Genomic DNA, 110,111 nt, shown 5'->3' with positions numbered 1-110,111 from the left:
GCCGAGGTCGAAGCTCGCGGCGTATGCGCCGCCCGTCCACTCCTCTGCAGCCCAGTCGCTCTCGTAGTACACGACCGGTTCGAGGGCCTGCGGTCCGTAGTACGCCGCGAGCGACTCGAGGATGCGACGCTTGCGCTCCTCCGCCGGCAGCGCGAGCATCGCGTCCGCCTTGAGGTCGGAGACGAAGCCGACCAGCGTTCCGCGCTCGTCGTCGAGGTTGGTGTTGTCGTACGCCTCGTGCACGGGCTGGTAGGGGCTGAAGGCGGTGCCGGAGAGGCCGGCCTCGCGCCAGAACGGGGTCTCGTACACGGCGTGCACCTTGATGACGAGCCCGAGCGAGACGTGCTGGTGCATCTGCTGCTGGCGGAACGGGAGCGGCGGCTCGAACGAGATGCGTCCGTAGAGGTTCGGCGGCACCGCGACGACCGCGCGGCGGGCCGTCACCGTGAGCCCATCGGCGTGGGCGGTCACGCCGTCCTCACTCCATTCCAGACGGCGGACCGGCGCGCCGAGGTGCACGGCGTCGCCGAGCTTCTCGGCGAGGGTGATCGGAACGAGCTGCAGCCCGCCTGCCACGCGCTTGTCGAGGATGTAGTCCGCGTCGACGAGGTGGGAGAAGCTCCCGGCGGAGGCCGCCATGAGGATCGCCTGCAGGGCCGAGAACGCGTGCGAGGGCTTCGTGAGCATGGCCTCGGCGATGAAGAGGGCGATGTTGTCCCGCGCCTCCACATCATCGGTCTGCTTCTCGAGCCATTCGCCCCACGAGACGGCGTCGAGCTCCGCGGCCTTGGGGTGCGCCCAGGGCTCCGTCGGGCCGATCTCCGCCGTGAGCTCGTCGAGCATCGCGATGAGGCGCTCCATCTCCTTCTGCGTGTCGGCGGCCACCGGGAAGAGCTCGCCCGTGAAGCGCGTGAGCTCGCCGGCAGCGTTCACGTACACGCTGTCGCCCTCGCGGTAGCGCGAGTAGGTCTCGAGCCCGAGCTCCTCGACCGTCTCGATGAGGGCCGTCTGGTCGGGCGAGACCCACTGCCCGCCGAGCTCGAGGAGCGCACCCTCGATGGTCTCGGTCCGGAGGCGCCCGCCGACGCGATCTCGCGCCTCGAGCACGGCGACCGAGTGGCCCGCGGCGCGGAGTCGCGTGGCGGCCGTGAGGCCGGACGCACCGGCTCCGATGATGACGACGTCCACGTCGATCGGGTTCTGGCTGTCCACGATGGTGGCTCCTCTGCTTCGTGTTCTTCGAGTCTGAACTCCCCTGAGGTGTCGCGATCTGTTGTCATCCCGGTGAGGGAGACAACGGATTGCGACACCTCACGAGAGGTGGGGTGTGGGTCAGGAGACGGGGGTCAGGGTGTACTTCGTCGAGAGGTACTCGTGGATGCCCTCGAGCCCGCCCTCGCGACCGATGCCCGACTGCTTCACGCCGCCGAACGGGGCCGCGGCGTTGGAGATCACGCCGACGTTGAGTCCCATCATGCCCGTCTCGAGGCGGTCGATCATGCGGTGACCGAGCGCGAGGTTCTCGGTGAAGACGTAGCTCACGAGACCGTACTCGGTGTCGTTCGCGAGGCGTACGGCCTCGTCCTCGTCCTCGAATGTCGCGATCGCGAGCACGGGGCCGAAGATCTCCTCGCGGAGGATCTCCGCGTCACGCGTCACGCCGGTCACGACGGTGGGCTCGAAGAACGTGCCCTCGCGGTCGATCGGGTTGCCGCCGGTCGTGACCGTCGCGCCCTTCGAGACGGCGTCGTTCACGAGTTCCTCCGCCTTGGCGACGGCCTTCTCGTCGATCAGCGGGCCGATCGTCACGCCGTCCTCGGTGCCGCGGCCGATGCCGAAGCCCTGGACTCGCTCGGTCACCCGACGCGCGAACTCCTCGGCGATAGAGGACTGCACGATGAATCGATTGGCCGCCGTGCAGGCCTGGCCGATGTTGCGGAACTTCGCGGCGATCGCGCCGTCCACCGCCTTGTCGAGGTCGGCGTCGCCGAAGACGACGAACGGCGCGTTGCCGCCGAGTTCCATCGACGTGCGCAGAACACCCTCGGCCGACTGCGCGATGAGCTTCTTGCCCACGGGGGTCGAGCCGGTGAAGCTGAGCTTGCGGAGGCGCGGGTCCGCGATGATCGGCTCGGACACTTCACCCGAGCTCGTCGTCTGCACGACGTTGACGACCCCTGCCGGGAGGCCGGCGTCCTCGAGGATCTTCACGAAGGCCATCGTCGTGAGAGGGGTCAGGGCCGCGGGCTTCACGACGACCGTGCATCCGGCGGCGAGCGCCGGCGCGATCTTCCGGGTCGCCATCGCGAGCGGGAAGTTCCACGGGGTGATGAAGTAGCACGGCCCGACGGGGAGCTGGCTCACGATCATGTGACCGGTGCCCTCGGGATTGAGCCCGTAGCGCCCTGTGATGCGCACGGCCTCCTCGCTGAACCAGCGGAGGAACTCGCCTCCGTAGGCCACCTCACCGCGGGATTCGGCGAGCGGCTTGCCCATCTCGAGCGTCATGAGGAGCGCGATGTCCTCTTTCCGATCCTGCAGCAGGTCGAACGCCTTCCGGAGGATGTTCGAGCGCGTGCGAGGCGGGGTCGCCGCCCACTCGGCCTGCGCGGCGACGGCGGCGTCGAGCGCCGCGATCCCGTCGGCCGCGCTCGCATCGGCGATCGTCGCGATCGTCTTCCCGGTGGACGGGTCGGTCACGTCGAATGTCCTGCCACCCTCGGCGTCGCGCCACTCGCCGCCGATGTACAGACCGGTGGGCACGCTCTCGAGGAGTTCCTGCTCTGTCGTCATGGTGTTCCTTCCGAAGTTCACTGTCCGTGAGGTGTCGCAAACTGTTGCTCTGCGGACTGGTTCGGCAACAGATTGCGACACCTCACGAGAGGTGGAGGGGGTGTGTCAGGAGGCCGCGAGTGCCTGGAGGACGACGTCGAGGCCTTCGTCGAGGAGCGCGGCGGGGATCGTGAGGGGCGGGAGGAACCGGATGACGTTCCCGTAGGTACCGCACGTGAGCACCACGACGCCCTGGGCGTGAGCGGCCTTCGCGACACGGCCCGTGAGGGCGGCATCCGGTTCGCCCGTCTCGGGATCGACGAACTCGATCGCGATCATGGCGCCGCGCCCGCGGACGTCACCGATGCGGGCATCGGAGGCGGCCGCGTCGCGGAACCGAGCGATGATCGTCTCGCCGATGGACCGGGCCCGCTCGACGAGGCCGTCCTCCTCGTACGTCTCGATCGCGGCGAGGGCCGCCGCGCACGCGAGCGGGTTCCCGCCGTACGTGCCGCCGAGCCCACCGGCGTGGGGCGCATCCATGATCTCGGCGCGGCCCGTGACCGCGGAGAGGGGGAGGCCCCCCGCGATGCCCTTCGCCGTGACGACGAGGTCGGGGACGATGCCCTCGTGCTCCGAGGCGAACATGTGCCCGGTGCGGGCGAAGCCCGTCTGGACCTCGTCGGCGATGAAGACGACGCCGTTCGCTCGCGCCCACTCGACGAGAGCCGGGAGGAAGCCCTCGGCGGGAACGACGAACCCGCCCTCGCCCTGGATGGGTTCGATGATGACGGCGGCCAGGTTGTCGGCGCCGATCTGCTTCTCGATGAGCGAGATCGCGCGCTTCGCGGCCTCCGGTCCCGAGAGGCCGTCGCGGAACGGGTAGGACATCGGCGCGCGGTAGATCTCCGATGCGAACGGCCCGAAGCCGCTCTTGTACGGCATCGACTTCGCCGTGAGCGCCATCGTGAGGTTCGTGCGGCCGTGGTACGCGTGGTCGAACGCCACGACGGCCTGCCGCTTCGTGTACGAGCGGGCGATCTTCACGGCGTTCTCCACGGCCTCGGCCCCGGAGTTGAAGAGAGCGCTGCGCTTGTCGTGATCGCCGGGCGTCAGGCGGTTGAGCGCCTCCGCGACACCGACGTAGGAGTCGTACGGCGTGATCATGAAGCACGTGTGGGTGAAGTCGGCGACCTGCTGCTGCACGGCCGCGACAACGCGCGGGGCGCTGTTGCCCACCCCCGTCACGGCGATGCCGGACCCGAGGTCGATGAGGGAGTTGCCGTCGACGTCGACGATCACGCCGCCGCCGGCGCGCGCCGCGAAGACGGGCATCGTCGTGCCGACAGCCGAGGAGACCGCCGCGAGCTTGCGCTCCATGAGCGCGCGAGACCGCGGGCCGGGGAGATCGGTGACGATGCGGCGCTCCTGGACGAGTTCGTCCCGCTCGAGCGCGGATCCGATGGTGCCGGTCGTGGCGGTGTCGATGGCCATGGTCGCTGTCTCCCGAGGTGTCGATGGGTCCGTCGCGGACAGGGCCGTGCGCCGATGCCGCTCCCGCCATCGTAGAAGCGCGACGCCAGCGCGTCGATGTCCAGTCTGTCTATTGACAGAGAGTGGGTTCGACACTCTGGTGGCCTACGGGCGCTCGAGCGACTCCTGTTCGAGCACCCGGATCGCGAGCTGCACCCGGTTGGTGACGTGGAGCTTCGCGAAGAGACTCGAGAGATGCGTCTTGACCGTCGTCGGGCTCACGAAGAGTGCTTCCGCGATCTCGCCGTTCGTGAGCCCGCGCGCGACGAGGCGGCCGACCTCCCATTCCCGGGGGGTCACGATCTCGGGGAGGGCGGGAGCGGACGGAGCATCCCGAGGGGCCTTCCGATCCCCGACGGGCCCGTCCTCCCGCGTTGCGAGTGAGACGAGTCGGGCCAGGGCCGTCGGGGAGAAGGACGACCGCCCGGCGGCCGCATCGTGAACGGCCGCGACCACCGCCTCGGGAGCCGCGTCCTTGACGAGGAACGACACGGCCCCAGCCAGGAGCGCATCGCGCACGAGCGCATCGGTGTCGAAGGCCGTGAGGATCACGACACGAGCCCGGGAGCCGGCACGGCGGAGGGCGGCCGTCGCCGCGATCCCGTCGACGACCGGCATCCGGATGTCCATGAGCACGACGTCCGGGTCGAGCCGCTCGACGGCGTCGGCGACCCCGCTCCCGTCGGCGACCTCCCCCACGACGACGATCTCGTCCGTCCCGTCGATCATGAGGCGGAGTCCCGCCCGCATGAGGGCCTCGTCATCCACGAGGAGCACGTGGACGGCCGAACGCGCGGCGGGCGCGCTCACGGGAGCCGCACCTCGACGTCGAACGTGTTCCCGGGTGTGAGGCCGAAGCGCGCGTTCCCCCCGAGGATGACCGCTCGTTCGGCCACCCCGACGAGACCGAGCCCCGTCCCGGTGGCCGTCTCGGGCACCGGTCCGGCGAGCGGATTGCTCGAGCGGAGGACGAGGCCGTCGCCGTCGCGCCCGATCCCCAGGGAATGCGCGGCGCCCGGCGCGTACTTCCGAGCGTTCACGAGGAGCTCCTCGACGATGCGCGCGACCGTCGGTGCGCGCCCCGGCATCTCATCGAGCTCCGCCGGGGAGATGCCCGTCCACCGGAGCTCGACGTCGTGACCCGCGTCGCGCGCGGCCTCGACGAGCTGATCGATCGACACGGAATCCCGCAGTGGGACGCGGGTCTCCGTCCCATCGGACGTACGGAGAGCGACGAGCGCGTCGCGCAGCATGACGCTCCCCTCCGCCGCCGCATCCCGCACCGTCTGCGCGGCATCGCGTTGCTGCTCCGGCGCGAGGTCCGTGCGGTAGGCCAGTGCGCCGGCGTGCATCGCGACGATCGCGAGCTGGTGGGAGATCCCGTCGTGCATGTCGCGGGCGATGGCGCTCCGCTCCTCAGCGCGAGCCCGGGCGACCACGGCCTCCCGCGTCCGCTCGGACGCCCGGTGCGCCTCTTCGGCCGACGCCGCCTGCTCGCGGAGCGCATCCACGAGCGCCGCCCGCGTCCCGCGCGCCCGTCCCCACAGCAGCAGGATGAGAGCCCCGGCCGCGCCGATCGCGGTGATCAGGACGAGGTCCTCCGACGGCCGCCCGATCGCCAGGTCGTGGACCACGGTGGCCCCGAGCCCACCGAGAGCGACGAGGGAGACGATCACGATGTCGAGGGCGAGCGATCGACGCGCTCCGAGTCGCACGACACTCACGACGAACGCCGGCAGCGCCCACGTGCTCGCGATCGACGCGACGACGATGAGCAGGTTCCCCACGCGGGATCGGCGTATCGGACCCACTGCGACGGCCGCGACGACCCCGATCGCCGCATCCGCGAGGACGAGGAGTACGAACGCCGCCGAGGACGTGTCGCCGGGAATCCCGAGTTCGAGCCCCAGGAGGAGCAGGAACACACCGAAGCCGAGGATCAGACAGACCGTGGAGGTCAGCAGCGCGCGGAAGCGGGATCGGCGCATGCCCCGGTCCCCTGACGCGCTCATCGCAGGCGGACGAGGTCCGGCTGCACTCGAGGGGGTCATGTGGCCATCCTATGAACGCGACCGCTGCCCGGGATCGTCCGAAGGGAGGAGGGCGGTCCCGTGCATCACGGCCGAACGGACGATCCGCCGGCCGCCGCCGATCGGGAGGCTGGGGACATGAACACCGACGCACCCGCTCTCGCGGCACCGATCCCGAGCCCGAGCCCGACCCCGGGGAACACGCCATATCACCGGCTCGCCCTCGAACGGCCGGGCACCGCGAGATGGTGGCGCCCCCTCGCCACCCTCGGAGTGACCACCGGCCTCGCCCTCGGGGGCTTCGGGATCGCGATCGTCGTCTTCGCCGTCGCGACGATCATCCTGTCGTGGGAGCCCACGGAGGGACTCGCCGACCCGCGGAACCCCGGGGACGTCCTCCTGCTGCTCGGCTTCATCGCGATCGGTGTGCCGGCCGTCGTGCTCGGCTCCCGCTGGGGAGGAGGCATGCGCGGAGCGATCCACTCCGTCGCGCGCCGCGTCCGCTGGGGACTCCTCCTCCGCGCCGCGAGCGTGGTCCTCCCCCTCTACGCGGTCGTCCTCGTGGGCTCCTTCGTGCTCGCTCCGCCCACGGACCTCTCGTGGCCCCCTGCTGACGGCCGTCTCCTCGCCGTGCTCGCCGTCGTGCTCCTGCTCACCCCGCTGCAGTGCGCCGCCGAGGAGTACGCCTTCCGCGCCCTCCCTCAGCAGGTGCTCGGGATCTGGCTCCGCTCGCCGCTCTGGGGCATCCTCCTGCCCGTGCCGCTCTTCATGATCGGACACGGCTACGACTGGGTGGGCCAGATCGATCTCGCGGTCTTCGCCGTCTGCATGGGGTTCCTCGTCTGGAAGAGCGGCGGTGTGGAGCTCGCGATCGTCGTCCATACGGCCAACAACCTGGTGCTGTTCCTCCTCGCGCCCTTCAGCCCGTCGTCCCTCGAGCAGGGCGCGGTCCCCCCGGAGGCACTCCTGCTGAGCCTGCCGCTGACCCTGGGCGTCACGGCCGGACTGGCGCTCTGGGTGTCGCGGAGGCACGGCCTGCGCTTCTTCGAACCCGTGACGTCCGCGGGGCCACGGCCCACCGCAGACCTCACGGGGCCGACCGCGGTCGCCGAGGCCCGCGTCTAGACTTCCGAGCATGCACCCCACGGTCCGCGCCCTCATCGCGGAGCCGTCGCTGCGACTCACGCTCCTCGAGCCGGGGGCGGACGGTGCGCTCGAGGAAGCCGTGTCGTGGGCGCACGGCTCCGATCTCCCCGACCCCACGCCGTTCCTCGACCCGGGACAGATCCTCCTCACCACGGGCACGCAGTTCCTCACGGGCGAGATCGACGCCGCCGTGTACGTGAACCGGCTCACGGAGGCGGGGATCGCCGCCCTCGGGTTCGGCACGGAGGTGGCGACCACCGGGACGCCGGCCCCGCTCGTCGCCGCGTGTGCAGCCACCGGCCTCCCCCTCTTCGAGGTGCCGTACGAGGTGCCCTTCATCGCCGTCGCGCGAGCGATCGCCGATCGGGTCGCCGCCGCCGAGCACGCACGCGACACCTGGGCCCTCGGCGCGATGCGCGCGATCGCGTTCTCCGCGCTCCGAGCGGACGGCGTCGCCGCGACGCTCGACGAACTCGCGCGACAGCTCGACCGGGCCGTCGTCCTCGTCGATGCGAGCGCGACGGTGGCGCACGGCGCGCTCGGCGATGGTCCTCTCGGTACCGCCGTCCTCGACGAGGCGCAGCGCCTCCTCGCGCGCGGGCAGCGGTCGAGTTCCTCCTTGCACGATCGAGGCGAGAGCGCCGTGCTCCAGACGATCGGACGCCGATCCGAACTCCGCGGCGTCCTGGCCGTCATCGGCGGCCGTGAGCTCGACGCCTCGGACCAGACCGTCGTCACGAGCGTCGTCGCCCTCGTCGGACTCGCGCTCGAACAGGGTCGCGGGGTCTCCCGCGCACAGGAGGGGGTCCGCACGGCGGCGGTCCGACTCCTCCTCGAGGGACGGGCCGATCTCGCGGGGTCCGTGCTCGGCGGGCTCGCGGAGGACCTCCCGGCTGGCGACCTGGCCATCGCCCGCTTGTCGGTCGCCCCGGCCACCGGGAACGGCGCCCTGTCCCCTGACGAGGGGTTCCCCACCCACGACGATCTCCCACGTGGAGTCCTCGCGGCCGGGCTCGACGGCACCGTCGTCGTGATCGCCGCCCCTCCCCTCCTCGACGACGCCGTCGAATCCATCCGATCGCGGGTCGCCGACCGTGGCACCGTTCGGGCCGGTGTCTCCGCTCCGTCTGCGCGGACGGATCTCGCCCGAGCGGACGACGAGGCGCGAGCGGCCCTCGCCGTGAGCTCCACGGAGACACCGGTCGTGCGCGCCGCGGACCTCGCAACGCGGGGTGTCGACTGGCTCCTCGATCGACCGGAGTCCCGCACGATCGCCTCGGCCGTGTTGCGGCCTATCGCCCACGACCCGGCCCTGCTCGAGAGCCTCGAGGCGTGGCTCGCGGCCAACGGGCAGACCGATCCGGCCGCCCGGCGACTCCGCGTGCACCGCCACACCCTCCGATCGCGCGTCACGACGATCGAGCGGCTCATCGAGCGCGACCTCTCGACCGTCACCGCTCGCACCGAGGCGTGGATCGCGCTGCGCGCGCTCCGGTCGCTGCCGAGGGAGTGATCCCCACCGGCGAAGTGATCCCCACCGGCGAAGTGATCCCCACCGAGGACGTGAGGCGGGCTGCGCGACTCCGCCTCACGTCGCCCGTCTCAGGGGGGAGGCGGAGGCTGTCCGATCTGCCTAACGTGGAGCCATGACCGCATTCGAAGGCACCCCCGCTCCCGGTTATCCCGCACCCGCTCCCTCGGCTCCGGCATCGACGCCGGAGCCCTCAGGCCGCACCGCGTTCACCTACGACCACGCCCTCCGCGTGGCGCCCGCCTGGTGGCGTGGTGTCGTCGCGATCGTGCTGCTCGTCGTCGGATTCCTCATCCTCTCGGTCGTGCTCGGCGGTCTCGGCGTCGTCGTCGACCTCGCGACCGGCACGTACACGCTGGAGGATCTCGCGGCGGGTTCGATCGTCCTCACTCCCTGGACGATGCTCGCCAACAACCTCTCGCTCGCCGCGCTCTGGCCGCTCGCGATGCTCCTGCAGTGGTGGCTCTTCGGCGTGCGCCCCGGGTGGATGTCATCCGTCGAGGGCCGCTTCCGCTGGCGCTGGGTGGGGCGACTCGCTCTCGTGATCGTGCCGGTATGGGCGGTCTACGTCGGCGTCTCGTACCTGTTCTCCCCCACCGATGCGATCGTCATCGACGGAACCGTGATCGCCATGGTCCTCGTCGTCATCCTCACGACACCGCTCCAGTCCGCGGGAGAGGAGTACGGTGCGCGTGGCCTCATCCAGCGCTCGGTGGGTTCGTGGTTCGCCCGCCCCATGGTCGCCTTCGTCGCCGGTGTGATCATCTCGGGAGCGATCTTCGCCTCCGCCCACCTCGCGGGCGACCCGTGGCTCATCGCGTACTACTTCGTCTTCGGCGCGTCGCTGTCCGTCGCGGCTCGCGGCACGGGCGGCCTCGAGGCCCCCGTGCTGATCCACGTGACGAACAACGTCCTCCTCCTCGTTCCCACGGCGCTCATGTCGCAGACCGACATGGTCTTCCAGCGCGAGGCGGGCACGGCCGGACCGTTCATGCTCATCCCGATGACGCTGTGCGTGGCCGCCGCTCTCTTCAGCACGTGGTGGGCGAAGCGGAACGGCGTCACGACGACGGCACCGCTGCCCCCCGCCCGCGGGGCCCGCCAGCCGACGCCCGCGACGGTCGCTCCCCCTGCGGCCTGACGACGGACCCTCGGGACGCGACGCCTCCTGAAACCACGAAACGACCGCGACGGGTATTCCCCGCGGTCGTTTCGTGCGTCGCAACGCGACGGTGCTAAGAGGTCTTCCGCCCCATGCGGTCGAGCAGGATCGCGGCGATGAAGATCGCCCCGTACTGGATGGAGCTGGTGACCGTGCCGAGGAGCGCCGAGTTGATGAAGCTACCGAGGAAGTTCATGCTGAAGGCGGAGAAGACGAGCGAGATGAGGAACAGGCCGACCGCTCCCGCGCCGATGGCGACGAGGGCTGCACGCAGGAACGCCGGCCGCGTCGTCGCGGGTTCGATGGGGACGATGAAGGCGGACGCCACGAAGGCCAGCCCCGCGAAGACGATCGGTACGAGGGCGTACCCGAACGAGGAACCGATGATCCCGAGGCCGTAGGTGAGGTTGCCGAGCAGATTGAGGATCGCGAACAAGATCGCCACGGCGGCCACGGCGATCGCACCGACGAGAGGCTCGCGCAGGGACCGCTTCGGCTTCGGGGCCCCGTACTGTCCGGCGGCTCCGTACTGCGGAGCGTTGGGGTTCTGACCGTACGGCGGCTGCTGATTCGGCTGCTGACCGTACGGCTGCTGCGGAGCCGGCGGCTGCGACGGATACGGGGACCCGCCGGTCGGCTGCTGCCCGTTCGGCACCTGTCCCGGCTGACCGGAGGGCCCGCCCTGCCCGGGGTGCGGCTGGCCGTACGGCTGCTGCTGTGGCGCCGGCGGGTTCTGGGGCTGGCCGTACGGCTGCTGCGGCTGACCCGGCCACGGGTTCTGGTTGGCGTTTCCCTCGTTCGTCATGCGGTCAGCCTATCGACGCGACGGCCCGAATCGCGGCTATACCGGGGTGGAGAAGTCCCCTAGGCGTCGACCGTCGGGGCGTCGACCACGGGGTCGGCGCCGCCGAGCGAGACCTCGACCATCTCCTCGCGGGGGACGACCTTCACGCGCTCGCGGCCGCGCTCCGTCCCGAGGGACAGCTCGTGTTCGTCGAGCCGGTGCCAGCCGTCGAGCGTCGTGAACCGCACACCGCGTTCGGTCAGGAGCGCCTCGACGCTCTCCTCGTCCGGGTGGGAGGGGCTCCACCAGTTGCTCTGGTCCGAGACGAGGTGGGAGATCGTCTCCATCGCGTCGGACTTCGTGTGGCCGATGAGGCCGACCGGCCCACGCTTGATCCACCCCGTGGCGTAGACGCCGGGCACGATCTCGTTGCTCTCTGAATGCAGAACCTGACCCTCGTGGTTCGGGATCACGCCGTGCTCCTCGTCGAACGGGACGCCGTCGAGCGGCGAGCCGAAGTAGCCGACGGCGCGGTAGAAGGCCTGGATCGGGATCTCGCGGATCTCACCGGTCCCCTCGACACCGCCTTCGCCGTCCGGTCGGGTGCGCTCGTACCGGAAGGCCGAGACCTTCCCCGTGCCGTCGTCGACGAGTCCGAGGGGCTTCGCGTAGAAGTGGAGGTGCAGTCGGCGGCTCGCCGACCCTGTCTCCCGCTTCCTCCAGGCCTGCAGCACGCGGTCGATCACCATGACCTGCTTGTTCGAGGCGACGGCGGCCTTCGAGGCGTCGTCGTAGTCGAAGTCCTCGTCGTGGAGGATCATGTCGACGTCGCGCAGCTCGCCGAGTTCGCGCAGCTCGAGGGGGGTGAACTTCACCTGCGCCGGTCCGCGACGACCGAAGACGTGGACGTCGGTCACCGGGGACGCGGCGAGACCGTCGTAGACGTTGTCGGGGATCTCGGTGGGAAGCAGGTCCTCGGGGTGCTTCACGAGCATGCGGGCCACGTCGAGCGCGACGTTGCCGTTGCCGAGAACGGCGATCTCGCGCGCCTCGAGCGGCCACGTGCGCGGCACGTCCGGGTGCCCGTCGAACCAGTTGACGAAGTCGGCCGCTCCGTACGAGCCGTCGAGGTCGACCCCCTCGATGCCGAGGGGGGCGTCGCGCACGGCTCCGGTCGAGAAGATGACGGCGTGGTAGTGCTGCTTGAGGTCGTCGAGCGTCACGTCGGTGCCGAAGTTCACGTTGCCGAAGATGCGGATGTCGCCGCGGTCGAGCACGTCGCGCAGGGCGTTGATGATGCCCTTGATGCGCGGGTGGTCGGGGGCGACGCCGTAGCGGACGAGCCCGTAGGGAGCGGGGAGCCGCTCGAAGAGGTCGATCGACACGTCGAATGCGCGCTCCTGTTTGAGCAGGATGTCCGCGGCGTAGATCCCTGCCGGGCCGGCACCGACGATGGCGAGTCTCAACTTCACGTGTGCGTTCTCCTTCTGTCGGGCAAGGCCGGCGGCCTCCGCTCGATGTGATGCGCCGAGTGGGCGCCTGTCAGCTGCTGCGTTCGACGATCGAGTCGGCGAAACGCGTGAGCGCGGTCTTGATGGGCCCCTTGGGCAGCGGGGCGAGGGCCTCGACGGCCTCGCGCGCCCAGCGGTGGGCTTCCGCGAGGGTGTCGGCGGTGGCGGGGTGGGCGCGCAGCTCGGCGATGGCCGCGTCGAAGTCGGCCGAGTCGGCGTCCTCCGACGCGTTCGCACCGCGGTCGATGCGCTCGAGGAGCGCGGCCGAGGTCGGGTCGGTCGCCGCTCGCTCGCGCAGGGAGATGAGCGGGAGCGTCACGACACCCGCCTTGATGTCGGTGCCGGGGACCTTCCCGGTCTTCTCCGGCTGGGTCGACAGGTCGAGGACGTCGTCCACGAGCTGGAACGCCACGCCGATCTTCTCGCCGTAGTCCACCACGGGCTGCTCGAACTCGGTGGGCGCGTGGGAGAAGATGACGCCCGCGCGGGCGGCGGCGGCGATGAGCGATCCCGTCTTGTCGGCGAGGACCTGAAGGTAGTGCGCTCGCGCGTCCTCGCCGTCCTTCGGGCCGACGGTCTCATGGAGCTGGCCGAGGACCAGGCGTTCGAAGGTCTCGGCCTGCAAGCGGATGGCACCCTCGCCGAGGCTCGCCATGAGGTTCGATGCACGCGCGAAGAGGAGGTCGCCCGTGAGGATGGCGATGGAGTTGCCCCAGACGGTGTGCGCGCTCGGCACGCCGCGGCGGCGGTCGGCGTGGTCCATGACGTCGTCGTGGTAGAGCGAGGCGAGGTGGGTGATCTCGATGCCCCGCGCCGCGGTGATCACGTCGTCGACGGCCCCGTCGCCCAGCTGGGAGGTCAGGAGCAGGAGCATGGGACGCACACGCTTGCCGCCTGCGTCGAGCAGGTACCGGCTGGTGGCGTCGGCGAGGTCGTCGGTGAAGCTCAGTTCGGCGGCGAGACTCGCTTCGACGGCGTCGAGCCCCTCCTCGATAGCGGAAAGCAGACGCTTCGTCTCGGGGGTCGCGAACATCCGTTCGGCGAGCCCCAACTGCTTGGACAGGCTCGACCCTCGCGTGGGGGCGCTTGGATTCACTCTCACAGCCTATCCGAGCCATCATGCTCCGCCGACGGGGTAGCGGCAGACTGGCAGCAACTCCCGTGAGGTGTCACAATCTGTTGCTTCGCGTGCCTGTGGGGCAACAGCTCGCGACACTTCACGGAAGGTGGCGGGGGCGAGCTACGTGAGGCCGCCGTCGATCGAGCGGCCGTAGGACTCCGGCTCTTCGGGCACGAGGACCTCGGTGTCGCGGTTGAGCGATTCGCCCCGGAAGAAGGGCTTCGACTCGGCGAAGAGCGCCCACACCACCATGAAGACGACGCCGAGGAGAAGCGATCCGATCCCGACGACGAACGTGCCGCCCACTCCGAGGAGGACCGTGTAGCCATACTCCGGATCGAGCATGTCGATCGCGGACTGGATGAACGCGTAGGCGAGCATGAGCGCTCCGAGCAGCGGGAGCAGTCCCTTGAAGAAGAAGTCGCGCACGGAACTGAAGAGGTCGCGGCGGAAGAACCAGACGCAGGCGAATCCGGTGAGGCCGTAGTAGAACGCGATCGCGAGTCCGAGCGAGAGGATCGAGTCCTGCAGGATGTTGTCGCTGATGAGCGTCATCACCACGTAGTAGACGATCGCGACGACGCCCATGACGAACGTCGAGAACGACGGTGTGAGGAATCGCGGGTGCACCGAGCCGAAGCGGTTCGGCAGCGCCTTGTACGCGGCCATCGCGAGCGTGCCGCGTGCGGTCGGCAGGATCGTGGTCTGCGTGGACGACACCGCCGACACGAGCACCGAGATCACGAGGACGAACGACAGCGGACCGAGCACCGGGTCCTTGAGAGCGAGGAAGACGTCGGACGCGTTCGCCTCGTTCGCGAGCCCGATTCCCGTCTCACCGAGCCCCGCGAACGACATCGCCGCGACCGTCACCGCCACATAGGTGACGAGGAGGATCCCTGTCGAGAGCACCGCTGCCCGGCCCGGGATCTTCTCCGGGTCCTTCGTCTCCTCGTTGAGCGCGAGGCACGTGTCCCAGCCCCAGTAGATGAAGAGCGCCAGCAGGACGGCCTCGATGAAGCCGGAGTAGTCGGTGAACGCGAGCGGGTTGAACCAGTCGAGTGAGATCGGCGTCGCGTTGGGCGCGTCGCCCGTCGCGATCTTCACGAAGGCCACCACGACGAAGAGGACGAGCGCGATGTACTGGATCGCGAGGAGGATGTTCTGGATCCGCTCGCCGATCTCGACGCCCCGGTAGCTGATCCAGGCCATCGCGGCGATGAACACGACGCCCGTCCCCGTGACGAGCGGGACGTTCGACGCGAGGGACCCGTCGCCGACGAGGAGCCACAGATACTGACCGGCCACCTGGGCGAGGTTCGCGAGCACGACGATGCCCGCGATCGCGACACCCCAGCCGCCGAGCCAGCCGACCCACGGCCCGAAGGCCTTGGTCGCCCACGTGAACGTCGTGCCGCAGTCCGGCACCGCGCGGTTGAGCTCCCGGTAGGCGAACGCGGTGAAGAGCATCGGGATGAAGGCGACGATGAACGCGATGGGCGCCTGCGCGCCCACGGCCATGACGACGAAGCCCAGGGTGGCGACGAGGGAGTAGACGGGTGCCGTGGAGGCGAGGCCGATGACGACGGAGCCCCAGAGACCGAGGGTCCCGAGGGAGAGTCCCTTCGATCCGGTGGGCGGGTTCGGGTCGGTTCCGGGGTTCTTCGCTCCGGCCGCCACAGTGCGTCCAGAGCCGTCGGGTGCGCTCATGCACGAAACCTATTCCCGGCTCCCCCGGGTGTCAACGTGAGCGCGGCTCGGATGGCCCGGCCGTGTGGTCCTCTCCGCTGTACTCGGCGACGATCTCGGCGAGGCGCTCCGGGCCGAACACCTCGCCGTGGCCCGGATACACCTTCCGCACGTCGAGCGACAGCAGCCTCTCGAGGGAGCGGCGGTAGACGACCGGATCAGCTCCGTCCATGTCGTCGTAGAGCTCGTCGTCGTAGACGACGTCCCCCGAGAACAGGAGGCCGTCGTGCTCGTCGACCAGCACGATCGATCCGAGGGAATGCCCGGGCAGGTGGAGCACGGTGAGGCGCCGGTCGCCGAGATCGAGCACATCACCGTCCCCGATCGCCACAGTCTCCGCCGGCGGGAGGACCTCGTAGGCAGCGAGGTCGAAACCCGCGTGCGGGACGGCGGAGATCAGCCACTCCCCCACCTCGGCGCGGGTGGCAGGGTCGTGGAGGCCGAGGAGGTCGAGCTCCGAGGGTCCGTGCAGGCTCGCGGCCCTCGGGTGGACGAGGTCCTCGGCCGGGTGCGCATGGACCCGCGCGAACGCCGACGCGCCCCCGGCGTGGTCGAGATGCGCGTGGGTGACGACGACGAGGGGATCGCGCCCGGACAGTCCCGGGACGGCCTCGTCGATCGATACGATTCCGAGTCCCGTGTCGACGACGAGTTCGCGTTCCCGCCCCCGGACGATCCAGACGTTGGCCGCGACGAGCGGGTCGACGTGCGGCTCATCGACCCGCAGGATGCGTCCGTCGGCACTCGGCACGACGCGGAACCACGGGTCTACGACGGGGAGGAGCGGAGCGTTGCTGTTCCTCCCACCGGACCCGACAGGGCGCGTCATGCTGCGTCGAGCGGCTTCCGTCCGCGGTGCAGCGCGACGATGCCCCCGGTGAGGTTCCGCCAGGCCACGTCCTGCCAGCCGGCCTCGCGCAGCCAGCGCGCGAGCTTCGGCTGTGCGGGCCAGTCCTTGATGGACTCGTCGAGGTAGTCGTAGGCGACCGAGTTGGAGCTCACGACCTTCACGACCGTGGGCATGACGTGGTCGAGGTAGAAGTCGTACAGCCCGCGGAACGCGCGGTTCGGCGGAGTCGAGAACTCGCAGATCACGATGCGGCCGCCCGGCTTCGTCACACGCAGCATCTCGGCGATCGCCTTCTGCGGTCCCTCCACGTTGCGGAGGCCGAACGAGATGGTCACGGCGTCGAACTCCGCGTCGGCGAAGGGCAGGGCCGTCGCGTCCGCCTCGACGAACTCGATGTTGCCGAGGTGACCGAACTGGCGGCGGCCCACGTCGAGCATGCCGGGCGAGAAGTCGGCGGCGACGATGCTCGCACCCGAGGCGGCGAAGGCCGCGCTCGACGTTCCCGTTCCCGCGGCGAGGTCGAGGATGCGCTCGCCCTTCTGCGGGGCCACGGCGCGCGTGGTCGCGACCCGCCACAAGCGGTCGTTCCCGACGGAGAGGACGGTGTTCGTGCGGTCGTAGTGGGTCGACACCTCGTCGAACATCGCCGAGACCTGACCGGGCTGCTTGGAGAGATCCGCTTTGTTGTTCACCCGGTCATTCTAGGCGCGCCGACCGGGCGCGACCTGGGGGTCGCACGGTGGCACGAGCCCCGTTCCGACGTCCATTCGTGACCGTCCGCGCATGGACACCGCGGAGGCCGCGGCGGAGACTGGGATGGAGGGTCGGAGGCCGCGTGAGAATCGGATCAGGGATGCGATCGTCGCTCGCCGCGGGCGCGATCATGACGCTCGCCCTCGTCGGATGCGCCGCCGACGCCCCGGGCGCCCCCGACCTCGGCTCGGTGACGCCGGTCCCGACGGAGGCCGCTCCCCCGGCCGCCGGTGGCGCCACGCTCGACATCCTCGACGACGGCGAGTACCGCGCGGCCGTGTACGACCCGTCCGCGGCCACGATCGCGGGAGACCCGGACGCCGCCGACCTCGAGGCGGGAACGCTCGTCGACCTCGGGGGCGGTTGCCTCGGGCTCGAGGACGACACCGGTGAGCGCAGCATCGTCGCCTTCCCCGTCGGGACGGACCTCGCGGACGGCCGGATCTCGGCCGTCGGAATGGACGACTTCGAGCTCGGGCAACCCCTGCGGTACATGGGTGCGAACGGGTGGACGACCTCGCCGGCGGCACGACTGACCGTCCCCGACGAGTGCCCGGCCGACGTCACCGCCGTCTGGTACTTCATCGTGCCGTCGAGCATCGGGATCGATTCCCCCCGGTGACGACTGACGGCGCCGGGACGGGCCGCGGTTCCCGGGCCTAGGCTGGAATTCGTGAGTCCCCTCGACACGCCCCCACCCTCCCTGATCGCGACGACGACGCGCGCCGACGGGATCGGCCCCCTCCTCGCCTACGCGGACGGCGAGCGCCCGCTCGCGTGGCTGCACCGCGGCGACGGCATGGTGGGCATCGGCGAGGTACTGCGTCTGGAGTTCACCGGCCCCGACCGCATGCGCGAGGCCGCCGCGTTCTGGCGGCGGATCGCCGAAGCGGCGACCGTCTCCGACGCCGTGGGGGTGCCCGGCTCGGGACTCGTGGCCTTCGGCACCTTCGCCTTCTCGGGGGTCTCCGGGATGCCGAGCACGCTCATCGTGCCGCGCACCATCGTCGGACGGCGCGGGAGCCACACCTTCGTCACGCGCATCCGTCGCGCCGACGAGCCGGACGACGCCGCACGGCTCGTCCCGTCGCGCCGCTTCGGTGACGAGTTCCGCATCTCGCTCGGCGCGGGAGCGGAGACGGCCGATGGCTTCGTGCACCACGTGGAGCAGGCGGTGGAGCGCATCGCGCACGGCGACCTCTCGAAGGTCGTCCTCGCACGCGAGCTCACGGGCCGCATCCCGCAGGGCGCCGACCTCCGCCGGGTCCTCACCGATCTCGCCCTCGGCTATCCCGACTGCTGGACGTTCTCCGTCGACGGCCTCGTCGGCTCGAGCCCGGAGACGCTCGTCCGCGTGGAGGACCGGACGGTCGGCGCGCGTGTGCTCGCAGGCACCGCCTCGCGCGGCACCAACGCGGACACGGACCAGAAGGCGGCGCTCGCCCTCGTCACCTCGAGCAAGGACCAGGACGAGCACCAGTTCGCCGTCCGCAGCGCCGTCGAGACGCTGACACCGTTCACGCGCCACCTCTCCACGAGCGAGGTCCCCTTCGCCCTCAAGCTCCCGAACCTGTGGCACCTCGCCACCGACCTCGAAGGGGGTCTCGCGGGCGACGCCTCGTCGATCGACCTCATCGACGCGATGCATCCCACCGCCGCCGTGGCCGGCGCGCCCCGAGCCGAGGCCGTCGAGCTCATCGCCGAGCTCGAGCCCTTCGACCGCGGCCGCTACGCCGGACCGGTCGGCTGGGTGGACGCCGCCGGTGACGGCGAGTGGGCGATCGCGCTCCGCTGCGCCCAGGTCGCACCCTCCGGCACCGTCACGGCCTACGCCGGGTGCGGCATCGTCCTCGACTCCGACCCGGCGGCCGAGCTCGCCGAGACCCGCATGAAGTTCCGCCCCATCGTCGAGGCCTTCGGCTGACGGAACTCTCCTCCGCTACCCGCCTTTCTTTCCTTCCGGCCCCCCTCCCCTCGGTCATTTGCGTACGCAACTACCTGCTGCGGGTGAAATTTCACCCGCGGCGGGTAGTTGCGTACGCAAAACCAGAGGAATGCATTCAGAGGCGGACGCCGCTCAGCTGGCGGCGAGGCGGGCCTTCTCCTTCTCCACGTCGAAGTCTGCGGCCGGCCACTGCGGATCGATCGCCTCGAGCGCCTCGATGAGGAGCTGCTGCACCGCGAGGCGCGCGAACCACTTCGAGTTCGCCGGGACGACATGCCAGGGAGCCTGCTCCGTCGACGTGCGCTCGATCGCCACCTGGTAGGCGTCCTGGTACGCGTCCCACAGGAGCCGCTCGTCGACGTCGCCCGGGTTGTACTTCCAGTGCTTGTCCGGGCGGTCGAGGCGTTCCGCGAGTCGTTCCTTCTGCTCGTCCGGCCCGATGTGCAGCATCACCTTCACCACGCGTGTGCCCCGCTCGACGAGACCCCGCTCGAAGTCGACGATGGCGCCGTACCGCCGCTCGATCTCCTCCGGCGCGGCGAGCGAGCGAACGCGGCCGATGAGCACGTCCTCGTAGTGCGAGCGGTCGAAGACCCCGATGGTGCCGGGCCCGGGGACTCGTCGCTCGACGCGCCACAGGAAGTCGTGCGCGAGCTCCTCCTCCGTGGGCTTCTTGAACGCCGTGATGAGAACGCCCTGCGGGTCGACGGAGCCGACGACGTGCCGCAGGATGCCGCCCTTGCCCGCGGTGTCCATCGCCTGCACGATGAGCAATACGCTGTCGGTCGCACCCGCCGTGCTGGAGGCGAAGAGCCGCTCCTGGAGATCCGAGAGGTACGAGACGCGATCGTCCAACTCGGCGCGACCGCGCTTCTTCGGGCTCCGGTCGTCGCCGCTCGGGTCCTCCTCGGGGAAGCCGGGCCGCGAGGAGGGGTCGACGTCGGCGAGGCGGAAGCCCGGGCCGACGCGGAGAATCGAGGTGTCCATCGACCCATCCTCGCGACTTCCCGCTCCGCGCGACACCCCTCCCACGTGTGATCAGCGCTCGAGCGGGACCTCGATGAGGGTCGGCTCCGTGGTCTGCGCGGTGAGCGCCTGGTCGAGCTCCGCGCGCGTCGTCGCCCGGACGTGCTGCCAGCCGAATCCGCGGGCGAGAGCGGCCATGTCGACCGTTCGCGGCGTGTAGAGCACGCGTTCGATGTCGTCCTCACGCGCGGTCGACGCCACCTCGAGACCGTCGAAGATCGTTCCGCCGCCGTCGTCACCCACCACGAGCTGCAGCCGCGGCACCTGTTCACCGGCGGCGAGGAGCATGCCCCCGATGTCGTGGAGCGCCGTGAGGTCGCCGACGAGCACCCGAGTCACACCGGGAGTGCCGGTGCGCTGGCTCGCGGTCGCGATGCCGAGTCCCGTGGAGATGGTGCCGTCGATGCCCGCGAGGCCCCGATTCGCATGCACGCGGATCTTCTTGCCTCCGACCGAGGCGTCGGCCTCGCGGATCAGCCGGGAGGCACCGAGGACGAGCCGGTCGTGGGGCCAGGTCGCCCGCCACACCGCCTCGACGAGCAGTCGACGGTCGACCGGCTGGCGCACCGCGGAGAACTCGGCCTTCACATAGGCGAGCCGCTCCGCGCGGTCGTGTGACTTCGCGGCCTCGAGATCCGGGGCGGCGTCACGCGACTCGGCCTCGGTGATCGCTCGGGATGCGGTGACCCAGGCTCCCAACCACGCCCGGTCGATGGGCCCCTCCACGACCGCGACGGACGAGACGACGCGCACGGCCCGGCGGCCCGGGTTGTAGACCTCGCCGCCGGTCGGCGCCACGACGGTCACGTCGACGCCCTCGCGCGACAGCAGGGCGGGGATCTCGCGGCTCAGGGTCGGATGCCCGAACACCACGGCGCGCTCGATGCGCCCACCGAGCTCGGCCTCGGCGAGGAGTCGGCGGTACGGGACGACGAGGTTCCGTCCGTACCGGGCGTCGCTCGACACCTCGGCGACGAGCGGCCACCCGCCCGCGTGCGCGAGCGCCTCCGCGGCGGGGCCGGCGGCGTGACCGGCGATCACGACGGTGCGCTTGTCGCGGTCGAGGAGGATCGACGGCCGGTACACCGCTGTGGCGGACGCCGACGGCGGGGTCACGAGACCGTCGTCGTCCGTCAGCGCGTCGACGAGCTGGTGCGAGACGTGCACGAAGGGGGAGGACAACGGCTCGCGGAACGCGAGGTTGAGGTGGACAGGGCCCGCGCCGGCCTCACCGCGGCCGGCCGCGAAGGAGACCGCGTTGTCCGCGAGCTCCGCGGCGGCGCGCGCCTCGCTCCGTAGCCCCGTCGGCGCGGCCACGTCCACGGCGAAGCGGGTGGAACCCCCGAAGATGCCGGGCTGCACGGTGGTCTGGTTCGAGCGTATGCCGCGCAGTTCCTCGGGTCGATCGGCGGTGAGCAAGATGAGCGGCACGAGCGAGTGGTGCGCCTCGAGCACGGCGGGGTGCAGGTTCGCGACGGCCGTTCCGGAGGTGACCACGAGGGCGACGGGACGTCGGGTCTCGACGGCGAGGCCGAGCGCGAAGAAGCCGGCGGCCCGTTCATCGATCCGCACGTGGAGGGCGATCGCTCCCGCCCGTTCGAATGCGGCGGCAGCGAGGGCGAGGGCCTGCGAACGGGATCCCGGGCAGACGACGATGTCGCGCACCCCGCGGCGCACGAGGCCGTCGAGCAGCGCTGCGGAGAACGCGGTGGACGGTGCCGGAGTCTCGTCCTCCGGTGATCTCGGCTGATCGGGGGAAGTCGTGCGGCCGTCGGTCATGCGGCGACTCTACCGGTCGCGCGGATCGCCGTCCTGGTGGTCGGCTTCGCGGTCGGCGGGGTCGTCGGGGAGGGTGTCGGAGATCGTGTCGGGGTGACCGGCGACGGGTCCGTTCGACGATGTCGACTCGGAATCGAGGGAGGCGAGCTCTTCCTCGAGCTTGCGGATGCGCTCGTCCTGCTCGGCGTCACGGCCGAGGCTGACGAGGAAGTCGGGGTCGTCGTCCGGCGCCCGCGGCCCTGATGCCACGACCGGGTTCTTCCGGCCACGGCCGATGAGGAACCAGAGCACGAGTCCGATGACCGGCAGGAGGATGATGATCGCGATCCACGCGACCTTCGGCAGGCCGCGGACGCGAGACGCCGACATCATCGCGCAATCGACCACGGCGTAGATGGTGACCATCACGACGACGATGGCGAGTCCGAGGAGCAGGCGGGGCATGATCTCATGGTAACCGCCGAAACTGGACGTCGTCCGTCCACCTGTCCACGGTTGACACGTGGGCCGGAGTCGGTTCCCGACATCGCGATGCGAGATCGGGATCCGGCACGGAGCCGGGCTCACAGGCGACCGGACGTAGACTGGCCCGCGTGAATCGCGTGCCCCCCGTCCTCGTCTACACGGTCCTCCGGCTGATCGCGTTCTTCGTCCCGCTCGGCATCCTGCTCGCCCTCGGAATCGAGCCGTGGATAGCCGCCGTGCTCTCCGCGCTCATCGGCATGGCGCTGTCCTTCATCGTGCTGCGCTCGTCTCGCGAGAAGGTCGCCGCGGGGATCTACTCACGCCGCCACGGCGACCGCCCGGCCGAGACGCCCGACGAGGACGCCGAGGACGCGGTCTCCTGACCGCGCCCCGCTCAGCCGATCAGAACGCGAGCGCCCAGAACCAGGCGAGGCCGTAGAGCAACTGGGTGATACCGACGAGCCGCAGCGCGATGATGAGCTCGCGCGGCTGACTGGCCGTTGCCACGATGACGCACGCCGGCAGCGCGGCGAGGAGAGCGAACAGCGAGAACCACAGCTCGGGGTACAGGAACGCGACCCATGAGGCCAGCAGGAACGGTACGAGCAGCAGCACGATGAAGAGCACGCGTGACGGCGTCGATCCGATGAGCACGCTGAGGGTGCGCTTGCCCACGAGCCGGTCCTGGTCGCGATCGCGGAGGTTGTTCACGAGGATGGCCGCGCACGCGATGAGCCCGGCTCCTGCCGCGCCGAACCACGCCTCCTGGCTGAGCGTTCCGACCTGCACGAACATCGTGCCGAGCGTGGCGACCAGACCGAAGAAGAGGAAGACGAAGACCTCGCCGAGCGCGTAGTACCCGTACGGGCGCTTGCCTCCCGTGTAGAACCAGGCGGCGGCGATGCACGCGGCTCCGACGAGGAGCAACCACCAGTACTGCGTGAGCACCGTGAGCACGATGCCGGCGACCGCGGCGATGCCGAAGAAGACGAAGGCCACGGTGAGGACGGCGCGAGCGCTCGCTCGACCGGAGCCGACGAGGCGCGACGGACCGACGCGCACGGCGTCCGTTCCGCGTACACCGTCCGAGTAGTCGTTCGCGTAGTTCACGGCGATCTGCAGCGACATCGCTGTGAGGAGGCACAGGAGCGCGCGCACCCAGTGGTACTCGCCGGGACCCGCGGCGAAGATCGCGGCGCCGGTGCCGATGAGGACGGGGGCAGCGGCCATGGGCAGCGTGCGCACGCGCGCCCCGCCCACCCAGTCGCCGAACGTCGCCGGACGGATCTCCTGGAGCCGGCGCGCGGCGGGATTGCCGCTCTTGCCCTTGGGGGTGCGCGATCCCGCAGCGGTGCTCGCCTCGGCGATCCGGCGAGCGGCGCCCGACTTCGACTCGAGGGAGCGCTGCTTCGCAGCGCGCTCCTGTTGGGTCCGGCTCGGCGTCGCCGCGCCCTTCTTCGTACCCGAGCCCTGCGCCTTCTTCGGCGAGGCCCCGGAGTCGGAGGTGCCCTTCGCCGTCGACGATGCGCCGCCCCCGAGCGATCCCGCCGGGTCGAGTCTCTGTTGTTTCGCAGCCACGTGCCGACCTTTCGTGTCGCATCAGATTCTAGGGCGTACGGCGGGGAAGCCCCCTCACCCGTCCGCGGGACGCCGTTCGGCGCCCGTTCGCGACGTCGCGAAGTCGGCGATCGCGCGGCGGTCCGGTTTGCCGGTCGCGAGGAGCGGGAGGGCGTCGAGGACGACGAGTCGGGCCGGTCGCGCGGCGACCCCGAGCTGCTCGGCCACGGCGGCGCGGAGGGCGTCGAACGCCGTGGTCGCGGTCGTGCGTGCGTCGTCCCCGCGGTCGGAGGTCCCCCCGACGACCACGACCGGTACGGCACCCCACCGATCGTCGGGCACACCGACGACCACCGCCTCCCCGAAGCCGGCGCGGTCACGCACGACCGATTCGACGCGGTCGAGGGAGACGTTGACGCCGCCGGACACGACGACGTTGTCGAGCCGGCCGAGCACCTCGAGCACCCCGTCGCGCATCGTCCCGGCGTCTCCGGTGCGGAACCACCGACGTCCGTCCACCTCGTGGAAGGCCGTGGCGGTGCGCTCGGCGTCGTCGAGGTACCCGGCCGCGAGCGTCGCGCCGCCGATCTCGATCTGTCCGCCCACGATGCGCACGTCGACGCCGTCGAGGGAACGCCCGTCGTAGACGCACCCGCCGGCCGTCTCACTCGAGCCGTAGGTGCGGATGAGACGCACACCGGCCTCGGCGGCACGTTCCCGCAGCGACATGGGCACGGCCTGGCCCCCCACGATCACAGCGTCGATCGAGGCCATCGCGGACCTTCCTGCCGAATGCTCGAGGAGCCGAGACACCTGCGCGGGCACGAGCGCCGAATACGAGCGGATGCCGCCGTCACGCGCGGTGCGGGCCGCGTCGACGAAGGCGTCAGCGGAGAACCGCCCGCCGGACAGGGGAACCGGATCGGTGCCCGCGACGATCGAACGCACGAGCACCTGCACACCCGCCACGTAGTGGGCGGGCATCGCGAGCACCCAGCGGCCCGGACCGCCGAGCGCCGCCTCCGTCGCGCCCGCGCTCGCGAGCAGTGCCGAGGACGAGAGCGCGACACGCTTCGGGTAGCCGCTCGATCCCGATGTCGCGAGCACGACGGCGACGTCGTCCGGCACCTCCTCGATGCCGGCCTCTCCCAGTGGGGAGAGGGAGGAGACGGACAACGGAGCCGCACCCTCGTCGACCGGCTGGACCGCCGGTCCGGTACCGTCGAGCGCACTCGCGAGGGCGTCGCGGAGCCGGAGGGGATCGGCGGAATCGACACGGACGAGGGGTCGCATCAGCGTCCGACCGTGGGCCCGACCTGTGACCGGAGCGCCGTCAGTACTGCCATGGGTAGGGGGCCCAGTCCGGTTCGCGCTTCTCGAGGAATGCGTCGCGCCCCTCGACGGCCTCGTCCGTTCCGTAGGCGAGCCGGGTGGCCTCTCCCGCGAACACCTGCTGGCCCACGAGTCCGTCGTCGACGGCGTTGAACGCGAACTTGAGCATGCGGATGGCCGTCGGGGACTTCCCGAGGATCGTGCGGGCCCAGGACAGCGCCGTCGACTCGAGCTCCGCGTGCGGCACCGCCGCGTTGATCGCGCCCGTGGCGAGGGCCCGTTCCGCCGAATACTCCTCGGCGAGGAAGAAGACCTCGCGAGCGAACTTCTGGCCCACCTGGCGCGCGAAGTAGGCGCTGCCGTACCCGGCGTCGAAGGAACCGACGTCGGCGTCGGTCTGCTTGAACTTCCCGTGCTCGATGCTCGCGATCGTGAGGTCGCAGACCACATGGAGCGAGTGTCCGCCCCCGGCAGCCCACCCGGGGACCACCGCGATGACGACCTTCGGCATGAAGCGGATGAGGCGCTGGACCTCGAGGATGTGGAGCCGGCCCGATCGCGCGGGTTCCACCGTCTCGGCGGTGTCGCCGTCGGCGTAGCGGTAGCCGTCGCGTCCGCGGATGCGCTGATCGCCGCCCGAGCAGAAGGCCCACCCACCGTCCTTCGGGCTCGGCCCGTTGCCTGTGAGCAGGACGACACCGATCCGAGGATTCTGGCGCGCGTCGTCGAGCACACGAGCGAGCTCGTCGACCGTGCGCGGGCGGAAGGCGTTGCGGACCTCCGGCCGGTCGAATGCGACGCGGGCGACGCGGCCGTCGTTCGTGTGGTGGTAAGTGATGTCCTCGAGCTCGGAGAAGCCGGGGGCCTCGATCCACTCGGACTCGTCGAACAACTCGGAGACGCTCATGCCCCCATCGTATTCGGCGCCTCGGCTCCCGTTTCCACGGAGCGTTACATCGATTCCAGGGAGGTCTGGAGGACGAGGAGCGGCACGGGCGAGAGGAGGAGCGTGATCCAGATGGCCCGCCCGGGACGCCATCCCGTCTTCGGGATCCTCCGAACCCGCCAGAGGATGACGAGCACGATGGCCCAGACCAGCACGATCACTTGCGCGATCGCGGTGAAGAGGATGCCGATCGCGAACCCGGCGGTCTCCGACGGACCGGCGTCGAAGTCGGCTCCCAGCACGAGGAAGGCCATGAGGACACCGAGCACGATCGCGATGCCGATGACGATCCCGGACTGGCGTCGAGTGGACGCCTCGCGCTGCGGGCTCACCACGTCCGACGCGGTGGCGCGCAGCTGCGCGAGGGGTTCCTCGACGGCACGGCGAACCGGTGCGCTCCGATCGTCGATCGCGCCGGTGACGGCCGATCTGATGACCCCGGCGTCGTATGGTCGCACGGCCGGACCGGACGCGGGCCATGCCGCGATGTTCGTCGAGCCCGCGATGTTCGTCGAGCCCGCGATGCTCGTCGGGGCCGCCGCGACGCCGGACGGAACGGCTCCCGGGCGGATCGCCTGTCGAGCGGACGGCACGCTCGCGCCCGCCGACTGCGACACCTGCGACACCTGCGACACCTGCGACACCTGCGACACCTGCGACAGCGCATCACGCATTCGCCGTCGCTCCGCGGCGACGAGCGCCTCGGTCCGCTCGCGGTCGCCGTCGGCGACGGCCTCGCGGACGGACGCCAGGGTCGCGGGATCGACGGCCACGGCGGACCGCGCGCCCCGGGTCGTCTCATCCGTCATGGCCCGTGCCGACGCGGCTGCCTCGGCGGCAGACGCTGCAACGGCCGACGTCGCCGAGGCCGGTCTCGTTGAGGCCGCTGTCGTTGAGGCCGGTGTCGTTGAGGCCGGTGTCGTTGAGCCCGATGTCGTTGAGCCCGGTCTCGTTGAGGCCGATGTCGTTGAGCCCGGTGTCGTTGAGGTCGGTGTCGCCGGAGGGGTCGGTGTCGTCGGAGGGGTCGCGAGGGTCGCGTCGGCCGCGCTCTGCGCCGCCTGGATCGCGTCGCCCGCCACCGTGGCCGCTGCAGCGGCCGCGGCCTTCATCGCCTCGCCGGGTTCCGCGCCCGCCATCGGCAGCGACGAACCGTGGGCGAGGCTGTGGAACGAGGAGGGCGGGGGCATCCACCCCGAGCTCGTGGGCGCCGTGAGACGCATCGACGAGGGGGTGTCCGGGGTCCATGCCCCTGCCGGCATGGAGGCCGCGCTGATCGTCTCCCACCATGTGGGCTCCGGCGTCGTTCCGGAGCCGGACGCGCCGTCGTCGGCTGGCACGTTCGTGTCGGTGGGCATGACCCGATTGTCGCACCGGACGAGGTCCGACGGGGGCTTTCCGGGGACGGATCGCGCACCCGGTGCCAGACTGGGGCGATGACCTCCCCGACGGAGCCCGCGACGAAGCCCGACCTCGACGAACTGCTCGAGCGCGCCGCCGTCGTGAGCCTCCCTCTCACGACCCGGTTCCGCGGCATCACGGTGCGCGAGGCCGTGGTCTTCGACGCTCCCCTCCGCGCTACCGAGTTCTCCCCCTTCGTCGAGTACGGCGACGAGGAGGCCGCCGCGTGGCTACGTGCGGCGATCGACTTCGGCTGGTCGGATCAGCCGGAGTCGCGGCGTCACTCGATCCGGGTGAATGCGACCGTGCCGGCCGTTCCCGCGGCGGACGTGGTCGGCGTGCTCGCGCGGTTTCCCGGCTGTCGCACGGCGAAGGTGAAGGTCGCGGAGCCGTCGCAGACGCGAGCGGATGACGTCGAGCGCGTCGCCGAGGTGCGCCGGCTCCTCGGACCCGCCGGTCGGATCCGCGTCGACGCCAACGGCGGCTGGAACGTCGACGAGGCGGAGCATGCCATCCGCGAGCTGGCTCCGTTCGATCTCGAATACGTCGAGCAGCCCTGCGCGAGCGTGGAGGAGCTCGTGGAGCTGCGGCGCCGCATCCACTGGATGGACGTCCCGATCGCCGCGGACGAGAGCGTGCGCAAGGCGGAGGACCCGCTGGCCGTGGCGCGCGCCGGTGCCGCCGACGTGCTCGTGGTGAAGGCCCAGCCGCTCGGAGGCGTCGCGCGGGCACTCGGCATCCTCGAGGCGAGCGGCCTGCCCGTCGTGGTCTCGAGCGCGCTCGACACGTCCGTCGGGCTGTCGATGGGTGCCCGCCTCGCCGCCGCGGTGCCGGAGCTCGAGTTCGATTGCGGGCTCGGGACGGCCGCGCTCCTCGCCGCGGACGTGACGGACGACCCGCTCCTCCCGGTCGACGGGGAGATCCCCGTGCGCGACGTCACGCTCTCTCCCGAGATGCTCGAGCGTTACGCCGCCTCCCCCGAGCGCACTGCATGGTGGCGCGAGCGCATCACGCGCACCCTCCCCCTCCTCTAGCCCTCGCCTCCCCCTCCTAAAAACTTCGTATGTGCTCGAAATTTCGAGCACATACGAAGTTTTTAGGGGGGAGAGAGGGACGGATCAGAGGCCGGAGTAGGCGTGCAGTCCCTTGAAGAAGACGTTGACGATGCCGAAGTTGAACAGCACGGCGGCGAAGCCGATGATCGACAGCCAGGCCGATCGCGTGCCCCGCCAGCCGCGGGTGGCGCGCGCGTGGATGTACCCGGCGTAGATCACCCAGATGATGAAGGTCCAGACCTCCTTGGTGTCCCACCCCCAGTAGCGACCCCACGCACTCTCGGCCCACACGGCACCGGCGATGAGGGTGAACGTCCAGAAGATGAAGCCGATGATGTTGACGCGGTACGCCATGTTCTCGAGGCGGTCCGATGCAGGCAGCGTCGCGAGGAACCGCAGTCTCAGCGCGGAGAGTTCGAGCTTGAGGCTCTCCTGCCGGCTCTGGATGAGTTGCACCACCGAGAGAGCGAATCCGAGGGCGAGGAACGCCGTCCCGAGGCTCGCGACGAACACGTGTACGACGAGCCACGCCGACTGGAGCGCCGGCGGCAGCGGGGCGATCTCGACGTAGAAGTTCCACGAGATGCCGAGCAGGACGACGACGAGTCCGGTCACGAAGGTGCCGAGGAAGCGGAGGTCCTCGCGCGTCAGCACGATGAGGAACACGGAGATGATGAGCAGCGTGCCCGTCATCGCGAACTCGTACATGTTGGCCCACGGCACACGCTCCGCGGCGATCCCGCGTGTGATCGTGGCGGCCAGGTGCACGACGAAGCCGAGCGCCGTGAGCGCGACGCCGACGCGCAGCGACGGCGACCTCGAGGCGCTGACGCGTGCGCCACCCGCAGCCGCGGGCCGATCGACGGTGAGCGTGCGCGACCCGGCGGACCCCGCGGCGCCCCCACGCTCGACGGCGCTCGGCACGGCGGCCTCCGCGCTCTGGCGCACCTCGCTGCTCCGGCGAGCAAGATCGAACGTGAAGGCGATGAAGGCGAGCGCGTAGAGCGCGAGCGCCGTCCACAGCGCCATCACGGAGAAGTCGTTGAGATTCACCCGCTCAGACTACCTGTCGATCCTGAACGGAGAGGGCCTGACCGGGCACCCCTGACGGGCCTATCCCTCCGCCGGATCGTCGCTCAGAGACGCTCGACGCCGAGCGCGGTCCCGTGGCGATAGGCGAGCGATTCGATCGCCTCGCCGAGACGAGGGTCCTCGCCGCGAGCAAGGCCGGCGTACTCCACGCGAACACCGCCCGACGTGGCGCCGTCGGCTCCGGCCGGCTCCACGGAGTGCACGGCCACCCAGACGCGTCGACGCGGAACCATCAGGGACGTGAGCAGCCCCGCCACGACGAGCACGGCGAAGAGGAGCACCCACAGCTGGCTCGGGTCGCTGTGGATGTCGAGGGAGGCGAAGCGCGGCACCGACCCGGAGTAGTCACCGGAGGCGGCGTCCGGATTCGCGTTCCCGAACTCGATCGAACCGAGGCCGTCGGGCAGCTGAGCCGTCTCGCCGGGCTGGAGCTGGATCGCCGCGACGTCCGCATCCCGACCGGCGATCTGCGTCATGTCGTCGGTCGCGAGCGTGTAGACGGACCGGGGCACGCCGTCGTCGATGCCGAGGTCGCCCGTATAGACGTTGAGCGACAGGATCGGGAGCACGAGGTCGGGGTAGTTCGACGTGAACGCTCCGTCACCGAGCGGCTGGGCCGTCGGGTAGAAGAAGCCGACGAGGCCCACCTGCTTCGCGAGACCGTCGGGCACCTTCACGACCCCGATCGAGGTGAGGTTGGCGTCCTGCGGCAGGAACGGGACAGAGTCCGTGAAGACGACGGAACCGTCGGGGTCGCGCACGGTGATCGTGGGCGCGTAGCCGTTCCCCAGCAGGAACACGTCCGTTCCCTGGAAGCGCAGCGGGGAGTTGACCTTGATCTGCTGAGCGGTCGAGTTCCCATCCGGCGTCGTCGTCGTGACGTGGGCCGTGAAGTCGATCGGCTGACCGTAGGCGGCGATGTTCGACGTCTCGTACGTCACGTCGAGGGCGTCGAGGGACAGCGCGTACGGCGACAGGCTCTCCTCGTCGAAGAAGCGCCCCGGGTTGATGGAGTCGTAGTCGATGGCCGAGTTCACGAAGGACTGGCCCTCCACGACGACGCGCTGACCGGCGTAGCCGAAGCCGCCACCGATGCCCACGGCGACGAGGACACCCACGAGCGAGGCGTGGAAGACGAGGTTGCCTGTCTCGCGGAGATACCCGCGCTCGGCGGAGAGCGACCGCACCCCGCGCTGGTCGTAGTCCTCGACGCGGTAGCCCGACTTCGAGAGGATCGTGCGAGCCTCGGCGAGCGCCGTGTCGACATCGGTGTCGGCGTAGGTCTCCTCGCGGTGGTCGGTGAGGCGCGAGAGACGGGCGGGGGTGCGCGGGGGCCGTGCTCGCATCGCGTCGAAGTGGTGCTTCGTGCGCGGGATGATGCACCCGATGAGGGAGATGAACAGCAGGATGTAGACGGCCGAGAACCACGGAGAGCTGTAGACGTCGAAGAGCTTGAGACTGTCGAGGATCGGGGCGACGTCGGGGTTGTCGGCGAAGTACTGGGTGACGCCGTTCGGATCGCTCGATCGTTGCGGCACGAGGGAGCCGGGGATCGCGGCGATCGCGAGCAGCAGGAGCAGCAGGATCGCGGTCCGCATGCTCGTGAGCTGGCGCCAGAAGAAACGCAGGTACCCGACCACGCCGAGTCGGGGTGAGACGGGACCGTCCCCGGAGGCGGCAGCCTCGGGGGCGCCGCCCGTCTCGGGGGTCTCGCCCTCGAGCTCGGGTCGCGCGTTCGGGTCGTCGATACGGTCGGACGGACCGCGGGATCCCGGGGACCGGGTGGGGCGATCGGGCTTCTTGTCGGGACGACGGTCAGATGACGAGGTCAAAGCCGGTCATCACCCCCTGGAGCTGGTACATGAGCAGTGTCCAGAGACCGGACACCATGAGGATCCCGACGACGATGAGCATGACGCCGCCGACGATGTTGACCGCACGGATGTGCGTACGGAGGAAGGTCACGGATCGCGTGGCCCAGCCGAGGCCGAGCGCGATGAGGATGAAGGGGATGCCGAGACCGAGGCAGTAACCGAAGGCCAGGATCGCGCCCTGCCAGGCGGTCCCGCCCGAGAAGCCCATCGAGAGCACGGCCGAGAGCGTCGGGCCGATGCAGGGCGTCCACCCGATCGCGAACACGGCTCCGAGGAGCGGTGCGCCCCCGAGACCGGTGGCGGGCAGCCAGGCGAGCTTCGCGGTGCGTTGGAACGCACCGAACCGGCCGATGAAGACGAGCCCCATGAGGATCACGACCACGCCGAGCACGCGCGTGATGACGCTCTCCCACTGCACGAACCAGGCGCCGATCGCGCCGAACGCGGCCCCGTAGAGCACGAAGACCACCGCGAAACCGAGCACGAAGAGGGACGCTCCGAGCACGAGCCGTCGGCGGTCGCGCGCGCCGTCGCCCTGGAAGCCGCCCACGTACCCGAGGTAACCGGGGACGAGCGGCAGCACGCACGGGGAGGCGAACGAGACGAGTCCCGCGAGCATGGCGAGCGGTACGGCCACGAGGAGCGAGCCGCTCGTGATGACCTCCCCCGGGTTCACTCCGCGGTCTCGGCGATCGCGTCGCGGATGAGGGTGTCGAGGATCGACGCGTCGCGGATCTGACCCACGATCCGCGCGGCGACCCGTCCCTCGGTGTCGAGGACGATCGTCGTCGGGACGGCGTTCGGGGGCACATCGCCCGAGAACGCGAGCTTCACGGCGCCGTCGTTCGTGTCGATGATGGACGGGTACTCGATGCCGAAGGTCTCGTCGAACGAGATGGCGGTGTCGGCCTGGTCGCGCACGTTGACACCGAGGAACGACGCCCCGGCGCCGTCGTACTGCGCACTCAGGTCGACGAGATCGGGGGCCTCGGCACGACAGGGGGCGCACGCCGCGTACCAGAAGTTCACGACGAGGACCTCGCCGAGGAATTCGTCGGAGGAGACCGGGTCGCCGTTCTGGTCGACGCCGTCGAACTCGATGGGATCGCCGCGCTCCGCGAGCGGGATCTCCGTCCAACTGCCATCGCCGGCGATGAATCCCTTGCTGTCGCCTTCGCGGTATTGCTCGGCGAGGGGGTCGTTGACACACCCGGAGAGGAGGAGCGCAGTGGCGGCGACGAGAGCCGCGAGGCCGAGCCGTCGCCGGGTGCCCTGTGCGGTCGCGCGCATCACACGGCCCCCACATCGGTCGCGGCGGTTGCGAGCCCGGCGGCCGGGTCGCGGTAGGCGACCTCGACGAAGGAGTCCCCACGCCGTTCGAGCGTCGTGATGCTCGACAGGGCGCAGCGGCGCTTCCGCGGGTCATGGGGGAACGGCGTCCCGGTGACGGTCGAGTGCACCATCCAGATCGGCAGCTGGTGGCTCACGAGCACGACCTCGCCCTCCGGCGTCGTGTCCCACGCGTCTGTGACGGCGGCCATCATCCGGGAGGAGATCGACGTGTAGCGCTCGCCCCACGACGGCAGTCGGGGGTTCCGCAGCGCGAACCAATTGCGGGGGTCGCGCACGGCGCGCTTCATGACGAGGCCCTCGAAGTGGTTCGTGGGCTCGATGAGCCGCTCGTCCGTCTCGACCTCGAGGCCGAAGGCCTTCGCTACGGGCGCGGCCGACTCCTGGGTCCGCTGCAGGGGCGAGGCGATGAGGCGCGCGACGGGCGCGTGCTCGTCCTGCAGGGCGAGGGCGGCGGCTCCGGCCATGCGCTCCCCGAGCGTCGAGAGCCGGAATCCGGGGATGCGTCCGTAGAGCACGCGCGAGGGGTTGTGGACCTCGCCGTGCCGGACGAGGTGGATCCGGGAGGCAGACACCCGTCCAGTGTACGTTCGCCCCGCCTGGACGTTCGCCCGCAGCGGGGCGGTCGGCGAGCGCCCCGGGTAGGATTGACCTCCGTGACCGAACGCACCCTAGTGAAGAACCTGGCCTCCCTCGAGGATGGCCCCGTCAGCGTGTCCGGATGGGTCGAGACCGTCCGAGACCAGAAGAAGGTGCAGTTCGTCGTGCTGCGCGACGAATCGGGTGCCGTCCAGCTCGTGAATCCAGCGACCCGCGAACTCGTCGAGGGCGACGACGCGAGCGCCGAGCGCCTCGCCGTCACCGAGTCGATCTCGGCTCTCGCCCACGGTTCCTTCCTCACCGTGACGGGCACCCTGAAGCACGACGAGCGCGTCAAGCTCGGCGGCCTCGAGGTCAAGGTGGGCACGCTCGACGTGGTCGCCGAGTCCCTGCCCGAGGCGCCGATCGCCGCGGACTCGAGCCTCGACAAGCGCCTCGATTGGCGCTTCCTCGACCTGCGCAACCCGAAGCAGAACCTCATCTTCCGCGTGCAGACCACCATCGAGCACGCCTTCCGTCAGTACTGGATCGACAACGACTTCATCGAGCTGCACACGCCGAAGCTCATGGCCTCCGCAAGTGAGTCGCGCGCCGAGCTCTTCGAGGTGGGCTACTTCGACACCACCGCGTACCTCGCGCAGAGCCCGCAGTTCTTCAAGCAGATGGCTCAGCCGGCCGGCTTCGGCAAGGTCTTCGAGATCGGCCCGGCCTTCCGCGCCGACCCGTCGTTCACGAGCCGCCACGCCACGGAGTTCACGAGCGTGGACGCCGAGATCAGCTGGATCGACTCGCACGAAGATGTCATGACGCTCCACGAGGAGCTCCTCGTCGCCGCGTTCACGGCGGTCAAGGAGAAGCACGGCGAGGCGCTCAAGGAGTACTTCGACCTCGACGTCGTCGTCCCCTCGCGTCCCTTCCCGCGGATCCCGCTCGCCGAGGCGAAGCGCATCGTCGCCGAGCGCGGCTACGAGGTGCCGCGGGCCGACGACGACATGGACCCGGAGGGCGAGCGCCGCATCTCCGCGTACGTGAAGGAGGAGTTCGGCCACGACTTCGTGTTCCTCACGGACTACGCGTCGAGCATCCGGCCGTTCTACCACATGCGTCACGAGGGCGACGCGTCGCTCACGAACAGTTATGACCTCATCTTCAACGGCGTCGAGATCTCGACGGGAGCGCAGCGCGAGCACCGCATCGACGTGCTCGTGGAGCAGGCGAAGGAGAAGGGTCTCGACCCGGAGGAGCTCGGGTTCTACCTCGACTTCTTCCGCTACGGGGTCCCGCCGCACGGCGGCTTCGGCATGGGCCTCGCTCGGGTCCTCATGCTGCTCCTCGGCGAGCAGTCCATCCGCGAGACGACCTACCTCTTCCGCGGCCCCACGCGCCTCCTCCCCTAGCCCTCGCCCTTACCCCCCTAAAAACTTCCTATGTGTTTGAAAATTCGAGCACATAGGAAGTTTTTTGTGGGGTGAGGGGGACGGGTCAGAGGGTGTAGTCGATGGAGGCGCGGCCGGAGACGACGCTGCGCACGAAGGCCGCGGCCTCCTGGTGTGCCGGGTGCTTCTGGTAGCGGTCGAGCGCGTCGAGGTCGGCGTAGTCGGCCACCAGGACGACGTCCGAGTTCTGCTCAGGGTAGGCGACGTTGGACGAGACCGTGAGACTCTGGATCTCCTCGATCACGCCGACGAGCGCGCCGAGACGTTCGGCGATCTCGGAGGTGTGCTGCGCACGCGTGGCCGCATCTTCGGCCGCGAGCGTCCACATGACGATGTGACGGATGGTCATCGGTCCTCCAGGGGGGTCGTCGACAGGATGGCGTTCGTGAGGCGGTCGGCGTCGACCCGCCAGTAGCAGTGCTGCCGCCCGTTCACGAGGACCACCGGGATCATCTCCCAGTAGCGCTCGCGCAACGACTCGTCGTCGGTGATCGACAGCTCCTCGAGCGTCGTATCCGCGGTTTCGCCGCGGCCGCGTAGATCGGTGAGGACGCCGTCGACGACGGCGCGCGCATCGTCGCACAGGTGGCAGTCGGGCTTGCCGATGAGGGTGATCGCGACGGTCATCCGTCCAGCCTAACGAGCGGCGCGGCCGGTGCCGGCGGAGCCGCCTGCGTCGGTCCCCGCGTCGGCGCCGCCGGCACCACGGTCCGCACCGGCATGGTCGCCGTCGCGGAGCACGAAGACGCTCCGACCCGCGATCATGCCGAGCTCCATGTCGCCGCCACCGCCCGACTCGTCACGCGCGAGGACGAGGATCCCGGCCACATCGATCCGCTTCCGCACCGTGATGCGCGCGTCGAGGCGGAGCCCGTGCTCCGCGAGGTACCGCAGCAGCGCCGGGTCCTCGTCCGAGATTCGCGCGACCGTACCGCTCTCCCCCACCGACAAGTCGTCGAGCACGATCGCCTCCGATACCTCGACGCGGCCGTCGCGCCGCGGGATGAGGTCCCCGTGCGGGTCGCGCACGGGGTGACCGAGATCGCGGTCGATCCGATCGATGAAGGTCTCGCTCGCGGCGTGCTCCAGGTGTTCGGCCTCGTCGTGGACCTCGTCCCACGCGTAGCCGAGGCGTTCCACGAGGTAGGTCTCGAGGAGACGGTGCCGTCGCACCATCTGGACGGCGGCGGCCCGGCCGTCCGCCGTGAGGGTGATAGCGCCGTACCGTTCGTGCTCGACGAGACCGTCGGAGACGAGCTTGCGCAGGTTGCCGGAGACCGTGGAGGTCGCGACGCCGAGCCGGGCCGCGATGTCCCCGGCGGTGGCCCGCCCGTCGCTCCACTCCTCGCACTTCCAGATGGCGCTCACGTAGTCCTGCGCCATCCGCGTCAGCCGGTCGAGATCCACGGGGCGATTCTACGGCGAGACCGCGGTTCGACCCGCGGCACGGCGACGCGACCGCCGACGGATGGCGGCGACGAGCACGCCGTGCCGCGGACTCGCGAGGAACACCATGGCGAAGACCCCGCCCTGGGCGAGCACGACCATGCCGCCGGGCGCCACATCGAGGAAGTAGCTCGCGTAGATGCCGACCACCGCCGACACCGCCGCGATCGACGGTGCGATCACGAGCATCGACGTGAATCGGTCGGTGAGCAGGTAGGCGGTGGCCCCGGGGATGATGAGCATCGCCACGACGAGGATCACGCCCACCGTCTGGAGCGCGACGACCGAGGTGAGGGCGAGGACACCGAGGAGGACGGCCCCGAGCACCCGCGGCGAGAGACCGATGGCGTGGGCGTGGGTGGGGTCGAACGCGAAGAGCGTGAGGTCGCGCCGCTTCACGAGGAGCACGGCGGCCGCGACCCCGCCGAGGAGCACGATCTGGAGGAGGTCTCCCGTGCCGATCCCGAGCACGTTGCCGAAGACGATGTGACTGAGGTCCGTCTGGCTCGGCGTGACCGAGACGAGGACGAGGCCGAGGGAGAACAGGGTCGTGAAGACGATCCCGATGGCCGCGTCCTCCTTCACGCGGCTCGTGTCGCGCACCACGCCGATGAGGGCCACGGCGAGGAATCCGAACACGAGGGCCCCCACGGCGAACGGCGCCCCGACGATGTAGGCGAGTACGACGCCCGGCAGCACCGCGTGCGAGACCGCATCTCCCATGAGGGACCAGCCGATGAGCACGAGCCAGCAGCTGAGCAGCGCGCACACCACCGCGGCGACGACGGTCGCGAGGAGCGCCCGCACCATGAAGTCGAACTGCAGCGGCTCGAGGAGGAGGCCGAGGAGGCCTGTGGGATCAGTCATCGCGGTCCCCCTCGGCGAGCACGTCGAGCCCGAACGCCGCAGCGAGCCGCTCCGGGCGGAGGACGTCGAGCGGGTCTCCGTGGGCGAGCACGCGGCGCAGGAGCAGCACGGCCTCGTCGCAGAGCGCGGGCAGTGCGCGGAGGTCGTGGGTGGAGACGACGACCGTCCGACCGTCGTCGGCGAGCTCGCGGAGCAACCGGCTGATCGTGGCCTCCGAGCGCTTGTCGACCCCCGCGAACGGTTCGTCGAGCAGCAGGATGTCCGCGCCCTGGGCGATGCCGCGTGCCACGAACGCGCGCTTGCGCTGGCCACCGGAGAGGCTGCCGATCTGCCTCCGGGCGAGGTCCGTGAGCTCAACGCGCTCGAGCGCCTCGGCCACCGCCGCGTGATCGGCCGGACGGGGTCGCCTCGTGAATCCCATCCGACCGTACCGCCCCATCATGACCACGTCCGCGACACTCACCGGGAACGCGCCGTCGATATCCTCGTTCTGCGGCACGTAACCCACGAGCCCTCGCTTGCGCGCGGCGGTCGGGGTGAGCGCGGCGGTCGGGGTGAGCGCGGCGGTCGGGGTGAGCGCGCCGACGGACACGGTGCCCTCGTCCGGGGTGACGAGACCCATGACCGTCTTGACGAGCGTGGACTTCCCCGATCCGTTCATACCGACGAGACCGCAGATACGGCCGGGCGCGATCGCGAGGTCGACGCCGTCGAGCGCCACGACGTCGCCGTACCGCACCGTCACGCCGCGGAGATCGAGCGCCGTCGAGCCGGCCGTCCGCGCCCGCTCCGTGTGCGTCGTCACGAGCCCTCCCCCTTACCGGAGAGGCCCGCGACGATCGTGCGTACGTCGTGGCGGAGCAGGTCGAGGTAGGTCGGGACGGGGCCGTCCGGCAGCGACAGCGAGTCGACGTAGAGCACTCCGCCGAAGGCGGCCCCCGTCGCGCCCACGACCTGCCGCATCGCGGAGTCGGAGACCGTCGATTCGCAGAAGACGGCCGCGACGTCGTTGTCCTCGACCACACGGATCGCGTCCGCGATCTGGCTCGGCGTCGACTGCTGCTCGGCATTGACCGGCCAGAGGTACGCCTCGGTGAGACCGCCGTCGCGCGCCAGGTAGGAGAAGGCGCCCTCGCACGTGACGAGCACACGCTGCTCGGGTGGTAGGGCGTCGAGACCGGACTCGAGCTCGTCCTGGACCTCGTCGAGCCGCGCGTTGTACGCGTCACCGTTGGCCCGGTAGTCCGCGGCGTGTGCGGGATCCAGGTCCGTGAACGCCGCCACCATGGCGTCGACGTAGTGCTGGGCCTCGAGCGGCGACATCCAGGCGTGAGGATTCGGTCGTCCGGCGCCCGCGTGGGAGGCGATCGGGATGGGGTCGACGTCGTGTGAGACCACGACGTGGGGCGCGTCGAGCTCGCCGACGAACCGCTCGAACCACGCCTCGAGGCCGAGGCCGTTGTCGAGGATCAGGTCGGCGTTCGCCGCGACCCGCACGTCCCCCGGAGTCGGCTCGTAGCCGTGGATCTCCGCGCCGACCTTGGTGATCGACTCCACGCGGAGATGATCACCCGCGACGTTCGAGGCGATGTCGGCGAGCACCGTGAACGTGGTGACGACGACCGGCCGGTCGTCCTCCTCGGCGAGCGCCGTGCACCCGGAGAGCAGCAGGACCGACGCGAGCGCACCCCCGAGCGCAGCGGACACGGCACGACGAACGGGCCACGTCCGCCACAGCGTCGGGCGCGTCCAACGGCCGGTCGGCGGGGCGGGACGAGCGGGGTGCATGCCGTCAGCCTAGATGTTCGGTCCACCGATCAGCAATGTTCGGGTACCCGAACTTATCGCGATGCCGAGTGCGCACGCCAAAAAACGCCAGGCCGTTCGGCCTGACGCTCGTTCGACGCGCGCGCTTCTACTTCTTGTTGCGGCGCTGGTGGCGAGTCTTACGAAGGAGCTTGCGGTGCTTCTTCTTCGCCATACGCTTGCGGCGCTTCTTGATAACAGAACCCACGGATACCTCACTGAAGATCGGGAAGGGTCGCGAGGACCGCGACCGGGAAAATACCTCAGAACAGTCTAGCCGATGCGGCGACCGACCGCGGACCGACCGCGACGACGGCCGTGTCCCCCAAACATCCGACTACCAACCCTCCGCTTAGCGCGCCATGATCGGGACCGAGGGATCGGGGGATCGCCGTGGATGACGACAGCGACGACTGGTGGGTGCTCGGGGCGGATCATGGGCGCTCACGGCTTCACGTGCAGAGCGCGTGGAGCGGGCGGACCGGACCGGCCGACTTCCGATTGCCGGACGGCCGTGACGAGGATGATCTCGTGTCGAGCGGCGAATTCTCGACCGCTCCCTTCGCCCTGTGGTTCGAGCCGCTCCTCGGGGGCGTGCTCATGGGCGACATGATCGCGGCGGGCGGTGCCGGCTACAAGATCGTGTCGGAGCGCCTCCTCCTCGCGTTCGACGAACTCGACGTCGTCGGCTTCCTCTCCGCCCCGGCCGACCTCCGGACGCGCACCGGCCACACCATCGGGGGCTACCACCTCATCCACGCACTGCCCCCGTCCACCGGCCACGAAGTGCGTCCGTTCCTCGGAGACCTTCCCCACGTCTGGCTCTTCGAAGTGAGCACTCGCGTGCACGACGGGCTCGTCCGACGCGGGATCGACGATCTCCAGAGCAGGCGGGCACGCGTCGCTCACGAGAGCGCGCGACAACTCGTCAGCGATCCTGCGGCGCTCGACGCGCTCTGACGGCAGCGCCGACGCGGACGGGTCAGGCGGAGTTCTCGTCGCGGTCGACGACCGCCCCGGTCACCGGATTGTTGAGCACCGCGAGGACGGCGGACTCCGGGACGCGGAACGACCGGCCGAAGCGGATGGCGGGCAGCTCGCCCGAGTGCACGTGGCCGTAGACGGTCATCTTGGAGACGCGCATCATGTCGGCGACCTCGGCAACGGTGAGGAAGCGCGCGTCGGACAGCTCGTTACTCATGAGCGCCTTCCGTCTGGTTCGATCCGCCGACGGCGGGGACCGGAGCCCCTGCGACAGGAGCGACCGATGTGAACGATGATCACTTTAGTGATCGGGGCCCCGGAGCGCCATGCTCCCGAACGTGGGGCGTCCCCCGGGGGTGTCGGGGACGCCGCTGTCAGGGACGCAGCTTCTTGCCCACCGCCTGGACGGCGGTCGTGACGCGATGCGTCGTGTCGGCGAGCGAGTGACCGATCGCGTCGGCCATGTGCCGGGCCTGGTCGGGAAGGCTCGCGACCATACGACGCGCCTCCTCGGCCGGGTCGAAATCGGCGCTCAGGAACGGGATGAGCCAGTCCTCGACGGATTCGAGCGGCGTGTAGTCGAGGCTGTAGAAGCGATGCTGGCCCTCTTCCCTCACGCTCACGAGGCCGGCCTCCCGCAGCACCTTCAAGTGCTTCGACACGGTGGGCTGGCTGAGGCCCAGTTGCGACACGATCTCCGAGACGCTCGTCCCCGCTTGCGCACCCTCGATCCCCGGCTCGAACCCGTCGAGCAGCACCTGGAGGATGTCGCGACGCGTAGGGTCAGCGATCACGGTGAAGATGTCGGCCATGGCACCAGGCTAGTGAGTCCGCGGACGGAGTACCATGACATTCGCTTCGCTCGGCTCGGAGTCGAATCCCACTCACCGGGGGTACCCATGGCACTGAAGGGCGATCTGCGTCGGTCCCCGATCGCGCACCGCTCCTCCTGGGCGCGCATCCGCGACCGCGTGAACGACTTCACGGGCAGTTCCCCGTCGCGCTTCGCGATCCTCGTCTTCACGTTCCTGATCCTCGTCTTCACGCTCCTGTTCAGCCTGCCAGCGGCGACCGTGACCGGGGAGCGGGCCGATCTCGCCGACGCGTTCTTCACGGCCGTCTCGGTGATCTGCGTCACGGGCCTCGCGACCGTCGACATGGCCTCCCACTGGTCGTTGCTCGGCCACGTGTTCGTCTACGTGGGTGTGCAGATCGGAGCGGTGGGCGTCCTGACGCTCGCCTCGATCCTCGGACTCGCGATCTCCCGCAAGCTCGGCCTCCGCGCGAAGCTCATAGCAGCGAGCGACTCCAACCCCATGCGCGCCCACCACGGACCGGTGTCGGAGAGTCAGGCCGTACGACTCGGCGAGGTCGGCAACCTGCTCGTCACCGTGGCGCTCAGCCTCGTCGTGATCGAGATCGGGCTCGCGGCCCTGCTCTTCCCGCGCATGCTCATCGACGGCATCCCCCTCTGGGACGCGATCTGGAACAGCTTCTACTACTCAGCGATGGCGTTCACGAACACCGGGTTCACACCCAACGCCGACGGCCTCGCGCGGTTCGAGAACGACTACTGGTTCCTCTCGATCCTCATGATCGGCGTCTTCCTCGGAGCCGTGGGTTTCCCCGTGATCTACGCGCTCCAGAAGCAGCTCCTCCGCCCGCGGCTCTGGTCGCTGCACGTGAAGCTCACCGTCGTGACGACCCTCCTCCTGCTCGTCCTCGGTGCGGCCGCGTTCATCATCTTGGAATTCGACAATCCGAAGACGTTCGGCACCCTGAACGCGCCGGACACGGTCTTCCAATCGCTCTTCCTCTCGATGATGACGAGATCCGGCGGCTTCGCGACGATCGAGATCCCGGATCTCAACGGCTCGAGCCTGCTCGTCGCCGACATGCTGATGTTCATCGGCGGCGGTTCGGCCTCCACCGGCGGCGGCATCAAGGTGACGACGATCGCCGTGCTGTTCCTCGCGGCCGTCGCCGAGGCGAAGGGCAACCCCGACATGGAGGCGTTCGGGCGGCGCATCCCCGGGGACGTCTCCCGCGTGGCCGTGAGTGTCGTGCTCTGGGGAGCGACGATCGTCGCCCTCTCCACGGTCACCCTCCTCCACATCACCAAGGCTCCCCTCGACCACGTCCTGTTCGACGTGATCTCGGCGTTCGGGACCGTGGGCCTGTCCACCGGCCTCACGGCGGACCTGCCCGAGGAGGGCAAGGTCGTCCTCGCGATGACGATGCTCCTCGGGCGCGTTGGTACAGTGACACTCGCCGCAGCAGTCGCGGCCAGTCAGACGTCGAAGCTGTTCCGACGCCCCGAGGAGAGGCCGATCGTTGGTTGACACCCCGATGGCCCGTGACGCAGCATCACCAGAAGCAGTGGAAGCAAGCCGGACGGTGGAACTGTCCGGACGCCCCGAGGAGAGGCCGATCGTTGGTTGACCGCATCAAGCACGACGCCCCCGTCCTCGTGATCGGACTCGGGCGCTTCGGCGCGGCGTGCGCCGGCGAACTCGATCGACTCGACCGCGAGGTCCTCGCGATCGACGAGGACATGGGCCTCGTCCAGAAGTGGTCGGAGCGCATCACCCACACCGTCCAGGCCGACGCACGCAACATCGAGGCGCTCAAGCAGATCGGCGCGCAGGAGTTCTCTATCGCGGTCGTCGCCGTGGGCTCGTCCATCGAGGCGAGCGTGCTCATCACCGCGAACCTCGTCGACCTCAAGGTGCCCCAGATCTGGGCGAAGGCCGTCTCGCAGTCGCACGGCAAGATCCTCGCCCGCGTCGGCGCGAACCACGTCATCTACCCCGAGGCCGAGGCCGGCGAGCGCGTCGCCCACCTCGTGAGCGGCCGGATGCTCGACTTCATCCAGTTCGACGACGACTTCGTGCTCGTCAAGATGTACCCGCCGAAGCCGATCCGCGGACTCAACCTCACGGAGAGCGGCGTACGCACGAAGCACCGCATCACGGTGGTCGGCGTGAAGAGCCCCGGAAAGCCCTTCACCTACGCGACCGCCGAGACCGTCGTGTCGAACCACGACCTCATCATCGTCTCCGGCACATCGGCCGACATCGAGCGCTTCGCCGCCCTCGACTCCTGACCCTCCCCACACTCACCCCCTGAAAATCCCGTGGGTGCTTGAGTTTTCGAGCACCCACGGGATTTCTAGGAGGGAGAGGTCAGGACGGGGCGGGGGCGGCGAGTTCGCGCGCCCGGGCGAGGGCCGCGTCCGTCGCTTCCGTGAAGGTGCGTTCGAAGCCGGCCGCCTCGAGGACCGCGACGGCGCGCTCGGTCGTCCCCTTCGGGCTCGTCACCTGGATGCGCAGTTCCTCGGCGGTCTTGTCGCTCGATGCGAGCAGCTCCGCGGCGCCGAGGAAGGTCTGGGACACCATCAGGTCGGCCTCCTCCGGAGTGAACCCCTTGCCGATCGCCGCGCGCGTGAACTCCTCGACGAGGTAGAAGACGTAGGCCGGGCCGGAGCCCGAGATCGTGCTGAGGGCGTCGAGCTTCGACTCGGGCACCTCGAGCACCTCGCCGACGGTCTCGAAGACCGAGCGCACGACCGCGAGGTCCTCGTCGCTCGAGCGGGTGCCGGCGGAGACGCCCGTCAGGCCGCGACCGACGATGGAGGGCGTGTTCGGCATGGACCGGATGACCGAGACATGAGCGGGCAGGATCGCCTCGAACGTCGCGACGGTGACCCCGGCGGCGACGCTCACCACGATCGTGCCGGGGGCGAGCGCGTCGGCGATCTCGTGCAGCAGGTCCGGCACCATCGCGGGCTTGACCGCGACGAGGACGACGGCCGCGCCGTCGACCGCCTCCCGGTTGGCCTCCGGCCGGTCCTCGAGCGCGAGCGAGGTCACACCCGGGAGCTCGGCGAGCGGCGCCGCCTTCTCCCTCGACCGGTTCGTCACCGTGATACCGCCGTCGACGTCGACCTCCGGCCGGACGAGTCCCGAGAGGATGGCACCCCCCATCGAACCGGAGCCGAGGATCGCGATACGGGGAAGTGACGTCGAGAGGGGCATTGATCCATCCTAGAGACGCGAGGCCGCCCACCCCGGGCGGTCGCGACCCCGCGAGGCGCTATCGTGGCTCGGTGGCGGCGAGCGCCGCCTCATCGACGGGGAGACGACACGAAACGATGGCGATCACGATCGGGCGCGGGACGCGCGTTCTCTTCACGGGTGACAGCATCACGGACACCGGGCGCCGGGACGGCGTGGGCGACGGGCTCGGCGACGGCTATGTGCGGCGAATCGCCGATGCGCCGCGCTTCCAGGGCGTCGAGGTCGTCAACACGGGCATCGGCGGCGATCGGGCCGCGGATCTGCTCGCGCGCTTCTCCGAGGACGTCCTGGCGCACCGGCCAGACGTCCTCTCCGTCCTCCTCGGGATCAACGACACCTGGCGCCGTTACGACGCCGACGACGAGACGGGGGTCGAGGAGTTCGCCGACCGCTACCGCTCGATGCTCGCGGCCTCTCGTGACGCGGGCATCGCCCTCGTCCTGATCGAACCCTTCCTCCTGCCCGTGCTGCGCGCACAGAAGACGTGGCGCGAGGATCTCGATCCGAAGATCGCGGCCGTGCGCACCCTCGCCGCAGAGTTCGACGCCGTCCTCGTGCCCGCCGACACCGAGCTCTCGCGCCTCGCCGTCGAGCGCGGGGCTGCTGCGCTCACGGCGGACGGGGTCCACCCCACGCCGGAGGGCCACGATGCGCTCGCCGCCCTCTGGCTGCACACCGTGACGGGCCACGACTCCGAGGCGGCCCGCTCGTGACCGGGACGCGGCTCGCCATCGACGGCGGTCAGACGGGCACTCGGCTCCGGATGACGGATGCCGCGGGGACCGTAGTGGTGGAGCACGAGGCGCCGGGACTCCTGACCGATCGGCCGATCCTGCCACAGGTGGCCGCGTTCGCGACCGAGCTGAGCGAGACGTCCGGCCACTCCGTCGACGCCCTCGCGCTCGGGCTCTCCGGCCTCACCCCGGCGGCGTCCCGACCCGACGTCCTCCTCACCGCGGTCGCCCCGCTCGGCGTTCGTCGGGTGGCGCTCGCTCACGACTCGGTGAGCGGGTACCTCGCTGCGAACGGGACCGCGACGGGGGCGATGCTCGCCGTCGGCACCGGGGTCGTCATCCTCGCCGTCTCCGATACGGCCGTCGCGAAGGTCGACGGTTGGGGCTATCTCGTCGGTGACGTGGGCAGCGGCTTCTGGATCGGACGAGCGGGACTGGACGCCGCCATGCGCGCCTTCGACGGGCGAGCGGAGGCGACCGTGCTCGAAGCGGCGGCCCGCGAGCGCTTCGGCGCCCTCGACGAGCTCTACATGGTGATCCAGGGCGACGAGCGGCGGGTCTCCCTCGTGGCGTCGTTCGCGCGGACGGTCATCGAATCGGCCGCGGCCGGCGACGCCGTAGCGCTGCGGATCGTTCGCGGCGCGGCCGGGGAACTGGCCCACTCGGCAGCGACGGCCCTGCGCCGGACGGGCTGGGAGCCCGGTTCGCCGACGCGGGTCGGCGCCGTCGGGGCCCCGGTGACGCGATCGGACCTCATGCGGGGCGCACTCGCCGAGGCGCTCGCCCTCGAGGCCCCCGGGGCGCAGCTCTCCGATGCCCTCGGCGAACCGATCGACGGCGTCGCGGCGCTGCTCGACGTATCGCCGGGGCACCCGCTGGCGGCCTCGATCCTCGTCGCCGAGTCCTGATGCGCGCGCTCGCGATCCGCCATTTCGAGGCGGGCGGGCTCGGGAACCTGGAGCCCGTGCTCCGGGAGCGGGGCTACGCGGTGACCCTCATCGACGCGAGCGAGGCGAGCGTGTCGACGGCCGCCCGCGAGCCGTGGGACCTCGTCGTGGTGCTCGGCTCGGAGGACGCCGTCTACGAGGAGCACGACTACATCGCTCCGGAGCTCGAGCTCGTGCGGGAGCGGCTCGACCACGGAGCTCCCATGCTCGGCATCTGCTTCGGCGCGCAGATCATGGCGGCGGCACTCGGTGGCTCCGTGCATCGGGGTGCTTCGGGCTCCGAGATCGGCTTCATCGCGGTAGAACCCTCCGAGGACGGCCTCTCGTCGCCCCTCCGGCACATCGCCGGTGTCCCCGTCTGCGAGTGGCACGGGGATACCTTCTCCCTCCCCGTCTCGTTGACCTCTCTCGCGAGCACCGAGCGGTACGGGAACCAGGCCTTCGCCCTCGGCCGTACGGCGTTCGCCGTGCAGTTCCACCCCGAGATCACCCGGGAGATGTTCGCGCGCTGGGTCGACGACGGACTCGACAGCCTCGCGAGCGAGGGGATCGACCCGGAGGAGCTCCGTGCGCAGGCGGAGCGGCACATCGGCGCCGCCTCCGAGGCGTCGCGCCGGATGTTCGGCGAGTTCCTCGACGGCCTCCAGCCGACCACCACCGCGGCAGCCGGGAACGAGCCGACCACGCGCTGACCCTCTCAAGTGGAGGTCGGCGCCTCGCCACGGAAGAAGTCGGTGAGCAGTCGCGAGCAGGATTCCTCCTCGACGCCCCCGATCACCTCGACACGGTGGTTCAATCGCCGCTCCCTGACGAGGTCGAAAGCGGACCCGGCCGCACCGGCCTTGTCGTCCCACGCGCCGAAGACGAGCCGATCGAGGCGCGCGGCCACGACGGCCCCCGCACACATGACGCACGGCTCGAGGGTCACGACGAGGGTGCAGCCGGCCAGTCGCCAGTCCCCGAGCGTCGACGCGGCCTCCCGGATGGCGAGCATCTCGGCGTGGGCCGTGGGATCGTGGTCGGCCTCCTTGCGGTTACGACCGCGACCGACGATGCGACCAGCCCCGTCGACGACGACGGCGCCGACCGGCACGTCGCCCGTGTCGAGCGCCGCCCGCGCCTCGGCGAGCGCCACGGCCATCGCGTCCCGGACCCTCTCGTCGATCGTCACGATGTGCATCCTTTCGAGACGGGGCGAACCGGTAGGTTAGAGCCTATGCGAGTGCATGTTGCCGACCACCCCCTCATCACCCACAAGCTCACCGTGCTGCGGGACGAGCGGACCCCGTCGCCGGTCTTCCGCGCACTCACCGAGGAGCTCGTCACGCTGCTCGCGTACGAGGCGACGCGGAACGTGCGCACGGAGACCGTCACGATCCAGACGCCCGTGACACGGACGGAGGGCCTCGAGATCAGCCGCCCCCGGCCCCTCGTGGTCCCGATCCTGCGCGCCGGCCTCGGCATGCTCGACGGCATGGTGAAGCTGCTGCCCACGGCCGAGGTCGGATTCCTCGGCATGGTGCGCAACGAGGAGACCCTCGAGCCCACCACGTACGCGGAGAGGCTCCCCGACGACCTGTCCGACCGGCAGTGCTTCGTCCTCGACCCGATGCTCGCGACCGGCGGCTCCCTCGGGGCGGCCATCGAGTTCCTCTTCGATCGCGGCGCCGTCGACGTGACGGCCATCTGCCTGCTCGCCGCCCCCGAGGGCATCGCGGCGCTCGAGAAGGCCACGGAGGGCCGCGACGTCACCATCGTGCTCGGCGCACTCGACGAACGCCTCGACGAGAACGGTTACATCGTGCCGGGACTCGGCGACGCGGGCGACCGCCTCTACGGCCTGGTGTAACCCGAGCACTCATGCTCCGCCGGGAACGGCCCGTCGGCTTCGGCCGTCGGGCCGTTCGCACGTCCTGCGGCTGCATCCGGGCACGGATACCTCGGATGCGGTGCCCGAAGGACCTTCACGAGCCAACCGAGCATCGCGACCGTCTCGCAGATTCCTCGCGGGATCGGATACTGATCGCATAATCTGCGCTAGGCGATCGTTTTTCGTCACCTTGTGCAATGAATTGACACACTGCGTCGGCCCTGTGAATAATCATCCACATGACTGACAACGCGTACGTCCTGAGCTCCTTCGAGCCTCACGGGACTGCCGGCATGATGATGGCCGGCCGCGTCGCCATCTGTTGTCGAATGTGCCGCTGATCCTGCGCCATTCGCCCACGTTCGGCCACACGCCGAACACCTGCGGATCCCGTTCCGGATCCACCGTCGGATGATCCGCCCCTTCGTGAGCGGCCCGACACCCCCGAGCCTGCCACGGCTCCCCCGAGCATCCCGATCGAATCGGCGACGTGCTCGAACCGACAGGTCGACGACCTTCCTCATCATCAAGGACACCCCATGACTCTCGCCCACATCGATTCCCACCCCTCCTACGAGCAGCAGCTCGATCGACAGCCCTCCGCCGAGACGGCCGGGCGTCGCCTGAGCGCCGTCCCGGACGGCGCAGAGGCCCGCGGCTTCGTCCTCTACGTCGGCGTCGACGAGGCCAAGGCGGCCGCGGCGGGCACCGACCTCGGCGCCCTCGTGCAGGCCCTCAAGGCCCTCGCCGCTGACCTCGTGCCCTCCTCCGAGACCTACGCCGCCGTCGCCCTGGCACCCGAGGGCGTCGGCGGTCGTGACGTGGACGTCGTCCGACTCGCCCTGCAGGAGCCCGCCGCGCTCGCTCGTCACCGGAGCGTCGACGACGAGGAGGCCGACGAGCTCGACCGCGCGCACTCCGGCGTCGTCATCGACATCTCCCGCAAGCGCGTCGTGCTCGACAACGAGATCGCCCAGCTCACCTACAAGGAGTTCGAGCTGCTCCAGTTCCTCGTGCTGCGCGAGGGCCGCACCGTGGGCCGCTCGGAGCTCATCGACTCGCTCTGGAGCGCGGCGGACGAGGACGGTGTCCCGAACGAGCGCACCATCGACGTGCACGTGAGGCGCCTGCGATCGAAGCTCGGCCGGTACGAGGACATCGTCCGCACCGTCCGCGGAGTCGGCTACCGCTTCGACCGTCACGCCGACGTGTCGATCCGGCACGCCTCGACCCCGTCGCCCGACCTCTTCTAGTCGACACGCCTCTTCCAGGCGACACGCCTCTTCCAGGCGACACGCCTCTCCGAGGACGACGTACGAGAAAGCGGCGGGGCCCCGGGGCCCCGCCGCTTTCTGGTGCTCGTTCCGTTATGACCCCTGCCGCGAACGGTGGTCAGTCACGGTGAGACGTCAGTCGTGGACCGACACCTCGGTGCCGACCTGCGCGAAGCGGTAGACGGCTTCCGCCGCGCTGATGGTGAGGTTGACGCAACCGTGGCTCATCATGGCGCCGGCACCGAAGTTGCTGTGCCAGTAGGTCCCGTGGAGACCCTGGTCGCCGTTGAAGTAGGTGACCCACGGCACGTTCTCCGTGCAGTAGTCGAAGCCGGGGACGCAGCCCATGTCCTGCTTGACGAGCTGGGCGTAGACGCGGAAGTTGCCGTTGTCCGTGGGCGTGCCGGGTTTGCCGATCGCCATCGAGTACGTCGCGACGAGCTTCTCGTTCTCGTACAGGCGCGTGAGTCCGTCGCTCTTGTCCACGTCGATGCGGCGGTAGAGCTCGATGCTCTTGGACTCCTGGACGGCGACGTCCAGGTCGTACACACCGTCTCCCGCGGCGAGCTGCTGCGCGAAGGCGTCGGCGACTCCGTCGATCGTGGCGAGCTGCCAGCCGTCCTGGCCCTTCTGGATGACACGGAGGCGCTTGCCGGCGGAGTCCGTGACGACGCGCTCGTCGACGGCGTCGCGATTGACCGACTCGGCGAGCGGGGCGACGACCGGGTCGATGGCCGCGCGATCGACCGTGACCGTGAAACCCGTGCCCTCCGGCTCGACCGTGAGCCAGGATGCGACCGTGGCGGGGTCGATGCCGACGGCCTTCTCACCGTCGATGTAGAAGCCGGCCTGGGCGATCATCGTGTTGAGCGACGTGGCCTGCGTCTCCGCGGTGGCTGTCGTGACGTCAGCCTCCACCTCGCGGGTCGTGGGCGTGACGGTGATGGCGTTCCCGCCGTCCGTGAGGGCGGCCGAGATGCTCGCGGCGAGGGAGGCGACGTCGACGCCGCGTCCAGCGGTGGCGGCGACCGCCGTGAAGGTCTTCGACGCCCCGTCGTAGGCGACGCCCGCGTCGACCGGCTCGGCGAACAGGTCGGGGACGGCGCTCTGGAGCGCCGCGACCGCGGTCTCCTCGTCGATCTGGACATCGAGCGGCAACGAACCGGTGTTCCAGCTGCCTACGTTCCAGAGGGGGTGGTCGTCGTGGGCCTGCTGAGCCACGGCCTCGGCATCCACGGACAGGCCGAGCTCCGCGCCGGTGAGCGTGGCGTCGCTCCCGTCGTCGACGACCGTGACCTCGAGGGCCGCGAGCGAGTCGGAGATCGACTGGGCGGCGAGGGCGCTCGTGCGCCAGCCCATGTCGGCGCCCGCGGCGCTCACGCCGGGCGCGACGAGGACGAGCGACGCGACCGTCGCTCCGACGGCGAGAACGCCTCCGGGGATCCCGAGCCAGAGGCCGAGACGCCGCTTCTTGCGTTCCGGCTCCGCCGGTGCCCATTCGAGCTTTTCTACCACCTGATGTCCCCTCGCGCACGCCGACGACCCACAGAGGCCGTCAATTTATGGTAAGCGGCCGGAGGGTGCCGCGTCACGCGTCCGCCTCACGAATCAGCCACGATTTCCGCTGATATACGGGCCGAGGCGCCCTGATGACCCCCGATCAGGGGACGCCGACCGACGAGTGGAGATGGTTCGTCCGGATCGCCGGTCGCGTCCGGGATCCGCAGGTCAGGCGGTCTCGCGGTGCTCGGCGTCCCCGTGCTGCGCGAGCGTCCAGACCCCGTAGCCCGCCATCGCACCCGCGAAGAGGAAGATGATGATGGCGTAGAACGGAGCGGCGGCGGCCTCCCCCAGGACGACGATCCCGAGGCCCACCGCGACGATCGGGTCGATGACCGTGAGTCCGGCGACGACGAGCGACGCCTTCCCGGACAGGTAGGCCTTCTGCACGAAGAAGACGCCGAGCGCGAGGGTCGCGACGAGAGCGACGATGCACACGATCGACAGCCAGCCGAAGTTCTCCGTGAGGACGCGGTTGATGACGACCTTCGCGAGGGTGACGACGAAGCCGTAGAGGACACCGGCCGCGACGATGTAGAACGGCGCGCGCAGCTTGGCGTGACGCCTCGCGTAGAGCACGACGGCCGTGGCGTAGACGACGACGAGCAGCCCGAGGATGATGAGCAGCTGCGGCTCGCGGATCGGCTCCTCGTGGGCGAAGATCGCCGCGGCCGTCACGAAGATCGCGATGCCGCCGACGCACAGGGCGATGGAGCGGATCTCGACCCGGTCGAGGCGGCGCTTCACCTCACGTGCGCCCAGGAGCGCGGTGATGACGAGGGCGATCGCCCCGAGGGGCTGGACGACGATGAGGGGGGCGAAGCCGAGGGCGGTCAGCTGGAGGATCACCGCGGACCCGAGCAGCAGCGTCCCGATGAGCCAGGACGGGCGCTTCAGCAGCAGCGGCAGCTCGCGGATTCCGAAACCCTCGCCGATGGTCGAGGCCTTGCCGACGCCCTTCGACTGGTAGTGGGTGCCGAGCGCGAGCAGGACGGCCGCGAGCAGGGCGATGGGGATTCCGATCGCCTGGTACGGCGTCACGGACGGAATCAGGTCGTCCTCGATCATGGGTTCCTCACGCGTCGGGTCACGGGACGATTCTACGAAGCGGCGACGGGAGGCGGCGCCGCTTTGGCGTCCTGACTGGGGAAGACGACCTTCTGGATGATGATGAGCGCCGACGCCGCGATGGGGATCGCCACGAGAGCGCCGAGCACACCGCCGAGCGCGCCGCCGCCGACGGCCGCGATCACGACGATCGCTCCGGGCACCGACACCGCCTTGCTCATGATGCGCGGGCTCAGGACGTACGCCTCGATCTGCATGTAGATGAGGTAGTAGATTCCGGCCGCGAGCGCCGTCTCGGGCGAGTTGAAGAAGCACAGCGCCGTGATGATGATCGACGCCGACAGCGTTCCGACGAGCGGGATGAGCGAACCGATGAAGGCGAGGAGAGCGAGGAGGGCCGGGAGCGGCGCCCCGATGATCGACAGGTAGATGAAGCTCAGCACGCCGTTCACGAGAGCGAGGCTCACCTGGCCCATGACATAGCGGCCGACGGCGCTCGTGACCTGGTCCGTCACGTCGGCGAACGACTCACGGCGGTAGGCGGGGATGAAGCGGTAGAGCGCACGCTTCATGGCGCGGAGCGAGCCGAGGAAGTAGAGCGTGAGGATCGTGACGATCGTGACCGCCGTGATTCCCGACGCGACGCCGGCACCGACGGCGACGATGCCGCCGCCGATCGACAGGAGGTTGCCCGGGTCCTGGACGAAGGTGAGGGCACTCGAGACGGCGTCCTGGAATCCGTCCCCGAACATGTCCTCGAGATTGTTGTACCAGGTGCTCGCGAGGATGTCGTCGACGTAGCCGGGCAGCTCGTCGATCAGGTTGGTCGTCTGCTTGACGAGAACCGGGATGATGGCGAAGAGAATCCCGGCGACGGCCAGGATCGCCCCGAGCACGACGATCGCGATCGCGGCGGGCCGCGGCAGCTTCCGTTCGATGAGGGACACGAGGGGATCGAGCCCGAGCGCGAGGAAGAGCGCGAGACCGACGTAGACGAGCACCGTGGACAGTTGCGTGACGATGCCCCCGATGACCACGGCGAGGAGGACCCCGAGGCCTCCGAGCAGGCCCATCTTGAACGCGTTGATGCGCACGATGGGCATGGGTCCATAACCGTCGGCCTTCACCGTGGTGACGTCGATGTGCGCCGAGTCGTGCGCATGCCCGAACGGGTTTCTCATGGGTCCATCCTCTCGATCGTCCCCATGATCCCCTACTCGCGGCCCCGTGGAGGGACATTGCGCCTGCGGCGCGGCTGCGGACCCTCGTCGGCGCGCGACAGGCGGATGCCCCGCGCCCTGATCGGACGCGGGGCATTCCCTGGCGGGGCTCTGCGCATCCGTCGAGGATCGCCTCGACGGATCGCCGATCAGCGGCGACGCGCCGACGCGCTGCGGCCCGCGACCTGGGTGTAGACGATGAGGGCGATGATCGCACCGATGATGGAGCCGATGATGCCGGCCGGCTGGAAGAACCCGTCAGCGGCGTCCTGTCCGAAGATCAGGAAGCCGAGGAATCCGCCGATGAAGGATCCGACGATCCCGAGGACGATGGTCATGAGGATGCTCATGTGCTGCTTGCCGGGGACCACGGCGCGTGCGATGAATCCGGCGATGAGGCCGATGACGATGATGCTGATGATGAGACCGAGCATGGTTGCTCCCTCGTGTAGACGCCGAGCGGCGTATGGGTCGAGCACCGTCTGGTGCGCGGATCGCCACAATTCGTGACAACACCTGACTTCATCACCCCTCGGGGTGTGGCGGCACACCCCTGGGGGTGTAAAACTCGAGTATGACCGCAGCTCCGGACGCGCGACCCATCACCGTCGCCCTCGTCGACGACTACGACGTCGTGCTGAAGGGACTGGCGCACCTGTTCGACGAATATCGGGATCGCGTCCTGGTGGCCGAGATCGACACGAATCGCGCGGTGAGCGATGCCGTCGACGTCGTTCTGTACGATTCCTTCGCCCAGCCGGAGTCCGATCACCACGAGATCGACGAGCTCATCGCCAACCCCCGGGCTCGGCGCGTCGTGATGTACACCTGGAACTTCCATCCGGAGCTCGTCGAGTCGGCACGTCAGAAGGGGGTGCACGGCTACCTCTCGAAGACCTTGACGGCGCCGCAACTGGTGGCCGCGATCGAGGCCGTCCACGCGGGTGAGCTCGTGTTCAGCGATCAGAGCCGTCGCGCGCCGAGCGCGCCCGGGCTCGATTGGCCGGGTCGCCTCCACGGCATCACCGATCGTGAATCCGAGATCCTCGCCCTCATCACGCAGGGCAAGAGCAATGCCGACGTCGCCGCCCTCACCTACCTCAGCCCCAACACGGTCAAGTCGTACATCCGGTCCGTCTATCGCAAGATCGGCGCGGCGAGCCGCACGCAAGCGGTGCTCTACGGGGTCCAGCACGGGTTCACTCCCGATACCCACCGCATCGATCACTGGATGGGCGGGCCCTGACCCGCGCGTGCCTCCTCTCGAGGGACGCAAGAGGGTCGTGTCACGGGGCGCTACGCCCGCTTCGGCCCCTCCGCACGGAAATAATCAAAGTGGGACTAGCGACCGTTATCTTTCCGTTATATATTCGGAGAGCGGAAGTTGTTTTGCTGTGGCGGCTCCCGCGAATGTGATTGCAGGACACTCTTGGTGCAAGGGGTAAACGGGCCGGTCGGAAGCCTCTCCGACCGGCCCTTTCTGCACCCGCGGCCGGGGCATCGGCCTCGACACGACATCGGTTCGTCGCCCGTGACGAGACGCGCACGCGAGCGATCCTCGCAAACCCTAGGCTTATGTCGAGGGAAGGGATCCACCATGGCTTCGACGTCGACGGCGGTCACCGCATGGGAATCGTTGTTCCGTGCACAGGTCGGGGTGATGCGCACGCTCGCGGCCGAGTTCCCGACGGATCTGCTGTCGCTCAATGAGTACGACGTGCTGTTCAACCTCTCGCGCCAGACCGACAAGCGCGCTCGCCTCCGCGACATCAACGACCTCGTCCTCCTGAGCCAGCCGAGCGTCTCGCGCCTCGTCGACAAGCTCATGAAGCGCGGCCTCGTGGAGAAGTGCCCCGACGCGAACGACGGTCGCGGCACGATCGTCGGCCTCACGGACGAGGGTTACGCGCTCTACCGGCAGGTCGCGCTGCTCCATGTGAAGGTCATCTCCCGCGTCATGGGCACCGGACTGGATGACGAGGAGCTGTCAACCCTCACGGCCCTCACGGACCGGATCGGACGGGGTCTCGACACCCCGTCCTAGGCTGACGGGATGGCCACTCCGTCCCTCGTCTGGTTCCGCGACGACCTCCGCGTCGGCGACAATCCCGCCCTCTCCGCCGCCATCCAGCGCGGCTGCCCGGTGGTCGCGCTCTACGTGCTCGACGAGGAATCCGACGAGGTCCGTCCTCTGGGCGGCGCGGCGAAATGGTGGCTGCACGGCAGTCTCGACTCCCTCGCCGCCGCGCTCTCCGACCTCGATGTGCAGCTCGTGCTGCGGAGGGGGCCGGCCGAGGCCGTCGTGACCGGGCTGGTCGAGGAGCTCGCAGCCGAGGCGGTCTTCTGGAACCGCCGCTACGGCGCCGAGCGCCACATCGACGAGCGCATCAAGTCCCAGCTCCGCGAGGCGGACATCGCCGCGACGAGCTTCGCCGGGTTCCTCCTCAACGAGCCCTGGGACATCCAGACGGGCGCGGGCACCGCCTATTCCGTCTACTCGCCGTTCTGGCGGGCGACGCTCGACCGGATCTCGCACCACCCGATCCCCGAGCCCCTCCCCGTGCCGGAGAGGGCCGGCACCCGCGCCGACGCCGTCGACGGCGACGCGCTCGCGGACTGGGGCCTGCTGCCCACGACCCCCGACTGGGCCACCGAGATCGCGGAACGATGGGTCCCCGGCGAGGAGGCGGCCCACGATCGCCTCGCCGAGTTCGCCGACGGCGAGCTGCAGGACTACCTGCGGTCGCGGAACCACCTCGACATCGACGAGACGTCCCGGTTGTCGTCGCGGCTGCGGTGGGGCGAGCTGTCGCCCCGGCAGGTGTGGCATGCGGTGAGCCCGGCGACCCACCGCACCGAGGCCGCCCGGTCGTTCCGCTCCGAGCTCGGGTGGCGCGACTTCGCGTGGCACTCGCTCTACGTGCGACCCGACCTGCACGTGAACAACTGGCGTCCCGACTTCGACCGTTTCCCGTGGCCGCCGCTCGACGAGGAGGCTCTCGAGGCCTGGAAGAGGGGTCGTACCGGCGTCCCCCTGGTGGACGCGGGTATGCGCGAGCTGTGGCGCACCGGCACGATGCACAACCGCGTGCGCATGGTCGTGGCCTCGTTCCTCACCAAGAACCTCCTCATCGACTGGCGGATCGGCGAGCAGTGGTTCTGGGACACGCTCGTGGACGCCGACGCCGCCAGCAACCCGTTCAACTGGCAGTGGGTGGCCGGGAGCGGAGCGGATGCCGCGCCGTACTTCCGTGTGTTCAACCCGGAACTGCAGCGGACGAAGTTCGACGGCAACGGCGGTTACGTGGGCCGGTGGGCACCGGACGCCGACTCCTTCGGCTACCCGGAACCCATCGTGGACCTCAAAGAGTCGCGCCGCCGCGCGCTCGACGCGTACCAGTCGATCCGCGGCTGAGCCGCTGCCCGAACACCCCGCGAGCACGGCCGGGAGCGCTGCCGCAACCCCCTGGTGGTCGACCGGCGGTCCTCTACGGTGGGGGACGATCGAAGCGCGATCCGCACTTCGACCACCCCAACGGGTTCCCCCCGAGAGGACATCACCATGAGTATCGGTTTCGGAATCTTCCTGTTCGTCGTCGGCGCGATCCTGACCTTCGCGCTCAACATCACGGTCGACTGGGTCAACCTCGACCTCGTCGGCTACATCCTGATGGGCGCCGGCGTCATCATCACGATCATCGGCATCGCTCTTCTCGCTCGCCGTCGCCGCAGCGTCACCACGGAGCGCACCGGCGTCGACCCCGTCGCCGGCGAGCGCGTGACGCGTCGCTCCACGGAGGCCGATCCGCTCCCCTGAGCGGCCCTCTCGAACGACGTCGCACCCTGAACGACCACCGCGGCACGACACGTGCCGCCGTCACCGACGCGGTCCTCTCGCCTTTCCAGGCGAGCGGACCGCGTCGTCGTCGTCTGAAGCGGCGGGCGAAGAAGATCAACGACAGCCCGGCGGTGTGGGGCGCCGCCCGCGTCGGTCTCGTCGCGAACGGGATCGTGCACGTCCTCGTCGGGGGGATCGCGATCGGGGCGGCCTTCGGCGCCGGTGACGGCGCCGGGCAGGCGGGCGTGCTCTCTGCGATCGCCGCGACGCCCGGCGGCTTCCTGGTGCTCTGGATCGCTGCGGCCGGCCTGTGGGGGCTCGCGCTCTTCCAGCTCACCGACGCCGCGTGGGTGAGCACCCGCGATCCGGCCAAGATCGCCTACCGGCGCACGAAGGCCGTGGGGAAGTCGCTCGGGTTCACCGGTATCGGGCTCCTGGCCGCGTTCATCGCGCTCGGCGGCCGCTCGGACGGGAACACGGCCGCCCGCATGTTCAGCGAGTGGGCGCTGCGCTCGCCCACGGGCGTCGCCCTGCTCGTGCTGGCCGCCGTGCTCATCGGCGCGCTCGGCGTGGGCTTCTGTCTGCGCGGGATCAACCGGACCTTCCGCGAGGACCTGTCCACCCCGCCTGGAGCCCTCGGTGCCGTGGTGACGGTCGTCGGCGTCGTGGGCCACATCGCCAAGGGCGTGTCGTTCCTCCTCGTCGGCGGGCTGCTCCTGTCGGCCGCCATCGTCGCGGACCCGCAGCGCGCCGGGGGGCTCGACGGCGCGCTCGCGGCGCTGCGCGACCGTCCGTACGGGCCAGTGCTCCTCATCGTGATCGCGATCGGCCTCATCGCCTTCGGCGTGTACCTGTGGGCCCGGGCGCGCTACCTCCGCCGCTGACGGACTCCCTCCGGCAGGACGGGCCGCGCGCAGGAGACATCACACTGCGTCGTCGGCGGACGGTGCCTGACGCCGCGCTGCGAAACCGGCCGGCGGATCGAGCGTTGCGAGGATGACCGCGCAAGCCTCTCCGAGCGCCCGGAGCTGAGCGGGCTCGAGCGCGTCGACGACGTGTCGCCGCACGGCCCCCACATGACCGGGAGCGGTGTCGACGACCTTCTCCCAGCCCTCGTCGGTCAGCCGCGCGTTCGTCGCGCGCTTGTCCGATGGACAGGGGAACCGCTCGATGTAGCCGCGTTGCTCGAGCCGTTTCACGACGTGCGACAGGCGCGGCAGGGTCGCGTTCGTGGCGCCGGCGAGCTCGGTCATCCGCAGCGTCCGCTCGGGAGCCTCGGAGAGCTGAGCGAGGAGGAAGTACTCGTAGTGGGAGAGACCGGCATCCGCTTGGAGCTGCGCGTCGAGCGCGCCGGGGAGGAGCTCGACCACGGCCACGACGGAGAGCCAGTCGTCGAGCTGCTCGGCCGAGAGCCAGTTCGATTCGGTCATCGTCGTCTCCTCCGCCTCGATCACCCGAGAGCCGAGCGATGGTTGACGCTTCAACTATACGGTGTACTCTTTAGTTGAAGCTTCAACTAATTGAGGCGGCTCCACCACGAGACGAAAAGGAGATCGACATGACGTCGTTCAGCATCATCGGAACCGGGAACATGGCACGCGCGATCGCGGGAGTCGTGTCGGCCGGAGGCGCCGACGTCCAGGTCCTGGCGCACGGTGACCTCGCCGCCGTCGCACCCATCGACGGGGTGCGCATCGAGGCCCACGGCACCGCCCTCTCGGGCGACATCGTCGTCCTGGCCGTCCCCTACGGCGCGATCGACGACATCGTCGCGACCTACGGCGGGCAGCTCGCCGGGAAGACGGTCGTCGACATCACGAACCCGGTCGATTTCGCGACCTTCGATTCGCTCGCCGTCCCCGCCGGATCGTCGGCCGCTGCGGAGATCGCGACGAAACTCCCCGCCTCGAGCATCCTGAAGGCGTTCAACACGAACTTCGCCGCGACCCTCGCGACGAAGTCGGTCGACTCCCTCACCACGACGGTGCTCGTCGCCGGCGACGACGCGGACGCGAAGACCGCGCTCGTCGCCGCCGTCGAGGCCGGCGGCGTACGCGCCATCGACGCCGGCTCGCTCAAGCGCGCGATTGAGCTCGAGGCCGTCGGCTTCCTGCAGCTCACCCTCGCCGCCGGGGAGAAGACCTCCTGGACGAGCGGCTTCGCCCTCGCCCGCTGATCCAGCCCCTCCCGAAGCACGAGAGCGGGGACGGTGCGCGACCCGACGCGCACCATCCCCGTTCTCCTGTCCGACGGTTCAGGAACGCGGCGTCGCCCGGCGGATGACGAAGTAGCCGCCGACGGCACACAGGAGAGCGGCGACGAGGACCGCGGCGAAGATGCCAGGCACCGTGAACGTGGCCATCCAGGTCCACACGTCCGCCCATGCGCCCATCAGGCCGACCACGAGGCCGGCTCCCAGGAAGAGCGCGACGAACACGACTCCCGCCATGAGCACGCCCATCACCCGCCAGCGCATGTAGAGCGTCGTGGCCGCCGCGCCGATGAAGAACACGAACATCTGGAGCGCGAACGTCGAGAAGAAGTCGTGGTACCAGGGACCTGCTCCGTACCAGAGCGTGTCGAACATGTAGGTGCCCGTCCACCAGTGATCCGTGACCTTCTCGAGTTGGACGAGGATCGTGAACGCCGCGGCGTTCGCGATCGACAGGAGCGTGAAGAGCACCGACGTCCCGATCCAGAAGTCGCGTCGGGTGACGCCGAACCCGAGGGCGAAGGGGAACGTCATCCCGACCGCCTGGACGCCGACCGCCACGAGGTACCACTGCGGGGAGAGCACGGCCCAGCTGTAGCCCATGCCGCTCGTGTCGCTCCCGCTCACCGTGATGATCGACGCGATCGCGACGCTCACGGCGAAGGCGATGCCCACGATGAGCCACGGGATGCCGATGAAGACGGACGGCGCCGCGAGGTGGAGACGCACGACGCGTCGGATCCGGTCGGCGCGGGACGGGGCGCTCGACGCGAGGGGAACGGTTGCGGTGGTCATGAGACGACCTCCTTCTCGGCGGAGAGATCGGCGCCCGTGAGGTGCACGATCAGTTGCTGCAGGGAGACGGGGGCGAGCTCGAGCCCGAGCTCGTGCGCCTCGCGGCGCTGGAGCGCGTCGAGCGCGCCCATGAACGTGACGGACGCGAGTCCGCCGATGCCGTCGCGGCCGATCACCTCGCGACCGGCCACGAAGGACTCGACCGCGTCTCGCGTCCCGGCCACCGTCGTGGCCGACCCACGGACCTCGTCCGCGTCGCGGTCGATGAGGATCCGACCCTGGTCGACCAGCACGATGTGCTCGAGCAGGTTGCTGACCTCGTCGATCAGGTGGGTGGAGAGCACGATCGTGCGCGGGTGCTCCGCATAGTCGGTGAGGAGACGATCGTAGAAGGTCGTGCGGGCGACCGCGTCGAGTCCGAGGTAGGGCTCGTCGAAAAAGGTGAGCGGCGCACGCGAGGCGAGGCCGACGATCACGCCGACCGCCGAGAGCTGTCCGCGGGAGAGCTTCTTGATCGGCCGGTTCAGCGGCAGCCGGAACTCATCGATGAGCTCGTCGGCGAGCCCCTGGCTCCAGTGCGGGAAGAACAGGGGCGCGCTCTCGAGCACGTGCTTCGGCTTGAACGAATCCGGGTACTTCTGCGACTCCGCGATGAAGCAGATGCGGCTCAGCACGTCGACGTGCTCGGCCGGCTCCCTCCCGAAGACCTCGAGCCGGCCGCCGTCGGGGAAGATCTGGCCCGTGAGGAGCTGCATGATGGTGGTCTTGCCCGCGCCGTTTCGGCCGAGCAGGCCGTAGATGCGGTTCTCCTCGAAGGAGAGGTCGATTCCGTCGATGGCGGTGAACGAGCCGTAGGTCTTGGTGAGGCCGCTCGCGCGGACGACCGGTGTCGCCGTGTCGGTCATGGGGAGGTTCCTTCCGTGCGGATCATGTCGGAGAGCTGGGTGGCGGAGATGCCGAGCTTGGCGGCCTCCGTGAGGAGCGGACGGACGAACTCGTCCGCGAAGCGGGTGCGGCGGCGTTCGACGAGCATGTCGCGCGCTCCGGTGGTGACGAACATCCCGATCCCTCGCTTCTTGTAGATGACCCCGTCCTCGACGAGGCGGTTGACGCCTTTGCCGGCCGTGGCCGGGTTGATGCGGTGGAAGGCAGCGAACTCGTTCGTGGACGGGATCTGGCTCTCCTCCGGGAGACGCCCCTCGATGATGTCGTTCTCCACCTGCTCCGCGATCTGGATGAAGATGGGCCGCGATTCGTCCATCATCCCCTCGACCTCGTTGGTTCATTACTCATGTAACTAACCAACCAGGCCGGGGCGACCGTGTCAAGAGGACGATCGAATTCGTTCGGTCCACCGTCGCCGGTGGGCGTTAGGGTCGCGGGATGGAGCGCATGACGAGGGCTGCGCTCGCGAGTACCTACCGCGAGCGCCAGCACCTCCATGACCGGATCGATCTCGAGGGCTTACCGATCGAAGATCGTGTCCTCTCCGAGGTGCGGCACCAGATCGGGATGCAGTCGCAAGCCCCGCTTCCGCCGTACACGGCGCTCTGGACGCGGATCACGGGCTTCGAGCCCCTCGCCGCGTCGGCCCTCGTCCGCTCGGGAGCGCTCGTACGGGTGGTGTGCATGAGGTCGACGATCCATCTCGTGCGCGCGGAGGATGCGTGGTCGCTGCGCTCCCTCACGGCGCCCGTGCTCGAGCGCGAGTTCACCTCGGCCATCGCCAGACGTGTGCCCGGCGTCGATGTCGCCGCCGTCGTCGATCGGGCGGCGGGCGTGCTCGACGGCGCCGATCTGCCGGCGCGGGACCTCGGCCGCGACCTCGCCTCGCGATTCGACGGCTCTGCGCCCGCGGATCTGGTGAACCTCGTCCGCTGCCACCTCCCCCTCGTGCAGCGCCCGCCCCGCGGGGAGTGGGGCGCCACGGGCGGGGTCGTCTACGCCCGCCTCGACCAGCACGTGCCCGTGCACGAGGTCGAGCCTCTCGAGGAGGTCCGCTCCCTCGTCCTCCGCTACCTCGGCGCGTACGGTCCGGCGACGCCCGCCGACTTCGCGCAGTGGTCGGGGCTCCGTGGTGCGCGGGAGGTCTTCGCGTCCCTCGGCGACGCGGTGGTGCCGGTGGAGGTGGAAGGACGGACCCTCGTCGACCGTGCTGATGCTGTCCGTGACGGTGGCGAGCGGAAGGCGCCGACCGCGCGCCTGCTCGCCGAGTTCGACGCCGCGGTCCTCTCCCATGCCGACCGCGCGCGCATCCTGCCGGATCCGTCCGTGATCGCCTCCCCCAACGGACTCATCCCCGCGACGTTCCTGGTCGACGGAGCCGTCGCGGGCACCTGGTCCCTCTCGATCGCGGACGGCGAGGCACACGCGTCCCTCCACCCGGCGGGAACCCTGTCGCAGCGAGTCCAGAGCGCCCTCCGCCGCGAGCTCCGCTCCCTGGCCCGAACCCTCCACGGCGCCCGCCTCACCGACACCACCCTCTCCCCCGGATAGCGTTTGCGCCGTCTCGCGGCACTGTATCGCCGCGAAACGGCGCAAACGCTCTCCCTGGCGGGCGTGGGAGACGAGGCGCGGGTCAGGTTCGGGGAGGGCGGGCAGGGGGTCAGGCGGGGAGGAGGACGACGGGGACCGGGGAGTGGCGGACGATCTTCGTGGCGCTCGATCCCATGAAGACGCGGGCGACGGGACCGGCGGGCTTCGACCCGATCACGAGCACGTCCCCCGGTGTCCAGTCGACGTCGTCGACCGCCGCGCGCCAGTCCGCACCGACCGCGACCAGCGTCTCGGTGTCGGGGCCAACGATCCCGCCCGCGCGAAGTCTCTCGAACGAGCGCTCGACCTGCTCCCGCCATCCCGCGAACACCTCGTCCTCGGCGTCGAGCCCCACCTCGGGAGGGAACATCGCCGGGCGCCGCAGACCGAACGTGACGACCCGGACGTGTGCCTGCGTGGGCGCGACGAGATTGCCGAGCCGCGTGAGCGAGGGCATCTCGGTGTCGTCGCCCGACCAGGCGAACGTCAGCCGCTCGACGCCGTCGGTCGGCGCCCGATACCCGCGCGGGGCGACCGCGACCGGGACAGGAGAGGAGTGCACGAGCCGGTCGGCCGTGGACCCCAGTACGACCTGACCGAGCCGAGCGTCGGCCACCGACCCCAGGACGATGACCGTGGCGTCCACCTCCCGGGCGGCGGCGACGAGCGCGGCCGGAACGGATCTCCCCTCGACCCGCCGGAGGGCGACCGCACGACCGGGTGCGCGCTCGGCGAGGCGGGCGCGCGCCGTCGCCAGATCCTCGTCGGCGACCCGGCGGGACCACTCGATGAACTCCGTGTCGACCCGCGAGATCGACGGGGTGCCCCATGAACGTCGCGCGACGCTCACCACGGTGAGACCCACGCCGAGTCCATCCGCGAGCGCGGCTCCGAGCTCGAGGGCGTCGCGGGCGCCCCGGCCGTCCGCGTACCCGACGAGGACCGTCACGACGCGCTCCCGCCGCGCGGGCTCGCAGTGCCGCGACCGGCGGCACCCGTCGACCCGGCGCCGCCGTCCGCTCCCCCGTCCGCGCCGTCGCCGCTCGCGGTGCCGTTGAGCTTGCTGTGGCGCCGCCCCCACAACAGGTAGAACGCGAGCACGACCGCGAGCCAACCGAGGAACCACGCGTACGTGGTCCAGTGCAGGCCGGACAGGATGTACAGACACGCGATGATCGACACGATCGGCACCACCGGATAGCCGGGCACCCTGAATCCGCGGGGCAGGTCGGGGCGCGTGCGGCGCAGGACGATCACGCCGAGGGAGACGACGATGAACGCCACGAGTGTTCCGATCGACACGAGGTCCCACAGGCTGTCGAGCGGGATGAATCCGGCGAGCGATCCCACCGCGATCGCGACGACGACCGTGGTGTGGACGGGCGTGCGGAGCGTCGGGTGGACGCGGGCGAACATCGACGGCAGGAGGCCGTCCCGACCGATCGCGAAGAGGATGCGTGTCTGCCCGTACATCGTCACGAGCGTGACGGAGAAGATCGAGATGACCGCTCCGATCGCGAGGATCGTGCCGGGCCACGCGGCCCCGACGACGTTCTCGAGGATCTTCGCGAGGCCGGCCTCCGCCTGGTCCTCACTCGAGAAGTCCTGCCACGGCTGGGTGCCGAGCGCGGAGATCGCCACGAGCAGGTAGATCGCGATCACGGTGATGAGGGCCGCGATGATGGCACGCGGCAGGGTCTTCTGCGGGTCCTTCACCTCGTCTCCCGCCGTCGACACCGCGTCGAGCCCGATGAAGGTGAAGAAGATCGTGCCGGCCGCCGCCGTGATACCGGTGACGCCGTTGGGGGCGAAGTCCGCGAAGTTGTCGGCATTGAACGCCGTGAAGGCGATGGCACTGAAACCGAGCAGCACTCCGAGCTTGATGATGACCATGACGGTGTTCGCCGCGGCCGACTCGCTCGTGCCCCGGATGAGCAGGATCGCGCACATCATCACGAGCACGACCGCCGGGAGGTTGATGATGCCGCCCTCGAACGGTCCGCCCTCGAGCGCGTCGGGGATGCCGACGCCGAACACGTTGACGAGGAGGAGGTCGACGTAGTCGCTCCAGCCGACGGCCACGGCCGCCGTCGAGACGCCGTACTCCAGGAGGAGACAGGCAGCGACGCCCATCGCCACGATCTCGCCGAGGGTCGCGTAGGCGTACGAGTAGGTGGAGCCGGAGACGGGAACGGCCGACGCCATCTCGGCGTAACAGAGCGCCGAGAGGCCCGCGGCGAGCCCGGCGAGCAGGAAGGCCACGATCACGGCGGGGCCGGCGTCCGGAACCGCTTCGTGCATCACGAAGAACACACCCGTGCCCACGGTCGCTCCGACACCGAACATCGTGAGTTGGAACGCGCTGATCTTGCGCGACAGCCCATCGGGGTTCTCGCTCGGCGCCGTGATGGGCTTGCGGCGGAAGAGTTGTCGTGCGGCGCTCATGCGGCCCCCGTTCCTGATCGTTGACCGATCGTAGGAGGGTCGCGCCGCGGTGACAACCCGAGAACGGGCGGAGACAACCCGAGGACGGGCGGAGTCGACCCGAGGACGGGCGGAGTCGACCCGGGGAGGACCAGGGCCTGTCAGCGCGGGTCGAGCCGACCGACGAGCGCTTCGATCGACGAGACCTCCGGCACGAACCAGACCTGGTTGCCGGCGTTCGATTCGACGACGAACGCCGAGAGTGCCGCGCTCTGCGCGATCGTCTCCGTGAGGTCCCCCACGATCGCGACGGCGATGACGTAGGTCGCGAACTTCTGGAGGAACTCCGCCGCGATCCCGGTGCTGAGGTCGAAGAACAGGGCGTCGAAGCGTTCCACGGGGATGGCCACGACGGCCGCATGCGCGGCGAAGGCCTCCTCGAGGATCGCCGTGGCGTCGTCGGGGGTCGAGATCGCCCCACCGAGGTCGCCGATGACCAGGACCGTGGTGTCCGCGTAGGTGAGCGTCGTCATGCCCCGACGCTACACGTCGTCGGACGGCACCGGGCGGAGGATTCCGCCGAGGTCGCGCCGGTCGTCCGTCCGATGGAGGGGGATGTCCCGCTGCTCGGACTCGAGCCGGAGCCGGGCGATCACCGCGTCGATCGTGGGCTGGTCGAGGAGATCCCCGAGGTCGACGGCGAGGAAGCCGGGCTCCGGCCGTGACACGCCCCGTCGACGTCCGCCCGTGCCCGTCCGTCCCCGCCCGCGCCGGCCCGGGCTCCGGGGGAACGGCCGCACGAGGTGCGCGAGGCGGGCGTCGATGATGCGGGCGCGGGCCGCCCCGACGTCGGCGACCGCGATCCCGACGGTGACAGCGCGGCGTGATCCCTCAGCGCGCTCGGCGATCCCGATGGCCGAGATGGCCTCCCATTCGAGGAGGGGCAGATGGGTGAGGTTGATGCCGGCCGAGGACATCCCGAGCACGACTCCGCCCTCGGGCGCCGATGCCTCGAGGAGCCGCCGCGTGCGGCGAGCGGTCATCACGGCGAGCACGATCGAGACCCCGCCGACGGCGAGGGCGAGGGCCGCGAGGAGTGGACCCTGGCGGCTCGCCTCGGCCGGCCACCCCGCCCCCGCTTCGCGCGCGAGCACGACGCCCGCGACCACGAGCAGCAGCAGGGATGCGGCGAGCGCGACGCGCACCGTCCAGACCGCGATGCGCGATCGGCGGTGCACGCGCGCAGCATGGGCGGCCGAAACCTCGGCGTCGAGCCGCCCATCGCCCGGGTGGCGCCCGAACACGTCAGACACCAGAGACCTCCAACCGCTGTCCGCGCCACCGTATCCCGACGGAGCACCCGGCCCGGAAATCGTCCACTCTGCCTGTGGACAGGCCGCGCCCGGAGCCTCGAACCGAGGAGGCGGACGAAGTTCGTCGCCTCAGGCCGGCAGGACGCCCTCGCCGAGCGCGAGCCGGTACCCGAGGCCGGGCTCCGTCAGGAGGTACCGCGGCGCGGACGGCTCCACCTCGAGCTTCTTGCGGAGCTGACCGATGTAGAGCCGCAGGTAGCCGCTGTCGCCCGTGTGGTTGGGGCCCCAGATGCTCGAGAGCAGCTCGTCCCTCGTGACGAGGCGATCCGGGTTCCGTGCGAGGAGCTCGAGGATCTTCCACTCGGTGGGCGTCAACCGCACGGGCGCCGGCCGCCCATCGGCATCGCGCGAGACCGTGTGGGCGGCGAGGTCGACGGTCACGTCGCCGAATGCGACGACGGGTTCGTTCGGAGCGGCGGGGATGACGCGGCGCGTGAGCGCGCGCACGCGTGCGAGCAGCTCGTCGATCACGAACGGCTTGGTCACGTAGTCGTCGGCGCCCGCGTCGAGCGCCTCCACCTTGTCCGCGGCGTCGCTGCGCCCCGAGACGACGAGGATGGGCATCGTCGACCACCCGCGCACGGCCTCGATGACCTCGATGCCCGAGAGCCCCGGCATCCCGAGATCGAGGACGAGCAGGTCGGGGTGCTCCTCGATCACGGCGTTCACGGCGACCATGCCGTCGGGCGCCGTCACGACCTCGTAGCCGCGCGCCCCGAGGGTGACGCGGAGGGCGCGGAGGATCTGCGGGTCGTCGTCCGCGATGAGGAGCTTCACGGGTCCATCCTGCCGGAGGCGGGCCGGAGGGACACGACCATCGTCAGTCCTCCACCGGGGGTGTCGTCGGCCTCGAGCGTGCCGCCCATCCCCTCGGTGAGCCCGCGGGCGAGCGCGAGTCCGAGCCCGAGTCCCGTGAGGTTGTCCGTGTCCCCGAGCCGCTGGAACGGCACGAAGATCTCCTCACGACGATCGGCCGCGACCCCGGGGCCGTGGTCGACGACCCGCACCTCGACGCTGTCCCCGAACGCGCTCGTCGCCACCCGCACGCGCCGACCGGGAGGAGAGAACCTCACGGCGTTCGCGAGGATGTTGACGACGACCCGCTGGAGCAGCGCCGCGTCGGCGGAGACGGACGGAAGGTCGGGCGCGAGGTCGAGTTCCACCTGGGACGGACCGAGCCCGAGCTCATCGAGCGATGGCAGGATCACGTCGTCGATGTCCACGTCGTCGAGGACGACGGCGAGGGCGCCCGCCTGGAGCCGACTCACGTCGAGGAGGTCCGACACGAGGGCGGCGAGCGCCACGAGGCTCTCGTCCGCCGTGGCGAGGAGCTCCTCACGCTCCGCCGGTGTCAACACCACCTCGGTGGACCGCAGGCCGCCGACAGCGGTGATCGCGGAGGCGAGCGGGCGGCGCAGGTCGTGACTCACTGCGGACAGCAGGGCGCTGCGGGTGCGGTCGGCGTGCGCGAGGGGACCGAGTTCGCTCGCCGTCGCGCTCAGCTCGCGGTGCTCGATCGCCGCATCGAGTTGCGTCGCGACGACGCCGAGGAGCCGGCGCTCCGACGCGTCGAGGATGCGGCCGCGCAGCTCGAGGGCCGCACGTCCCCCCACGCGCACCGACTCGGAGGGCTCGCCGGCCGCGGGATCGCCGTCGGCCGCGAGCACGGTACCCGCCGGCTCGTCCGCGACCAGACGCACGCTCGCGAGCCCGAACGCCTCGCGCGTCCGGCCGACGAGCGCCTGCAGCGCGTCCTCGCCACGCAGCACGCTCCCGGCGGTCGTGGCGAGGAGTTGGGACTCGGCCGCCGACCGACGAGCGGCGCGGGACCGGCGGGCGGCCTGGTCCACGACGTAGCTCACGAGCAGGGCGTTGACGACGAAGAGCGCGAGCGCGAGCGCATGGAGGGGCTCGGCGATCGTCACCGTGTGGAGCGGATCGACGAAGAAGAAGTCGAGGGCGATTCCGGAGAACACCGCCGCGACGAGGGCCGGCCAGAGGCCCCCGACGAGGGCGACGACGACGACGAGCAACTGGAGGCTCAGGACGTCGCTCGTCATCGACTCCTCGCTGCGCACCGAGACGAGCAGAGCGGTGACGAGCGGGCCGGCGATCGCGGCGAGGGCGAACCCCGCGCGTCGCCGACGCGCCGAGAGCCCTCCCCCGAGGCGCGGCAGGGCGAATCGTCCGGCGGCCGCGGCGTGCGTGACGATGTGCACGTCGATGTCGCCCGACTCCCGGACGACCGTCGCGCCGATCCCCTGGCCCGAGAGGGCGGCGACGAGTCGGCTGCGGCGGCTCGCGCCGACGACGAGCTGCGTGGCGTCGACGGACCGGGCGAACTGCACGAGGGAGCGGCCCACGTCGTCCCCGACGATCTCGTGGAAGGTGCCTCCGAGGGATTCGACGAGGGCCCGCTGCGCGGCCAGGGCCTCGGGGTGGCGGCGGGTGAGGCCGTCCTGACTCACGACGTGCACGGCGAGGAGCTCGCCTCCCGCCGACCGCGCGGCGATGCGTGCGCCCCGCCGCAGCAGCGTCTCGCCTTCCGCTCCACCCGTGAGACTGACGACGACGCGTTCCCGCGCGTCCCATCGGCCGTGGATACCGTGTTCGGCGCGGTAGGCGGCGAGAGCACTGTCCACCTCGTCGGCGAGCCAGAGCAGGGCCAGCTCCCGGAGGGCTGTGAGGGTGCCGAGCCGGAAGAAGCTCGACAGGGCGGCGTCGATGCGTTCGGCCGGGTAGACGTCGCCGGCGGCGAGACGGTCGCGGAGCGCCGACGGCGCCAGGTCGACGAGCTCGACGCGATCGGCTGCGCGGAGCACGGCGTCGGGCACGGTCTCCCGCTGCCGAACGCCCGTGACCTGCTCGACGACCTCTCGGAGCGACTCGATGTGCTGCACGTCGACGGTCGTGAGCACGGAGATCCCGGCCTCGAGCAGGGCCTCGACGTCCTGCCAGCGTCTCTCGTGCCGCGATCCCGGCGCGTTGAGGCGGGCGAGTTCGTCGACGAGCGCGACCTGCGGCGCCCGGGCGATGACCGCCTCGAGGTCGAGATCGGTCGGCTCGAGCATGCGCCGAGGGACGGCGTCGACCCCCGCGGCGAGCGCCTCGGTCGCGGGGCGGCCGTGGGACTCCACGACGGCGATGACGACATCGGAGCCGAGCTCCCGGAGGCGCCGCCCCTCCTCGAGCATCGCGAACGTCTTCCCGACACCGGGCGCGGCACCGAGGAGCACGTGCAACCGTCCGCGCGCCATGCCTCACCCTCCCGATCGGGTCCGTCCCGTCGTCCAGGACGGAGACTACGCCCCGCCCGGGCCTCTCAGGAGGAGGGCGGGACCGGGGGGCCCATGACGAGGAGCGCCGCGAAGACGAGCGAGACGAGGACGACGGCCGTGATCGCGGCGACGACCGGGCGGCGGAGAACCCACGCTTGAGTGTGCTCGATGACGCCGCGCGGGGCGTCGCCGCCCGGGGCGAGTCGCCAGCCGCCGTCGAGACGACCGCGGCGGTCCATGACCACGTCGAACGGGATGGTTGCGAACGGCACGATCGCCGTCGCGAGGCCGAGCAGGCCCGTGCCGAGGCTCCATCGCCTGTCGATCCACACGAACACCGTCACAGCGACGTAGCAGAGGAAGACGAAACCGTGCACACCACCGGCCGGAGGCACGAGCGCGTCGGTCGACTGGGTGACGTACTTGAGGAACATGGCCGTGAGCAGGAAGGCCCATGTGATGGCCTCGGCGATCGCGGCCACACGGAAGAGGAGTCGGGGGGTCATCGTGCCTCCAGCCTACGTACGACCGGGTCACGGAACCCTGAACGGGCCGCGACGGCCGATCACCTCTTCTCGCAGGCGATCCCGTCCTTGTCCCGGTCGGACTTCTTGTTCTCGTTGTAGAGCGCGGTGCTGACCGTGAAGTTCGTGACGGGCTTCGTCTTCCCCGACACCTTGTCCTTCGCGCCCTTCTTGCCGACGCCGTGCGGGTACTTCTTGTTGAGCGCCGTGCAGTTGGCGAAGGGCTTCGCGGCGAACGGGGAACCGGCGACGGCGACGGTGCCGGTCGACGGGGCCGCGACAGCGGCGGCGGGAAGCGGGGAGAGGACGGCGCCGACGAGGACGGCGGAGGCCGCCAGACGTGAGAAACGGGAGAGGGGCATGGGGATCCTTCGGGGAGGGACGCCGCTCGGGTGCGGCGCCTGCTCACAGTAGGCCTCGAGACAGCGCCCCGCATTCCCCCGTTCGGAGGGCGCATCCCCGCCGGGCCGTTCGCCACCCGCGGGACCACCGGCGGCCGACGCCCGCTAACGTGAGGTGGGCGGACGAACGTCCGACCACGGAGGGTGCGGCGATGACGCAGACACACACGAACACGGACCGGTCCAACTGGGCGAAGAACTACGTCTACCGGGCGACCGAGATCCTCGAGCCCGCAAGCATCGACGAGGTGCAGCGTGTGGTCGCCGCGAACCGTCGGGTGCGGGCCCTCGGCACTCGCCACTCCTTCAACGCCCTCCCCGACACGGACGTCCTCGTCCACCTGGGCCGCATCCCGTCGGACCCGGTGATCGACGCCGCCGCGGGGACCGTCACCGTGGGCTCGGCCACCCGCTACGGCGACCTGGCCCGCCACCTGCACTCTGAGGGCTTCGCCCTCCACAATCTCGGCTCCCTCCCCCACATCTCGGTGGGAGGCGCGACCGCGACGGGAACGCACGGCTCGGGCGACGGCAACGGGACCCTGTCATCCGCCGTGTCCGGATTGCAGCTCGTCACGGCCGACGGGGACCTCCTCGACGTGGACCGCTCCACCCCCGGCTTCGACGGCATGGTCGTGGGGCTCGGCGCCTTCGGTGTCGTGACCCGCGTGACCCTCGACGTGCGCCCGACCTTCGACGTGCGGCAGGACGCCTTCGTGGGGCTGCCGTGGGATCGTCTCATCGAGGACTTCGACGCCATCATGGGCTCCGCGTACAGCGTGAGCGTTCTCACGATGTGGTCGGGCGACACCGTCGACCACCTCTGGCTGAAGACCATCGTCGCGGAGGGCGGTCCCGACGACATCGACGCGACGCACCTCGGCGCCATCGCCGCCCCGTCGGCCGAGCTCTTCGACGAGCAGCCCACGAACATGACCGTCTTCGGCGGCGTCGCCGGACCCTGGTCGGAGCGGCTGCCCCACTTCCGCCTCGATTCCACACCGAGCGCCGGCGAGGAGATCCAGTCGGAGTACCTCGTGCCGCGCGACCGCATCCGCGAGGCCCTCACGGCGCTCCGTGGGATCGGACCGCGCATCGACGAGGTGCTGCTCATCACCGAGCTGCGCACCGTGGCCGCCGACGGCCTGTGGCTCAGCGGGGCGTCGGATCGCGACGTCGTCGGTGTGCACTTCACGTTCGCGCCGGACACCGAGCGCGTCGACCGGGTGCTCCCGGCGATCGAGGACATCCTGCTCCCTCTCGGTGGGCGACCGCACTGGGGCAAGCACTTCCTCGCGACCGCCGAGCGGCTCGCGCCCCTCTACCCGCGGCGGTCCGAATGGATCGAGCTCGTCGAACGCCACGATCCCACCGGCACCTTCCGCAACGGATTCCTCGAGGAGCGCGTGTTCGGCGACTGACTCGCCGGCGCTCGGCTGCGTCGCTCAGCCCTCGTCGGGGTCGGTGGGCTCTTCGATACGGTCGCCGCGCGGCACACGGAGCCCGTCCTCGGGAGACGCCCCGTGAGATCCACCGGCGATCTGGTCCACCGTCAGGAGACCATCGGGGTCTCTCGCATCCCGCTCCCCGGTGAGCCGCTCCCCCACGCTGGCCGCTCCCGACGTCGGCGCCCCCTCCGAACCGGTCGGCTCGTTCCCGTCGTGCGTCTCGTTCTCATCGAGCTTCTCATTCTCGTTCGGTCGCGACATCGCGCGTCCTCCCTTCGGGTCTCGGTCGGCGCAACGGCCGCTCGAAACTACGCTTGACGGTCGGGTACGCCCTTGTCAATGCCCTCCCGGCCGGGAGGCGGCGTGCGTAGCGTTGACCATGGTTCGGATGACGATCCGGTCCAGGGAACAGGAGCGGCCACGAATCGCGGGCGCTCTCTCCCGGGCCGCTCATCCGGCGTGGGGATGGGGTGTGTCGGGTCATCCCATCCCCACTTCTCTTCCACCTCCCCGTGACGGGAGTGCTTCGGCGCGCCCGCCGAGACGGACCCGAACCGACGACCCGCATCACGCACGATCCGAGGATCCGATCGGGATCCAGACGAAAGGAAGCATCCAATGAAGGCACTCACCTGGCAAGGGAAGCGCAACGTCTCCATCGAGGACGTACCGGACGCGCACATCGTCGAACCGACGGACGCCGTCATCCGCGTGACGTCCGCAGCGATCTGCGGCTCCGACCTGCACCTCTACGAACTCTTCGGCCCGTTCATCGGCAAGGGCGACGTCCTCGGCCACGAGACCATGGGCGTCGTCGAGGAGGTCGGCCCCGGCGTCACGCGTGTGAAGGTCGGCGACCGCGTGGTCATCCCCTTCACGATCTCGTGCGGCGAGTGCTACATGTGCAAGCGCGGACTGCAGTCGCAGTGCGAGACCACCCAGAACCACGACTACGGCACGGGTGCGTCGCTCTACGGCTACACGAAGATGTACGGGCAGATCCCCGGCGGACAGGCGGAGTACCTGCGTGTGCACCGCGCCGACGTCAACTGCATCGTCGTGGGTACCGAGCTGAGCGACGACCGCTACCTCTTCTTGAGCGACATCCTCCCGACCGCCTGGCAGGCCGTGCAGTACGCGAACGTGCCGGACGGCGGCAGCGTCGGCATCTACGGCCTCGGTCCGGTCGGTCAGTTCTCCGCCCGGATCGCCGCGCACCTCGGCTACGAGGTCTACGCGATCGACCCCGTGCCGGAGCGCCGGGCCCTCGCCGAGAAGTACGGCATCCGCACCTTCGACTCCACGAAATCCGTCATCGACGAGATCCGCGACGCGACGGACGGTCGCGGACCGGACGCCGTCGTCGAGGCCGTGGGGATGGAGGCGCACGGGTCGCCCGTCGCCGCCGCAGCCCACGCCGCCATCGGCCTGCTCCCCGATGCGATCGCGCGCCCCGCGATGGACAAGGCCGGGATCGACCGGCTCTCCGCCCTCCACGGTTCGCTCGACCTCGTGCGCCGAGGCGGCACCGTGTCGATCAGCGGCGTCTATGGCGGCGACGCCGACCCGATGCCGATGAAGTCGATGTTCGACAAGCAGGTGACGATGCGGATGGGCCAGTGCAACGTGGCCCGCTGGATCCCGACGCTGCTGCCGCTCGCCGAGCAGGACGGCGACCCCCTCGGCACCGCCGACCTCGTGACCCACCGCGTGCCGCTCGCCGAGGCGCCGCACATGTACGAGGTCTTCCAGAAGAAGGAGGACGGCTGCATCAAGGTCGTCCTCGACCCCGCGGCCTGACCCGCACACACGAAGACGGCCCCGTCGGGTGCCGTGCTCGCCGCCGATACCGACGGGGACCACGGCACCCGGCGGGGCCGGTGTCGTTGCGGGGCTCTACTGCTCCTGGGGCTCCGGGACCTCGTCGAGGTCGAGTCCGCGCACCGAGAAGGACGCGGTCATGAGGCGCTCGAGCCACACCTGGTTCAGGGTGGGGGGCTTGCTGCCGTTGAAGCGGAAGTGGAGGTGACTGTGCTCGTTGAGCCAGATCGAGCTCCGACCGGAGCCGAGGGCCAGCGAGTAGGACCACGAGAGAAGGAAGCTCTCCTGTCGGCGGAGCTTCTGGCTGATGACGAACTTGACGTGCGCGAGCTGACGGTCTTCGAACTCGAAGGTCTCGGTGCCGTAGATGAGGGAGGCCATGGGTTGACTATGACACCTGGCGGACGGAATCCGAAAATCTCAGGCTGAGCCCATCGGAAGTGAACGTCAAACCGCCGCTTAGGTGGCCTCGAGAAGCACACGAGGGCCGACGAGACAAGAGCTTCCCGAGTCGCAACGGGTCCCGCTACCGTCGGGCCGGCGGGCCGATGGATCACGAGCATCGGACCGACCACTCGAGGAGGAGAGAAAATGACGAAGATCCGACGGAGGCTCGTCTCGACCGCAGCGATCGCGGCGGCGGTGACGTTGACGGCCTGCAGCTCAGGCGGAGCGACGGGCACGGGCGACGTGTCGTTCGGGACCGAGGTCTCCGGAACGCTCAACGCGTGGGGATTCGAGAACGCGGACGACGTGGGCACGTCGCGACTCGAGTACGCCGCCGACCGGTTCGAGGGACTCGAGATCGAGATCGACCAGACCGCGTTCGACGCCCAGAAGTTCACCACACGCGTCGCCGGCGGAACCGTTCCGGACGTCGTGCAGATGGACCGCCGCTTCGTCGCGACCTACGCGTCCCAGGGGCTCATCGTGCCGCTCGACGAGTGCTTCTCGTCACACGACGTCGACCCGACGTCCGCCTACTACGAGGCCGTCCTCGCCGATGTCACCTACGAGGACGCCGTATGGGGCGTCCCGCAGTTCTACCAACCCCCCGCGATCATCGTGAACAACCGCGTCCTCGACGCCGCCGGGGTGAGCCCCGAGGAGATCGACACGTCGAAGCCCGATGTGCTCCTCGGCGCCATCGAGAAGATGTATCAGGAGGAGGGCGGAAACCCCTCGGTCCTCGGGTTCGATCCGGTCGCGAGCGGACAGGCGAGTCTCTGGGTGCTCGGGGCCGGCGGCCAGCTCATCGCCGACGGCGAGCCCACTCTCGACGACCCGGCGAACGAGGCGGGCCTCGAGCTGCTCAAGCGCATCACCGACGCCCAGGGCGGCTACGCGAAGGTCAAGAGCTTCACGGATTCCTTCGACACGTTCGGCGAGAACAACCAGTTCGTGGCCGATCAGGTGGGAGCGCAGGTCGACGCGCAGTGGTTCGTGAACGTCCTGAGCCCCTACGTCGATGCGGTGGACATCTCCGCCGTACCGTTCCGCGGCCCCGACGGAGAACCGTTCGCCGTCGCCGGCGGCCAGGCCTTCGTCATCCCGGCCGGTGCGAAGAACCCGGACGCGGCGTGCGCGTGGGCGCTCGAGCTCACGAGCCAGGAGGCATGGGAGGCGGCCGGCAGTGCCCGTGCTGCCACCCTCGAGGAGACCCCCGGCGCGATCAACGCCGGCCTCTTCACCGCATCGCCCGCCGCCGACCAGTCCATCCGCGAGGAGTACGTGGGCGACAGCGGTGACGCCGGGTTCGACCAGACGATCTCGACCTACTACGACGCGGTCGCCAATGGTGTGACGTTCGGGGCGTCGCCCGCGGGCCAGCAGATCGAGACCGAGCTGAACAACGCCGTCCAGTCGGTGCTCCTCGGCGACAAGACACCGGAGGACGCTCTCGCAGACGCCCAGGCGGCGGCGATGCGCGCCTACGAGCAGGCCGACGGGTAACGACGGTTCCGTGTGGGAACGAAGAAAGGCCCGGGAGCAACGCTCCCGGGCCTTTCCGTCTCCGATCGACTCCGATCGGTGAGACGTCCTACTTGAAGACGTCCTTGACGTTCTCGCCGGCCTGCTTGGCGCTCGCGGAAGACTGCTCCGTGCGACCCTCGGCGACCTTCTCGTCGTCGTTGGTGGCCTTGCCGAAGCCTTCCTTGGCCTGTCCGACGAGCTTCTCGGCGGTGTTCTTGATCTTGTCGTCTGCACCCATGTGATCGTCCCTTCGAGTGGTCGTATCGCCGGAGGTCCCGACGTGCTTCGACGGTACGCCGGATCCCCGCCCGGGTCACGGGCCTTGCGTTTTCGGAACGACGCGCCTAGAACGTGATCCCGTGAGCGCGTGACACGTCGATGTCGTCCCCTTGACATCGAGGAGGAGCAGCAGGAGAAGCACGGTTCTCGGTCGAAATCAATGTATTGAGACGCCCTCTTCGACAGCCGTAGCCTGCCGATCATGTCGCAGGCCAGAGCCACCCACACCCCGGTGTCCGAGATCCGGGTGAAGAAGTACAACCGGCGGGAGGCCATCGCGGGATACCTCTTCATCAGCCCCTGGATCATCGGCTTCCTCGTCTTCACGGCGGGCGCCATGGGCTACAGCCTCGTCATCTCGCTCAGCGACTACAACCTCGCGACGGGGGACATCTCCCCGACGGGCATCGACAACTACGCCGGGTTGTTCGAGGACCCCAAGGTGGGACTGTCCCTCGCCAACACGCTCTTCTACGCCGTACTCGCGGTGCCGTTCGAGATCGTCTTCGCCCTGCTCCTCGCATTCGTGCTCAACCGGGTGGGCCGGGGCGCCGGGTTCTTCCGCACCGTGTTCTACCTGCCCCGGATGACGCCGACGGTCGCCACCGCCTCGATGTTCCTTCTGCTCCTCAACGGCAACACGGGAGCGATCAACCAGTTCCTCGCCGTCTTCGGGATCGAGGGGCCGCAATGGCTCATCGACCCCGACTGGGTGAAGCCGTCGATCGTCCTCATGACCCTCTGGGGGGTCGCCGGGACGATGGTCATCTTCCTCGCCGCGCTCAAGAACGTCCCCGTGGAACTGTACGAAGTGGCGGCGCTCGACGGCGCTGGTCCGGTGCGCCAGTTCTTCTCGATCACCGTGCCGATGATCTCCGGCGCGATCTTCTTCAACATCATCGTGCTCACGATCGCCGCCCTGCAGGTGTTCGACCAGGCGTACCTGCTGTTCTGGCGCGACCAGACCAACGCCTCGCCCGAGTCATCCCTCTTCTACGGCGTCTACCTCTTCCAGCAGGCGTTCCGGCAGTTCGATTTCGGGTTCGCCGCCGCGATGGCGTGGCTGCTGTTCGTCATCATCCTTCTCATCACCCTCGTACAGGTGAAGATGAGCAACCGCTTCGTGTACTACGAGGGAGACAACCGATGAGCGCATCCACGTCCACGGGCACATCCACCGGGTCCTCGCCGGAGCCCTCACCGAACAGCGGTCCCATCGTGGGGCTGCCACCCGCGCTCGACGAGGAGCTCGCCGAGCGCCCGGCTGCACGCACCGAGCGGCGGTTCGCGGGCGACGGTCGGTACCGGCGGCGGCGAGCCGTCGCGAAGGGCGTGCTGTGGACGCTCCTCGCGGCTCTGAGCGCGCTGTTCCTCTACCCGTTCGTGTGGCTCGTCGCCGCGAGCCTCAAGCCGCGCGGCGAGGTCTTCGACAACCGGCTCATCCCGAACACGATCCTGCCCGGGAATTACGCGGAGGTCTGGAACCAGCTCCCGCTGTTCTCGTGGATCCTCAACAGCATCGTGATCGCCCTGCTCGCGGCCGCCCTCGTGTCGATCTCGAGCTCGCTCGTGGCGTTCGGCTTCGCCTACTTCCGGTTCCCGGGCCGCGGGATCCTCTTCGGTCTCGTCCTCGCCACCATGATGTTGCCCGGCGCCGTCACCATGGTGCCTCAATACCTCATCTGGAAGAACCTCGGCCTGCTCGGGACGATCCTCCCGCTGTTCGCCGCCAACCTCTTCGGTTCCGCGTTCTACATCTTCCTGCAGCGCCAGTTCTTCCTCGGGCTGCCGAAGGAGCTCTTCGAAGCCGCGCGGCTCGACGGAGCGAGCTACTTCGGTCTCTTCCGTCGCATCGCCCTGCCGTTGTCGATCCCGTCATTCGTCATCATCTTCCTCTTCGAATTCCAGGCCAGCTGGAACAACCTGCAAGGCGCTCTCATCTACCTGAACGCCGGGTCGGTCGACGGTTTCACGGTGCCACTCGGTATCGCTTACGCCATGACGACCTTCAGTCCGTCCAACGGCGGACAGGGCGACTACCAGTACGTGATGGTGGCGAGCGTGATCGTGACCATCCCGATGCTCCTCCTCTTCGCGTTCGGCCAGCGCTACTTCATCGAGGGCGTCGCGACGCAGGCGCGGAAGGGCTGAGAGCGGCCCGACGACGCGGTCTCGGGTCACGGAGTATATGTGCTGCCGTTGCACCCCGGTAGCCGCGGACCGGGCGTTTGTGGTTCGGGCTCCTCCCGCGGGACCATAGGGAGTACGCCCCGGATCATCGACGAGAGGACCAGCAATGTCCACCAACTCCACCGAGGATCGTTCACGCCTCCGCGACAAGTCGCTCGGCTCCCTCATCGGACGCCTTCCCGAACTCGTCTCCCGCATGATCCGCGGCGAGATCCAGCTCGCCAAGCAGGAGATGTCGACGAAGCTCAAGGCCGCCGGTGTCGGCGCCGGACTCCTCGTGGGAGCGGCGATCCTCGCGATCATCTTCCTGCAGATCATGCTCGCCGCAGCGATCATCGCCCTCTCGCTTGTCCTGCCGGCCTGGGCCGCTGCTCTCATCGTGGGCGGCGTCGTGCTGATCATCGTCATCGTGCTCGCCCTCGTGGGGATCAAGGCGCTGAAGACCGGGGTCCCGCCCGTCCCCACGGAGGCCGTTGCGAGCGTCAAGTCCGACATCCGCGCCGTCAAGGGCGAGGGCGAATACGACAATGCCGCGCGCTGACGACCTCGACGAGGCCCGCGACTCTCTCGCCGAGACGCTCGACGAGATCGAGGAGCGCGTCGACCCCCGCGTCCGGTGGCAGGACGGCGTCGCACGCGTGCGGAAGCTCGCCGACGAACAACCGATCCCCGTCGCCGCGATCGCCGTCGCGGGCACGGCCGTGGTCGCGCTCGGCGTCGTGGTCCTGTACCGCATCGTTCGCCACTGACGCTCGCGCCCTGTCGCTCGCGCCCTCGACGATCGCGATTCCGCCCGAGTAGACGCGCTGTCTCGGGGTGTCAAGGCCGGGCCCCGTCCGGCGCGCTCGCCTAGCGTTGGATCACGCGCAACGACGCCGCGAGAAGGGCGGAGACATGTCGATCGACACGCACGACACACGACGGAGTTCCAGGACACGAACGTCGCCGACCACCGGGGCGGCTCGTCGTCCGGCAGAGACGCGCACGGCCTCGTCACCCTCGGCGGCGACGCACACGGCTCTCATCCGAGCGGGTGTCGTCGAGACACCGGACCACGAGGCCCTCGCACTCGAACGGATCGCGCCGAGCCTCGTGCGCGTCCGTCGGGACGGCCGCACCATCGGCTTCGTCGAGCACGTCGGCCGGGTGTACGTCGCCCTCGCCGGCGAGTACTACGACCGCGCCGTCGAGGTCGCTCAGACCCTCGACGTATCGCACGCGGCACGCGCCCTCGCCTGACCGGAGGCCGTCGGCCGGTGTCCGGCCATCACCACATCAGTACCAACGGAAGAAAGGCACACCCATGAGCGCTCTCGTGATCACCACCAACTACGGCATCGAGCAGGACGAACTCACCGTGCCCGTGAAGGCACTCCGCGACGCCGGTATCGACGTCACGATCGCCGCGGTCTCGACCGACGACATCCGCACGCTCGTCGGCGACGAGAAGCCGGGCGAGTCGGTCACACCCGACACGACGCTCGACGACGTCGACCCCTCGGCGTTCGACCTCCTCGTCGTGCCCGGCGGCACGATCAACGCCGATCAGCTCCGGCTCGAGGCGACCGCCCTCAACATCGCACGCGCCTTCGCCCGCGACGGCAAGACGATCGCCGCCATCTGCCACGCGCCCTGGCTGCTCGTCGAGGCCGACCTCACCCGCGGCAAGACCCTCACGTCCTTCGCGAGCATCGCGACGGACGTCCGCAACTCCGGCGCCACCTGGGTGGACGAGGAGCTCGTGACAGACGAGGCGGACGGCTGGACGCTCATCACGTCGCGCTCCCCCGAGGACCTCCCCGCCTTCACGGGTGCCATCACGAGCATCGGCTGAGATCCGCACCAACCGTTCGATCCGAGGGGATCCGTCATCGACGGATCCCCTCGGTGGTGCCAGGCTTGCCCCATGGACATCACACGGAAGATCCTCGTGTTCGACACAGCCGACCTCGAGGCGGAGAGCTCGTTTTGGTCCCGCATCCTCGGAGGCACCGTCGAGGCCGAGGACGACTGGCACACCCTGACCGTCGATGGTCGGCCCGAGCTCGGGTTCCAGCTCGCACCCGACCACACCCCGCCGCAGTGGCCCGACGGTGTTCCGCAGCAACTGCACCTCGACCTCTACGTGACCGACATCCGCGCGGCGCACGCTGAGGCGCTGGAGGCCGGCGCTCGGATCCTCGAGCTCGCCGACGATCTCGACGCGACCTCCGGCTTCCAGGTCTACGCCGATCCCTCCGGCCACCCGTTCTGCCTCTGCTGGGGCTGACCCCGGCAGCACCTGCGACACCGTAGCGTGCGGCGGGGCGGATGGGCAGCCCCCCGCCCCGTCGGAACGCGCGATTACGCTGATCCCATGCCCGCTCGAATACGCTCCATCGAAACCCGGGTGCCGGACACCGTCCTCTCGCAGGACGTCGTGCGCGACATCTTCCGCACACAGCCCGGGGTGTCCCGGCTCGCGCAGCGGATCATCGGAGCGGCCTTCGACGGCTCCGCCATCGAGACGCGGCACACGGTGATCGCAGAACTCGGCCAGGCAGGGGTGAACGCCACCACCGGCACGCCGAACCCCGCAGACGCCGACGCACCGACCTTCTACTCCGCGACGGACGGCCTCATCCTCAACCCGGGCACCGGCGTGCGGAACGACGTCTATTCCCGTGAGGCGCCCGGCCTGCTCGTGGGAGCGGCGCGCGCGGCCCTCGATGCGTCGGGCTTCGAGGCGTCCGACGTCACCCACGTCGTCACCGTGTCGTGCACGGGCTTCTTCGCACCCGGCCCCGATTTCGTGCTCGTGAAGGCCCTCGGGCTCGGCACGGACACGCAGCGCTACCACCTCGGATTCATGGGCTGCTACGGCGCGTTCCCCGCCCTGCGATCGGCCGCCCAGTTCTGCGCCGCCGACCCGGAAGCGGTCGTGCTCGTGGTCTGCCTCGAACTCTGCACGCTCCACATCCGCTCCTCCGACGATCCGGACTCGATCGTCGCGTCGTCCGTCTTCGCCGACGGCGCCGCGGCCGCCATCGTCACGGCGCGGGAAGACGGCGGTTCGGGCCCCGTGCTCGACCTCGACTCGTTCTCCACCGCGATCACGACCGACGGCGAGACCGACATGGCGTGGACGATCTCCGACCACGGCTTCGAGATGGTCCTCAGCAGCTACGTTCCGCAGATCATCGAGAAGTCCATCACCGAGGCCCTCGCTCCCGTGCTCGGGACCATCCCGGGGGCGCTCGAGGATCCCACGGGCGCGGTGCCGCACTGGGCCATCCACCCGGGCGGGCGCAGCATCCTCGACCGGGTGCAGTCGACCCTGGCCCTCTCGGACGGGCAGCTGGCGCCCTCTCGCGAGGTGCTGCGCACGGCCGGGAACATGTCGAGCGGCACGGTCCTGTTCATCCTGCGCCGCATCCTCCACGGCGAGGACGATGCCGTCGGCGGCATCGGTGCGGGCGAGGGTATCGGTGCGGACGTGGACCCCGACGGCGGCCGCGTCTGCGCGATGGCCTTCGGACCGGGGCTCACCGTGGAGTCCGCCGCGATGACCCGACGCACCACCCCGCGAACCGCTCCCCGACCGTGATCGCTCCGTCCCTCCGCCATCGGGCCGTCGAGCTCGCCGAGCTCATGGACGACCCGTCGTGCGATCAGCGCGCCCTCGAGCGCACGTACGCGCGATTCGGCATCGTCAACGGCCTCGTGTCCGGGTGGCGCCGCCTCTACCGGGAGCGGATCCGTCCGCTCGCGCCGGAGATCGGACGCGGAGGCGAGCCTCTCACGATCCTCGACATCGGGTTCGGGGGCGGAGACGTGCCCGTGACCCTCGCCCGCTGGGCCGCCCGCGATCACGTGGACGTGCGCATCACGGCGATCGATCCGGACGACCGGGCCTTCGCGTTCGCCACCGCCCGCGCGGCCCCCGACACGGTCTCCTTCCGGCGCGCGACGAGCTCCGACCTCGTCGCAGCCGGCGAACGATTCGACGTGGTCCTCTCCAATCACGTTCTCCACCACCTCGACGCTCCGGCCCTCGCAGCCGTGCTCGCCGATTCGGAGCGACTCGCCCGACGCCTCGCGGTGCACAACGACATCGAGCGCGGCCGCCTCGCCTACACGGGGTATCAGATCGGTATCACCCCGCTCGCGCCCGGGTCCTTCCTCCGGACCGACGGGCTCCGGTCCGTCCGTCGCAGCTACACCCTCGTCGAGCTCGCCGACGCCGTGCCCGTCGGGTGGCGCGTCGAACGACAGAGTCCCTTCCGGCTGCTCGCCCTGTTCGATGGGCCTCGCTCGGTTGATGGAGACCGCTCGTGAGCGACGTCCTCGTCATCGGAGCCGGGGCCGTGGGCCTCTATGCCGCCTCCGCGTTCGCGACCGCCGGGCTCGACGTGGAGCTGTGGGACAAGCGCGACGAGCCCGGGGAGAGCGATCGCCCACCGCTGTCCCGCGCCATCGGCATCCACCCTCCGGCCCTGCACGCGCTCGACGCGATCGGGGCGGCGGACGCGATCATCGACGAGGCCGTGCCGGTGAGACGCGCACACGCCCGCGTGACCCTGGCCATCGGTGCCGACGCGCGAACCCGCGACGTCGGGAGCGTCTCCTTCGCGGGTGTGTCCAGCCGGTTCCCGTTCGTGGCCACCCTGCCACAGCACCGCACGCACGCGATCCTCGCGGACGCGATCCGGCGCCTCGACCCGTCCAGTGGCGCCAGGGCCGTGTCCGTCTCGTATGGCATGGAGGTCGTGGGGATCGCGCCCGACGTGCGCGGCGTGACCGTGCGCGGCGTCCCGACCGGATCGACGGCCGACGAAGCGGGCGCGCGCCAGGTGCGCCCCCGCTTCGTGGTCATCGCGGAGGGCGGCGGGAGCATGTCGCGGCGCCGGCTCGGGGTGTCGACCGCGGATCGGACGTATCGCGACACCTATCTGATGGGGGACGCCGCCGACACGACGGGCGACGGTCCCGACGCGGTCGTCACGCTCACCCCCGACGGCGTCGTCGAGTCGTTCCCCCTGCCGGGAGGTGTCCGTCGATTCGTCGCCCACACTCCGGCGCTGCTCGAGGGCGCCGGGGCCGACACGCTCGAGCGGCTCGTACACGCGCGGACCGGGCATCGCTTGGATCCGGCGTCCGTCTCCATGCTGAGTGCGTTCGGTGTGCGGCGTCGAATCGCCGAACACTTCGCCGTGGGCAGTCGGATCGCGATCGTCGGGGACGCCGCCCACGAGATCAGCCCCATCGGCGGGCAGGGCATGAACCTCGGCTGGCTCGACGTCGCCGAGCTCGTGCCGGTGGTGACGGAGCTGCTCAGGGGGTCACCGGCCGGATCGACCGCGTCCCTCGCCGAATGGGGCGTACGACGACGACGCATCGCCGTCGCGGCGGCACGCCAGGCCGAGGCCAACATGCTCGTGAGCGCGGCGGGCACCCCGGTCGACCTGCGCGTGCGCTCGCTCGCCCTCCGAGCGGCCCTGCGCGGCCGAGGGGGCGCTCGGCTTGCGCGGGTCTACGCGATGGGTGGCGACGCGAACCGGAGCTGACCGATCGCGGACGGCGCCCATCACGCGACGAGTCGCACGCCCCCGAACGCGAGCTGCACCGCGATGAGCAGGCCGGCGGCCATCACGAGTCGGAACAGGATGCGGTGGGCCGGACCGCGGAGCGCGAGCGCCGTGCCTGTGACCGCGAGGCCGAGCGTCGCGACGAAACCCACGATCGCGACGGCACTCGGTGCTGCTCCGTTCACGAGAGGGCCCACGAGCACGATCACGGCGCCGAGCGCGAGGGCGGCGAAGGCAACGACCCCGGCGGGCCGCCGGCCGAGTCGGTGCGGCAGTCCCGAGACCCCCGTGCGGCGGTCGTCGGCGAGGTCGGGCAGCGCGTTCGTGAAGTGGATGGACACGCCGAGGATCGCACCGGTGGCACCGGCCCAGAGCGCGGCGACACCGGGCTCGAGGGCCGAGAGGGTCGCGAGGGAGGGCAGCGTGCCGAAGCTCACGATGAACGGCACCACCGAGAACGCGGTCCGCTTGAGCCACGCGTTGTACGCCCAGCCGCCCGCGATGACCACGCTGTGTGCGACGAGCATGCCGAGGCCGAGCACGAGCGACAGCACGAGCGCGGCGACGAGGGTCACGACCGAGGCACGTGCCACCGCGCGGCGCGAGATCGCCCCCGTCGCGATGGGCTTGTCGGCGCGGCCGACTGCGATGTCCCGGGCTGCGTCGATCGCGTCGTTCGAGAAGCCGATCGAGAGCTGACCGGCGAGCACCGCGAGCGTGAGGATCACGAGCCGCCAGGGCTCCAGCCCGATCGCAACCCCGAGCACGAGGCACAGCAGCGTCACCGCGAGCGTCGGACCCGGGTGGGAGGAGAGCAGAAGGGAACGGGCGGATCTCACGGCGCGAGCGAGGGCATCGACGTGATGCCGAATTCGTGCCGCAGGGCGCTCCGTGCCGCGTACCACCCGGCGAGGCCGTGCACGCCAGGACCCGGGGGTGTCGACGAAGAAGCCAGGTAGACCCCGCGCGCGGGGGTGCGCCACGGGTCGAGGGAGAGGAGCGGCCGGGCGATGAGCTGCCGCATGCTCGCCTCTCCGGCGGCGATGTCGCCCGCGATGTAGTTCGGGTTCTGATCCTCCATGTCCACGGCCGTCTTGTTCGACGACGCGAGCACGAGGTCGCGGAACCCGGGGGCGAAGCGCTCGATCTGCCGCGTGATCACCTCCGTCTGGTCGAGCGTCGACCCGCGGGGCACGTGCGTGTACGCCCACAGGACGTGCCCGCCGTCGGGTGCGCGGCCCTCGTCGAGGATCGACGGCTGGGCGAGTAGAACATAGGGGCGCTCGCTGTGCCGTCCCGCCGCGACCTCGTCCTCGGCCGCCGCGATCTCCTCGCGACTGCCGCCGACGTGGAGCGTGCCGGCCTTCCGCAACTCCTCGTTGGTCCACGGAACGGGACCGGACAGGGCGAAGTCCACCTTCGCGACGGCGTTGCCGTAGCGGAACCGCTCGACCCGGCGCACGTAGCCGTCGGGCAAGCGGTCACCGGCGATGCGGAGGAGACCACGGGCGCTCGTGTCGAACAGGACCGCGCGTGCGCCGTGCACCTCCTCGATGTCGGTGACGGCTGAGTTCGTGACGATCTCCCCGCCGTGCGCGCGCAGATCGTCCGCCATCGCATCCACGATCGCCTGGCTACCGCCCACCGGGATCGGCCAGCCGCGGCCGTGAGCGTACGCTCCGAGCGACAACCCGGCGCCCGCCGTCGCGAGGCTCGGCATCTGCCGGATGGAGTGCGCCGCGACGCCCGTGAGCATGGCCGGGGCGACCCGCTCGCGGAACCGCAGGTTCCACGTGGGCAGGCCCTGCTCGAGCGCCCGTAGGCCGAAGCGCCCGACCGTCACGGGATTGCGGGGGATGCGCAGGATCGGCGATCCGGCGAAGCGCGCCACGGCGTCGGCGTTATCCGCGAGCGGCCCCATGAGCGAAAGCCACGCGTCGCCGTCACGGCCGAGGGCCTCGGCCGTGCGATGGATGTCGCGATACGCGATCCCGGCCCGGCCCCCGTCGAGCGGGTGACCGTATGACACCTCGGGGACGCGGAGCTCGATGCGGTCCTGGAGCCGGAAGTTGCGGAAGAAACCCGAGGCGAGCGCCATCGGGTGGACCGCCGAGCACACGTCGTGGTGGAAGCCGGGGAGCGTGAGCTCCATCGTGCGCGCCCCGCCGCCGATCGTCGCCTCCCGCTCGAAGACACGCACGCTCAGTCCGGCGCGGGCGAGGGTGACCGCCGCGGCGAGGCCGTTGGGCCCGGATCCGACGACGACAGCATCGACCTCGCTCATGCGTCGGCCGGCGCGTCGCCGTTGTCGGCCTTGCCCTCGGCGATGTACGCCAGACGCCTGAGGGTCTCGTGGTTGCGCATGTACAGCGGGATGTCGAGCAGCGGTGCCGGGATGAGTGCACCCGGGCCCTTCACGGCCTTCTCGGTGATGCGGACGAGGCATCCCTTCCGGTGCGGTTGCACCTCGAGCGTGACGCGCGCCTCGCCGATCGGCCAGCCGGACGGCTGGATCACGAGGCGCCGCGGGGCGTCGTACTCCAGCACGGTCGTCTTGTCGTTGATGAGCAGTGGCCAGACGCCGAACGAGTGCTGGAGGTGACTCCCCTCGTACGGCCACGCGTCGTCGACGTCCCGCATGCGCGAGGCCCCGACCACCCAGACCGGGAACAACCATCCATCATTCAGGACGCCGAAGACGTCCTCGGGTCGGCAGGCCATCACACGTGTATTGGTCGACATGCCTCAACGCTAGCGGGGCTCGATGCAGTGGGCACGGGGTGGACATCGCCGGGGCGGCACGTGCCTGGCACATCGGGCGGCTCCCGCCGACCCCCTTGACCTGCGCCGCCCGCCGTTCGACGCTCGAAGGAACCCGCACGACCATCCACTCCGAGGAGCATCAGCATGACGGCAGGAACTCTCATCATCCGACTCGCGGTCGGCGGTCTCTTCGTGGGCGACGGGCTGCAGAAGCTGCGCGGTTCGTTCGACGGCCCCGGGCTCGAGGGCACGACGCAGATGATGCACAGCCTCGAGATGCATCCCGCGCGGCGCAACGCGGTCGCGGCGGCCGTCACCGAGACGGCGGGAGGCGCCGCCCTCGCCCTCGGCGCGGCGACCCCCGTGGCCGCCGCCGGGATAACCGCCACCATGATCACGGCCATCCGCAAGGTGCATTGGAACAACGGCCTGTGGAACGCCGGGGGCGGGTGGGAGTTCAACGGGCTGCTCATCGCCGCCGCGACCGCCGTCGTCGCGGACGGTCCCGGTCTGCTCTCGCTCGACGCCGTGACCGGGAAGAAGAAGTGGGGGATCGGCTGGGCGCTCGCGTCCGTCGCCGCCGGGGCGATCGCCTCGACCGTGCTCATCGAGGCCGGTCGGCGGGCTGCCGTCGAGCAGGGTTCCGGCGCAGACGATAACGCCGACGTAGACGCCGACGCAGACGCAGACGCCGACGGCTCCGGCCGACACGCGGGACCCGCGGAGACGCCTCCTCCCGTCGCCGTCGACGAGGCCACGCCCGAGCTACCGACCCAGGGCACCGACGGCGCATCCTGAGCGGCATCATCCGGTTCGGGTGAGCTGCGAGCGGACGCGCGACATGCCGGCGGGGGTCCATTCCACCTGCCCCGGTCCGCGAACGTGCGGGACTCCGTCCGGCATCGAAAGCCGCCAGGGCCCGGAGTCGATGCGTTGGTGATGCCCCCAACAGAGGAGCACCCCGTTGTCGGTGTGGGTCTCGCCTCCGGCCCGCCACGGGATCACATGATGTACTTCGCACCATCCGGCGGGGGTGGTACAGCCGGGGATCACACAGCCGCCGTCGCGGGTGGTGATCGCGCGGCGTTGGGAGGGTGTGAAGCAGCGTTGGGTGGACCCCATTGACAGGACCCGACCCGCCGCATTGAGGGTCACCGTCTGGTGCCCGCGCGTGTCGATGAGGCGTTCGACGGCCTCGATAGAGATGGGGGCGGCGTGCCCGTCGATGAACCCGACACCGCGCCCGTCCTCGACGGCGGTGGCGGTGACGGCCACGAGGACCGCGGGCGCCGACCCCGCCAACTCGGGGGCATCCTTCACGCGTGATGCGGCGCTGAGGATGTCCGCAAGCGTGTCATGGTTGCGCTGTGGACGCGTGCGATCATCGGCTGCGGCCGGGGCCGACTCGGTGCCGTCGGTGAACGTCACTTTGCGGGCGTGTGCGTCCACGAGACGCTTGAAGGTTGCCCCGACCTCGGCGATCAGTAGCCCGGACACGGGGATCACCCCGTCGAGGCACGCCTGCCCGAACGTGAGGTGCCTCTTCCTCTGAGCGCGCTTCTCCCGCGGTCGGGCGCCATCGGGATCGATGCGAAGGAGGAACGGGGCGATCTGCACCCGCACGAGATCCACGCACAGGGGCGGGTGGGTGTCTGTGCCGGCCGCCAGAAAGACCAGACTCTCCTCGGTCTCCGCGAGGACCATCGGGTCGACGCGGGACGCGACCGCGTCGAGGTTCTGCATGATGACATCCGCCGCCTCGACACCGAGGTGACCGGCCGCGACGGCCGCGGCGACCGCCGGGTGACGCGGCGCCGTAGACGCACCGGATAACGCGACTCCGGGAGCCATGCCCTTGCCCGTGCGGATACGACGGGATGCCTCCGCGACGGATGTGCCGGTGAGTTTCGCGACGGCGTCTTTCGCGGACGCATATCCCGCGGCACCGAGGGTGTCGATCGGGCCATCGATGCGGGTCTCGGACTCCGCCGCTACGCGAGCGCGCAGGGCGTCCGCGCGGCGCCCGAAGGCTTCCGCTTCGGACACGATCGAGAGGAACTCCGCCCCGGACAACAGGGCTGGATCGAGGGCGGAGAGGGTCGCGTCGAACTGGGCGATCAGTGCTCCGATCGCCTGCCGGTGCGTTGTGCCGTGTTCCCCCATACGTCTAGTGAACACGAGACCACCGACATTCGGACGGTATCTGAAAAAGGAGTCAGTTTCCCTCGAGAACACGGCCTGTGGACGACAGGTTGCGGATCGGAGAGGGTCACCTCCCTTCGACAAGCTCAGGGAACGGAGTGGGGACGTCGCGAGGCCGAGCCTCGCCGACCGGTCTCCCCCTTTCCCCGACCCGCGGGATCTTCTATCGTCGAATCGACGACGGCCGTCACCGGCCGCGCTCGATCACGACCCGGCCGCGAACCCTGAGAGACGAGGAACCGTGCAGCGTCGAGCGACCGCCCACCTCCGCATCACCGCGCAGTCGTCCGTGCGGCTCGCCCTCATCGTCGCGGCGGCTCAGGGTCAGCGGATCACGGAACGACTCGACGTGCGGCGCGACGGGTCCCCTCTCGACCCCCGGGAGCTCTTCGCGACCCACGGCACGCGGCTCCACGTGATCGACACCGATGCGGCCACGATCGAGATCGACTACGACGTCGAGGTCACCGGCCTCGCCGAGCCGGCGCCCATCGACGATGTCGACCTGCTCACCTACGTGCGGCCGAGCCGCTACTGCGAGTCGGACACCCTCTCCCCCACGGCTCGGGCCGAGTTCGCGGGGCTCTCCGGCCTCGACCTCCTCGCCGGCGTGAGCTCCTGGGTGGGCAGCGAACTGCGCTACGTGCCCGGATCGAGCGGACCGACCGACGGTGCCACCCAGACCCTCCTCGCGCGCCAGGGCGTCTGCCGCGACTACGCGCACCTCGTCATCGCCCTCCTCCGCGCCCTCGACGTGCCTGCGCGCCTCGCGGCCGTGTATGCGCCGGGTCTGTCGCCCATGGACTTCCACGCCGTGGCAGAGGCGTACGTCGACGGAGCCTGGCACGTCGTCGACGCGACGACCCTCGCCCCGCGTCAGACCCTCGTGCGCATCGCCACGGGACGGGACGCGGCCGACACCGCGTTCCTCGGCACGTATCACGGCTTTGCGACGCTCGACGAGGTCTCCGTGACGGCCACATCCGACGAGCTGCCGCGCGACGATGTGCGCGAGCTCGCCGAGTTGCGCTGACGAGATCGCCCCGTCCGGGACGCCCCTCCGAGGGCTGCGGGGAGCCGCGACGCGACGGGCCGTGACAGGCCCGAACCCGCCGTAGTGTGGGGAGGGAACCGACCGGAGGAACAGTGACCGATTCATCACGCACGATCGTCATCACGGGTGCGAGCGACGGGATCGGGGCGGCCGCCGCACGGCGCCTGACCCGCGACGGTCACCGCGTCGTCGTCGTCGGCCGTTCCCACGAGAAGACGAACGCGGTCGCCGACGAGATCGGCGCCGACCGGTTCGTGTCCGACTTCGCCGAGCTCGGCCAGGTCCGTGAGCTCGCCACGGCGCTCGAGAAGGCCTACCCGCGCATCGACGTGCTCGCCAACAACGCCGGCGGCATCTTCGGCGACCGCACACGTACCGCCGACGGCTTCGAGAAGACCCTGCAGGTGAACCACCTCGCGCCGTTCCTCCTCACGAACCTGCTGCTCGACACCCTCACCGCGAGCCGCGCGACCGTGATCGCGACGTCGAGCATCGCCGCGCGGATCTTCAGTCGACTCGATCTCGAGGACCTCGACGACGACCGGGACCCGTCCGCGAACCGCGCCTACGGCAACGCGAAGCTCGAAAACATCCTCTTCACCCGCGAACTCCAGCGCCGTTACGGCGAGCAAGGCATCTCCGCCGTCGCATTCCACCCCGGCACGATCGCGACGGGCTTCGCCTCGGAGAGCACGAGCCTCATGCGCTTCGTCTACCAGACGCCGCTCAAGCACCTCGTGCTGCGCGGACCCGAGACGGGCGCCGAGCAGCTCGTCTGGCTCGCGACCACGACCCCCGGCACCGACTGGGAGCCGGGCGAGTACTACGAGAAGCGCCGCATCACGAAGACGAGCATGCAGGCGTACGACGGGCTCCTCGCCGAGGGGCTGTGGGACGAGAGTGCGCGTCGGACCGGGCTGCTCCCGGGACCTGTGGCCTGAGTCGGAACGCCTTCCGGGCCGTCCCGAAACGACCGAACGGCTAGCGCCGGTTCGAGGACGCGCGGGACGGAGCACCCTCTCCTGACGCCTCCTCATGCACGTCGACGATCTCGACGGCTTCCTTCATGCTCTCGAGGAACTTGAGGACAGCGCGCATCTCGTCCGCCGAGAGCTCCTCGGTGGCGGCGAGCATGCGCGAGTGCATCCGGCCGAGCGTCGCGCGCACCTCGGTGTCGGTCGTCGCCGTCGTCGACAGGGTGAGGGCCCGGCGGTCCGTGGGGTGCGGGTGGCGTTCGAGGTGGCCGCTGCGCACGAGCCGATCGATGAGCACGGTCGTCGAGGCCGACGAGATGCCGAGGTAGTTCGCGAGGTCGCGCGGACCGACGGGATTCGGTCCCTTCGTGGCACGGAGGAGGTACTGGAGCGCGAGGAGATCCGTCTCGCCCATCCGCATCGACTCGCGCGTGCGCCGCCTCATCGCCTGCTCGGACTGCCTGTAGCGGCGCAATCCGTTGAGGACGTCCACGGCGCGGATGCCGCGGTCGTCCTGTCCGTACCAGTAGCCGGAGGAGGTCTCGCTCGGCTCTGTCATGCCCACAGTGTAGACGGAAAGCGAGTGACCCTCTCGGTTCGCGGTGCCTCTTGACGCTCGGGATCGACGCGCTGAGGCCCTCCGGCGTTCCCGGCGCGGTCAGGCGTCGTTCAACCGCGTGTCGGTCGTGCATGTTACGACTGGAGCATGTCCTCCCCCCAGCATGCCTCCCCCGCGCACACGGTCCCGCGGGGCGGCTACGACGCGGATTTCCTCGCGGCGACCGTGCCGCTGCCCCGTTCCACGTCGCCGCGGGAGACGCGCGAGCTCCCGTATGTGCACTTCTCGGTGGTGCTCGATCCCTCCAGACGGCTCGCCCTCGCGACGGCCGTCAACATCGACGGCGACCGCATCGTCGACGTCGGGCGCAGCGACGACTGGCACCTCGACGCTCGTGTACCGGAGGACCAGCAGACCGGCCCGGCCGTCTATGCGCGCAACGATCTCGATCGCGGCCACCTCGTGCGGCGGCGCGACCCGGTGTGGGGCGACGGGGACGAGGCCGAGGCCGCCAACGTCGACACGTTCTGCTACACGAACGCGGCCCCGCAAGCGGCCGAGTTCAACCAGGGCAAGGAGCTCTGGGTGGGGCTCGAGGACCACGTGCTCGCCTACGCCGAGGCGAACGACGTGCGCCTGTCCGTCTTCACCGGTCCCGTGCTCGACCCGAGCGACCCGCCGTATCGCGGCACGCGGATCCCCCGGCGGTTCTGGAAGGTCGCGGCGTGGACGTCGGGCGGCGGTCCGGATGCGGAGCGCGCCCTGCTGCGGTCCGCCGCGTTCCTCCTCGACCAGTCACCTCAGCTCGACGGGCTCGATCTCGAGGAGAACGCGCGCCGACGGGCGATCGCGGACGCCCCGCCACCCCTCGGTCCATTCCGGACCTTCCAGGTGCCCGTCGGCGACGTGGCGGCCATCGCCGGCCTCGAGCTCGGGCCACTCGCGGACGCCGACGTGCTCGAGCCCGTGCCGGCCGCCACTCCCGGCCGCACCCCCGACCCGGCCCGCTGGCGCGAGCTGAGCACGTGGCGCGAGATCACGCTGCGCTGATCACAACCGGCGCTCGTCACAACCGGCGCTGATCACAATCGGCGCTCGTCACACCGGCGCCCGTCCGAACCGGCACTGCCGAGTACCGCCACCGACAGAGACGCGCCGCTGGCCCCGTGGCGACGGACACCACGGGGCCAGCGGTAACGAGGGGACGATCAGGACGCGGCGTCCGCCTTCGGCACGAACATCGCTTCGATGTCCGCCATCTCCATCTCGGCGGTCGTCTGGATGAGCGCGAGCAGGTCGGCGTCGAGTCCCGGTGCGTACTCCTCCGGGCGCTCAACGGCGATCGTGGACGGCACGCCCACGGGCGCCTGCTCGCTCGCGTCGAGCTCCGTGCCGTCGTTCGACGGCGACGGTCCGCGGAAGATCCGGCCGGCCTCCGACTGGCCCGCGAGATCGAACGTGTACTGCTTGCTCTGCAGACCGAGGTCGACGAGCTTCTTGACCTCGGGGAACTGCTCGGCGTTCGTCTTCGGAATCGGGAGCGACTTCCTCCAGTCGATGCCGAGCGTCTCGAGGGCCTTGGCGTAGGCGTTCTCGTGAGCCTGGTCGCGCACGATCAGGTACGCGATCGTGGAGCGCGCCGTCTTGTTGTCGGTCATCTCGTACATGCGGCTCTTCTGCAGGCGCCCCGTGGACTCGAGCATGAGGTTGTAGAGCAGGTCGAGCACGAGGTTCCCCGAGTTGTAGACGTAGCTGCCGCTCCACGGATTGCCCGCCGAGTCGACGGGGAGGGCCCCCTGCGCACCCACGAGGTAGTGGTGGATGTTGCTGGTATCGAGGGCGATCGACAGCGGCGTGCGGCCCTTGGCGCCCGGCTCGTCGACGGGGTCGGTCGGCTTGCCCTGGTACTCGGGCGAGCCGTCGAGGAGGCGGGAGATCGTGGTGCCGATGAGCTCGACGTGGCTGATCTCCTCGGTACCGATGCCCTGGATGAGGTCGCGGTACGGCTTCGCCGACGGACCGCGGAAGTTCATCGCCTGGAAGAGGTACTGCATCATGGTGCGCATCTCGCCGAACTGACCGCCGAGGCCCTCCTGGAGCGCGTTGGCTGCGGCGGGATCGGGCTCGTCCGGGACGATCTCGTTGATGAGGTTTTGGACGTGGAAGAACATGCAGGACTCCTTCGAGAAGAACGGTCTGTGTTCTCCTGACTCTCCGCCTCGCCCCGATTTGTCGCGAGAGATAGCCAAGCGAGGAATCCGTGCCTACAATCACGCGGCCGTGCTCGCGACAGGCGTTCCGCGGCTCACGACGCCCCGTCCGCACCCCGCTCGGGCGCGCTGAAACGGCCCGCGCGTACACCCTGATGGCGCACGGCGAACCGTTCATCCCGTGCCGGTCGGACCGGTACGCGACCCGTCAGTCGCGCAGGGCTCGCGCCGCCGCGATCACGGCGAGCACCCCTCCCGAGACGAGCAGGAAGCGTCGGCGACGTCGTCTCGCCCAGCCGCCGGTCGGGGCGTTCCGGTCCCCTCCGGCCTCCATCACGTTGCCGTACGACTGTGGCTCGTCCGTTCGCCGCAGCCCGCCGATCCGCATCGCGGGGCGGACGAGGAGCTTGTACGTCTCGGGCGCCACCCCGTTGAACGGAATGAGGAGCCCCTGGATGTTGCCTACGACCTTCGTGACGGGCCGACGCGACCGCGACGCCTTCACGATGGCCTTCGCGACCCGCTTCGGGCTCACGAGGGGCGACAGCGGGTGCATCTCCATGCCCGGCGATTCGGCCGCGTTCTGGTAGATCGGGGTGTCGATCGTGGCGGGGAGGATCGCGCTCACGCGGATGCGAGAGCCCTTCAGCTCCTCCTGCAGCACCTGGCTGAGGGCGAACGTCGCGTGCTTGCTCGCGATGTAGGGCGAGAGGTACGGCGACGTCACCTTCCCGAAGAGCGAGTTGGTGATGACGAGGTGTCCGCCCCCCTGCGCACGGAAGTGCGGGAGGACAGCGCGTGCCGCGTGCACGACTCCGAACAGGTTGGTCTCGATGACCTGCCGGAACACCTCTGGAGGGGTCTCCTCGAAGGGCCCGTAGCTGAAGACGGACGCGTTCTCGACCCACACGTCGATGCGGCCGAAGTGGGCGATCGCCGCGAGGGCGAGCGCGTCCACCTGCCGCTCGTCCGACACGTCGGTCGGCACGACGACGGGGCGGCCGCCGCGCGTCCGGCACTCCTCCGCCACCTCGGCGAGGGTGTCGGCGGAACGGGCCGCGAGCACGAGGCGCGCGCCCTCCTTCGCGAAGCGGTGCGCGGCGGCGCGGCCGATGCCGCTCGACGCGCCCGTGATGACGACGACGCGTCCGATCCGATCCGCCATGATCAGCGCCTCTTCGCGCCGAAGACGCGCGCCTGCTCGTCCTCGTCGGCGACCCGCACACCGAAGTGGTAGGCGAGCTCACCCCCGAGGGCACCGGATCCGCCGACGATCGCCATGGCGATGAGACTCACGACGAACGCGAACACCGAGATCTCGTCGAAGCCGGCGAACCACCGGATCACGAGGCTCACCGCGAAGAGGGCCATCGCGACGAGGTTCGCGACCATGTGCACGGTCGCGACCATGCGGGCCCGCGTCCCGGCGGGGATCTGTCCGTAGTCGAGGAACCCGAGGAGCGCCGCGGCGAACGCGCCGACGAGTCCGATCGCGACGAGGACCGCGGCCCCCGTCGTGAAGGCGGATGCGTCGTCGACGAAGAAGGCGATCACGTCGAAGACGATGCTCGCCGTCCACGCTCCGATCGGCAGCGTGATCGCGATCGCGTGGAGCGGGTGGCCGTAGGGACCGGCGAGCGGATTGCGGGGACGCTTGGCGCGCGCCCGACCCGCGTACTCGGCGGGCGATTCGGCTCCGTCGATCGCGGGAGAGGCGTCCGTGCGCACCGCGCTCGGGACCGCCCTCCCAGTGATGTCGTGCGGGACGGGGACGTCGGCGGCAGGCGTGACCGCCGCCCGTCCGTCAGCCGTGCGTGCCATGTCGGCGCTCCTTGCTCGAATCATGATCGTCGGGGGACGAGTCGTCCTCCGGCGGGGTCTTGCCGTGTGCGGTCCGTATCTTGAGGCCGTCGAGCACGTCCTGTGCGTGCTTCTCGGCCTTCTTGTCGCTCTGGGTCGAGTCCTTCGGGGGGAGCTGGATGGTCTCCTCTGCTGCGATACCCGCCTGCAGCTGGCGGCCGCGCTCGAGTTCCGCGTCGAACTCGGCGCCGAAGAGCAGCGCGAGGTTCGTGATCCACAGCCAGAGCAGGAAGACGATGACACCTCCGAGCGCGCCGTAGGTCGCGTCGTAGCTACCGAAGTTGGCGACATAGAAGCCGAAGCCGGCGGTCGCGACGCCCCACGCCACGAGGGCGAGGAGGGAGCCGAGGCTCATCCAGCGGAACTTCGGCTGCTTGACGTTCGGCGCCCAGTAGTAGAGCACCGCGACCACGACGACGGCGATCACGAGCAGCACCGGCCACTTCGCGATGTTCCACACCGTGAGGGCGGCCGGCCCGAGACCGATGAGGTCGCCGACCGCCTCGGCGACGGGCCCGCTCAGGACGAGCAGGAGCGCGCCGATCACGAGGAGGACCACCGTGAAGAGGGTGACGCCGAACATGGTCGGACGGAGCTTCCAGATCGGCCGGCCCTCGTCGACCTGGTAGATGCGGTTCATCGCGCGGCCGAAGGCGCCGACGAACGCCGACGCCGACCACAGGGCACCGAGGAGACCGGTCACGAATGCGAGACCGGCGGCGGGCGCGGAGGTCAGCTGCTCGACGGGCTCGCGCAGCGACGAGACGGCGTCCTCGCTCGCGAGGTTCGACACGAGCGTGAGCACGGTGTCGGTCGTCTGTCCGGCCGCCCCGAAGAGGCCCAGGATCGAGACGATCGCGAGCAGCCCGGGGAAGAGCGCGAGCACCGCGTAGTAGGTGAGCGCGGCGGCGAGGTCGGTGCATTGGTCGGCGCCGAACTCACGCAGCGTCTTCTTGAGGACGTAGCCCCAGGAACGCTTGGAGAGATCGGTGATGTCGTCCGGCTTGCGGGGGTCGTCCGGATCCGGAGCTGTCCGCTCCCGGGTGCTGGCGGTGTCTTCGGCCATGTGCTCGCCCCTCTCGGCGGTCGTCCCTAGGTCGTGCGCGGGGTGCGTGTCGGCGACACGCACCCCGGTGTTCTCTCGAGCAGCCATCGGGCCACTCCGGTCGTACTCGCGGAACTCGTCCTAGCGGTGTTCGCGGACGGCCTGGATCACTCCGGCCGTAGCGATCCCGAGGATGACGACCCCGGCGACGATCGCGACCGGGAATGCCCGATCGGCGCCGTCGGCCCGCTCCCGCCACCGGCGGTAGCGCTCGACGACGTTGACCCGCCCCTCGATCTCGCGCACGGTCTCGCGGAACTCGAGCCGCGTCCGCTCGAGATCGAGGTTCAGGAAGGGAACCGAGGTGTCCTTGTCCGGACCCGCGGCCGATGAGGGTTCGGTCACGGCGCCGGCGTGGCCGGCGTCATCGGCCCATTGGCTTCGCCCGTGTTACCCGCCTCGACCGACGAGTCAGAGGACCCGTTCGACTCATCCGAGCCGTTCGAGTCGTTCGAGTCGTTCGAGTCGTTCGAGTCGTCCGACGAATCGTCGCTCTTGTTCTTGCGCGAGACCTTGCTCGCGACGGTCGATGCGGCGTCCTGCAGCTTGTGACCGACGACGGGGGCCTGAGCGGAGACGAAGTCACTCGCCGACTCGAGCCCCTTCTTGACCTTCGGGTCCTCGAGCGTCTCGGTGGCCTTGGCCTTGAGCGAGTCGTACGCTCCGCGGCCGGCCTTCGAACCGAGCACGAAACCCGTCGCGGCGCCCGCCAGGAAAATCAACTTGGCCTTCATGCGTTGCTCCTTCATTCGTGGATGGTTACGGACCTATCGTTCTCGGTCTCGGTCGCGCGTGCAGGGCCTTGACGTGGCGACATCGGCCGGTCAGAGGTTCCCCGTGCCGCCCGATCGACACGTCGCACGAGCTCGGCGACGTCCTGCGGAACCACGAGTTGGGCGTGGTGGGCACCTGGCAACGTGACGACGCGGGCATCACCCATCGCACGGGAGAGCCGGATCACCCACTCGGCGCCGGCGATGGGGTCCCCCGCGCCGCGCACGACGATCGCGGGCATCGGAAGGCCCCTCGCCCTCTCGAGGGTCGGGTAGGCGAGCATCGATCGGAGCGTCGCACCGAACCATCGCGGGCCGCACCGCACGTAGTCGCGGAAGACGAGGAGGTTGCCGCTCACCGTCTCCCGACTCGAGTCGAGCGCGAGCGCCATTCCCTGCGCGAGCGCCGTGTAGTGCCGGTCGTCGACGACGGGGCCGATGAGCACGAGCCCCGCGACGAGGTCGGGGCGGGCTCGGGCGAGAGCGATGGCGAACTGCGCCCCCATCGACTGGCCAACGACGACGGCGCGATCGATCCCCAGCCGATCGGCCACCTCCGCCGCCACCTCGGCGTAGCCCTCGACCGACAGGTCCTCCTGGGGGCGGGGGCTGCCCCCGTGTCCGGGGAGAGTGATGCCCACGGCGCGGTGCGTAGCGGCGAGCGCCGAAGCGACCGGCTCGAGGCTCGACGAGGACATCCCGATGCCGTGCAGGAGCAGGACGGCGGAGGCGGGGCCCGGGCGGGACGGGACGCCCGTGTCGACCACGTGCACGACGAGTCCGGAGCCGAGCGTCAGACGCGACCGCTCGCCCGTCCGTCGCGGGAGTGGCCCGTTACGCATCCGTTCGTCCTGCGCCGTCCGGCCGATCCACCGCCCCGCGACGATCGGTGCGGCGACGGGCGAGGGCGGTGATGAGGTAGAGCACGGCACCGACGGCGAGGAGGACGAGTCCACGGAGCCACACCTCGCCGCTCTGCTGGGTGAGGAGGAACACGCAGGACAGCGCCCCGAGCACCGGGATGACGGTCCACGCGCGCCAGTGCTCGTGCTCCACGGTCTCGCGACGGAGCACGAGCACGGCGACGTTGGTGCTGAGGAACACGAAGAGGAGCAGGAGCACCACCGTCTCGGCGAGCGTGGCGACATCTCCGGTGAAGGCGAGGGCCATCGCGCACGCCGTGGTCACGAGGATGGCCACCCAGGGCGTACGACGGTTCGGCAGCACGCGTCCGAGTGCGGCGGGCAGCAGCCGCTGCTTCGCCATCCCGTAGGCGAGACGGCTCGCCATGATGAGGGTGAGGAGGGCTCCGTTCGCGACCGCGATGAGCGCGATGAGGCTGAACAACCAGGCGGGCACCCCCACGCCGGACGCCGCGACCACGTCGAGGAGGGGACCGGAGGAGGTCGCGAGGTCCTCGGCCGGCAGCGCGACCGACGCGGCCGTGCCGACGAGCACGTACATGACGCCCGCGACGAGGAGCGAGCCGAAAAGGGCCCGCGGGTAGACGCGGGACGGGTCTTTGACCTCCTCGATCACGTTCGCCGAGGTCTCGAACCCCACGAACGAGTAGTAGGCGAGGATCGCGGCACCGAACACTCCGAAGACGGGGTCGACACCCTCCGCGAAGGTCACGGCGCGCGACAGGTCGCCCCCTCCTCCGCCCAGGAGGATGGCGGCTGTCACGACGACGAGGACGAGGCCCGAGGTCTCGATCACCGTCATGACGAGGTTCGTGCGCACCGATTCCTTGATGCCGCGCGCATTCAGGACGGCGACGGCGACGAGGAACACGATCGCCCCGAGCACGGGCGGCACGTCGATGAAGGTCCCGAGGTAGTCGCCGCTGAAGGCGAGCGAGAGGCCCGCCGCACTCACGATGCCGGCGGCGAGCATGCTGAAGCCCACAAGGAACGAGACGAACGTCGAGCGGTAGGCGCGTTCGGCGAAGACCGCCGAACCACCGGCCTTCGGGTACTTCGTCACCAGCTCGGCATACGACGCGGCTGTGAGCAGGGCCAGAAGCAGCGCCACGATCATGGGCGCCCACGTGACCCCTCCGACCTCGGCCGCGATCACGCCGACGAGCGCATAGACGCCGGCGCCGAGCACGTCTCCGAGGATGAAGAGGAAGAGCATCTTCCCCGTGATGTCGCGCTTCAGCCCGCTGGGGGCGTCACCGCCGACCACCGGCGCCGCGCCCGCATTCCGTTCGTTCCCGATATCCGTCACCTGCCGAGAGTAGGCGGGCGATCCCGTCGGCGCCTCCGCTTGCGTCCACGCCTCCGCCCCGCTAGCCCGCGCGATGGGACATGATGTGAGGTGGGTCACGGGAGGAGGTGCGTGGTGCGGAGAGGTCACAACCTGCTCGCCGTCGGCGACTACAACCAGGCCGTCATCCTCGATCTGATCCGGCGCGCCACCGCGGGCCTCAGCCGCGTGGAGATCGCCGTGGAGACCGGACTCTCGGCGCAGACCGTCTCCAACGTGGCCCGCCGACTCCTCGACGCGGGACTCGTGCGCGAGGCCGGGAAGCTCCGCGCCGGTCCCGGCAAACCCCGCACGCTCCTGCAGCTCGAGGCGTCGAGCCGGTACGCCGTGGGTGTGCACCTCGACCCCACCGTCGTGACCTTCGCCGTGCTCGATCTGGCCGGCGCCGTCGTGGCCGACCACCGCATCCCCACTCCGTCGGCGGCCGACCCCGACACCGTCATCAGCGTCATGGCCGAGGAGATCCGCGCCCTGCTCGAGCGCGAGAGCGTCTCGACCGACCACGTCCTCGGCGTGGGCATCGCCGCCCCCGGTCCGCTCGACTCGACGCAAGGCATCCTCCTCGATCCACCCCTCCTCGAGGGCTGGAAGCACGTGTCGCTCCGGGAGGCCCTCGCCGATGCGACCGGGTTCCCCGTCGTCCTGGAGAAGGACGTGACGGCGGCCGCGGTCGCCGAGCTCTGGGTCGACTCCGGCACCGACCGCGACAACTTCGCGTTCCTCTACTACGGGACGGGACTCGGCATCGGTCTCGTCGTGAACCACGACGTGCTCCGGGGCGCGAGCGACAACGCCGGCGACATGGGCCACCTCATGGTGCAGGCGGACGGACCGCTGTGTTCGTGCGGGCGGCGCGGCTGCGTCGGCGATCTCGTGGTGCCCCACCGTCTCGTCCAGCGCGCCGTCGCCGGGGGTGTGCTCGGACCGGACCTCTCCGTCGACAGCCCGATCGACGGCCCGGTCGACCACATCGACTTCGACGCGACCGACCGGCGCTTCTCGGAGTTTGCCGCCGCCGCGGCGCGCGGGGACCGGGCCGCCCTGCGGATCACCGACGACGCCGCGGCGCACCTCGCGCGGGCCCTCGTGTCCGTCGTGAACCTCCTCGACATCGACCATGTCGTGTGCGGCGGGCCGTTCTGGAGCCGGATAGCCCCCGTGATGCAGGAGCGCATCGAGCGGCTCGTGGCCGAGGACCCCGCGCTCATCCCGAGCCACCCCGTGGTCCTCGAGAGCTCGTCGATCGGCGAGGACGTCGCCGCCGTCGGCGCCGGGTGCCTCGTCCTCGACCAGACGCTCTCCCCGCGCCCCTCCGCCCTCCTCATCGCGGGCTGACCGGCGCGCGACACCTCACTACTCCTTCCCTGAGCCAGTCGGCGGAGACGACCCCGGGGCCTTCCGCGAGACGCTTCGGCACGCTCAGCGACCGGGAGGGTGACCACCCGAGACAGCCGCCAGACGCTTCGGCGCTTCGACGGGCACGGCGCGGGCACGCTCAGCGACCGGAGCGGGTGAGCTGGGAAATGTCCCCCAACCGATAACGGTTCGGTGAATGTCTTGACATGAGTTACTCCAATCGATTTACATATACCGAGGCCGCTGGCCGTGGCGAAGTCGCCACGCTGCCACAGAACGGTCGTGGAGCGAAGGAGCACCATGAAACAGCGCTATCTCGGAGTCATCGGCATCGCCGCCGCCTCCGTTCTCGCCCTCACCGCCTGTGCCGGCGGTGACGCCGGCGGCGACGCCAACACCCTCAAGGTCGCGTACCAGAAGTTCGGGCAGTTCACCCAGATGGACGCCCACATGAAGCAGGTCAAGGAGGAGTTCGAGGCCGCCAACGAGGGCATGACGGTCGAGCTCGTCCCGATCGAGGCCCAGGAGGCCGACTACTTCGCGAAGCTCGCCCTCATGAACCGTTCCGCCTCGACCGCGCCCGACGTGATGTACGAGGACACGTTCATGGTGAAGACGGACGTCGAAGCCGGCTACCTCGCCCCCCTCGACGACTACATCGCCGACTGGGAGGACTGGGAACAGTTCCCGGAGAACGCCCGCCAGGCCGGAGCCGGCGACGACGGCAAGATCTACGGCATCCCGATGGGCACCGACACCCGTGCCATCTGGTACAACGCCGACATCCTCGCGGACGCCGGCGTCGAGGTCCCGTGGGTCCCCGAGACGTGGGACGACGTCCTCGAGACCGCCGAGACCATCAAGTCGTCGAGCCCCGACACGATCCCCTTCAACATCTACTCCGGAAAGGGGCAGTCGGAAGGCGCCTCGATGCAGGGCTTCCAGATGCTGCTCTCCGGCACCGACGACGAGCTCTTCGACTCCGACGAGCAGAAGTGGATCCTCGGCTCGCAGGGCTTCGAGGACTCCCTCGGCTTCATCGAGGACATCTACCAGGGCGGTCTCGGCCCGACACCGCAGCAGGCGCTCGACAAGAACATCGGCACGACGATCAACAGCGAGTGGATCCCGGGCGGCGAGCTCGCGATGAGCCTCGACGGATCGTGGGCCAGCGGAACGTGGATCGAGTCCGGCTCCGCGCCGTGGCCCGAGTGGTCCGACGTGATGCAGGTCGCCCCGATGCCGACGCAGGACGGTCAGGACCCGGGACGCACGAGCATGTCGGGCGGCTGGACCCTCGCGATGGGCGCCGGCTCGGAGAACAAGGACGCGGCCTGGGACTTCATCAGCACCGCGCTGAGCAAGGACAACTCCCTCAGCTACGACATCGCCGCGAGCCAGGTGGCCGTGCGCACCGACGTGGCCGAGGACCCCGAGTACACCGACGCGAACCCCACGTTCGGCTTCTTCTCGGAGCTCGTCGCGGACACGCACTTCCGCCCCGCGAACTCTGACTACTCGAAGATCTCCGCCGAGATCACCGTGGTGATGGAGTCCGTCATGACGGGCCAGCAGACCCCGGAGGAGGCCGCGGCCACCTACGACCAGGCGGTCATCGGCATCGTCGGTGAGGAGAACACGATGGCGGCGTCCGACTGATGTCGACCACCGCTCCCACGGCCCTGGGCGCACCCCGTGCGCCCGGGGCCGCGCGACCGGCGCAGAAGAAGCGGCGCCCCGGGCGCACCCTGCTGCGCAGCGCCCCGCTGCTGCCCGCGGTCGTCCTGCTCGGCGTCTTCCTGCTCGGTCCCGTCATCTCCTCGCTCTACGGGTCCCTCACCGACTCGTCCCTGAGCGGGGCGTCCGCCGCGAACGCCGAATTCATCGGCCTCCAGAACTACGCGGATCTCTTCGCCGACCCGGACTTCCCGAAGTCGGTGCTCCTGACACTCGTCTTCCTCGTGGCGTCGGCCCTCATCGGCCAGAACTGCCTCGGGCTCGGTCTCGCCGTGCTCATGCAGTCGTCCCACAAGGCGGTCCGCGCGATCGTCGGGACGATCGTCGTCACGGCGTGGGTGCTGCCCGAGATCGTCGCATCCTTCGCGGCCTACGCCTTCTTCAACGACGGCGGAACCCTCAACTCGATGCTCACGGGCCTCGGGATCCCCGGGGTCAACTGGCTCTACGTCTTCCCGATGCTGTGCGTGATCCTCGCCAACATCTGGCGCGGAACCGCGTTCTCGATGCTCGTCTACACGGCGGCCCTCAACGACGTGCCGCCGGAGATCACAGAGGCGGCGGAGATGGACGGCGCTCGCGGCTGGCAGCGGTTCATCCTCGTGACCGTGCCGATGATCCGTCGGAGCATCTCGACCAACCTCATGCTCACGACGCTCCAGACCCTGTCGGTCTTCGCTCTCATCTTCGTGATGACGGGCGGCGGTCCCGGCACCGACTCGACGACGCTCCCGCTCCTCGCCTACCAGGAGGCCTTCCGCTTCGGCGAGCTCGGCTTCGGCACGGCGATCGCGACGATCCTGCTGCTCGTCGGCGCGGTCTTCGGCGTCCTGTACATCCGCGCCCTCAAGCCGGAGGTGGACTGATCATGGCCAAGACCACTGCAGCCGACCGCGCCCTCGCGGGCCCGCCCCAGACCACACGCTCCATCACGACGGCCGACCGGAAGGCCGAGCGCAGCATGGCCGCACCGCGCGGCCGGGCGATGAAGTGGTTCGCCAGCATCGTGCTCATCGTCATCGGCGTGATCTTCCTCCTTCCGCTCGTGTGGCTCGTGCTCGCCTCGCTCGACCAGAGCGCGAGCCTCTCGGTGAAGTGGCCGGAGGCTCCGTCCTTCGACAACTTCATCGCGGTGCTCACGCCCGAGACGTCGCTCATCCCCCTGACGAACAGCTTCATCCTGTCGGCGGGCTGCGCGATCGTGACCGTGCTCGCGGCGATCCTCGCCGCGTACCCGCTCTCGCGGTACTCGATGCGGATCAACAAGCCGTTCCTCTACGGCGTGCTCTTCGGGACCTGCCTGCCGATCACGGCCATGATGGTGCCCGTCTACGCACTCTTCGTGGCGTTCAACCTCATCGACAACATCGGCGGGACGATCCTGTTCCTCGCGGCGACCTCGCTGCCGATGGCGATCTGGATGATGAAGAACTTCATGGACTCCGTGCCGATCTCCCTCGAAGAGGCGGCCTGGACCGACGGGGCGTCCGCGATGCGGACCCTCAGCGCGATCGTCGTGCCGCTCATGCGGCCCGGCATCGCCGTGGTGTTCATCTTTGTGTTCATCCAGACGTGGGGGAACTTCTTCATCCCGTTCGTGCTGCTGCTGTCCCCCGAGAAGCTGCCGGCCGCGGTCAGCATCTTCTCGTTCTTCGGCCAGTACGGCTCCGTCGCCTACGGGCAGCTCGCCGCGTTCTCCCTGCTCTACTCCGTACCCGTGCTCGCGCTCTACGTGCTCGTGTCCCGCCTCGGCGGCGGCTCGTTCGCGCTCGCCGGCGCGGTCAAGGGCTGACGCCCGGCTCGCGCCCACCTCCCCACCGACCGCTCCATCGACCCGCTCCACGTCCCACGCGGCGCGACGGCCGACGTCCTCGGACGCCGTCCGCCTCGCCTCGACCAGAAGGAATCCACCCATGCCAGAACCCACCAGCTTCGTCGACCTCCGCATCCGCCGCTTCCTCTCCGAGCGCATCACCCCCGCGATCTACCGCGAGCGCGAGCCGCTCACGGTGACCGCGTGGGACGTGCCCGGCGAACCCGTGCCGTACGCGGAGGCTGTGACGCAGGAGTTCCGCCCGTTCACCGTCGGCGAGGAGTGGAGCCGGCCGTGGGGCACGACGTGGTTCCACCTCACCGGCACGGTGCCGGCGGACTGGACGACCGAGGGCACCGCGATCGAGATCGTGCTCGACCTCGGATTCGTGAAGGGCCACCCCGGGTTCCAGGCCGAGGGGCTCGTGTGGGACACCGACGGGAACATCGTCAAGGCCGTCGAGCCGTTCAACAACGCCGTGCCCCTCTCCGTGCGCCCGGGCGACACGATCGACCTCTACGTCGAGGCCGCGTCGAACCCCGACGTGCAGGGCGAGTCGATCTACGCGCCGACCGAGCTCGGCGACCTCGCCACCTCGGGCGACGAGCCGCTCTACCGCACCCGTGTCATGGACATCGGACTCCGCGACATCGCCGTGTGGGAGCTCGCGCAGGACATCTGGACGCTCGACGGGCTCTGGCGTGAGCTCGGCGAGGAGCTGCCGCGTCGCGCCGAGATCCTGCGCGGGCTCGAGCGCGCGATCGACGCCGTCGAGCCCGACGACGTCGCGGGCACCGCGCCGGCCGGCCGCGAGGCGCTCGCGCCGCTGCTCGCCTCGCCCGCCTACGCTTCGGCCCACCGCCTCATCGCGGTCGGCCACGCGCACATCGACTCGGCGTGGCTGTGGCCCGTGCGCGAGACGATCCGCAAGTGCGCCCGCACCTTCTCCAACGTGCTCGCCCTCATGGACGAGAACGACGAGTTCTTCTTCGCCTGCTCGTCCGCGCAGCAGTTCGCGTGGATGAAGGAGTTCTACCCCGAGCTCTTCACGCGCATCAAGGCCCGCGTCCTCGAGGGCCGTTTCGTGCCCGTCGGCGGCATGTGGGTGGAATCCGACACGAACCTGCCGGGCGGCGAGGCCATGGCGCGCCAGTTCGTCACCGGGAAGGGCTTCTTCCTCCGCGAGTTCGGCATCGACACCCCCGAGGTGTGGCTGCCCGACTCCTTCGGCTACTCCGCGGCGATGCCGCAGGTCGTGCGCGCGTCCGGCTCCCGCTATTTCCTCACGCAGAAGCCGTCGTGGAACGAGACCAACGTCATGCCGCACCACACCTTCCACTGGGAGGGCATCGACGGCACGCGCGTCTTCACGCACTTCCCGCCCGTCGACTCGTACAACGCGACCCTGTCCGCGGAGGACCTGCACCGCGCCCAGCGCCAGTACAAGGAGAAGGGCGAGGCGAACACCTCCCTCGTGCCCTTCGGCTACGGCGACGGCGGCGGAGGACCCACGCGCGAGATGGTCGCGGCGGCCGAGCGCACGCGGAGCCTCGAAGGCTCCCCCACCGTGGAGATGGCGAGCCCCGTGGACTTCTTCGAGCGCGCCGAAGCCGAGCTGCCGAAGCCGCCCGTCTGGTCGGGCGAGCTGTACCTCGAGTTCCACCGCGGTACCTACACGTCGCAGGCGCGCACGAAGCGCGGCAACCGCCGCAGCGAGCACCTGCTCCGCGAGGCCGAGCTCTGGGCCACGGCCGCGACGATCCGCGCCGGGGCCGAGTACCCGACCGCGGAGCTCGAGGACGCGTGGCACACGGTGCTGCTCAACCAGTTCCACGACATCCTCCCCGGCTCGTCGATCGCCTGGGTCTACCAGGTGGCCGAGGAGCAGTACGAGCGCGTCGCCGGAGTGCTCGAGGGCATCATCGAGCGCTCGCTCGCGGCGCTCGCCGGAGCCGGCGACCGCGCCCTGCTCGCGAACGCCGGGCCCTACGCGGTCGACGGAGTGTCCGCTCTCGGCGGCTCCGTCGCCGTCGTCTCCTCGTCAGGGACGAGCGCCGTGCGCGTCGATCGCTCGGGCGACACGATCGCGCTCGAGAACGGGCTCGTCCGCGTGGTGATCGACGCCGACGGCCTCGTGTCCTCCCTCTACGATCTGCGGGCGGAGCGCGAGCTCGTCGCCCCCGGCGAGCGCGCGGGCGAGCTGTGGATCTACCGCGACACCCCCGCCCAGTGGGACGCGTGGGACATCGACGTGCACTACCAGCGCCACGGCACCGCGATCCGCGCTTTCGACTCGATCGAGGTCGTGTCGGAGGACGACGCCGCTGCGACGGTGCGCATCACGCGATCGCGCGGGGAGAGCACCTTCGTCCAGGAGTTCACGCTCACGGCCGGGCGCCCGACGCTCGACCTCACGACGACGATCGACTGGCACGAGCGGCAGAAGCTCCTGAAGCTCGCCTTCCCTCTCGACGTGCACGCGGAGCGCGCGTCGAGCGAGATCCAGTTCGGCCACATCCACCGGCCCACGCACGTGAACACGTCGTGGGACGCCGCGCGCTTCGAGACGAGCGCGCACCGCTGGGTGCACGTGGGCGAGCCCGGCTACGGCGTGGCCGTGGCCAACGACTCCACGTACGGTCACGACATCACGCGCTCGACGCGTGACGCCGACCGGGGTGGAGACGGCGGCACCACGACGCTCGTGCGCGAATCGCTGCTGCGCGCGCCGACGTTCCCGGACCCGCACGCTGACCAGGGGCGCCACGTGCTCCGGACCGCGATCCGTGTGGGCGCCGACGTGCTCGAAGCCGCCGCGGAGGGCTACCGCCTCAACGTGCCGCCGCGCGCCGTGACGGGCGGCGCGGACATCGCTCCCCTCCTCACCGTCGACGACCCGGCCGTCGTGGTCGAGGCCGTGAAGCTCGCGGAGGACGGCAGCGGCGACGTGATCGTGCGTCTCTACGAGGCGCGCGGGTCGAAGGCGCGGGCGTCGCTGACGGCCGGCTTCGCCTTCGCGAGCGTCACGGAGACGGACCTCCTGGAGCGCGACGTGGAGCCCACGGCCCTCGTGTCGTCCTCGGACGGCGCCGGCCCGGTGTCACTCTCCCTCCGACCGTTCCACCTCGTGACGCTCCGCTTCCACGGAGTCACCGCCTCCTGACCCGCCCTCTCCCCCTCCTGAACATCCCCTCTGTGCCCGACTCCTCGAGCACGGAGGGGATTTTTAGGTGGAGAGGAGGGGGTGCGGAAGGATAGCGGGGGTTCCGTGGTTGGGAGTGGCGTGGAGTTCATACTGTGGCTGTTCGACGCGCAACTGCGCATCGGCGACCAGACCATCCTGTGGCGCGAGATCGTCGGCAACGTCTTCGGTCTGCTCAGTGCGCTCGGCGGCATGCGCCGCAAGGTGTGGGCGTGGCCTGTCGGCATCGTGGGCAACGTGCTCCTGCTGACCGTGTTCCTCGGCGCGGTCTTCGGCACGCCGAATCCCGTGAACCTGCTCGGCCAGGCGGGACGGCAGATCATGTTCATCGCCGTCTCGATCTACGGCTGGTACCGCTGGCGCACGGCGAGCCGCGACGGCGGAACGGCCGTGGAGCCGCGTTGGGCCGGATGGCGCAACCGCGTGTTCCTCGTCATCGCGCTCGTGGGCGGGACCGCCCTCCTCACCCCGATCTTCCGCGCGCTCGGCTCCTACGAGCCCGTGTGGGCGGACGCGTGGATCTTCGTCGGCTCCCTCCTGGCCACCTACGGCATGGCGAAGGGCTGGGTGGAATTCTGGCTCATCTGGGTCGCCGTCGATCTCGTCGGCGTGCCGCTGCTCTTCGGTGCCGGCTACTACGCGTCCGGATTCATGTACGTCTTCTACGGGGCGTTCACGCTCTTCGGCTTCGTCGTCTGGGCGCGGACCCGACGGAACAAGCCCTCCGTCGAAACCCTCTTCCCCGACCCCACCCTCCACCCCTGACGCCCCCCCCCCCCCCCCCCCCAGCACCCGTCAGGTGTTGCGTTTGAGCGTGTTTGCGGCGGCAGAGCGGCGCGAACGCGCTCGAACGCCTCACTTCATGAGACGCGAAAGGGCGGGCGGGGCGGGGCGAGGGCGCGAGGGGGGTGGGTTGCGGTGCGCGGGTCAGTTGTCGGGGGCGGGTTGGAGGGTCGAGAGCCAGAACTCCGTGCGGGCCACGTGGGAGGCGGCCGCGGCGGTCGCCGCCGCCGGGTCGCGACGCGCGATCGCCTCCACGATCGCACGGTGCCCCTCGTCGCTCGTGCGTTTGACGGGTGCGGACGGGTCCGAGTCGAAGATCTTGTAGTGCCGCCCACGCGAGCGGAACACCCCGATGAGCGACGTGACCGTGGGGTTGCCGGCGGCCACGCAGATCGCCTCGTGGAACTCGTCGTCGAGAGCGGACATCGCGGCGACGTCGTCGCTCGCCTCCATCTCGTCGCACAGAGCGGAGAGCCGGTCGATGAGCTCCTCCGGCGCGCGGGCCGCCGCTTGCGCCGCCGCATTGCCCTCGAGCACACGCCGGATCTCGAAGAGCTGCAGGAGCCCGTCGAGCGGGAGCAGGTCGACGGTGAGCGAGAATCCCCGGATCACGTCCGCCGGATCGAGCCGCGAGACGTAGGTCCCCGACCCGTGTCGCACCTCGATGACGCCGAGGGTGTCGAGCACGCGCACGGCCTCCCGCAGCGAACTGCGTGACACGTCGAGCCGTGCGCACAGGTCGGCCTCCGGCGGGAACCGCTGCCCGGGCCGGAGCTCACCAGAGGAGATCATCTGCCGCAGGCCGTTGAGGGCCGTCACCATCACCGTCATGCGCGCCCTTTCCCGTGTGTTCACATCGTAGGGGTTCGGCTCCGCAGCCAACTCATCTGATGACTCGATATCCGTCCGGTCGACAGAACCTTTTACATGCCGAAAACATAAGCCTATTTACAACGAACAGGGGCGTGGCTACCGTATCCGTAAGCTCGATCGAGCTCGAGAGATCAGATGACTTACGGAAGGCGGCCTCATGTCCCTCGCGCTCGATCACCCACCGGCTCCGGCTCCGGTCCTCGACCACGACGGTCGACCGGCGCGGGATTCGTGGAGCCTGTCGCGCGAGGCGATCCACCTGAACCACGGCTCCTACGGCGCGGTTCCCACCGCCACGATCGAGCACCATCTGTCGCTCATCGCCCTCCAGAACGACGGCCCCGGCGCGTGGTTCGCCACGGCTCCCCTTCGCGTGGGAGAGGCACGCGAGAGCATCGCCGCGTTCCTGCGCACCTCCCCCGAGCTCACGGCGATCGTCCCCAACGCGAGCGCCGGTGTCACGGTCGTGCTGCAGTCCCTCGATCTCGCCCCCGGGGCCGAGATCGTCGTGACCGACCACATCTACGGAGCGGTGAAGATGGCGGCTGAGCGCGCCGTGCGCCGCGTCGACGGCACCGTCCGGATGGTCCCGATCGACCTCGATGCGACCGACGACGAGGTCGTCGAGGCGATCGACGCCGCCGTGTCCGATCGCACGGCGCTCGTGATCGTCGACCAGATCGCCTCGGCCACCGCGCGCGTCTTCCCCGTGGCCGCCCTCACCCGTCGGCTGCGCGCCATCGGCGTCCCCGTCCTCGTGGACGCCGCGCACGCCCCTGGCCTCTACGAGAGCCCCGCGGCGGACATCGACGCCGACTACTGGATCGGGAACCTGCACAAGTGGGCGTGCGCCCCCTCCGGCACCGCGGCCCTCGTCGTCTCGCCGCGCGTCGACGCGGACGCACTGAACCCCCTCATCGATTCCTGGGGAGCCCCCGACCCGTTCCCCCGACGCTTCGACACCCAGGGCACCGTCGACCTGACGGCGATCCTCGCCGCCCCCCACGCGCTTCGGACCATCGAGGACGAGTTCGGCTGGGACCGCATGCGCACCTACGTCTCCGCACTCTCCGCCCACGCTGAGTCCCTCATCGCGACGGCCCTCGAGGACGCGACCGGTGTCCGGGCTCGCGTGGACATGCCGGTCCACGCACCGGCGCTCCGCCTCGTCGAGCTGCCGACCGGTGTCGTCGTCACACCCGAGGACGCCCACGTCCTCCACCGCGTGCTCCGATCCCTGGGCTTCCAGACCGCGACGACGTCGTG

At 70.0% G+C, this 110,111-nt stretch carries 115 protein-coding genes (2 of these 115 running past the window's edge); 48 read left to right on the top strand and 67 right to left on the bottom strand.

Translation table 11 applies throughout. From position 1 onward, the window contains the following. The 5 genes from ELQ94_RS02185 to ELQ94_RS02165 all read right to left on the bottom strand — a co-directional run. On the bottom strand, positions 1-1,212 hold the 5' portion of the coding sequence (locus tag ELQ94_RS02185) for a flavin monoamine oxidase family protein (RefSeq protein WP_243696819.1). 153 nt of this gene lie to the left of the window's left edge; 1,212 of the gene's 1,365 nt are visible here — the first part of the coding sequence; its start codon is at positions 1,210-1,212; the stop codon falls past the left edge of the window. Positions 1,213-1,332: 120 nt separating this feature from the next. Further along, positions 1,333-2,793 carry an NAD-dependent succinate-semialdehyde dehydrogenase gene (locus ELQ94_RS02180; protein ID WP_127046700.1) on the bottom strand — a complete coding sequence of 487 codons (1,461 nt, stop codon included), beginning with the start codon at positions 2,791-2,793 and terminating at the stop codon, positions 1,333-1,335. Positions 2,794-2,898: 105 nt separating this feature from the next. Further along, positions 2,899-4,266 (bottom strand): 4-aminobutyrate--2-oxoglutarate transaminase, encoded by a 1,368-nt coding sequence (gene gabT / locus ELQ94_RS02175; RefSeq protein ID WP_127046698.1) that lies wholly within the window; start codon positions 4,264-4,266, stop codon positions 2,899-2,901. Positions 4,267-4,410: 144 nt separating this feature from the next. After that, on the bottom strand, positions 4,411-5,115 hold the full coding sequence (locus ELQ94_RS02170; RefSeq protein ID WP_243696818.1) for a response regulator transcription factor: 705 nt from the start codon (positions 5,113-5,115) through the stop codon (positions 4,411-4,413). Continuing rightward, positions 5,112-6,293 carry a sensor histidine kinase gene (locus tag ELQ94_RS02165; RefSeq protein ID WP_127046695.1) on the bottom strand — a complete coding sequence of 394 codons (1,182 nt, stop codon included), beginning with the start codon at positions 6,291-6,293 and terminating at the stop codon, positions 5,112-5,114. The genes ELQ94_RS02170 and ELQ94_RS02165 overlap by 4 nt, the downstream gene beginning before the upstream one ends. A gap of 180 nt (positions 6,294-6,473) precedes the next feature. Between ELQ94_RS02165 and ELQ94_RS02160 the strand changes: the two genes are divergently transcribed. The 3 genes from ELQ94_RS02160 to ELQ94_RS02150 all read left to right on the top strand — a co-directional run bounded on the left by ELQ94_RS02160 (position 6,474) and on the right by ELQ94_RS02150 (position 10,153). Continuing rightward, the gene (locus tag ELQ94_RS02160) at positions 6,474-7,460 is read left to right on the top strand and encodes a CPBP family intramembrane glutamic endopeptidase (protein WP_127046693.1); all 987 of its coding nucleotides are present in this window, start codon (positions 6,474-6,476) and stop codon (positions 7,458-7,460) included. 10 nt (positions 7,461-7,470) lie between these two features. Further along, positions 7,471-8,994 (top strand): PucR family transcriptional regulator, encoded by a 1,524-nt coding sequence (locus ELQ94_RS02155; RefSeq protein WP_127046691.1) that lies wholly within the window; start codon positions 7,471-7,473, stop codon positions 8,992-8,994. Positions 8,995-9,127: 133 nt separating this feature from the next. Next, on the top strand, positions 9,128-10,153 hold the full coding sequence (locus ELQ94_RS02150) for a CPBP family intramembrane glutamic endopeptidase (protein ID WP_127046689.1): 1,026 nt from the start codon (positions 9,128-9,130) through the stop codon (positions 10,151-10,153). A 94-nt stretch (positions 10,154-10,247) separates the two neighbouring features. Here ELQ94_RS02150 and ELQ94_RS02145 read toward each other — a convergent pair whose 3' ends face one another. The 6 genes from ELQ94_RS02145 to ELQ94_RS02120 all read right to left on the bottom strand — a co-directional run bounded on the left by ELQ94_RS02145 (position 10,248) and on the right by ELQ94_RS02120 (position 16,880). Then, positions 10,248-10,979: a hypothetical protein gene (locus ELQ94_RS02145; protein ID WP_127046687.1), complete on the bottom strand. Its 732-nt coding sequence runs from the start codon at positions 10,977-10,979 to the stop codon at positions 10,248-10,250. A gap of 59 nt (positions 10,980-11,038) precedes the next feature. After that, positions 11,039-12,430, bottom strand: coding sequence for an FAD-dependent oxidoreductase (locus ELQ94_RS02140; protein ID WP_127046685.1), 1,392 nt, complete (start codon positions 12,428-12,430; stop codon positions 11,039-11,041). 70 nt (positions 12,431-12,500) lie between these two features. Further along, positions 12,501-13,565: a polyprenyl synthetase family protein gene (locus ELQ94_RS02135; RefSeq protein WP_127046683.1), complete on the bottom strand. Its 1,065-nt coding sequence runs from the start codon at positions 13,563-13,565 to the stop codon at positions 12,501-12,503. A 144-nt stretch (positions 13,566-13,709) separates the two neighbouring features. Further along, entirely contained in the window at positions 13,710-15,299 is a 1,590-nt protein-coding gene (locus ELQ94_RS02130; protein ID WP_127046681.1) for an APC family permease, read from the bottom strand. A 31-nt stretch (positions 15,300-15,330) separates the two neighbouring features. Next, positions 15,331-16,167: an MBL fold metallo-hydrolase gene (locus tag ELQ94_RS02125; RefSeq protein ID WP_127046679.1), complete on the bottom strand. Its 837-nt coding sequence runs from the start codon at positions 16,165-16,167 to the stop codon at positions 15,331-15,333. After that, positions 16,164-16,880, bottom strand: a complete 717-nt coding sequence (locus ELQ94_RS02120) for a demethylmenaquinone methyltransferase (RefSeq protein WP_127046677.1) — start codon at positions 16,878-16,880, stop codon at positions 16,164-16,166. Before ELQ94_RS02120 ends, ELQ94_RS02125 begins: the two co-directional genes overlap by 4 nt. Before the next feature lie 143 nt (positions 16,881-17,023). On the opposite strand from ELQ94_RS02120, the gene ELQ94_RS17210 reads away from it, so the two are divergent. Beyond that, positions 17,024-17,563: a hypothetical protein gene (locus tag ELQ94_RS17210; protein ID WP_166404628.1), complete on the top strand. Its 540-nt coding sequence runs from the start codon at positions 17,024-17,026 to the stop codon at positions 17,561-17,563. A 51-nt stretch (positions 17,564-17,614) separates the two neighbouring features. Next, positions 17,615-18,865, top strand: coding sequence for an isochorismate synthase (locus ELQ94_RS02105; RefSeq protein ID WP_243696817.1), 1,251 nt, complete (start codon positions 17,615-17,617; stop codon positions 18,863-18,865). Positions 18,866-19,018: 153 nt separating this feature from the next. Here ELQ94_RS02105 and ELQ94_RS02100 read toward each other — a convergent pair whose 3' ends face one another. From ELQ94_RS02100 to ELQ94_RS02090, 3 genes are read right to left on the bottom strand one after another with little or no spacing between them, the layout of a single operon-like run. After that, positions 19,019-19,873 (bottom strand): PPK2 family polyphosphate kinase, encoded by an 855-nt coding sequence (locus ELQ94_RS02100; RefSeq protein ID WP_127046671.1) that lies wholly within the window; start codon positions 19,871-19,873, stop codon positions 19,019-19,021. Positions 19,874-19,924: 51 nt separating this feature from the next. Further along, on the bottom strand, positions 19,925-21,691 hold the full coding sequence (gene menD, locus ELQ94_RS02095; protein ID WP_127046669.1) for a 2-succinyl-5-enolpyruvyl-6-hydroxy-3-cyclohexene-1-carboxylic-acid synthase: 1,767 nt from the start codon (positions 21,689-21,691) through the stop codon (positions 19,925-19,927). 9 nt (positions 21,692-21,700) lie between these two features. Beyond that, a complete protein-coding gene (locus tag ELQ94_RS02090; RefSeq protein WP_127046667.1) occupies positions 21,701-22,135 on the bottom strand; it encodes a PLD nuclease N-terminal domain-containing protein in 435 nt (144 codons plus the stop codon). Between the two features lie 149 nt (positions 22,136-22,284). On the opposite strand from ELQ94_RS02090, the gene ELQ94_RS02085 reads away from it, so the two are divergent. Continuing rightward, positions 22,285-22,539 (top strand): DUF4229 domain-containing protein, encoded by a 255-nt coding sequence (locus ELQ94_RS02085; RefSeq protein ID WP_166404627.1) that lies wholly within the window; start codon positions 22,285-22,287, stop codon positions 22,537-22,539. Positions 22,540-22,558: 19 nt separating this feature from the next. On the opposite strand, the gene ELQ94_RS02080 is transcribed toward ELQ94_RS02085, so the two are convergent. From ELQ94_RS02080 to ELQ94_RS02065, 4 genes are all read right to left on the bottom strand, one after another. Continuing rightward, positions 22,559-23,524 carry a 1,4-dihydroxy-2-naphthoate polyprenyltransferase gene (locus ELQ94_RS02080; RefSeq protein ID WP_127047265.1) on the bottom strand — a complete coding sequence of 322 codons (966 nt, stop codon included), beginning with the start codon at positions 23,522-23,524 and terminating at the stop codon, positions 22,559-22,561. Between the two features lie 264 nt (positions 23,525-23,788). Continuing rightward, a complete protein-coding gene (locus tag ELQ94_RS02075; protein WP_127046663.1) occupies positions 23,789-25,006 on the bottom strand; it encodes an AMP-binding protein in 1,218 nt (405 codons plus the stop codon). Positions 25,007-25,046: 40 nt separating this feature from the next. Beyond that, on the bottom strand, positions 25,047-25,952 hold the full coding sequence (locus ELQ94_RS02070) for a 1,4-dihydroxy-2-naphthoyl-CoA synthase (RefSeq protein WP_127046661.1): 906 nt from the start codon (positions 25,950-25,952) through the stop codon (positions 25,047-25,049). A gap of 44 nt (positions 25,953-25,996) precedes the next feature. Next, entirely contained in the window at positions 25,997-26,800 is an 804-nt protein-coding gene (locus tag ELQ94_RS02065) for a hypothetical protein (RefSeq protein WP_127046659.1), read from the bottom strand. Here ELQ94_RS02065 and ELQ94_RS02060 point away from each other — a divergent pair. Together ELQ94_RS02060 and ELQ94_RS02055 are read left to right on the top strand one after the other, a co-directional pair. Further along, on the top strand, positions 26,799-27,428 hold the full coding sequence (locus ELQ94_RS02060) for a hypothetical protein (RefSeq protein ID WP_127046657.1): 630 nt from the start codon (positions 26,799-26,801) through the stop codon (positions 27,426-27,428). The genes ELQ94_RS02065 and ELQ94_RS02060 overlap by 2 nt on opposite strands. Further along, on the top strand, positions 27,425-28,423 hold the full coding sequence (locus tag ELQ94_RS02055) for an o-succinylbenzoate synthase (RefSeq protein ID WP_127046655.1): 999 nt from the start codon (positions 27,425-27,427) through the stop codon (positions 28,421-28,423). The genes ELQ94_RS02060 and ELQ94_RS02055 overlap by 4 nt, the downstream gene beginning before the upstream one ends. Positions 28,424-28,507: 84 nt before the next feature. Here ELQ94_RS02055 and ccsB read toward each other — a convergent pair whose 3' ends face one another. The 5 genes from ccsB to ELQ94_RS02030 all read right to left on the bottom strand — a co-directional run bounded on the left by ccsB (position 28,508) and on the right by ELQ94_RS02030 (position 33,335). Then, entirely contained in the window at positions 28,508-29,473 is a 966-nt protein-coding gene (gene ccsB / locus ELQ94_RS02050) for a c-type cytochrome biogenesis protein CcsB (RefSeq protein ID WP_127047263.1), read from the bottom strand. Between the two features lie 107 nt (positions 29,474-29,580). Next, on the bottom strand, positions 29,581-31,284 hold the full coding sequence (gene resB, locus ELQ94_RS02045) for a cytochrome c biogenesis protein ResB (RefSeq protein ID WP_424976768.1): 1,704 nt from the start codon (positions 31,282-31,284) through the stop codon (positions 29,581-29,583). 67 nt (positions 31,285-31,351) lie between these two features. Further along, complete coding sequence (locus ELQ94_RS02040; protein ID WP_127046653.1) at positions 31,352-32,086, bottom strand: cytochrome c biogenesis CcdA family protein; 735 nt, start codon at positions 32,084-32,086, stop codon at positions 31,352-31,354. Beyond that, positions 32,083-32,700, bottom strand: a complete 618-nt coding sequence (locus tag ELQ94_RS02035; RefSeq protein WP_127046650.1) for a TlpA family protein disulfide reductase — start codon at positions 32,698-32,700, stop codon at positions 32,083-32,085. Before ELQ94_RS02035 ends, ELQ94_RS02040 begins: the two co-directional genes overlap by 4 nt. Further along, positions 32,700-33,335 (bottom strand): histidine phosphatase family protein, encoded by a 636-nt coding sequence (locus tag ELQ94_RS02030; protein WP_127046649.1) that lies wholly within the window; start codon positions 33,333-33,335, stop codon positions 32,700-32,702. Before ELQ94_RS02030 ends, ELQ94_RS02035 begins: the two co-directional genes overlap by 1 nt. An 81-nt stretch (positions 33,336-33,416) precedes the next feature. Between ELQ94_RS02030 and aspS the strand changes: the two genes are divergently transcribed. Next, positions 33,417-34,757 (top strand): aspartate--tRNA(Asn) ligase, encoded by a 1,341-nt coding sequence (gene aspS, locus ELQ94_RS02025; RefSeq protein ID WP_127046648.1) that lies wholly within the window; start codon positions 33,417-33,419, stop codon positions 34,755-34,757. An 85-nt stretch (positions 34,758-34,842) separates the two neighbouring features. Here the strand turns inward: aspS and ELQ94_RS02020 are convergent, their stop codons facing one another. The 7 genes from ELQ94_RS02020 to ELQ94_RS01990 form a co-directional block, all read right to left on the bottom strand. Next, positions 34,843-35,145: a Dabb family protein gene (locus ELQ94_RS02020; protein ID WP_127046646.1), complete on the bottom strand. Its 303-nt coding sequence runs from the start codon at positions 35,143-35,145 to the stop codon at positions 34,843-34,845. Further along, complete coding sequence (locus tag ELQ94_RS02015; RefSeq protein WP_127046644.1) at positions 35,142-35,423, bottom strand: glutaredoxin family protein; 282 nt, start codon at positions 35,421-35,423, stop codon at positions 35,142-35,144. Before ELQ94_RS02015 ends, ELQ94_RS02020 begins: the two co-directional genes overlap by 4 nt. Positions 35,424-35,432: 9 nt before the next feature. Further along, positions 35,433-36,203: a metal-dependent transcriptional regulator gene (locus ELQ94_RS02010; protein ID WP_279432473.1), complete on the bottom strand. Its 771-nt coding sequence runs from the start codon at positions 36,201-36,203 to the stop codon at positions 35,433-35,435. A 9-nt stretch (positions 36,204-36,212) separates the two neighbouring features. After that, positions 36,213-37,109 (bottom strand): metal ABC transporter permease, encoded by an 897-nt coding sequence (locus tag ELQ94_RS02005; RefSeq protein ID WP_127046642.1) that lies wholly within the window; start codon positions 37,107-37,109, stop codon positions 36,213-36,215. Next, positions 37,102-37,914 (bottom strand): metal ABC transporter ATP-binding protein, encoded by an 813-nt coding sequence (locus tag ELQ94_RS02000; RefSeq protein WP_127046640.1) that lies wholly within the window; start codon positions 37,912-37,914, stop codon positions 37,102-37,104. The genes ELQ94_RS02005 and ELQ94_RS02000 overlap by 8 nt, the downstream gene beginning before the upstream one ends. Further along, positions 37,911-38,897 carry a metal ABC transporter substrate-binding protein gene (locus ELQ94_RS01995; RefSeq protein WP_127046638.1) on the bottom strand — a complete coding sequence of 329 codons (987 nt, stop codon included), beginning with the start codon at positions 38,895-38,897 and terminating at the stop codon, positions 37,911-37,913. The genes ELQ94_RS02000 and ELQ94_RS01995 overlap by 4 nt, the downstream gene beginning before the upstream one ends. Positions 38,898-39,024: 127 nt before the next feature. Further along, a complete protein-coding gene (locus ELQ94_RS01990; RefSeq protein ID WP_003792170.1) occupies positions 39,025-39,123 on the bottom strand; it encodes a 30S ribosomal protein bS22 in 99 nt (32 codons plus the stop codon). 185 nt (positions 39,124-39,308) lie between these two features. Here ELQ94_RS01990 and ELQ94_RS01985 point away from each other — a divergent pair, with 185 nt between their 5' ends. Further along, positions 39,309-39,875, top strand: a complete 567-nt coding sequence (locus ELQ94_RS01985; protein WP_127046636.1) for a hypothetical protein — start codon at positions 39,309-39,311, stop codon at positions 39,873-39,875. A 22-nt stretch (positions 39,876-39,897) separates the two neighbouring features. Here the strand turns inward: ELQ94_RS01985 and ELQ94_RS01980 are convergent, their stop codons facing one another. Both ELQ94_RS01980 and ELQ94_RS01975 read right to left on the bottom strand, forming a co-directional pair. Then, on the bottom strand, positions 39,898-40,116 hold the full coding sequence (locus tag ELQ94_RS01980) for a helix-turn-helix domain-containing protein (RefSeq protein ID WP_127046634.1): 219 nt from the start codon (positions 40,114-40,116) through the stop codon (positions 39,898-39,900). Between the two features lie 157 nt (positions 40,117-40,273). Next, positions 40,274-40,711, bottom strand: a complete 438-nt coding sequence (locus tag ELQ94_RS01975; RefSeq protein ID WP_127046632.1) for an ArsR/SmtB family transcription factor — start codon at positions 40,709-40,711, stop codon at positions 40,274-40,276. An 87-nt stretch (positions 40,712-40,798) separates the two neighbouring features. On the opposite strand from ELQ94_RS01975, the gene ELQ94_RS01970 reads away from it, so the two are divergent. Both ELQ94_RS01970 and ELQ94_RS01965 read left to right on the top strand, forming a co-directional pair. Then, a complete protein-coding gene (locus ELQ94_RS01970; protein ID WP_127046630.1) occupies positions 40,799-42,241 on the top strand; it encodes a TrkH family potassium uptake protein in 1,443 nt (480 codons plus the stop codon). Positions 42,242-42,333: 92 nt separating this feature from the next. Continuing rightward, entirely contained in the window at positions 42,334-43,005 is a 672-nt protein-coding gene (locus ELQ94_RS01965; protein ID WP_127046628.1) for a potassium channel family protein, read from the top strand. Between the two features lie 79 nt (positions 43,006-43,084). Here ELQ94_RS01965 and proC read toward each other — a convergent pair whose 3' ends face one another. After that, a complete protein-coding gene (proC, locus tag ELQ94_RS01960) occupies positions 43,085-43,936 on the bottom strand; it encodes a pyrroline-5-carboxylate reductase (protein WP_127046626.1) in 852 nt (283 codons plus the stop codon). 116 nt (positions 43,937-44,052) lie between these two features. Here proC and ELQ94_RS01955 point away from each other — a divergent pair, with 116 nt between their 5' ends. The 3 genes from ELQ94_RS01955 to ELQ94_RS01945 are packed head-to-tail and all read left to right on the top strand — an operon-like array spanning position 44,053 to position 46,351. Continuing rightward, positions 44,053-44,691, top strand: coding sequence for an SGNH/GDSL hydrolase family protein (locus ELQ94_RS01955; protein WP_127046624.1), 639 nt, complete (start codon positions 44,053-44,055; stop codon positions 44,689-44,691). Next, positions 44,688-45,620 (top strand): N-acetylglucosamine kinase, encoded by a 933-nt coding sequence (locus ELQ94_RS01950; RefSeq protein ID WP_208007503.1) that lies wholly within the window; start codon positions 44,688-44,690, stop codon positions 45,618-45,620. Before ELQ94_RS01955 ends, ELQ94_RS01950 begins: the two co-directional genes overlap by 4 nt. Continuing rightward, a complete protein-coding gene (locus tag ELQ94_RS01945) occupies positions 45,620-46,351 on the top strand; it encodes a glutamine amidotransferase-related protein (RefSeq protein ID WP_127046622.1) in 732 nt (243 codons plus the stop codon). Before ELQ94_RS01950 ends, ELQ94_RS01945 begins: the two co-directional genes overlap by 1 nt. Before the next feature lie 5 nt (positions 46,352-46,356). Here ELQ94_RS01945 and tadA read toward each other — a convergent pair whose 3' ends face one another. Next, positions 46,357-46,839, bottom strand: a complete 483-nt coding sequence (gene tadA / locus ELQ94_RS01940) for a tRNA adenosine(34) deaminase TadA (RefSeq protein ID WP_424976765.1) — start codon at positions 46,837-46,839, stop codon at positions 46,357-46,359. 36 nt (positions 46,840-46,875) lie between these two features. On the opposite strand from tadA, the gene upp reads away from it, so the two are divergent. Beyond that, positions 46,876-47,508, top strand: a complete 633-nt coding sequence (gene upp / locus ELQ94_RS01935; RefSeq protein WP_127046620.1) for a uracil phosphoribosyltransferase — start codon at positions 46,876-46,878, stop codon at positions 47,506-47,508. Positions 47,509-48,068: 560 nt separating this feature from the next. Then, positions 48,069-48,782 carry a winged helix-turn-helix domain-containing protein gene (locus ELQ94_RS01930; protein WP_127046618.1) on the top strand — a complete coding sequence of 238 codons (714 nt, stop codon included), beginning with the start codon at positions 48,069-48,071 and terminating at the stop codon, positions 48,780-48,782. Positions 48,783-48,938: 156 nt separating this feature from the next. On the opposite strand, the gene ELQ94_RS01925 is transcribed toward ELQ94_RS01930, so the two are convergent. From ELQ94_RS01925 to ELQ94_RS01910, 4 genes are all read right to left on the bottom strand, one after another. Continuing rightward, positions 48,939-50,318 carry a L,D-transpeptidase family protein gene (locus ELQ94_RS01925; RefSeq protein ID WP_127046616.1) on the bottom strand — a complete coding sequence of 460 codons (1,380 nt, stop codon included), beginning with the start codon at positions 50,316-50,318 and terminating at the stop codon, positions 48,939-48,941. Positions 50,319-50,531: 213 nt separating this feature from the next. After that, entirely contained in the window at positions 50,532-51,431 is a 900-nt protein-coding gene (locus ELQ94_RS01920) for a DMT family transporter (protein WP_127046614.1), read from the bottom strand. Positions 51,432-51,463: 32 nt separating this feature from the next. After that, positions 51,464-52,612, bottom strand: coding sequence for an AI-2E family transporter (locus tag ELQ94_RS01915; RefSeq protein WP_127046612.1), 1,149 nt, complete (start codon positions 52,610-52,612; stop codon positions 51,464-51,466). A gap of 188 nt (positions 52,613-52,800) precedes the next feature. Then, complete coding sequence (locus ELQ94_RS01910) at positions 52,801-53,085, bottom strand: GlsB/YeaQ/YmgE family stress response membrane protein (RefSeq protein ID WP_127046610.1); 285 nt, start codon at positions 53,083-53,085, stop codon at positions 52,801-52,803. A gap of 140 nt (positions 53,086-53,225) precedes the next feature. On the opposite strand from ELQ94_RS01910, the gene ELQ94_RS01905 reads away from it, so the two are divergent. The 5 genes from ELQ94_RS01905 to ELQ94_RS17205 all read left to right on the top strand — a co-directional run bounded on the left by ELQ94_RS01905 (position 53,226) and on the right by ELQ94_RS17205 (position 57,373). Next, positions 53,226-53,897: a response regulator transcription factor gene (locus ELQ94_RS01905; protein ID WP_127046608.1), complete on the top strand. Its 672-nt coding sequence runs from the start codon at positions 53,226-53,228 to the stop codon at positions 53,895-53,897. 351 nt (positions 53,898-54,248) lie between these two features. Continuing rightward, positions 54,249-54,695 (top strand): MarR family winged helix-turn-helix transcriptional regulator, encoded by a 447-nt coding sequence (locus tag ELQ94_RS01900; RefSeq protein WP_127046606.1) that lies wholly within the window; start codon positions 54,249-54,251, stop codon positions 54,693-54,695. A 9-nt stretch (positions 54,696-54,704) separates the two neighbouring features. Continuing rightward, positions 54,705-56,066: a cryptochrome/photolyase family protein gene (locus ELQ94_RS01895; RefSeq protein WP_127046604.1), complete on the top strand. Its 1,362-nt coding sequence runs from the start codon at positions 54,705-54,707 to the stop codon at positions 56,064-56,066. Between the two features lie 147 nt (positions 56,067-56,213). Beyond that, on the top strand, positions 56,214-56,468 hold the full coding sequence (locus ELQ94_RS01890) for a DUF6458 family protein (protein ID WP_127046602.1): 255 nt from the start codon (positions 56,214-56,216) through the stop codon (positions 56,466-56,468). A 152-nt stretch (positions 56,469-56,620) separates the two neighbouring features. Further along, on the top strand, positions 56,621-57,373 hold the full coding sequence (locus tag ELQ94_RS17205; RefSeq protein ID WP_166404626.1) for a DUF1206 domain-containing protein: 753 nt from the start codon (positions 56,621-56,623) through the stop codon (positions 57,371-57,373). A gap of 39 nt (positions 57,374-57,412) precedes the next feature. Here the strand turns inward: ELQ94_RS17205 and ELQ94_RS01875 are convergent, their stop codons facing one another. Further along, positions 57,413-57,919, bottom strand: coding sequence for a MarR family winged helix-turn-helix transcriptional regulator (locus ELQ94_RS01875; protein WP_127046600.1), 507 nt, complete (start codon positions 57,917-57,919; stop codon positions 57,413-57,415). Positions 57,920-58,047: 128 nt separating this feature from the next. Here ELQ94_RS01875 and ELQ94_RS01870 point away from each other — a divergent pair, with 128 nt between their 5' ends. Further along, positions 58,048-58,665: an NADPH-dependent F420 reductase gene (locus ELQ94_RS01870; protein ID WP_127046598.1), complete on the top strand. Its 618-nt coding sequence runs from the start codon at positions 58,048-58,050 to the stop codon at positions 58,663-58,665. A 78-nt stretch (positions 58,666-58,743) separates the two neighbouring features. Here ELQ94_RS01870 and ELQ94_RS01865 read toward each other — a convergent pair whose 3' ends face one another. From ELQ94_RS01865 to ELQ94_RS01855, 3 genes are read right to left on the bottom strand one after another with little or no spacing between them, the layout of a single operon-like run. Beyond that, on the bottom strand, positions 58,744-59,496 hold the full coding sequence (locus ELQ94_RS01865) for a hypothetical protein (RefSeq protein WP_127046596.1): 753 nt from the start codon (positions 59,494-59,496) through the stop codon (positions 58,744-58,746). Beyond that, positions 59,493-60,401 carry an ABC transporter ATP-binding protein gene (locus ELQ94_RS01860; RefSeq protein ID WP_127046594.1) on the bottom strand — a complete coding sequence of 303 codons (909 nt, stop codon included), beginning with the start codon at positions 60,399-60,401 and terminating at the stop codon, positions 59,493-59,495. Before ELQ94_RS01860 ends, ELQ94_RS01865 begins: the two co-directional genes overlap by 4 nt. After that, positions 60,398-60,760: a GntR family transcriptional regulator gene (locus ELQ94_RS01855; protein ID WP_127046592.1), complete on the bottom strand. Its 363-nt coding sequence runs from the start codon at positions 60,758-60,760 to the stop codon at positions 60,398-60,400. The genes ELQ94_RS01860 and ELQ94_RS01855 overlap by 4 nt, the downstream gene beginning before the upstream one ends. Before the next feature lie 119 nt (positions 60,761-60,879). On the opposite strand from ELQ94_RS01855, the gene ELQ94_RS01850 reads away from it, so the two are divergent. Beyond that, on the top strand, positions 60,880-61,992 hold the full coding sequence (locus ELQ94_RS01850) for a winged helix DNA-binding domain-containing protein (protein WP_127046590.1): 1,113 nt from the start codon (positions 60,880-60,882) through the stop codon (positions 61,990-61,992). A gap of 109 nt (positions 61,993-62,101) precedes the next feature. On the opposite strand, the gene ELQ94_RS01845 is transcribed toward ELQ94_RS01850, so the two are convergent. The 8 genes from ELQ94_RS01845 to ELQ94_RS01810 all read right to left on the bottom strand — a co-directional run bounded on the left by ELQ94_RS01845 (position 62,102) and on the right by ELQ94_RS01810 (position 69,992). After that, entirely contained in the window at positions 62,102-62,980 is an 879-nt protein-coding gene (locus ELQ94_RS01845) for a universal stress protein (RefSeq protein ID WP_127046588.1), read from the bottom strand. Continuing rightward, a complete protein-coding gene (locus ELQ94_RS01840) occupies positions 62,977-64,476 on the bottom strand; it encodes an amino acid permease (protein ID WP_127046586.1) in 1,500 nt (499 codons plus the stop codon). The genes ELQ94_RS01845 and ELQ94_RS01840 overlap by 4 nt, the downstream gene beginning before the upstream one ends. Positions 64,477-64,616: 140 nt before the next feature. Further along, entirely contained in the window at positions 64,617-64,988 is a 372-nt protein-coding gene (locus tag ELQ94_RS01835; RefSeq protein WP_127046584.1) for a DUF4180 domain-containing protein, read from the bottom strand. Between the two features lie 9 nt (positions 64,989-64,997). Next, a complete protein-coding gene (locus ELQ94_RS01830; RefSeq protein ID WP_127046582.1) occupies positions 64,998-65,768 on the bottom strand; it encodes a hypothetical protein in 771 nt (256 codons plus the stop codon). 129 nt (positions 65,769-65,897) lie between these two features. After that, positions 65,898-66,605 carry a response regulator gene (locus tag ELQ94_RS01825; RefSeq protein WP_127046580.1) on the bottom strand — a complete coding sequence of 236 codons (708 nt, stop codon included), beginning with the start codon at positions 66,603-66,605 and terminating at the stop codon, positions 65,898-65,900. After that, positions 66,602-69,085, bottom strand: a complete 2,484-nt coding sequence (locus tag ELQ94_RS01820; protein ID WP_127046578.1) for a sensor histidine kinase — start codon at positions 69,083-69,085, stop codon at positions 66,602-66,604. The genes ELQ94_RS01825 and ELQ94_RS01820 overlap by 4 nt, the downstream gene beginning before the upstream one ends. A 65-nt stretch (positions 69,086-69,150) precedes the next feature. Continuing rightward, positions 69,151-69,612, bottom strand: a complete 462-nt coding sequence (locus ELQ94_RS01815) for a DUF3817 domain-containing protein (protein WP_127046576.1) — start codon at positions 69,610-69,612, stop codon at positions 69,151-69,153. 59 nt (positions 69,613-69,671) lie between these two features. After that, positions 69,672-69,992 carry an excalibur calcium-binding domain-containing protein gene (locus ELQ94_RS01810; protein WP_127046574.1) on the bottom strand — a complete coding sequence of 107 codons (321 nt, stop codon included), beginning with the start codon at positions 69,990-69,992 and terminating at the stop codon, positions 69,672-69,674. Positions 69,993-70,183: 191 nt separating this feature from the next. Here ELQ94_RS01810 and ELQ94_RS01805 point away from each other — a divergent pair, with 191 nt between their 5' ends. Beyond that, positions 70,184-71,452 (top strand): D-arabinono-1,4-lactone oxidase, encoded by a 1,269-nt coding sequence (locus ELQ94_RS01805; RefSeq protein WP_127046572.1) that lies wholly within the window; start codon positions 70,184-70,186, stop codon positions 71,450-71,452. A 24-nt stretch (positions 71,453-71,476) separates the two neighbouring features. Here the strand turns inward: ELQ94_RS01805 and ELQ94_RS01800 are convergent, their stop codons facing one another. Then, entirely contained in the window at positions 71,477-71,740 is a 264-nt protein-coding gene (locus tag ELQ94_RS01800) for a hypothetical protein (RefSeq protein ID WP_127046570.1), read from the bottom strand. A gap of 357 nt (positions 71,741-72,097) precedes the next feature. Here ELQ94_RS01800 and ELQ94_RS01795 point away from each other — a divergent pair, with 357 nt between their 5' ends. Next, positions 72,098-73,279 (top strand): zinc-dependent alcohol dehydrogenase, encoded by a 1,182-nt coding sequence (locus ELQ94_RS01795; protein ID WP_127046568.1) that lies wholly within the window; start codon positions 72,098-72,100, stop codon positions 73,277-73,279. A 96-nt stretch (positions 73,280-73,375) separates the two neighbouring features. Here ELQ94_RS01795 and ELQ94_RS01790 read toward each other — a convergent pair whose 3' ends face one another. Continuing rightward, positions 73,376-73,681 carry a DUF7882 family protein gene (locus ELQ94_RS01790; protein WP_127046566.1) on the bottom strand — a complete coding sequence of 102 codons (306 nt, stop codon included), beginning with the start codon at positions 73,679-73,681 and terminating at the stop codon, positions 73,376-73,378. Positions 73,682-73,891: 210 nt separating this feature from the next. Between ELQ94_RS01790 and ELQ94_RS01785 the strand changes: the two genes are divergently transcribed. Further along, the gene (locus ELQ94_RS01785; RefSeq protein ID WP_127046564.1) at positions 73,892-75,253 is read left to right on the top strand and encodes an ABC transporter substrate-binding protein; all 1,362 of its coding nucleotides are present in this window, start codon (positions 73,892-73,894) and stop codon (positions 75,251-75,253) included. A gap of 88 nt (positions 75,254-75,341) precedes the next feature. On the opposite strand, the gene ELQ94_RS01780 is transcribed toward ELQ94_RS01785, so the two are convergent. Beyond that, positions 75,342-75,512, bottom strand: coding sequence for a CsbD family protein (locus tag ELQ94_RS01780; protein ID WP_127046562.1), 171 nt, complete (start codon positions 75,510-75,512; stop codon positions 75,342-75,344). A 243-nt stretch (positions 75,513-75,755) separates the two neighbouring features. Here ELQ94_RS01780 and ELQ94_RS01775 point away from each other — a divergent pair, with 243 nt between their 5' ends. The 10 genes from ELQ94_RS01775 (at position 75,756) to ELQ94_RS01730 (ending at position 83,289) form a co-directional block, all read left to right on the top strand. Next, positions 75,756-76,703 carry a carbohydrate ABC transporter permease gene (locus ELQ94_RS01775; protein ID WP_127046560.1) on the top strand — a complete coding sequence of 316 codons (948 nt, stop codon included), beginning with the start codon at positions 75,756-75,758 and terminating at the stop codon, positions 76,701-76,703. Continuing rightward, the gene (locus tag ELQ94_RS01770; RefSeq protein WP_127046558.1) at positions 76,700-77,704 is read left to right on the top strand and encodes a carbohydrate ABC transporter permease; all 1,005 of its coding nucleotides are present in this window, start codon (positions 76,700-76,702) and stop codon (positions 77,702-77,704) included. Before ELQ94_RS01775 ends, ELQ94_RS01770 begins: the two co-directional genes overlap by 4 nt. A 145-nt stretch (positions 77,705-77,849) precedes the next feature. Next, positions 77,850-78,284 carry a phage holin family protein gene (locus ELQ94_RS01765; RefSeq protein WP_127046556.1) on the top strand — a complete coding sequence of 145 codons (435 nt, stop codon included), beginning with the start codon at positions 77,850-77,852 and terminating at the stop codon, positions 78,282-78,284. Continuing rightward, the gene (locus ELQ94_RS01760; RefSeq protein WP_127046554.1) at positions 78,271-78,492 is read left to right on the top strand and encodes a DUF3618 domain-containing protein; all 222 of its coding nucleotides are present in this window, start codon (positions 78,271-78,273) and stop codon (positions 78,490-78,492) included. Before ELQ94_RS01765 ends, ELQ94_RS01760 begins: the two co-directional genes overlap by 14 nt. Before the next feature lie 145 nt (positions 78,493-78,637). After that, on the top strand, positions 78,638-78,982 hold the full coding sequence (locus ELQ94_RS01755; protein WP_127046552.1) for a hypothetical protein: 345 nt from the start codon (positions 78,638-78,640) through the stop codon (positions 78,980-78,982). Positions 78,983-79,046: 64 nt separating this feature from the next. Beyond that, positions 79,047-79,577, top strand: coding sequence for a type 1 glutamine amidotransferase domain-containing protein (locus tag ELQ94_RS01750; protein WP_127046550.1), 531 nt, complete (start codon positions 79,047-79,049; stop codon positions 79,575-79,577). A gap of 72 nt (positions 79,578-79,649) precedes the next feature. Next, positions 79,650-80,012 (top strand): VOC family protein, encoded by a 363-nt coding sequence (locus ELQ94_RS01745; RefSeq protein ID WP_127046548.1) that lies wholly within the window; start codon positions 79,650-79,652, stop codon positions 80,010-80,012. An 87-nt stretch (positions 80,013-80,099) separates the two neighbouring features. Beyond that, positions 80,100-81,329: a type III polyketide synthase gene (locus ELQ94_RS01740; RefSeq protein WP_127046546.1), complete on the top strand. Its 1,230-nt coding sequence runs from the start codon at positions 80,100-80,102 to the stop codon at positions 81,327-81,329. Further along, positions 81,326-82,060, top strand: a complete 735-nt coding sequence (locus ELQ94_RS01735) for a methyltransferase domain-containing protein (RefSeq protein ID WP_341807714.1) — start codon at positions 81,326-81,328, stop codon at positions 82,058-82,060. The genes ELQ94_RS01740 and ELQ94_RS01735 overlap by 4 nt, the downstream gene beginning before the upstream one ends. Further along, complete coding sequence (locus ELQ94_RS01730; RefSeq protein WP_127046544.1) at positions 82,057-83,289, top strand: FAD-dependent oxidoreductase; 1,233 nt, start codon at positions 82,057-82,059, stop codon at positions 83,287-83,289. Before ELQ94_RS01735 ends, ELQ94_RS01730 begins: the two co-directional genes overlap by 4 nt. 20 nt (positions 83,290-83,309) lie before the next feature. On the opposite strand, the gene ELQ94_RS01725 is transcribed toward ELQ94_RS01730, so the two are convergent. From ELQ94_RS01725 to ELQ94_RS01715, 3 genes are read right to left on the bottom strand one after another with little or no spacing between them, the layout of a single operon-like run. Further along, the gene (locus ELQ94_RS01725) at positions 83,310-84,149 is read right to left on the bottom strand and encodes a UbiA family prenyltransferase (protein ID WP_127046542.1); all 840 of its coding nucleotides are present in this window, start codon (positions 84,147-84,149) and stop codon (positions 83,310-83,312) included. Next, entirely contained in the window at positions 84,146-85,594 is a 1,449-nt protein-coding gene (locus ELQ94_RS01720; protein ID WP_127046540.1) for a phytoene desaturase family protein, read from the bottom strand. Before ELQ94_RS01720 ends, ELQ94_RS01725 begins: the two co-directional genes overlap by 4 nt. Then, positions 85,591-86,052: an SRPBCC family protein gene (locus ELQ94_RS01715; protein ID WP_127046538.1), complete on the bottom strand. Its 462-nt coding sequence runs from the start codon at positions 86,050-86,052 to the stop codon at positions 85,591-85,593. Before ELQ94_RS01715 ends, ELQ94_RS01720 begins: the two co-directional genes overlap by 4 nt. 165 nt (positions 86,053-86,217) lie before the next feature. Here ELQ94_RS01715 and ELQ94_RS01710 point away from each other — a divergent pair, with 165 nt between their 5' ends. Further along, complete coding sequence (locus ELQ94_RS01710; RefSeq protein WP_127046536.1) at positions 86,218-86,871, top strand: DoxX family protein; 654 nt, start codon at positions 86,218-86,220, stop codon at positions 86,869-86,871. Between the two features lie 6 nt (positions 86,872-86,877). Here the strand turns inward: ELQ94_RS01710 and ELQ94_RS01705 are convergent, their stop codons facing one another. Beyond that, the gene (locus ELQ94_RS01705; protein WP_127046534.1) at positions 86,878-88,236 is read right to left on the bottom strand and encodes an HNH endonuclease signature motif containing protein; all 1,359 of its coding nucleotides are present in this window, start codon (positions 88,234-88,236) and stop codon (positions 86,878-86,880) included. Positions 88,237-88,516: 280 nt separating this feature from the next. Here ELQ94_RS01705 and ELQ94_RS17500 point away from each other — a divergent pair, with 280 nt between their 5' ends. Then, entirely contained in the window at positions 88,517-89,308 is a 792-nt protein-coding gene (locus ELQ94_RS17500; RefSeq protein WP_243696814.1) for a transglutaminase-like domain-containing protein, read from the top strand. Between the two features lie 113 nt (positions 89,309-89,421). Beyond that, on the top strand, positions 89,422-90,270 hold the full coding sequence (locus tag ELQ94_RS01695) for an SDR family NAD(P)-dependent oxidoreductase (protein ID WP_127046530.1): 849 nt from the start codon (positions 89,422-89,424) through the stop codon (positions 90,268-90,270). Between the two features lie 40 nt (positions 90,271-90,310). Here ELQ94_RS01695 and ELQ94_RS01690 read toward each other — a convergent pair whose 3' ends face one another. Beyond that, on the bottom strand, positions 90,311-90,862 hold the full coding sequence (locus ELQ94_RS01690; protein ID WP_127046528.1) for a MarR family winged helix-turn-helix transcriptional regulator: 552 nt from the start codon (positions 90,860-90,862) through the stop codon (positions 90,311-90,313). Positions 90,863-91,009: 147 nt separating this feature from the next. Between ELQ94_RS01690 and ELQ94_RS01685 the strand changes: the two genes are divergently transcribed. Next, a complete protein-coding gene (locus ELQ94_RS01685) occupies positions 91,010-91,912 on the top strand; it encodes a DNA/RNA non-specific endonuclease (protein ID WP_127046526.1) in 903 nt (300 codons plus the stop codon). Between the two features lie 158 nt (positions 91,913-92,070). Here ELQ94_RS01685 and ELQ94_RS01680 read toward each other — a convergent pair whose 3' ends face one another. The 8 genes from ELQ94_RS01680 to ELQ94_RS01645 all read right to left on the bottom strand — a co-directional run bounded on the left by ELQ94_RS01680 (position 92,071) and on the right by ELQ94_RS01645 (position 98,949). Beyond that, positions 92,071-93,033 carry a manganese catalase family protein gene (locus tag ELQ94_RS01680; RefSeq protein ID WP_127046524.1) on the bottom strand — a complete coding sequence of 321 codons (963 nt, stop codon included), beginning with the start codon at positions 93,031-93,033 and terminating at the stop codon, positions 92,071-92,073. 247 nt (positions 93,034-93,280) lie between these two features. Continuing rightward, on the bottom strand, positions 93,281-94,237 hold the full coding sequence (locus ELQ94_RS01675; protein WP_127046522.1) for an SDR family NAD(P)-dependent oxidoreductase: 957 nt from the start codon (positions 94,235-94,237) through the stop codon (positions 93,281-93,283). A gap of 2 nt (positions 94,238-94,239) precedes the next feature. Continuing rightward, a complete protein-coding gene (locus ELQ94_RS01670; protein WP_127046520.1) occupies positions 94,240-94,893 on the bottom strand; it encodes a DUF2231 domain-containing protein in 654 nt (217 codons plus the stop codon). Beyond that, positions 94,877-95,998 carry a YihY/virulence factor BrkB family protein gene (locus tag ELQ94_RS01665; protein ID WP_127046518.1) on the bottom strand — a complete coding sequence of 374 codons (1,122 nt, stop codon included), beginning with the start codon at positions 95,996-95,998 and terminating at the stop codon, positions 94,877-94,879. Before ELQ94_RS01665 ends, ELQ94_RS01670 begins: the two co-directional genes overlap by 17 nt. 120 nt (positions 95,999-96,118) lie before the next feature. Beyond that, positions 96,119-96,382, bottom strand: a complete 264-nt coding sequence (locus ELQ94_RS01660) for a hypothetical protein (RefSeq protein WP_127046515.1) — start codon at positions 96,380-96,382, stop codon at positions 96,119-96,121. Next, positions 96,379-96,771, bottom strand: coding sequence for a YtxH domain-containing protein (locus ELQ94_RS17200; RefSeq protein WP_166404624.1), 393 nt, complete (start codon positions 96,769-96,771; stop codon positions 96,379-96,381). Before ELQ94_RS17200 ends, ELQ94_RS01660 begins: the two co-directional genes overlap by 4 nt. Positions 96,772-96,782: 11 nt before the next feature. After that, positions 96,783-97,652, bottom strand: coding sequence for an alpha/beta fold hydrolase (locus ELQ94_RS01650; protein WP_127046510.1), 870 nt, complete (start codon positions 97,650-97,652; stop codon positions 96,783-96,785). Beyond that, positions 97,645-98,949 (bottom strand): APC family permease, encoded by a 1,305-nt coding sequence (locus tag ELQ94_RS01645; RefSeq protein ID WP_127047250.1) that lies wholly within the window; start codon positions 98,947-98,949, stop codon positions 97,645-97,647. The genes ELQ94_RS01650 and ELQ94_RS01645 overlap by 8 nt, the downstream gene beginning before the upstream one ends. Before the next feature lie 204 nt (positions 98,950-99,153). Here ELQ94_RS01645 and ELQ94_RS01640 point away from each other — a divergent pair, with 204 nt between their 5' ends. The 6 genes from ELQ94_RS01640 (at position 99,154) to pnuC (ending at position 107,954) form a co-directional block, all read left to right on the top strand. Next, a complete protein-coding gene (locus ELQ94_RS01640; protein ID WP_243696813.1) occupies positions 99,154-100,416 on the top strand; it encodes an ROK family transcriptional regulator in 1,263 nt (420 codons plus the stop codon). A 321-nt stretch (positions 100,417-100,737) separates the two neighbouring features. Then, positions 100,738-102,096 carry an extracellular solute-binding protein gene (locus ELQ94_RS01635; protein WP_127046508.1) on the top strand — a complete coding sequence of 453 codons (1,359 nt, stop codon included), beginning with the start codon at positions 100,738-100,740 and terminating at the stop codon, positions 102,094-102,096. Then, on the top strand, positions 102,096-103,040 hold the full coding sequence (locus ELQ94_RS01630; protein ID WP_127046506.1) for a carbohydrate ABC transporter permease: 945 nt from the start codon (positions 102,096-102,098) through the stop codon (positions 103,038-103,040). Before ELQ94_RS01635 ends, ELQ94_RS01630 begins: the two co-directional genes overlap by 1 nt. Positions 103,041-103,042: 2 nt before the next feature. Continuing rightward, on the top strand, positions 103,043-103,966 hold the full coding sequence (locus ELQ94_RS01625) for a carbohydrate ABC transporter permease (RefSeq protein WP_424976764.1): 924 nt from the start codon (positions 103,043-103,045) through the stop codon (positions 103,964-103,966). 121 nt (positions 103,967-104,087) lie between these two features. Further along, complete coding sequence (locus ELQ94_RS01620) at positions 104,088-107,150, top strand: alpha-mannosidase (protein WP_127046504.1); 3,063 nt, start codon at positions 104,088-104,090, stop codon at positions 107,148-107,150. Between the two features lie 120 nt (positions 107,151-107,270). Continuing rightward, positions 107,271-107,954 carry a nicotinamide riboside transporter PnuC gene (pnuC, locus tag ELQ94_RS01615; protein ID WP_127046502.1) on the top strand — a complete coding sequence of 228 codons (684 nt, stop codon included), beginning with the start codon at positions 107,271-107,273 and terminating at the stop codon, positions 107,952-107,954. A 162-nt stretch (positions 107,955-108,116) separates the two neighbouring features. Here the strand turns inward: pnuC and ELQ94_RS01610 are convergent, their stop codons facing one another. Further along, complete coding sequence (locus tag ELQ94_RS01610) at positions 108,117-108,803, bottom strand: FadR/GntR family transcriptional regulator (protein ID WP_127046500.1); 687 nt, start codon at positions 108,801-108,803, stop codon at positions 108,117-108,119. A 199-nt stretch (positions 108,804-109,002) separates the two neighbouring features. Here ELQ94_RS01610 and ELQ94_RS01605 point away from each other — a divergent pair, with 199 nt between their 5' ends. Continuing rightward, on the top strand, positions 109,003-110,111 hold the 5' portion of the coding sequence (locus ELQ94_RS01605) for an aminotransferase class V-fold PLP-dependent enzyme (protein WP_127046498.1). It continues 172 nt past the right edge of the window; 1,109 of the gene's 1,281 nt are visible here — the first part of the coding sequence; its start codon is at positions 109,003-109,005; its stop codon lies off the right edge, out of view.

Origin of the sequence: Labedella endophytica (assembly GCF_003990045.1) — a bacterium.
Lineage (GTDB): Bacteria > Actinomycetota > Actinomycetes > Actinomycetales > Microbacteriaceae > Labedella > Labedella endophytica.
Note: the sequence above shows the minus strand (reverse complement) of the source record. Positions and strands in the feature narration are given on the sequence as shown.

What these genes read in the sequence shown, in the direction of transcription:
- ELQ94_RS01770 (WP_127046558.1), top strand. Translation starts at nt 76,700, where the DNA reads ATGAGCGCATCCACGTCCACGGGCACATCCACCGGGTCCTCGCCGGAG.
- ELQ94_RS01610 (WP_127046500.1), bottom strand. Translation starts at nt 108,803, where the DNA reads ATGACGGTGATGGTGACGGCCCTCAACGGCCTGCGGCAGATGATCTCC.
- ELQ94_RS02145 (WP_127046687.1), bottom strand. Translation starts at nt 10,979, where the DNA reads ATGACGAACGAGGGAAACGCCAACCAGAACCCGTGGCCGGGTCAGCCG.
- ELQ94_RS01905 (WP_127046608.1), top strand. Translation starts at nt 53,226, where the DNA reads ATGACCGCAGCTCCGGACGCGCGACCCATCACCGTCGCCCTCGTCGAC.
- ELQ94_RS01645 (WP_127047250.1), bottom strand. Translation starts at nt 98,949, where the DNA reads ATGCTCTTCCTCTTCATCCTCGGAGACGTGCTCGGCGCCGGCGTCTAT.
- ELQ94_RS01975 (WP_127046632.1), bottom strand. Translation starts at nt 40,711, where the DNA reads ATGGCCGACATCTTCACCGTGATCGCTGACCCTACGCGTCGCGACATC.
- ELQ94_RS02180 (WP_127046700.1), bottom strand. Translation starts at nt 2,793, where the DNA reads ATGACGACAGAGCAGGAACTCCTCGAGAGCGTGCCCACCGGTCTGTAC.
- ELQ94_RS01635 (WP_127046508.1), top strand. Translation starts at nt 100,738, where the DNA reads ATGAAACAGCGCTATCTCGGAGTCATCGGCATCGCCGCCGCCTCCGTT.
- ELQ94_RS02005 (WP_127046642.1), bottom strand. Translation starts at nt 37,109, where the DNA reads ATGACTGATCCCACAGGCCTCCTCGGCCTCCTCCTCGAGCCGCTGCAG.
- ELQ94_RS02065 (WP_127046659.1), bottom strand. Translation starts at nt 26,800, where the DNA reads ATGACGGATGAGACGACCCGGGGCGCGCGGTCCGCCGTGGCCGTCGAT.
- ELQ94_RS02070 (WP_127046661.1), bottom strand. Translation starts at nt 25,952, where the DNA reads ATGAGCGTCTCCGAGTTGTTCGACGAGTCCGAGTGGATCGAGGCCCCC.
- ELQ94_RS02155 (WP_127046691.1), top strand. Translation starts at nt 7,471, where the DNA reads ATGCACCCCACGGTCCGCGCCCTCATCGCGGAGCCGTCGCTGCGACTC.
- ELQ94_RS01890 (WP_127046602.1), top strand. Translation starts at nt 56,214, where the DNA reads ATGAGTATCGGTTTCGGAATCTTCCTGTTCGTCGTCGGCGCGATCCTG.
- ELQ94_RS01970 (WP_127046630.1), top strand. Translation starts at nt 40,799, where the DNA reads ATGGCACTGAAGGGCGATCTGCGTCGGTCCCCGATCGCGCACCGCTCC.
- ELQ94_RS01690 (WP_127046528.1), bottom strand. Translation starts at nt 90,862, where the DNA reads ATGACAGAGCCGAGCGAGACCTCCTCCGGCTACTGGTACGGACAGGAC.
- ELQ94_RS01850 (WP_127046590.1), top strand. Translation starts at nt 60,880, where the DNA reads ATGGAGCGCATGACGAGGGCTGCGCTCGCGAGTACCTACCGCGAGCGC.
- ELQ94_RS02055 (WP_127046655.1), top strand. Translation starts at nt 27,425, where the DNA reads ATGACCTCCCCGACGGAGCCCGCGACGAAGCCCGACCTCGACGAACTG.
- menD (WP_127046669.1), bottom strand. Translation starts at nt 21,691, where the DNA reads ATGACCGACGGCCGCACGACTTCCCCCGATCAGCCGAGATCACCGGAG.
- ELQ94_RS01870 (WP_127046598.1), top strand. Translation starts at nt 58,048, where the DNA reads ATGACGTCGTTCAGCATCATCGGAACCGGGAACATGGCACGCGCGATC.
- ELQ94_RS01895 (WP_127046604.1), top strand. Translation starts at nt 54,705, where the DNA reads ATGGCCACTCCGTCCCTCGTCTGGTTCCGCGACGACCTCCGCGTCGGC.
- ELQ94_RS01665 (WP_127046518.1), bottom strand. Translation starts at nt 95,998, where the DNA reads ATGGCCGAAGACACCGCCAGCACCCGGGAGCGGACAGCTCCGGATCCG.
- ELQ94_RS01805 (WP_127046572.1), top strand. Translation starts at nt 70,184, where the DNA reads ATGACGCAGACACACACGAACACGGACCGGTCCAACTGGGCGAAGAAC.
- ELQ94_RS02090 (WP_127046667.1), bottom strand. Translation starts at nt 22,135, where the DNA reads ATGCCCCGCCTGCTCCTCGGACTCGCCATCGTCGTCGTGATGGTCACC.
- ELQ94_RS01835 (WP_127046584.1), bottom strand. Translation starts at nt 64,988, where the DNA reads ATGACGACGCTCACCTACGCGGACACCACGGTCCTGGTCATCGGCGAC.
- ELQ94_RS01865 (WP_127046596.1), bottom strand. Translation starts at nt 59,496, where the DNA reads ATGACCACCGCAACCGTTCCCCTCGCGTCGAGCGCCCCGTCCCGCGCC.
- tadA (WP_424976765.1), bottom strand. Translation starts at nt 46,839, where the DNA reads ATGCACATCGTGACGATCGACGAGAGGGTCCGGGACGCGATGGCCGTG.
- ELQ94_RS02060 (WP_127046657.1), top strand. Translation starts at nt 26,799, where the DNA reads ATGGCCCGTGCCGACGCGGCTGCCTCGGCGGCAGACGCTGCAACGGCC.
- ELQ94_RS01995 (WP_127046638.1), bottom strand. Translation starts at nt 38,897, where the DNA reads ATGCACCCCGCTCGTCCCGCCCCGCCGACCGGCCGTTGGACGCGCCCG.
- ELQ94_RS02130 (WP_127046681.1), bottom strand. Translation starts at nt 15,299, where the DNA reads ATGAGCGCACCCGACGGCTCTGGACGCACTGTGGCGGCCGGAGCGAAG.
- ELQ94_RS01715 (WP_127046538.1), bottom strand. Translation starts at nt 86,052, where the DNA reads ATGTCGACCAATACACGTGTGATGGCCTGCCGACCCGAGGACGTCTTC.
- ELQ94_RS01790 (WP_127046566.1), bottom strand. Translation starts at nt 73,681, where the DNA reads ATGGCCTCCCTCATCTACGGCACCGAGACCTTCGAGTTCGAAGACCGT.
- ELQ94_RS01785 (WP_127046564.1), top strand. Translation starts at nt 73,892, where the DNA reads ATGACGAAGATCCGACGGAGGCTCGTCTCGACCGCAGCGATCGCGGCG.
- ELQ94_RS01915 (WP_127046612.1), bottom strand. Translation starts at nt 52,612, where the DNA reads ATGAGAAACCCGTTCGGGCATGCGCACGACTCGGCGCACATCGACGTC.
- ELQ94_RS01780 (WP_127046562.1), bottom strand. Translation starts at nt 75,512, where the DNA reads ATGGGTGCAGACGACAAGATCAAGAACACCGCCGAGAAGCTCGTCGGA.
- ELQ94_RS01720 (WP_127046540.1), bottom strand. Translation starts at nt 85,594, where the DNA reads ATGAGCGAGGTCGATGCTGTCGTCGTCGGATCCGGGCCCAACGGCCTC.
- ELQ94_RS02075 (WP_127046663.1), bottom strand. Translation starts at nt 25,006, where the DNA reads ATGCGACCCCTCGTCCGTGTCGATTCCGCCGATCCCCTCCGGCTCCGC.
- ELQ94_RS01680 (WP_127046524.1), bottom strand. Translation starts at nt 93,033, where the DNA reads ATGTTCTTCCACGTCCAAAACCTCATCAACGAGATCGTCCCGGACGAG.
- ELQ94_RS01625 (WP_424976764.1), top strand. Translation starts at nt 103,043, where the DNA reads ATGGCCAAGACCACTGCAGCCGACCGCGCCCTCGCGGGCCCGCCCCAG.
- ELQ94_RS01840 (WP_127046586.1), bottom strand. Translation starts at nt 64,476, where the DNA reads ATGAGCGCCGCACGACAACTCTTCCGCCGCAAGCCCATCACGGCGCCG.
- ELQ94_RS01945 (WP_127046622.1), top strand. Translation starts at nt 45,620, where the DNA reads ATGCGCGCGCTCGCGATCCGCCATTTCGAGGCGGGCGGGCTCGGGAAC.
- ELQ94_RS01980 (WP_127046634.1), bottom strand. Translation starts at nt 40,116, where the DNA reads ATGAGTAACGAGCTGTCCGACGCGCGCTTCCTCACCGTTGCCGAGGTC.
- ccsB (WP_127047263.1), bottom strand. Translation starts at nt 29,473, where the DNA reads ATGGCGCTGTGGACGGCGCTCGCGCTCTACGCGCTCGCCTTCATCGCC.
- ELQ94_RS01745 (WP_127046548.1), top strand. Translation starts at nt 79,650, where the DNA reads ATGGACATCACACGGAAGATCCTCGTGTTCGACACAGCCGACCTCGAG.
- ELQ94_RS01875 (WP_127046600.1), bottom strand. Translation starts at nt 57,919, where the DNA reads ATGACCGAATCGAACTGGCTCTCGGCCGAGCAGCTCGACGACTGGCTC.
- ELQ94_RS02035 (WP_127046650.1), bottom strand. Translation starts at nt 32,700, where the DNA reads ATGCGCGCGACCGCACAGGGCACCCGGCGACGGCTCGGCCTCGCGGCT.
- ELQ94_RS01800 (WP_127046570.1), bottom strand. Translation starts at nt 71,740, where the DNA reads ATGTCGCGACCGAACGAGAATGAGAAGCTCGATGAGAACGAGACGCAC.
- gabT (WP_127046698.1), bottom strand. Translation starts at nt 4,266, where the DNA reads ATGGCCATCGACACCGCCACGACCGGCACCATCGGATCCGCGCTCGAG.
- ELQ94_RS01855 (WP_127046592.1), bottom strand. Translation starts at nt 60,760, where the DNA reads ATGATGGACGAATCGCGGCCCATCTTCATCCAGATCGCGGAGCAGGTG.
- ELQ94_RS01955 (WP_127046624.1), top strand. Translation starts at nt 44,053, where the DNA reads ATGGCGATCACGATCGGGCGCGGGACGCGCGTTCTCTTCACGGGTGAC.
- ELQ94_RS01630 (WP_127046506.1), top strand. Translation starts at nt 102,096, where the DNA reads ATGTCGACCACCGCTCCCACGGCCCTGGGCGCACCCCGTGCGCCCGGG.
- ELQ94_RS01675 (WP_127046522.1), bottom strand. Translation starts at nt 94,237, where the DNA reads ATGGCGGATCGGATCGGACGCGTCGTCGTCATCACGGGCGCGTCGAGC.
- ELQ94_RS02015 (WP_127046644.1), bottom strand. Translation starts at nt 35,423, where the DNA reads ATGACCGTCGCGATCACCCTCATCGGCAAGCCCGACTGCCACCTGTGC.
- ELQ94_RS01670 (WP_127046520.1), bottom strand. Translation starts at nt 94,893, where the DNA reads ATGGCACGCACGGCTGACGGACGGGCGGCGGTCACGCCTGCCGCCGAC.
- ELQ94_RS01900 (WP_127046606.1), top strand. Translation starts at nt 54,249, where the DNA reads ATGGCTTCGACGTCGACGGCGGTCACCGCATGGGAATCGTTGTTCCGT.
- ELQ94_RS02125 (WP_127046679.1), bottom strand. Translation starts at nt 16,167, where the DNA reads ATGACGCGCCCTGTCGGGTCCGGTGGGAGGAACAGCAACGCTCCGCTC.
- ELQ94_RS02100 (WP_127046671.1), bottom strand. Translation starts at nt 19,873, where the DNA reads ATGGACACCTCGATTCTCCGCGTCGGCCCGGGCTTCCGCCTCGCCGAC.
- ELQ94_RS01815 (WP_127046576.1), bottom strand. Translation starts at nt 69,612, where the DNA reads ATGACCCCCCGACTCCTCTTCCGTGTGGCCGCGATCGCCGAGGCCATC.
- ELQ94_RS02165 (WP_127046695.1), bottom strand. Translation starts at nt 6,293, where the DNA reads ATGCGCCGATCCCGCTTCCGCGCGCTGCTGACCTCCACGGTCTGTCTG.
- ELQ94_RS01860 (WP_127046594.1), bottom strand. Translation starts at nt 60,401, where the DNA reads ATGACCGACACGGCGACACCGGTCGTCCGCGCGAGCGGCCTCACCAAG.
- ELQ94_RS01775 (WP_127046560.1), top strand. Translation starts at nt 75,756, where the DNA reads ATGTCGCAGGCCAGAGCCACCCACACCCCGGTGTCCGAGATCCGGGTG.
- ELQ94_RS01650 (WP_127046510.1), bottom strand. Translation starts at nt 97,652, where the DNA reads ATGCGTAACGGGCCACTCCCGCGACGGACGGGCGAGCGGTCGCGTCTG.
- ELQ94_RS17200 (WP_166404624.1), bottom strand. Translation starts at nt 96,771, where the DNA reads ATGAAGGCCAAGTTGATTTTCCTGGCGGGCGCCGCGACGGGTTTCGTG.
- ELQ94_RS02150 (WP_127046689.1), top strand. Translation starts at nt 9,128, where the DNA reads ATGACCGCATTCGAAGGCACCCCCGCTCCCGGTTATCCCGCACCCGCT.
- ELQ94_RS01795 (WP_127046568.1), top strand. Translation starts at nt 72,098, where the DNA reads ATGAAGGCACTCACCTGGCAAGGGAAGCGCAACGTCTCCATCGAGGAC.
- upp (WP_127046620.1), top strand. Translation starts at nt 46,876, where the DNA reads ATGCGAGTGCATGTTGCCGACCACCCCCTCATCACCCACAAGCTCACC.
- ELQ94_RS01760 (WP_127046554.1), top strand. Translation starts at nt 78,271, where the DNA reads ATGCCGCGCGCTGACGACCTCGACGAGGCCCGCGACTCTCTCGCCGAG.
- ELQ94_RS01820 (WP_127046578.1), bottom strand. Translation starts at nt 69,085, where the DNA reads ATGGCGCGCGGACGGTTGCACGTGCTCCTCGGTGCCGCGCCCGGTGTC.
- ELQ94_RS01930 (WP_127046618.1), top strand. Translation starts at nt 48,069, where the DNA reads ATGACTCTCGCCCACATCGATTCCCACCCCTCCTACGAGCAGCAGCTC.
- ELQ94_RS01740 (WP_127046546.1), top strand. Translation starts at nt 80,100, where the DNA reads ATGCCCGCTCGAATACGCTCCATCGAAACCCGGGTGCCGGACACCGTC.
- ELQ94_RS01755 (WP_127046552.1), top strand. Translation starts at nt 78,638, where the DNA reads ATGTCGATCGACACGCACGACACACGACGGAGTTCCAGGACACGAACG.
- ELQ94_RS01765 (WP_127046556.1), top strand. Translation starts at nt 77,850, where the DNA reads ATGTCCACCAACTCCACCGAGGATCGTTCACGCCTCCGCGACAAGTCG.
- ELQ94_RS01810 (WP_127046574.1), bottom strand. Translation starts at nt 69,992, where the DNA reads ATGCCCCTCTCCCGTTTCTCACGTCTGGCGGCCTCCGCCGTCCTCGTC.
- ELQ94_RS02160 (WP_127046693.1), top strand. Translation starts at nt 6,474, where the DNA reads ATGAACACCGACGCACCCGCTCTCGCGGCACCGATCCCGAGCCCGAGC.
- ELQ94_RS02020 (WP_127046646.1), bottom strand. Translation starts at nt 35,145, where the DNA reads ATGACCATCCGTCACATCGTCATGTGGACGCTCGCGGCCGAAGATGCG.
- ELQ94_RS01710 (WP_127046536.1), top strand. Translation starts at nt 86,218, where the DNA reads ATGACGGCAGGAACTCTCATCATCCGACTCGCGGTCGGCGGTCTCTTC.
- ELQ94_RS01910 (WP_127046610.1), bottom strand. Translation starts at nt 53,085, where the DNA reads ATGCTCGGTCTCATCATCAGCATCATCGTCATCGGCCTCATCGCCGGA.
- ELQ94_RS01620 (WP_127046504.1), top strand. Translation starts at nt 104,088, where the DNA reads ATGCCAGAACCCACCAGCTTCGTCGACCTCCGCATCCGCCGCTTCCTC.
- ELQ94_RS01705 (WP_127046534.1), bottom strand. Translation starts at nt 88,236, where the DNA reads ATGGGGGAACACGGCACAACGCACCGGCAGGCGATCGGAGCACTGATC.
- ELQ94_RS01685 (WP_127046526.1), top strand. Translation starts at nt 91,010, where the DNA reads ATGTCCTCCCCCCAGCATGCCTCCCCCGCGCACACGGTCCCGCGGGGC.
- ELQ94_RS01920 (WP_127046614.1), bottom strand. Translation starts at nt 51,431, where the DNA reads ATGATCGAGGACGACCTGATTCCGTCCGTGACGCCGTACCAGGCGATC.
- ELQ94_RS01750 (WP_127046550.1), top strand. Translation starts at nt 79,047, where the DNA reads ATGAGCGCTCTCGTGATCACCACCAACTACGGCATCGAGCAGGACGAA.
- proC (WP_127046626.1), bottom strand. Translation starts at nt 43,936, where the DNA reads ATGCCCCTCTCGACGTCACTTCCCCGTATCGCGATCCTCGGCTCCGGT.